102 protein-coding genes, 2 tRNA genes and 4 pseudogenes (2 of these 108 only partly in view) are annotated in these 113809 nt (G+C 72.2%); 37 read left to right on the forward strand and 71 right to left on the reverse strand.

The features are described 5' to 3' along the window. Positions 1-1814 carry the 3' portion of a 5'-nucleotidase C-terminal domain-containing protein gene (locus tag OHA65_RS10810; protein ID WP_327282913.1) on the forward strand. The gene continues 4 nt to the left of window position 1, outside the view, so the window shows 1814 of its 1818 coding nt (coding positions 5-1818); its start codon lies off the left edge, out of view; it ends in the stop codon at positions 1812-1814. A gap of 96 nt (positions 1815-1910) precedes the next feature. On the opposite strand, the gene OHA65_RS10815 is transcribed toward OHA65_RS10810, so the two are convergent. The 6 genes and pseudogenes from OHA65_RS10815 to OHA65_RS10840 form a co-directional block, all read right to left on the reverse strand. Then, positions 1911-3320, reverse strand: coding sequence for a SidA/IucD/PvdA family monooxygenase (locus OHA65_RS10815; RefSeq protein ID WP_327282914.1), 1410 nt, complete (start codon positions 3318-3320; stop codon positions 1911-1913). Next, on the reverse strand, positions 3317-4726 hold the full coding sequence (locus OHA65_RS10820) for a pyridoxal phosphate-dependent decarboxylase family protein (RefSeq protein WP_405761787.1): 1410 nt from the start codon (positions 4724-4726) through the stop codon (positions 3317-3319). The genes OHA65_RS10815 and OHA65_RS10820 overlap by 4 nt, the downstream gene beginning before the upstream one ends. A 307-nt stretch (positions 4727-5033) precedes the next feature. Continuing rightward, positions 5034-7535 carry an aminopeptidase N gene (pepN, locus tag OHA65_RS10825; RefSeq protein ID WP_327282916.1) on the reverse strand — a complete coding sequence of 834 codons (2502 nt, stop codon included), beginning with the start codon at positions 7533-7535 and terminating at the stop codon, positions 5034-5036. 49 nt (positions 7536-7584) lie between these two features. Next, positions 7585-7953 (reverse strand): chorismate mutase, encoded by a 369-nt coding sequence (locus tag OHA65_RS10830; RefSeq protein WP_327282917.1) that lies wholly within the window; start codon positions 7951-7953, stop codon positions 7585-7587. Positions 7954-8592: 639 nt separating this feature from the next. Next, positions 8593-9018, reverse strand: a pseudogene (locus tag OHA65_RS10835) (LuxR C-terminal-related transcriptional regulator); the annotation flags it as partial. Between the two features lie 202 nt (positions 9019-9220). Then, positions 9221-10003, reverse strand: a complete 783-nt coding sequence (locus OHA65_RS10840; protein ID WP_327282918.1) for a serine protease — start codon at positions 10001-10003, stop codon at positions 9221-9223. Between the two features lie 122 nt (positions 10004-10125). On the opposite strand from OHA65_RS10840, the gene OHA65_RS10845 reads away from it, so the two are divergent. Further along, positions 10126-11013 carry a hypothetical protein gene (locus tag OHA65_RS10845; RefSeq protein ID WP_327282919.1) on the forward strand — a complete coding sequence of 296 codons (888 nt, stop codon included), beginning with the start codon at positions 10126-10128 and terminating at the stop codon, positions 11011-11013. Between the two features lie 173 nt (positions 11014-11186). Here OHA65_RS10845 and OHA65_RS10850 read toward each other — a convergent pair whose 3' ends face one another. Further along, positions 11187-12680 (reverse strand): MFS transporter, encoded by a 1494-nt coding sequence (locus tag OHA65_RS10850; RefSeq protein ID WP_405761789.1) that lies wholly within the window; start codon positions 12678-12680, stop codon positions 11187-11189. A gap of 109 nt (positions 12681-12789) precedes the next feature. Between OHA65_RS10850 and OHA65_RS10855 the strand changes: the two genes are divergently transcribed. Further along, on the forward strand, positions 12790-13263 hold the full coding sequence (locus tag OHA65_RS10855; RefSeq protein WP_327282921.1) for a MarR family transcriptional regulator: 474 nt from the start codon (positions 12790-12792) through the stop codon (positions 13261-13263). A gap of 78 nt (positions 13264-13341) precedes the next feature. Here the strand turns inward: OHA65_RS10855 and OHA65_RS10860 are convergent, their stop codons facing one another. The 3 genes from OHA65_RS10860 to OHA65_RS10870 all read right to left on the reverse strand — a co-directional run bounded on the left by OHA65_RS10860 (position 13342) and on the right by OHA65_RS10870 (position 15875). Continuing rightward, positions 13342-14055, reverse strand: a complete 714-nt coding sequence (locus OHA65_RS10860; RefSeq protein WP_327282922.1) for an NUDIX domain-containing protein — start codon at positions 14053-14055, stop codon at positions 13342-13344. Positions 14056-14200: 145 nt separating this feature from the next. After that, complete coding sequence (locus OHA65_RS10865; protein ID WP_327282923.1) at positions 14201-15109, reverse strand: SDR family oxidoreductase; 909 nt, start codon at positions 15107-15109, stop codon at positions 14201-14203. 1 nt (position 15110) lies between these two features. Continuing rightward, a complete protein-coding gene (locus OHA65_RS10870) occupies positions 15111-15875 on the reverse strand; it encodes an SDR family oxidoreductase (protein ID WP_327282924.1) in 765 nt (254 codons plus the stop codon). A 56-nt stretch (positions 15876-15931) separates the two neighbouring features. Here OHA65_RS10870 and OHA65_RS10875 point away from each other — a divergent pair, with 56 nt between their 5' ends. The 5 genes from OHA65_RS10875 to OHA65_RS10895 are packed head-to-tail and all read left to right on the forward strand — an operon-like array spanning position 15932 to position 20323. Continuing rightward, a complete protein-coding gene (locus OHA65_RS10875; RefSeq protein WP_327282925.1) occupies positions 15932-16690 on the forward strand; it encodes an enoyl-CoA hydratase family protein in 759 nt (252 codons plus the stop codon). Further along, the gene (locus tag OHA65_RS10880) at positions 16687-17538 is read left to right on the forward strand and encodes a CoA-transferase (protein WP_327282926.1); all 852 of its coding nucleotides are present in this window, start codon (positions 16687-16689) and stop codon (positions 17536-17538) included. Before OHA65_RS10875 ends, OHA65_RS10880 begins: the two co-directional genes overlap by 4 nt. Beyond that, positions 17535-18281 carry a CoA-transferase subunit beta gene (locus tag OHA65_RS10885; protein WP_405761791.1) on the forward strand — a complete coding sequence of 249 codons (747 nt, stop codon included), beginning with the start codon at positions 17535-17537 and terminating at the stop codon, positions 18279-18281. The genes OHA65_RS10880 and OHA65_RS10885 overlap by 4 nt, the downstream gene beginning before the upstream one ends. A 4-nt stretch (positions 18282-18285) precedes the next feature. Further along, positions 18286-19362 carry a nitronate monooxygenase gene (locus OHA65_RS10890; RefSeq protein WP_327282928.1) on the forward strand — a complete coding sequence of 359 codons (1077 nt, stop codon included), beginning with the start codon at positions 18286-18288 and terminating at the stop codon, positions 19360-19362. 31 nt (positions 19363-19393) lie between these two features. Beyond that, positions 19394-20323, forward strand: coding sequence for a tyrosine-protein phosphatase (locus tag OHA65_RS10895; RefSeq protein ID WP_327282929.1), 930 nt, complete (start codon positions 19394-19396; stop codon positions 20321-20323). Positions 20324-20407: 84 nt separating this feature from the next. Here the strand turns inward: OHA65_RS10895 and OHA65_RS10900 are convergent, their stop codons facing one another. After that, a complete protein-coding gene (locus OHA65_RS10900; RefSeq protein WP_405755582.1) occupies positions 20408-22090 on the reverse strand; it encodes a DEAD/DEAH box helicase in 1683 nt (560 codons plus the stop codon). 104 nt (positions 22091-22194) lie between these two features. Then, positions 22195-22398: a cold-shock protein gene (locus tag OHA65_RS10905; protein WP_030010141.1), complete on the reverse strand. Its 204-nt coding sequence runs from the start codon at positions 22396-22398 to the stop codon at positions 22195-22197. Positions 22399-22611: 213 nt separating this feature from the next. Here OHA65_RS10905 and OHA65_RS10910 point away from each other — a divergent pair, with 213 nt between their 5' ends. Further along, positions 22612-23250, forward strand: coding sequence for an SIMPL domain-containing protein (locus OHA65_RS10910; RefSeq protein ID WP_328762414.1), 639 nt, complete (start codon positions 22612-22614; stop codon positions 23248-23250). A 32-nt stretch (positions 23251-23282) separates the two neighbouring features. On the opposite strand, the gene OHA65_RS10915 is transcribed toward OHA65_RS10910, so the two are convergent. The 3 genes from OHA65_RS10915 to OHA65_RS10925 form a co-directional block, all read right to left on the reverse strand. Further along, positions 23283-24440, reverse strand: a complete 1158-nt coding sequence (locus OHA65_RS10915) for an acetyl-CoA C-acetyltransferase (protein WP_327282932.1) — start codon at positions 24438-24440, stop codon at positions 23283-23285. 23 nt (positions 24441-24463) lie between these two features. Continuing rightward, positions 24464-25051 carry a TetR/AcrR family transcriptional regulator gene (locus OHA65_RS10920; protein ID WP_327282933.1) on the reverse strand — a complete coding sequence of 196 codons (588 nt, stop codon included), beginning with the start codon at positions 25049-25051 and terminating at the stop codon, positions 24464-24466. Between the two features lie 63 nt (positions 25052-25114). Then, the gene (locus OHA65_RS10925) at positions 25115-25897 is read right to left on the reverse strand and encodes an SDR family oxidoreductase (protein WP_327282934.1); all 783 of its coding nucleotides are present in this window, start codon (positions 25895-25897) and stop codon (positions 25115-25117) included. Positions 25898-25988: 91 nt separating this feature from the next. On the opposite strand from OHA65_RS10925, the gene OHA65_RS10930 reads away from it, so the two are divergent. Together OHA65_RS10930 and OHA65_RS10935 are read left to right on the forward strand one after the other, a co-directional pair. Further along, the gene (locus OHA65_RS10930; RefSeq protein WP_327282935.1) at positions 25989-27134 is read left to right on the forward strand and encodes an acyl-CoA dehydrogenase family protein; all 1146 of its coding nucleotides are present in this window, start codon (positions 25989-25991) and stop codon (positions 27132-27134) included. Further along, positions 27134-28258: an acyl-CoA dehydrogenase family protein gene (locus OHA65_RS10935; protein WP_405761794.1), complete on the forward strand. Its 1125-nt coding sequence runs from the start codon at positions 27134-27136 to the stop codon at positions 28256-28258. Before OHA65_RS10930 ends, OHA65_RS10935 begins: the two co-directional genes overlap by 1 nt. Here OHA65_RS10935 and OHA65_RS10940 read toward each other — a convergent pair. The 4 genes from OHA65_RS10940 to OHA65_RS10955 all read right to left on the reverse strand — a co-directional run bounded on the left by OHA65_RS10940 (position 28234) and on the right by OHA65_RS10955 (position 30117). Then, entirely contained in the window at positions 28234-28590 is a 357-nt protein-coding gene (locus OHA65_RS10940; RefSeq protein ID WP_327282937.1) for a DUF2568 domain-containing protein, read from the reverse strand. The genes OHA65_RS10935 and OHA65_RS10940 overlap by 25 nt on opposite strands. Continuing rightward, on the reverse strand, positions 28587-29321 hold the full coding sequence (locus tag OHA65_RS10945; protein WP_328762418.1) for a class I SAM-dependent methyltransferase: 735 nt from the start codon (positions 29319-29321) through the stop codon (positions 28587-28589). The genes OHA65_RS10940 and OHA65_RS10945 overlap by 4 nt, the downstream gene beginning before the upstream one ends. A 65-nt stretch (positions 29322-29386) precedes the next feature. Next, positions 29387-29749 (reverse strand): hypothetical protein, encoded by a 363-nt coding sequence (locus tag OHA65_RS10950; RefSeq protein ID WP_405761797.1) that lies wholly within the window; start codon positions 29747-29749, stop codon positions 29387-29389. 50 nt (positions 29750-29799) lie between these two features. Continuing rightward, positions 29800-30117 (reverse strand): hypothetical protein, encoded by a 318-nt coding sequence (locus tag OHA65_RS10955; RefSeq protein WP_405761799.1) that lies wholly within the window; start codon positions 30115-30117, stop codon positions 29800-29802. A gap of 66 nt (positions 30118-30183) precedes the next feature. Between OHA65_RS10955 and OHA65_RS10960 the strand changes: the two genes are divergently transcribed. Both OHA65_RS10960 and OHA65_RS10965 read left to right on the forward strand, forming a co-directional pair. Beyond that, positions 30184-30258: transfer RNA gene (locus tag OHA65_RS10960), tRNA-Ala, on the forward strand. Positions 30259-30305: 47 nt separating this feature from the next. After that, positions 30306-30379 (forward strand) — tRNA-OTHER (locus OHA65_RS10965). A 170-nt stretch (positions 30380-30549) separates the two neighbouring features. Here the strand turns inward: OHA65_RS10965 and OHA65_RS10970 are convergent. Further along, positions 30550-30906, reverse strand: a pseudogene (locus OHA65_RS10970) (alpha/beta hydrolase fold domain-containing protein); the annotation flags it as partial. Between the two features lie 94 nt (positions 30907-31000). Here OHA65_RS10970 and OHA65_RS10975 point away from each other — a divergent pair. From OHA65_RS10975 to OHA65_RS10985, 3 genes are all read left to right on the forward strand, one after another. Beyond that, entirely contained in the window at positions 31001-31603 is a 603-nt protein-coding gene (locus OHA65_RS10975; RefSeq protein WP_327282942.1) for a PadR family transcriptional regulator, read from the forward strand. A gap of 99 nt (positions 31604-31702) precedes the next feature. Then, the gene (locus tag OHA65_RS10980) at positions 31703-32431 is read left to right on the forward strand and encodes a VWA domain-containing protein (protein ID WP_328762422.1); all 729 of its coding nucleotides are present in this window, start codon (positions 31703-31705) and stop codon (positions 32429-32431) included. A 20-nt stretch (positions 32432-32451) separates the two neighbouring features. Beyond that, positions 32452-33006 carry a pyridoxamine 5'-phosphate oxidase family protein gene (locus OHA65_RS10985; RefSeq protein WP_327282944.1) on the forward strand — a complete coding sequence of 185 codons (555 nt, stop codon included), beginning with the start codon at positions 32452-32454 and terminating at the stop codon, positions 33004-33006. 158 nt (positions 33007-33164) lie between these two features. On the opposite strand, the gene OHA65_RS10990 is transcribed toward OHA65_RS10985, so the two are convergent. The 6 genes from OHA65_RS10990 to OHA65_RS11015 form a co-directional block, all read right to left on the reverse strand. Further along, positions 33165-33578 carry a GntR family transcriptional regulator gene (locus OHA65_RS10990; RefSeq protein ID WP_328762424.1) on the reverse strand — a complete coding sequence of 138 codons (414 nt, stop codon included), beginning with the start codon at positions 33576-33578 and terminating at the stop codon, positions 33165-33167. A 79-nt stretch (positions 33579-33657) separates the two neighbouring features. Further along, complete coding sequence (locus tag OHA65_RS10995) at positions 33658-33858, reverse strand: DUF397 domain-containing protein (protein ID WP_327282946.1); 201 nt, start codon at positions 33856-33858, stop codon at positions 33658-33660. Next, entirely contained in the window at positions 33843-34679 is an 837-nt protein-coding gene (locus tag OHA65_RS11000; protein ID WP_327282947.1) for a helix-turn-helix transcriptional regulator, read from the reverse strand. The genes OHA65_RS10995 and OHA65_RS11000 overlap by 16 nt, the downstream gene beginning before the upstream one ends. A 324-nt stretch (positions 34680-35003) precedes the next feature. Beyond that, the gene (locus OHA65_RS11005; RefSeq protein WP_327282948.1) at positions 35004-36464 is read right to left on the reverse strand and encodes a glutamate synthase subunit beta; all 1461 of its coding nucleotides are present in this window, start codon (positions 36462-36464) and stop codon (positions 35004-35006) included. Then, positions 36457-41007: a glutamate synthase large subunit gene (gltB, locus tag OHA65_RS11010; RefSeq protein ID WP_327285610.1), complete on the reverse strand. Its 4551-nt coding sequence runs from the start codon at positions 41005-41007 to the stop codon at positions 36457-36459. The genes OHA65_RS11005 and gltB overlap by 8 nt, the downstream gene beginning before the upstream one ends. Positions 41008-41390: 383 nt before the next feature. Continuing rightward, a complete protein-coding gene (locus OHA65_RS11015; RefSeq protein ID WP_327282949.1) occupies positions 41391-42122 on the reverse strand; it encodes a VIT1/CCC1 transporter family protein in 732 nt (243 codons plus the stop codon). Between the two features lie 258 nt (positions 42123-42380). Here OHA65_RS11015 and OHA65_RS11020 point away from each other — a divergent pair. The 7 genes and pseudogenes from OHA65_RS11020 to OHA65_RS11050 all read left to right on the forward strand — a co-directional run. After that, positions 42381-43349: pseudogene (locus OHA65_RS11020) on the forward strand (ADP-ribosylglycohydrolase family protein); the annotation flags it as partial. Between the two features lie 299 nt (positions 43350-43648). Beyond that, positions 43649-44938: an ADP-ribosylglycohydrolase family protein gene (locus OHA65_RS11025; RefSeq protein WP_405763394.1), complete on the forward strand. Its 1290-nt coding sequence runs from the start codon at positions 43649-43651 to the stop codon at positions 44936-44938. A gap of 7 nt (positions 44939-44945) precedes the next feature. Continuing rightward, on the forward strand, positions 44946-46091 hold the full coding sequence (locus tag OHA65_RS11030; RefSeq protein WP_405761801.1) for an ADP-ribosylglycohydrolase family protein: 1146 nt from the start codon (positions 44946-44948) through the stop codon (positions 46089-46091). Positions 46092-46129: 38 nt separating this feature from the next. Beyond that, on the forward strand, positions 46130-47578 hold the full coding sequence (locus OHA65_RS11035; protein WP_327285611.1) for an ADP-ribosylglycohydrolase family protein: 1449 nt from the start codon (positions 46130-46132) through the stop codon (positions 47576-47578). Further along, positions 47575-48504: a ribokinase gene (gene rbsK, locus OHA65_RS11040; protein WP_327282953.1), complete on the forward strand. Its 930-nt coding sequence runs from the start codon at positions 47575-47577 to the stop codon at positions 48502-48504. The genes OHA65_RS11035 and rbsK overlap by 4 nt, the downstream gene beginning before the upstream one ends. Positions 48505-48578: 74 nt before the next feature. After that, the gene (locus OHA65_RS11045) at positions 48579-49754 is read left to right on the forward strand and encodes a CoA transferase (RefSeq protein ID WP_327285612.1); all 1176 of its coding nucleotides are present in this window, start codon (positions 48579-48581) and stop codon (positions 49752-49754) included. Next, positions 49751-50557 (forward strand): CoA ester lyase, encoded by an 807-nt coding sequence (locus OHA65_RS11050; protein WP_327282954.1) that lies wholly within the window; start codon positions 49751-49753, stop codon positions 50555-50557. Before OHA65_RS11045 ends, OHA65_RS11050 begins: the two co-directional genes overlap by 4 nt. Before the next feature lie 664 nt (positions 50558-51221). Here the strand turns inward: OHA65_RS11050 and lgt are convergent. From lgt to hisI, 11 genes and pseudogenes are all read right to left on the reverse strand, one after another. After that, positions 51222-52262: a prolipoprotein diacylglyceryl transferase gene (gene lgt, locus OHA65_RS11055; RefSeq protein WP_405761803.1), complete on the reverse strand. Its 1041-nt coding sequence runs from the start codon at positions 52260-52262 to the stop codon at positions 51222-51224. A 295-nt stretch (positions 52263-52557) separates the two neighbouring features. Beyond that, a pseudogene (locus tag OHA65_RS11060) lies at positions 52558-53349 on the reverse strand (DsbA family protein); the annotation flags it as partial. Positions 53350-53469: 120 nt separating this feature from the next. Beyond that, positions 53470-54300: a tryptophan synthase subunit alpha gene (gene trpA, locus OHA65_RS11065; RefSeq protein ID WP_327282957.1), complete on the reverse strand. Its 831-nt coding sequence runs from the start codon at positions 54298-54300 to the stop codon at positions 53470-53472. Next, positions 54297-55553, reverse strand: coding sequence for a tryptophan synthase subunit beta (trpB, locus tag OHA65_RS11070; protein ID WP_327282958.1), 1257 nt, complete (start codon positions 55551-55553; stop codon positions 54297-54299). Before trpB ends, trpA begins: the two co-directional genes overlap by 4 nt. Before the next feature lie 219 nt (positions 55554-55772). After that, a complete protein-coding gene (trpM, locus tag OHA65_RS11075; RefSeq protein WP_328762433.1) occupies positions 55773-55982 on the reverse strand; it encodes a tryptophan biosynthesis modulator TrpM in 210 nt (69 codons plus the stop codon). A 7-nt stretch (positions 55983-55989) separates the two neighbouring features. Next, positions 55990-56799 (reverse strand): indole-3-glycerol phosphate synthase TrpC, encoded by an 810-nt coding sequence (gene trpC, locus OHA65_RS11080; RefSeq protein ID WP_134075034.1) that lies wholly within the window; start codon positions 56797-56799, stop codon positions 55990-55992. A gap of 172 nt (positions 56800-56971) precedes the next feature. Next, positions 56972-57436 carry a DUF2752 domain-containing protein gene (locus tag OHA65_RS11085; protein WP_327282960.1) on the reverse strand — a complete coding sequence of 155 codons (465 nt, stop codon included), beginning with the start codon at positions 57434-57436 and terminating at the stop codon, positions 56972-56974. A 71-nt stretch (positions 57437-57507) separates the two neighbouring features. Beyond that, positions 57508-57759: an HGxxPAAW family protein gene (locus OHA65_RS11090; protein ID WP_327282961.1), complete on the reverse strand. Its 252-nt coding sequence runs from the start codon at positions 57757-57759 to the stop codon at positions 57508-57510. A 98-nt stretch (positions 57760-57857) separates the two neighbouring features. After that, positions 57858-58523, reverse strand: a complete 666-nt coding sequence (locus OHA65_RS11095; RefSeq protein WP_327282962.1) for a TIGR02234 family membrane protein — start codon at positions 58521-58523, stop codon at positions 57858-57860. Positions 58524-58537: 14 nt separating this feature from the next. Continuing rightward, positions 58538-60028 carry an anthranilate synthase component I gene (locus tag OHA65_RS11100; protein ID WP_328762436.1) on the reverse strand — a complete coding sequence of 497 codons (1491 nt, stop codon included), beginning with the start codon at positions 60026-60028 and terminating at the stop codon, positions 58538-58540. A 19-nt stretch (positions 60029-60047) separates the two neighbouring features. Beyond that, positions 60048-60410: a phosphoribosyl-AMP cyclohydrolase gene (hisI, locus tag OHA65_RS11105; protein WP_054224493.1), complete on the reverse strand. Its 363-nt coding sequence runs from the start codon at positions 60408-60410 to the stop codon at positions 60048-60050. Positions 60411-60494: 84 nt separating this feature from the next. Between hisI and OHA65_RS11110 the strand changes: the two genes are divergently transcribed. Beyond that, a complete protein-coding gene (locus tag OHA65_RS11110; protein ID WP_327282964.1) occupies positions 60495-61127 on the forward strand; it encodes a TIGR03085 family metal-binding protein in 633 nt (210 codons plus the stop codon). Between the two features lie 157 nt (positions 61128-61284). Here the strand turns inward: OHA65_RS11110 and hisF are convergent, their stop codons facing one another. Genes hisF through hisD form a run of 8 tightly spaced genes read right to left on the reverse strand, consistent with a single transcriptional unit; the run spans position 61285 to position 66986 of the window. Beyond that, positions 61285-62040 (reverse strand): imidazole glycerol phosphate synthase subunit HisF, encoded by a 756-nt coding sequence (hisF, locus tag OHA65_RS11115; protein ID WP_327282965.1) that lies wholly within the window; start codon positions 62038-62040, stop codon positions 61285-61287. Then, entirely contained in the window at positions 62037-62423 is a 387-nt protein-coding gene (locus tag OHA65_RS11120; protein ID WP_327282966.1) for a RidA family protein, read from the reverse strand. Before OHA65_RS11120 ends, hisF begins: the two co-directional genes overlap by 4 nt. Continuing rightward, a complete protein-coding gene (priA, locus tag OHA65_RS11125; protein WP_327282967.1) occupies positions 62420-63151 on the reverse strand; it encodes a bifunctional 1-(5-phosphoribosyl)-5-((5-phosphoribosylamino)methylideneamino)imidazole-4-carboxamide isomerase/phosphoribosylanthranilate isomerase PriA in 732 nt (243 codons plus the stop codon). The genes OHA65_RS11120 and priA overlap by 4 nt, the downstream gene beginning before the upstream one ends. Further along, positions 63151-63801 carry an imidazole glycerol phosphate synthase subunit HisH gene (gene hisH, locus OHA65_RS11130; protein WP_327282968.1) on the reverse strand — a complete coding sequence of 217 codons (651 nt, stop codon included), beginning with the start codon at positions 63799-63801 and terminating at the stop codon, positions 63151-63153. Before hisH ends, priA begins: the two co-directional genes overlap by 1 nt. Beyond that, positions 63798-63965 (reverse strand): hypothetical protein, encoded by a 168-nt coding sequence (locus OHA65_RS11135; RefSeq protein WP_327282969.1) that lies wholly within the window; start codon positions 63963-63965, stop codon positions 63798-63800. The genes hisH and OHA65_RS11135 overlap by 4 nt, the downstream gene beginning before the upstream one ends. Before the next feature lie 2 nt (positions 63966-63967). Continuing rightward, positions 63968-64561, reverse strand: a complete 594-nt coding sequence (gene hisB / locus OHA65_RS11140) for an imidazoleglycerol-phosphate dehydratase HisB (RefSeq protein ID WP_030155936.1) — start codon at positions 64559-64561, stop codon at positions 63968-63970. Further along, positions 64558-65667, reverse strand: a complete 1110-nt coding sequence (locus OHA65_RS11145; protein ID WP_327282970.1) for a histidinol-phosphate transaminase — start codon at positions 65665-65667, stop codon at positions 64558-64560. Before OHA65_RS11145 ends, hisB begins: the two co-directional genes overlap by 4 nt. After that, a complete protein-coding gene (gene hisD / locus OHA65_RS11150) occupies positions 65664-66986 on the reverse strand; it encodes a histidinol dehydrogenase (protein ID WP_327282971.1) in 1323 nt (440 codons plus the stop codon). Before hisD ends, OHA65_RS11145 begins: the two co-directional genes overlap by 4 nt. A 125-nt stretch (positions 66987-67111) precedes the next feature. Between hisD and OHA65_RS11155 the strand changes: the two genes are divergently transcribed. From OHA65_RS11155 to ybaK, 3 genes are all read left to right on the forward strand, one after another. Further along, a complete protein-coding gene (locus OHA65_RS11155; RefSeq protein WP_327282972.1) occupies positions 67112-68713 on the forward strand; it encodes an oxidoreductase in 1602 nt (533 codons plus the stop codon). A gap of 62 nt (positions 68714-68775) precedes the next feature. Beyond that, positions 68776-69516, forward strand: coding sequence for an LON peptidase substrate-binding domain-containing protein (locus tag OHA65_RS11160; RefSeq protein ID WP_327282973.1), 741 nt, complete (start codon positions 68776-68778; stop codon positions 69514-69516). Between the two features lie 27 nt (positions 69517-69543). Continuing rightward, positions 69544-70041 carry a Cys-tRNA(Pro) deacylase gene (gene ybaK, locus OHA65_RS11165; protein ID WP_327282974.1) on the forward strand — a complete coding sequence of 166 codons (498 nt, stop codon included), beginning with the start codon at positions 69544-69546 and terminating at the stop codon, positions 70039-70041. Between the two features lie 26 nt (positions 70042-70067). Here ybaK and OHA65_RS11170 read toward each other — a convergent pair whose 3' ends face one another. From OHA65_RS11170 to OHA65_RS11185, 4 genes are read right to left on the reverse strand one after another with little or no spacing between them, the layout of a single operon-like run. Next, positions 70068-70730 carry a hypothetical protein gene (locus OHA65_RS11170; RefSeq protein WP_327282975.1) on the reverse strand — a complete coding sequence of 221 codons (663 nt, stop codon included), beginning with the start codon at positions 70728-70730 and terminating at the stop codon, positions 70068-70070. Between the two features lie 34 nt (positions 70731-70764). Continuing rightward, the gene (locus OHA65_RS11175; protein WP_371646606.1) at positions 70765-71607 is read right to left on the reverse strand and encodes an ABC transporter permease; all 843 of its coding nucleotides are present in this window, start codon (positions 71605-71607) and stop codon (positions 70765-70767) included. After that, positions 71604-72641, reverse strand: a complete 1038-nt coding sequence (locus OHA65_RS11180; protein WP_371646608.1) for an ABC transporter ATP-binding protein — start codon at positions 72639-72641, stop codon at positions 71604-71606. Before OHA65_RS11180 ends, OHA65_RS11175 begins: the two co-directional genes overlap by 4 nt. A 57-nt stretch (positions 72642-72698) precedes the next feature. After that, positions 72699-74003 (reverse strand): NYN domain-containing protein, encoded by a 1305-nt coding sequence (locus tag OHA65_RS11185; RefSeq protein WP_327282976.1) that lies wholly within the window; start codon positions 74001-74003, stop codon positions 72699-72701. A gap of 219 nt (positions 74004-74222) precedes the next feature. Between OHA65_RS11185 and OHA65_RS11190 the strand changes: the two genes are divergently transcribed. After that, positions 74223-74387 carry a hypothetical protein gene (locus OHA65_RS11190; RefSeq protein WP_327282977.1) on the forward strand — a complete coding sequence of 55 codons (165 nt, stop codon included), beginning with the start codon at positions 74223-74225 and terminating at the stop codon, positions 74385-74387. Between the two features lie 94 nt (positions 74388-74481). Here the strand turns inward: OHA65_RS11190 and dnaE are convergent, their stop codons facing one another. Then, positions 74482-78024, reverse strand: coding sequence for a DNA polymerase III subunit alpha (gene dnaE / locus OHA65_RS11195; protein WP_327282978.1), 3543 nt, complete (start codon positions 78022-78024; stop codon positions 74482-74484). Between the two features lie 168 nt (positions 78025-78192). Between dnaE and OHA65_RS11200 the strand changes: the two genes are divergently transcribed. The 5 genes from OHA65_RS11200 (at position 78193) to OHA65_RS11220 (ending at position 84100) form a co-directional block, all read left to right on the forward strand. Next, entirely contained in the window at positions 78193-79518 is a 1326-nt protein-coding gene (locus tag OHA65_RS11200) for a DUF2252 domain-containing protein (RefSeq protein WP_327285615.1), read from the forward strand. A 78-nt stretch (positions 79519-79596) separates the two neighbouring features. Continuing rightward, positions 79597-80286 carry a hypothetical protein gene (locus tag OHA65_RS11205; RefSeq protein WP_327282979.1) on the forward strand — a complete coding sequence of 230 codons (690 nt, stop codon included), beginning with the start codon at positions 79597-79599 and terminating at the stop codon, positions 80284-80286. Between the two features lie 49 nt (positions 80287-80335). Next, on the forward strand, positions 80336-81133 hold the full coding sequence (locus tag OHA65_RS11210; protein ID WP_327282980.1) for a thioredoxin domain-containing protein: 798 nt from the start codon (positions 80336-80338) through the stop codon (positions 81131-81133). Between the two features lie 138 nt (positions 81134-81271). Then, complete coding sequence (locus OHA65_RS11215; protein WP_328762453.1) at positions 81272-82936, forward strand: alkaline phosphatase D family protein; 1665 nt, start codon at positions 81272-81274, stop codon at positions 82934-82936. Positions 82937-83158: 222 nt separating this feature from the next. Then, positions 83159-84100 (forward strand): zinc metalloprotease, encoded by a 942-nt coding sequence (locus tag OHA65_RS11220; RefSeq protein ID WP_405763397.1) that lies wholly within the window; start codon positions 83159-83161, stop codon positions 84098-84100. A gap of 99 nt (positions 84101-84199) precedes the next feature. Here OHA65_RS11220 and OHA65_RS11225 read toward each other — a convergent pair whose 3' ends face one another. Next, positions 84200-84778: a dienelactone hydrolase family protein gene (locus OHA65_RS11225; RefSeq protein WP_327282982.1), complete on the reverse strand. Its 579-nt coding sequence runs from the start codon at positions 84776-84778 to the stop codon at positions 84200-84202. Between the two features lie 42 nt (positions 84779-84820). On the opposite strand from OHA65_RS11225, the gene OHA65_RS11230 reads away from it, so the two are divergent. Beyond that, complete coding sequence (locus OHA65_RS11230; protein WP_327282983.1) at positions 84821-85873, forward strand: mechanosensitive ion channel domain-containing protein; 1053 nt, start codon at positions 84821-84823, stop codon at positions 85871-85873. Between the two features lie 10 nt (positions 85874-85883). Here OHA65_RS11230 and OHA65_RS11235 read toward each other — a convergent pair whose 3' ends face one another. Together OHA65_RS11235 and OHA65_RS11240 are read right to left on the reverse strand one after the other, a co-directional pair. Beyond that, on the reverse strand, positions 85884-87212 hold the full coding sequence (locus OHA65_RS11235; protein ID WP_327282984.1) for a HAMP domain-containing sensor histidine kinase: 1329 nt from the start codon (positions 87210-87212) through the stop codon (positions 85884-85886). Positions 87213-87262: 50 nt separating this feature from the next. Further along, positions 87263-87958: a response regulator transcription factor gene (locus tag OHA65_RS11240; RefSeq protein WP_327282985.1), complete on the reverse strand. Its 696-nt coding sequence runs from the start codon at positions 87956-87958 to the stop codon at positions 87263-87265. Positions 87959-88031: 73 nt separating this feature from the next. Here OHA65_RS11240 and OHA65_RS11245 point away from each other — a divergent pair, with 73 nt between their 5' ends. After that, positions 88032-89222: a UDP-N-acetylglucosamine--N-acetylmuramyl-(pentapeptide) pyrophosphoryl-undecaprenol N-acetylglucosamine transferase gene (locus OHA65_RS11245; RefSeq protein WP_405761806.1), complete on the forward strand. Its 1191-nt coding sequence runs from the start codon at positions 88032-88034 to the stop codon at positions 89220-89222. Further along, positions 89219-90223: an SDR family NAD(P)-dependent oxidoreductase gene (locus tag OHA65_RS11250; protein ID WP_327282987.1), complete on the forward strand. Its 1005-nt coding sequence runs from the start codon at positions 89219-89221 to the stop codon at positions 90221-90223. The genes OHA65_RS11245 and OHA65_RS11250 overlap by 4 nt, the downstream gene beginning before the upstream one ends. A 477-nt stretch (positions 90224-90700) precedes the next feature. Here OHA65_RS11250 and OHA65_RS11255 read toward each other — a convergent pair whose 3' ends face one another. The 5 genes from OHA65_RS11255 to OHA65_RS11275 form a co-directional block, all read right to left on the reverse strand. Continuing rightward, positions 90701-92293 carry a Na+/H+ antiporter gene (locus tag OHA65_RS11255; protein ID WP_327282988.1) on the reverse strand — a complete coding sequence of 531 codons (1593 nt, stop codon included), beginning with the start codon at positions 92291-92293 and terminating at the stop codon, positions 90701-90703. Positions 92294-92766: 473 nt separating this feature from the next. Further along, the gene (locus OHA65_RS11260) at positions 92767-93231 is read right to left on the reverse strand and encodes a GNAT family N-acetyltransferase (RefSeq protein WP_328762464.1); all 465 of its coding nucleotides are present in this window, start codon (positions 93229-93231) and stop codon (positions 92767-92769) included. Further along, positions 93228-94169 carry an RluA family pseudouridine synthase gene (locus OHA65_RS11265; protein WP_132755937.1) on the reverse strand — a complete coding sequence of 314 codons (942 nt, stop codon included), beginning with the start codon at positions 94167-94169 and terminating at the stop codon, positions 93228-93230. Before OHA65_RS11265 ends, OHA65_RS11260 begins: the two co-directional genes overlap by 4 nt. A gap of 63 nt (positions 94170-94232) precedes the next feature. Continuing rightward, on the reverse strand, positions 94233-94793 hold the full coding sequence (lspA, locus tag OHA65_RS11270; RefSeq protein ID WP_327282990.1) for a signal peptidase II: 561 nt from the start codon (positions 94791-94793) through the stop codon (positions 94233-94235). Between the two features lie 143 nt (positions 94794-94936). Next, positions 94937-95869 (reverse strand): TraR/DksA family transcriptional regulator, encoded by a 933-nt coding sequence (locus OHA65_RS11275; protein WP_328762471.1) that lies wholly within the window; start codon positions 95867-95869, stop codon positions 94937-94939. Between the two features lie 565 nt (positions 95870-96434). On the opposite strand from OHA65_RS11275, the gene ileS reads away from it, so the two are divergent. Beyond that, positions 96435-99581, forward strand: coding sequence for an isoleucine--tRNA ligase (ileS, locus tag OHA65_RS11280; RefSeq protein ID WP_327282992.1), 3147 nt, complete (start codon positions 96435-96437; stop codon positions 99579-99581). A gap of 311 nt (positions 99582-99892) precedes the next feature. On the opposite strand, the gene OHA65_RS11285 is transcribed toward ileS, so the two are convergent. The 13 genes from OHA65_RS11285 to OHA65_RS11345 all read right to left on the reverse strand — a co-directional run. Further along, on the reverse strand, positions 99893-101125 hold the full coding sequence (locus OHA65_RS11285) for a DivIVA domain-containing protein (RefSeq protein WP_327282993.1): 1233 nt from the start codon (positions 101123-101125) through the stop codon (positions 99893-99895). Positions 101126-101207: 82 nt separating this feature from the next. Continuing rightward, on the reverse strand, positions 101208-101504 hold the full coding sequence (locus OHA65_RS11290) for a YggT family protein (protein WP_030155988.1): 297 nt from the start codon (positions 101502-101504) through the stop codon (positions 101208-101210). Between the two features lie 60 nt (positions 101505-101564). After that, positions 101565-102173, reverse strand: coding sequence for a cell division protein SepF (locus OHA65_RS11295; RefSeq protein ID WP_053790919.1), 609 nt, complete (start codon positions 102171-102173; stop codon positions 101565-101567). A 151-nt stretch (positions 102174-102324) separates the two neighbouring features. Next, entirely contained in the window at positions 102325-103044 is a 720-nt protein-coding gene (locus OHA65_RS11300; RefSeq protein WP_327282995.1) for a YggS family pyridoxal phosphate-dependent enzyme, read from the reverse strand. Positions 103045-103047: 3 nt separating this feature from the next. Beyond that, positions 103048-103779 (reverse strand): peptidoglycan editing factor PgeF, encoded by a 732-nt coding sequence (gene pgeF, locus OHA65_RS11305; RefSeq protein ID WP_328762478.1) that lies wholly within the window; start codon positions 103777-103779, stop codon positions 103048-103050. Beyond that, the gene (gene ftsZ, locus OHA65_RS11310) at positions 103776-104981 is read right to left on the reverse strand and encodes a cell division protein FtsZ (RefSeq protein ID WP_327282997.1); all 1206 of its coding nucleotides are present in this window, start codon (positions 104979-104981) and stop codon (positions 103776-103778) included. Before ftsZ ends, pgeF begins: the two co-directional genes overlap by 4 nt. A 280-nt stretch (positions 104982-105261) precedes the next feature. Further along, positions 105262-106113, reverse strand: coding sequence for a cell division protein FtsQ/DivIB (locus OHA65_RS11315; protein ID WP_405761809.1), 852 nt, complete (start codon positions 106111-106113; stop codon positions 105262-105264). Positions 106114-106129: 16 nt separating this feature from the next. Beyond that, the gene (murG, locus tag OHA65_RS11320) at positions 106130-107224 is read right to left on the reverse strand and encodes an undecaprenyldiphospho-muramoylpentapeptide beta-N-acetylglucosaminyltransferase (protein WP_327282998.1); all 1095 of its coding nucleotides are present in this window, start codon (positions 107222-107224) and stop codon (positions 106130-106132) included. Positions 107225-107230: 6 nt separating this feature from the next. After that, entirely contained in the window at positions 107231-108637 is a 1407-nt protein-coding gene (gene ftsW / locus OHA65_RS11325; RefSeq protein ID WP_327282999.1) for a putative lipid II flippase FtsW, read from the reverse strand. Positions 108638-108716: 79 nt separating this feature from the next. Continuing rightward, positions 108717-110276: a UDP-N-acetylmuramoyl-L-alanine--D-glutamate ligase gene (gene murD, locus OHA65_RS11330; protein ID WP_327283000.1), complete on the reverse strand. Its 1560-nt coding sequence runs from the start codon at positions 110274-110276 to the stop codon at positions 108717-108719. Next, positions 110258-111328, reverse strand: a complete 1071-nt coding sequence (gene mraY / locus OHA65_RS11335; RefSeq protein ID WP_327283001.1) for a phospho-N-acetylmuramoyl-pentapeptide-transferase — start codon at positions 111326-111328, stop codon at positions 110258-110260. Before mraY ends, murD begins: the two co-directional genes overlap by 19 nt. Next, entirely contained in the window at positions 111325-112743 is a 1419-nt protein-coding gene (murF, locus tag OHA65_RS11340; RefSeq protein ID WP_327283002.1) for a UDP-N-acetylmuramoyl-tripeptide--D-alanyl-D-alanine ligase, read from the reverse strand. Before murF ends, mraY begins: the two co-directional genes overlap by 4 nt. Then, a protein-coding gene (locus OHA65_RS11345; RefSeq protein WP_327283003.1) for a UDP-N-acetylmuramoyl-L-alanyl-D-glutamate--2,6-diaminopimelate ligase crosses the window boundary here: on the reverse strand, positions 112740-113809 show its 3' portion. Its footprint extends 643 nt past the window's final position; the window shows 1070 of its 1713 coding nt (coding positions 644-1713); its start codon lies off the right edge, out of view; it ends in the stop codon at positions 112740-112742. Before OHA65_RS11345 ends, murF begins: the two co-directional genes overlap by 4 nt.

Genomic DNA, 113809 nt, shown 5'->3' on the forward strand with positions numbered 1-113809 from the left:
CGTTCGACCGTAGGACGTTTCTGGGCACTTCGGCCGCTACGGGTGCGGCTGTCGCGCTGACGGGGGCCACGAGCTCTCCGGCTGCTGCGGCCGGGGAGGTTTCGGGTGCTGCTGGGGAGGCGGCGGGGAGGTCGCGGACGTACTCGTTCACGGTGATGGGCACGACCGATCTGCACGGGAACGTCTTCAACTGGGACTACTTCACGGACAAGGAGTTCGACGACAAGGCGCACAACGATGTCGGTCTGGCGAAGATCTCGACGCTGGTGAACCAGGTGCGGGCGGAGAAGGGGCGTTGCAACACCCTGATGATCGATGCGGGTGACACGATCCAGGGGACGCAGCTGTCGTACTACTACGCGAAGGTGGATCCGATCACCGCGCGGCGGGGTCCGGTGCACCCGATGGCGCAGGCGATGAACGCGATCGGGTACGACGCGGCGGCGCTGGGGAACCACGAGTTCAATTACGGCATTCCGGTGTTGCGCAAGTTCGAGGAGCAGTGTGATTTTCCGCTGCTGGGGGCGAATGCGCTGGATGCGAAGACGTTGCGGCCGGCGTTCGCGCCGTACAGCATGCACCGGTTGCGGACGCCGCACGGGCGGGATGTGAAGGTGGCGGTGCTGGGGTTGACGAACCCGGGGATCGCGATCTGGGACAAGGCGAACGTGCAGGGGAAGATGACGTTCCCGGGGCTGGAGGAGCAGGCGGCGAAGTACGTGCCGAAGCTGCGGTCGATGGGTGCGGACGTGGTGATCGTGTCGGCGCATTCGGGTTCGAGTGGTACGTCGTCGTACGGGGACCAGTTGCCGTACATCGAGAACGCGGCGGCGTTGGTGGCGGAGCAGGTGCCCGGGATCGACGCGATCTTGGTGGGGCATGCGCACACGGAGATCCCGGAGTACCGGGTGAAGAACAAGGCGACGGGCAAGGACGTGGTGCTGTCGGAGCCGTTGAAGTGGGGTCAGCGTCTGACGCTGTTCGACTTCGAGTTGTCGTGGTCGAAGGGCTGCTGGTCGGTGGCGAAGGTGTCGGCGAAGGTGCTGAACTCGAACACGGCGGTCGAGGACCCGAAGATCGTGCGGCTGCTGTCGGACGAGCACGCGAAGGTCGTGGCGTACGTCAATCAGGTGATCGGTACGTCGACGCAGGCGATGTCGTCGGCGGAGGGGCCGGTCAAGGACGTCGCGATCATCGATCTGATCAGTCATGTTCAGGTGGAGACGGTGAAGGCGGCGCTGGCGGGCGGGGAGTACGCGGCGCTACCGGTGCTGTCGCAGGCGTCGTGTTTCTCGCGGACGGCGGCGATTCCGGCGGGTCAGGTGACGATCAAGGATGCGGCGGGGCTGTATCCGTTCGAGAACACCCTTGAGGCGCGGGTGCTGACGGGTGCGCAGCTGAAGGATTATTTGGAGTTCTCGGCGCGGTATTACGTGCGGACGGCTCCGGGTGAGGTGGTGGATCCGGCGAAGGTCACGAATGCGGAGGCGACGCCGGACTACAACTATGACGCGGTGTACGGGCTGGCGTACGACATCGACATCGCGCAGCCGGCGGGGTCGCGGATCGTGAACCTGTCGTTCGGTGGGCGGCCGGTCGATCCGGCGGCGCGGTTCGTGTTGGCGGTGAACAACTACCGGGCGTCGGGTGGTGGGAACTTCCCGCACGTGCCGCAGGCGAAGCAGGTGTGGGCGAATTCGGAGGAGATCCGTAACACGATCATCCAGTGGGTGAAGGCGAAGGGGACGATCGATCCGGCGCAGTTCGCGTCGGTGGAGTGGCGGCTGACTCGGGCCGGGGTGCCGGTGTTCTAGTCGGTTTCGTTCTGGTGGGTGGCCGGGTCCTGTTGTGGCAGGGCCCGGCCGCCGTGCGTTCGGGGGTGGCGTGGGGCGTGTGGTTGATCGGGGGCCTCAGGGGTGGTCGACGAGGGGGCGGAGTTCGACGGTGGGGGTGGGGCGGGTGTGTTCGCGTTGTTCGAGGCCGAAGGTGGTGAAGGCGGTGCGGGTGGGTTGGGGGTAGGGCTCTTTGCCGGTGAGGACGTTGAGGATGGCGGCGCTGCGCCAGGCGGCGAGGCCGAGGTCGGGGGCTCCGACGCCGTGGGTGTGGCGTTCGCCGTTTTGGACGAAGATGCTGCCGGTGACGGAGGGGTCGAGGATCATGCGGTGGTTTTCGTCGATGCGGGGGCGGTCGGAGGAGTCTTTGCGCAGGTAGGGGTCGAGGCCTGCGAGGAGGTTGGTGAGCGGGCGTTCTTTGTAGCCGGTGGCGAGGACGACGGCGTCGGTGGTGAGGCGGGAGCGGGTGCCTTGCTGGATGTGTTCGAGGTGGAGTTCGACTTTGGTGGTGGCGACGCGGCCGGCCGTGCGGACGCTGACTCCGGGGGTGAGGACGGCGTCGGGCCAGCCTCCGTGGAGGGTGCGGCGGTAGAGCTCGTCGTGGATGGCGGTGATGGTGGCGGCGTCGATGCCTTTGTGGAGTTGCCATTGGGCGGGGACGAGTTGGTCGCGTACGGGTTCGGGGAGGGCGTGGAAGTAGCGGGTGTAGTCGGGGGTGAAGTGTTCGAGGCCGAGTTTTGAGTACTCCATGGGGGCGAAGGAGGGGGTGCGGGCGAGCCAGGTGAGGCGTTCGCGGCCAGCGGGGCGAGAGCGGAGGAGGTCGAGGAAGACTTCGGCTCCGGATTGGCCCGATCCGATGACGGTGACGTGGTCGGCGCCGAGGATGCGTTGGCGGTTGTCGAGGTAGTCGGAGGAGTGGATGACGGGGACGGTGGGGGCGTCGGCGAGGGGGCGCAGGGGTTCGGGTACGTAGGGGGCGGTGCCGATGCCGAGGGCGAGGTTGCGGGTGTGGACGCGGCCGAGGGCTTCGGCTTCGCCGTCGGTGTCGAGTTGGGTGTAGTCGACTTCGAAGAGGTCGCGTTCGGGGTTCCAGCGGACGGCGTCGACCTGGTGGCCGAAGTGGAGTCCGGGGAGGCGGCCGGCTACCCAGCGGCAGTAGGCGTCGTATTCGGCGCGGTGGGTGTGGAACTGCTCGGCGAAGTAGAAGGGGAAGAGCCGTTCTTTGTGCTTGAGGTAGTTGAGGAAGGTCCAGGGGCTGGTGGGGTCGGCGAGGGTGACGAGGTCGGCGAGGAAGGGGACTTGGAGGGTGGTCCCGTCGATGAGGAGTCCGGGGTGCCAGCGGAAGTCGTGGCGTTGGTCGTAGAAGGCGGTGGCGAGTTCTTCTGCTCCTTGGTGGGGGAGGCCGTGGGCGAGGGCGGCGAGGGACAGGTTGAAGGGGCCGATGCCGATTCCGACGAGGTCGTGGGGTGCATCGAGCTGGGCGGTCATCGGTTGGTGCTGCCTTCCAGGAGGGTGATGAGGGTGTCCAGGTCCCGCGCGGTGGTGTGGGGGTTGAGCAGGGTGGCTTTGAGCCAGAGGCGGCCGTCGGCGGTGGCGCGGCCGAGTACGGCGTGACCGCCCAGGAGGAGGGTGCGGCGCAGGGCGGCGAGGTGGGTGTCGTCGGTGTGGGTGGGGCGGAAGAGGACGGTGCTGATGGTGGGTGGTGCGTGGAGTTCGAAGCGGGGGTGTGCGTCGAGGAGGCGGGCGAGGTGGTGGGCGAGTTCGCAGGTGCGGTCGATGAGGCGGGCGAGGCCGTCGCGGCCGAGTGAGCGCAGCGTGGTGGCGATTTTGAGGGCGTCGGGGCGGCGGGTGGTGCGCAGGGAGCGGCCGAGGAGGTCGGGGAGGCCTGCTTCGGTGTCGTCGGTGGCGTTGAGGTAGTCGGCTTGGTGGGCGAGGGGTGCGAGGAGGGCGGTGTCGGGGACGGCGAGGAGGCCTGCGGCGACGGGTTGCCAGCCGAGTTTGTGGAGGTCGAGGGTGAGGGAGCGGGCGCGGGCGAGGCCTTGGACGCGGGGGCGGTGGCGGGGGCTGAGGGCGAGGAGGCCGCCGTAGGCGGCGTCGATGTGGAGGTCGGCGCCGTGGTGGTCGCACAGGTCGGCGATGGGTTCGAGCGGGTCGATGAGGCCGGCGTCGGTGGTGCCGGCGGTGGCGGTGACGAGGACGGGCCCGCGGGCGGCGGCGAGGGCTTCGGCGAGGTGGGTGGGGTCGAGGATGCCGGCGGGGGTGGGCAGGGAGGTGGTGGGGGGTAGGCCGAGGAGCCAGGCGGCGCGGGGGACGGAGTGGTGGGCGTTGGCTCCGTGAAGGACGGTGAGGCCTGGTCCGTGGCGTTCGCGGGCGAGGAGCAGGGCGAGTTGGTTGGCTTCGGTGCCGCCGGTGGTGACGAGGGCGTCGGGGGTGGGGGTGTCGTAGAACTCGGCGGCGAGGGTGCGGGTGAGGAGGGCTTCGATCGCGGAGGCGGCGGGGGCCTGGTCCCAGGAGTCGAGGGAGGGGTTGAGGGCGGCGGCGGCGAGGTCGGCGGCTGCTGCGACGGCGAGGGGCGGGCCGTGGAGGTGGGCGGCGCACAGGGGGTCGGCGGGGTCGGCGGCGCCTGCGGTGAGGGTGTGGACGAGGGTGCGCAGGGCTTCGTGGTCGCCGGTTCCGTGGTCGGGGAGTACGTCGCCGAGGGCTGCGGTGACGCGGGCGGTGACGGTGTCGGGGCCGCCTGCGGGGAGGGGGCCGCCGCGGTCGCGGGCTCCGGTGTGCAGGGCGTCGAGGACGGTGTTCAGCAGGGGGCGCAGGGCGGTGGCGCCGGCGTGGCCGCCGGCGAGCGGGGGCAGGGGGGTGGGGGGCCGGGCGGGGCTGTCATGCGGTGTCCTCACGGGAACGGGTCTGCGGCAGGGGGCCGGCCCTGTCGTGGGGTGCCTGACGGCGGGCGCTGCTGCGGTGACAGCCTGGTGGCCCGACCGGTACAACGATCCGACCCGAATGGGGTAACCGCCGGGGTTCGTCCCGCCGTCCGCGCCCCTGCGGTTCCGCGGGCTACGGGGACGGGGCGCCGGGGCCGGGGCGGGGGGACGCGCGCCGGAGACGGGGCGTGGGGACGCGCGTCGGAGACGGGGCCGGCCGCCGCTCCGGCCCGGTGGGGGGCGGGTGCGGCGGCCGGGGGGTGCGGGTCGCGTCGGGGTGTCAGGAGGCGCGGACGCGCAGGGCGCGGGCGAGGTCGTCGAGGTGGTCGGCGAGCTTGCGGCGCAGGCCGGGGACGACGGCGGGGTCGGCGAGGGCGGTGTGGCCGGCCTGGAGGTTGTCTTCGTCGACGGCGTGGCCGGGGAAGGCGTAGCGGCCCGCGGCTTCGGCGATGGCGGGGCCGCGGCGGGCGCCGAGGGCGACGGCTTCGGCGTAGTAGCGCGGTACGTAGTCGCGTACGAGGTCGGCCTGTTCGGGTTGCCAGAAGCCCTGGGCGGTGGCGTTGAAGAGGTAGTTGGAGAGCGAGTCGTCGTGGAAGAGGCGCTCCCAGGCGGCGGCCTTGGCTTCGGCGGTGGGGAGTGCGGCGCGGCAGCGGGCGGCGCCTTCCTCGCCGGTGGCGCTGGGGTCGGCGGCGAGGGCGGCGTCGATCTCGCGTTGCCCGACGGCGCCGAGGACGCTGAGCCGGCCGAGGATGCGCCAGCGCAGTTCGGGGTCGAGTTCGGGTCCGCCGGGGACGGTGTCGTCGTCGAGCCAGGCGGTGAGGGTGTCGGGTTGGGTGGCGGCGTCGACGAGGGTGCGTACGGCGGCGAGCCGCAGGCCGGGGTCGGAGCCGTCTTCGGTGCGGCGCAGCAGGGCGCGGCCGATGGCGGTGAGGGTGGCGAGGGCTTCGGTGCGGTGTTCGGGGGTGAGGTAGCGGTCGGCGACGTGGTGGCGGGCGAAGGCGAGGACGCCTTGGACGATGGCCAGGTCGGCTTCGGCGGGCAGGTGTGCGGCGGCGGTGGCCAGGTAGGCGGCGGGTTCGAGTTCGCCGTCGCGGACCATGTCGCGCAGGGCGTTCCAGATGACGGCCCGGGTGAGGGGGTCGGGGACGGCGCAGAGGTCGCGCAGGACGGTGTTGACGGAGGTGTCGTCGAGGCGGACCTTGGCGTAGCCGAGGTCGCCGTCGTTGAGGACGAGGAGGGCGGGGCGGGGGCCGCTGACGGAGACGATCTCGTCGGAGGGGACGTCGAGGGTGAGGAGTTCGCGGGGTTCGAGTGTGCTTTCGGGGTCGCGGTCGTAGAGGCCGACGGCGATGTGGTGGGGGCGGCTGCCCCTGTGGTCGACGGTGAGGGTCCAGCCGCCGTGGCTCTCCTCGATGCGGGGGGTGAGGGTGTCGATGCCGGTGGTGCGCAGCCAGCTGTCGGCCCAGGCGTGGACGTCGCGGTCGGTGTGGGCGGCGAGGGAGTCGACGAAGTCGGCGAGTGAGGCGTTGGCGAACTTGTGGCGGGTGAAGTGGGTGTTGATGCCGGCGAGGAAGTCCTTTTCGCCGAGCCAGGCGACGAGTTGGCGCAGGGCGGAGGCGCCCTTGGCGTAGGAGATGCCGTCGAAGTTGAGGAGGGCGCTCGCGGTGTCGGGTACGGCTTCGGGGTCGGGGGCGACGGGGTGGGTGGAGGGGCGCTGGTCGGCGTCGTAGCCCCAGGCCTTGCGGGAGGTGCCGAATTCGGTCCAGGTGCCGGTGAAGCGGGTGGCTTCGGTGAGGGTCTGGTAGCCCATGTACTCGGCGAAGGACTCGTTGAGCCAGATGTCGTCCCACCAGCGCAGGGTGACGAGGTCGCCGAACCACATGTGGGCCATCTCGTGGGCGATGGTCACGGCGCGGCTCTGGCGTTCGGTGTCGGTGACGGCGGAGCGGAAGACGTATTCGTCGCGGAAGGTGACCAGGCCGGGGTTCTCCATGGCTCCGGCGTTGAATTCGGGGACGAAGGCCTGGTCGTAGGAGTCGAAGGGGTAGGGCTCGGAGAACTTCTGGTGGTAGCGGTCGTAGCAGTCGGTGGTGATGGAGAGGATTTCCTCGGCGTCGGCGTCGAGGTGGGGGGCGAGGGAGCGGCGGCAGTGGATGCCGAAGGGCAGTCCGGCGTGCTCGGTGCGGATGCTGTGCCAGGGGCCGGCGGCGACGGCGGCGAGGTAGGTGGAGATGACGGGGGTGGGGGCGGACTGCCAGATGCCGGCGCCGTCGGTGTCCCGGTCCCCGGTGCGTTCGGTGATGCCGTTGGCGAGGACGGTCCACTGGGCGGGGGCGGTGACGGTGAATGCGAAGACGGCCTTGAGGTCGGGCTGGTCGAAGGCCGGGAAGACGCGCTGGACGTCGTCCATGAACATCTGGGTGTAGACGTACGTCTCGCCGTCCGCGGGGTCGGTGAAGCGGTGGAGGCCTTCGCCGGTGCGGGAGTAGCGCATGCGGGTGGCGATGCGCAGTTCGTGGGGGCCTTCGCCGAGGCCGGTGAGGGGGAGGCGGTTGTCGGCGAGGGTGGTGGGGTCGAGGGGGGTGCCGTCGAGTTCGGCCGAGTGCAGTGCGTCCGGTTTCAGCTCCACGAAGGTGTCCGCGGCGGCGCGGGCGGTGAACCGGATGACGGCGGTGGATTCGAAGGTGTCGTCGCCGTTGGTGAGGTCGAGGGTGACGGCGTAGTGGTGGACGTCGAGGAGCCGGGCTCGGAGTTGCGCTTCGTTGCGCGTCAGTGCGGACATGGGGCCCATGCTGCCCGACGGGCGGGCCCCGGCAGTCTGCTCCCCGCGCCTACTCTTCGCCCGCGGCGATCGTCTCGTGGTGGCGGATGACCTCGGCGATGATGAAGTTGAGGAGTTTCTCGGCGAACGCGGGGTCGAGTTTGGCGTTTTCGGCGAGCTGGCGGAGCCGGGCGATCTGGCTGGCCTCGCGGGTCGGGTCGGCGGGGGGCAGCTGGTGCTTGGCCTTGAGGTGGCCGACCTGCTGGGTGCACTTGAAGCGTTCGGCGAGCATGTGGACCACGGCCGCGTCGATGTTGTCGATGCTGTCGCGCAGGCGGGCCAGCTCGGCGGTGACGGTCTCGTCGATGGCTGCGGTGTCCGGGCCCGCGTCCTTCGCCGTGCCCTTGCCGGTGCCGTTGTCGAGGTCGCTGATGTTCATGGTTCCCGAGAATACGTGGCGGCGGCCGTGGATTCCTCTGGCAGTCGGCCTGTGAGACGACGCCGCGCGGTCGCCCCTTCGCCGGCCGGCGGGGGCCGGGCCGTCCGTCGGCGGCGTCCGGCGGTGCTGCGGGCCGTCGCACCGGGCTGAACGGGGCTGCGGGCCGGGCTGCGAGCCGGGTTGCAGCGGGAGGACCGAGAAGGAGAGCGTGAACCGGCCGGGGTCGGTGTCGCGGACGGGGACGGGGACGGCCGTGCAGCCGAGGCCGAGACGCGGGCCGAGGACAGCGGCGGTGCGGGCGGGGCGCGGAGCAGGACCTGGGAGAGGAGGACGAGGAGGGCGATGGCTTCGCCGCCGCCCCAGACGATGAGGGGGTGGTTGCCGAAGATGAGCAGGAGGGTGACGGTCCAGGTGACGGCGGCGGCGAACCCGGCGCGGGTCAGGAGGGGGACGGTGGGCCAGGGCGCGGCGCTGAGGCGGACGAGGGTGCCGGAGATCCATACGGCGGCGTGCGGAGGCTGGGCTGGCGGGCGAGGACGACGCCCTCGAAGGTGACGAGTGCGAGCAGGACGAGGGAGAGGGTGAGGCGGATCGCGTCGGCGGCGTGGGGGTGGCGCCGGGCCCATGTCGCGAGGGGGCTCACGGCGGGGTGGTGGCCGGGCCGGATTCCCAGGCCCAGGCGGCGATTTCCACGCGGCCCCGGGCTACGAGTTCGGTTTGGACGTTGGCCAGGTGGGTTTTGACCGTGGACAGGGAGACGTAGGGCTCGACGGCGATCTCGGCGTTGGTGCCGCCCCGGGCGACGCAGCGGACGACGTCTTGTTCGCGTTCGGTCAGGGGGTCCGTGGGGCGGCGGGCCGCCTGGGTGATGGTGGCCCGGGGGGCCATTTCGCGCAGCAGTCGTACGGTGATGGCGGGTGAGACGAGGGAGTCGCCGGCGGCTGCCGCGCGGACGGCCTCAACCAGCATCGCGGGGCTGGCGTCTTTGAGGAGGAAGCCGGATGCTCCTCCGTGGAGCGCGGCGTGGACGTACTCGTCGAGGTCGAAGGTGGTGACGATCACGATCGCCATGTGTTGCCGGCCCCACTGTCGCCCGCTGTTCGTGCCTTCCCATGGGACCGGCGGGCGCGCCGGCCCGCAACCGGGCGGGGCCGGGGCTCGGGTGCTGCGGCCGTGTGCCGGTCCGGCCGACGTTACGCGGGTACGGGGTGCGGTGCTTCGTCCTTCCGGCCCCGGTGCAATGGGCCGGAAGGACGAGGCGGGGGGCTCAGAGGCCGGCCGCGGCCGCCTTGATCGCGGAGGCGAAGGTGGAGACCTCGGAGTAGACGCCGGGGTAGCCGGGGCGGGCGCAGCCTTCTCCCCAGCTGACTATGCCGACCTGGATCCAGGCGTTGTTGTTGTCGCGGCGGAACATCGGGCCGCCGGAGTCGCCCTGGCAGGTGTCGACTCCGCCCTGGTCGAAGCCGGCGCAGATTTCGTCACTGGGGACGAGGGAGCTGCCGTACGCGCTCTGGCAGGCGGCGTCGGAGACGAAGGGGACGGTGGCCTTGAGGAGGTAGCGCTGCTGGCCGCCGCCTTCGCGGGCGGCGCCCCAGCCGGCGACGGTGAAGGTGCCGTTGTCGAAGGCCTTGGTGTCGGCGATCTTGAGGGTGGGCAGGTTGATGGGTTTGGCCAGTTTGATGAGGGCCCAGTCCTTGCCCTGGCCGTTGTAGCCGGGGGCCTGGAGCACCTTGGTGGACTTGACCTTGATGGCGCTGGAGCTGTTGAGGTCGACGACTCCGGCGGTGGCGGTGATGGAGGTGTTGTTGCCGGAGCCGTTCACGCAGTGGGCTGCGGTGAGGACGATCTGCTGGGTGTAGAGGGCGCCGCCGCAGCCCATGGAGAGGCGGACCATGAAGGGGAACTCGCCCTGGGCTGCGCGGGTGCCGCCGACGACGGGGGCCTGGGAGGCGTTCGCGGCGCCGGGCTGGAGGCTGACGGCGGCGAGGGCCACGGCGCCGACGGCGAGGGTGCGCTTGATGAGTGCGGCAAGAGTGGACACGGTCGACACACTGCCTTTCGTGGGGGGTTGGGCCGTGCGCGTCATCGGGTGAATGACACGTACATGTCACACCCGTGTCTTGCCGGGCATCAAGGACGCCTTTTCGGACAAGGTGCGGCGCGGAGGGCGGCATGACGCGAAACGGCAGGCGCAACGACCCGATCGAGCACGGATTTCCGCACCTCGACACCGTCCGCGCCGCCATCACCGCACTGTTCCGGCGGCTCTCGTACGAGGGGATCCGCACCTATGGCACGAGCCTCCCGCCCGCCGACGCCGCCTTCTCCCCCACCGACGACCTCCACCTCGGCGCCCACCGCGTGGCCTCCACCGTCGTCCGCGCCCTGCGGCTGCCCGACGCCCGGATGGTGGTCTGCTTCCGGCCGATGGAACAGGCCGCCACCGTGGAACTGACCGCGGGTCCGGAGTACTTCATCGAGGTCAACGACCGCTTCCGCACCCACCGCCGCGATCTGGCGGCCGCCCTGGCGCACGAGGTCACCCACGTCCTGCTGCACCGGCTGGACCTGCGCTTCCCCACCACCGCCGACAACGAAATCCTCACCGACACCACCGCCGCCTTCCTCGGGACCGGCTGGCTGCTCCTCGACGCGTACCGCGAGGACGAGCTCACCCACCAGAAGCTCGGTTACCTCACCCCCGAGGAGTTCGGCTACGTCCTCGCCCGGCGCGCCCTCCTGCTCGGCGAGGACCCGTCGACCTGGTTCACCAGCCCCCAGGCGTACGAGGCGTACGTGCGCGGCCGCGCGCTCGCCGAACGGGAGCTGCACCGGGCCCCCCTGGCGGCCGCGGACCGTGCGCAGCGGCGCCGCTACGCCCGGGACCGGCGGGCGGGCACTGCCGGGCCGGGGGCCTCGTACCGCTTCGAACAGCAGCCCGGCGGGGCGCGGGTGAGCTTCCCGTGCCCGGTGTGCGGGCAGCGGCTGCGGCTGCCGGTGCGCGGCCCGGTGCGCGCCCGCTGCGGACTGTGCCGAACGGTGCTGGACTGCGACACCTGACCGACACCTGACCGACACCCGACCCACATCGGCCGGCGCCGGAGCCCGGGCAGAACATGTTGGGTGACTGCGGTTCGGCGCGTGGGAGGAGTGGGTAGTGATACTTCATCGCACGACTGCAGGACCCGGTCCCGACCTCCCGCCAGGGGGCCGGGGCCGTTTGCGTGTGCCGGTCACACCGGCGCGAGTTCGGCGTCGGAGGGCTCCGGCCGGGGGGACACCGCAGCGCGCGGCAGGGCCAGGCAGAGCACGGCGCTGAGCAGGAATCCGGCGCTCACCCAGGGCATCGCGGTGGTCAGCGCATGTGTGGGATCGCCGTCGGCGAGGGCGCCGAAGAAGACGCTGCCGATGAGGGCCGCGCCCAGGGCGCCGCCGAACTGCTGGGCGGTGGAGAAGATCCCGGAGGCTCCGCCCGCGATGTCGGCGGGGACCGCGGACAGGACGACGTTCACGAGCGGTACGACCAGGAAGCCCAGGCCGGCGCCCGCGACGAGCAGGCCGGGGACGAGCGGCCAGGCGCCGGCGTGCGCGGCGGCCGAGGCGGTGGACGCGCCGGTGGACGCGGCGACGGCGTACCAGATCCCGGCGAAGCCGCCCGCCATGAGCAGCGCGCCGGCGGCGAGCACGAGACGGCCGAAGCGGACGGCGAGGGCATCGGCGGCGGGGGCGGTCAGGAAGCTGCCGACGGAGAAGGCGATGGTGAGCACGCCGGCCTGCATCGGGGTGTAGCCCTGGCTGCCCTGGAGCCAGATCGCGAAGATCAAGAAGAAGCCCTGCATGCCGACGGAGAACAGCAGCTGGACGGCGAGGCCCACGGAGAAGGCGGGCATCCGGAAGGCGCGGGCCGGGAGCAGCGGGACGGTCGTCCCGCGGCGGCGGCCTTCGAGGACGCCGAGGCCGGTGACGGCGAGGACTCCGGCGGCCAGGCACAGCCAGCCCCACAGCGGCCAGCCGTTGGCCTCGCCCTGGACGAGCGGCAGCACGATGGCGATCAGGGCCGCGGCGAGGACGAGGCTGCCGGCGAGGTCCGGGCGGCCGGCGCCGCGCTCGCGGGTGGTGGGGACCAGCACGGCGCCGGCCAGGCAGGCGGCGAGGGCGATCGGCACGTTGACGAGGAAGACGGACCGCCAGCCCCAGCCGAACAGGTCGGCGTCGGTGAGCAGGCCGCCGAGCAGCAGCCCGACGGCGGAGGCGAATCCGGCGACGGCCCCGTACATGCCGAAGGCTGCGCCGCGCTCCTTGCCCTGGAACAGGGTGCGGAACGAACCGAGCACCTGGGGCATCAGCAGGGCGGCCATGACGCCCTGCACGGCGCGGGCGGTGATCAGCTGGGTGGGGCTCTGGGCGATGCCGCAGCCGATGCTCGCGAGGCCGAAGCCGGCGGTCCCGGCGAGGAAGAGGACCTTGCGGCCGTACCGGTCGCCGAGGTGCCCGGAGACGATCAGGGTGGCGGCGAAGCCGAGGAGGTAGGCGGAGACGAGCCACTGCAGGGCGCTCTGCGAGGCGTGCAGGTCCCGGCCGATGGAGGGGATGGCGACGTTGACGATGGTCACGTCGAGCAGGTCCATGAGCGCGGCGGCCATCATGACGCCGGCGGCGGCCCAGCGGCGTGGATAGGGCGGCGGGGGCACGGGGGCGGGAGCGGGCGGGGGCTCGGGCACGGTCATGGTGGACCTCCAAAGTCTTTCGTTCGGACGAACGAAAGACTGACATCGACGACCGTGTGATCGCAAGCCTTTCGTTCGTCCGAACTAAATACTTGCTACGGTGGATGCCATGAGCGACGAGACGGACCCCCGCCGGGAAGCGGTACTGGCCGAGCTGAACCGCACAGGCCGCGAGACGAGCGCGGCGACCGTGGTGTTCCACGAGGCGGCGGCCGCGAAGCAGGGGCTCAGTGCGATCGAGACGAAGACCCTCGACCTACTCCAGCGGCGCGGCCCCCTGACGGCGAAGGAGCTCTCGCAGTACTCGGGGCTGGCCCCGGCCTCCGTGACGGGCCTGGTCGACCGGCTGGAACGCAAGGGCTGCGTCCGCCGGGTCAAGCACCCGACGGACAAGCGCCGGGTGCTGGTGGAGGCGCTGCCGGAGCGGCTGACGGAGATCCGGCCGGTGTTCGAGGACTGGGCGCGCGAGGTGGCGGAGCTGTGCGACGAGTTCACGACGGCGGAACTGGAAACGGTGATCCGCTTCCTCCAGGGCTCCAACGCCCGCCAACTGCGCGCGGCGGCCCGGCTGACCGGGTCCTGATCCGGGGCGTCGGAGTCCCGGTCCGGGCCGCTTCGTCGCCACCGGTCGCCGCCCGGCGCGGCCGGTCGCAGGGTTCGGCTACCAGTCGCAGGGCGCGGACAGGTCCTCTACGGAGTCGGCCAGTTCGGCGGGCCGGCCGGGCCAGCCGGACCGGTGCCAGTGCGCGATGCGCCAGGCCAGCCGGCGCGGCCACACCGGTGTCCGCGGCAGGTCCGCGACGGGCACCCACACCGGGATGCCGCCGTAGGTGTCCAGGGTTTCGGGCGGGCCGAGTTCGCCCCGGGCGTCGAGCGTGAAGTAGTGCTCGCGGCGGCCGTCCTTCCAGACCCGGGCGACTTCCGCGCGGACGGCGCCGGCCAGGCCGGACTCCTCGCGCAGCTCCCGTACGACGGCGCCCTGCGGGGTTTCGCCGGCCTCGACACCGCCGCCCGGGATTTCGTAGTACGCCTCGTCGGTGAAGTGGATGAGCAGGATCCGCCCGTCGCGGATGACGATCGCGCCGGCGCGGACCCGGACGGGGGTGCGGGCCGCGGGGTCCTCGAACGCCACGTGCGGGGGCGGGTCGCCCCGGGTCCAGCCGCGCAGGACGACCTCGGCGGAGCCGACGGGACGGATCCGGGCGTGCAGGGCCTCGGCCAGGGGCAGGGCGGTGGTCGCGCCGTCCGAGCCGGCTTCCGGCAGGGTGTAGCAGACCCCGCCCCCGTCCTCGGCCGCCGTCAGGTGCAGCCCGTCCGCCTCGATCCGCACGCCGAGGGTGCGGGGCACGCCGAGGGTGCGGGGGTCGCTGTCCACCGACCGAGCGTACGCACACCCCCGCCGCCCCGGCCAGGCCCGCGCGCCCGCTCCCGCGCCGACCGAACGGCCTGGTCCGGCCCGGGCAGGCGGGGCTGCCGGGACGGGAGCGGGCGCCACGGCCGGGGCGGCCCCGGCCGCTCGGCTACTCGGCTCCGTAGACCGGGTGCGGGGGTTCGGATTCAGCGAGGAGTTTGAGGGCCGCCTCGCCCGCCCCGGTCGGGGTCCAGCGTGCTCCGCGGTCCGCCGTCGGGCCCGGACGCCAACCCTCCATCACCGTGATCCGGCCGCCCTCCGCCTCGAAGACCCGGCCCGTGACCCCCGCCGAGGCGTCCGAGCCCAGCCACACCACCAGCGGGGACACGTTCTCCGGGGCCATCGCGTCGAAGGCGCCCTCCCCCGGCTCCGCCATCGTCTCCGCGAACGTCTGCTCCGTCATCCGCGTCCGGGCCGCCGGGGCGATCGCGTTGACCTGGACCCCGTACCGGCCCATCTCCGCCGCCGCGACCAGCGTCATGCCGAGGATGCCGGCCTTGGCCGCGCTGTAGTTGCCCTGACCGACCGAGCCCAGCAGGCCCGCCCCCGAGGAGGTGTTGACCACCCGGGCCGACACCGCGCGGCCCGCCTTCGCCTCCGCCCGCCAGTGCGCCGCCGCGAACTTCAGCGGCAGGAAGTGCCCCTTCAGATGCACGCGCATCACCGCGTCCCAGTCCGCCTCCTCCAGGTTCACCAGCATCCGGTCCCGCAGGAACCCGGCGTTGTTGACCAGCGTGTCCAGCCGGCCGAACGCCGACAGGGCCGCCCCGACCAGCGAGGACGCACCCTCCGGCGAGGCGATGTCCTTGCCGTGCGCCACCGCCTCGCCGCCCAGCGCCCGGATCTCCGCGACGACCTGACCGGCCGGGCTGTCCTCGCCCGGCTGCCCGTCCAGGCCCACCCCCAGGTCGTTGACCACGACCTTGGCGCCCTCCGCCGCGAAGGCCAGCGCGTGGGCCCGGCCCAGCCCCCGCCCGGCACCCGTCACGATGACCACACGACCCTCGGCAAGTCCCATCTCAGTTCTCCTTGTTGACAGTTGCCGCATCCAGAAACGCCGGGCGCTCCCCGCCCCCGTGAACGAGCAGGCTCGCTCCGCTGACATACCCCGCCCGACCGGAGGCCAGAAACACCGCCGCGGCCCCGACGTCCGCGGGCTCCGCCAGCCGCCCCAGCGGAACCGTTGCGCCCACGGCCGCGATCCCCGCCTCGTCCCCGTAGTGCAGGTGCGCCAGCTCGGTCCGCACCATGCCCAGCACCAGCGAGTTCACCCGTACCTCCGGCGCCCATTCCACGGCCATGGAGCGGGCCAGGTTCTCCAGCCCGGCCTTCGCCGCCCCGTACGCGGCCGTCCCGGGCGAGGGCCTGCTCCCGCTGACGCTGCCGATCATCACCACCGAGCCGTGCGCCTCCCGCAGCTGTGGGTAGGCCGTCAGCGAGGCCGTCATCGGGGCCACCAGGTTCAGTTCGACGACCCGCGCGTGCCGTTGCGCCTCGCCCTCCCCCAGCAGCCGGTACGGGGTCCCGCCCGCGTTGTTCACCAGGCAGTCGAGCCGCCCGTACCGGCGCCCGATCCCGGTGAAGAACTCCTGGACGGCGGCCTGATCACGCAGGTCCAGCGGAGCGAAGGCGGCCGAGCGCCCCTCCGCGGACACCGGCTGCGGCGGCGGGCGGCGGGCGCAGACGACGACCTGCGCGCCCGCTTCGAGGAACGACCGGGCGATTCCGGCCCCGACGCCGCGGGTTCCGCCGGTGACGACGACAACCCTCCCGTCCAGCTCCATGGGCTGCTACCTTCCTCACCTAACAAATGTTTGGTGGAAAGGTAGCTGATCCTCTCATGGGTGTCTCCACCTCAAGCCCCGACAAGGGCGTCGCACTGGTCACGGTCGACTTCCCGCCCGTCAATGCGCTTCCCGTACAGGGCTGGTACGACCTCGCCGACGCCCTGCGCGCCGCCGGCCGCGACCACGGGACCCGGTGCGTCGTCCTGGCCGCCGAGGGCCGCGGCTTCAACGCCGGCGTCGACATCAAGGAGATGCAGCGCGACACCGGCCACGCCGCCCTCATCGGCGCCAACCGCGGCTGCTACGAGGCCTTCGCAGCCGTGTACGAGTGCGAGGTGCCGGTCGTCGCGGAAGTGCACGGGTTCTGCCTGGGCGGCGGCATCGGCCTCGTCGGCAACGCCGACGCGATCGTGGCCAGCGAGGACGCCACCTTCGGGCTCCCCGAGCTCGACCGGGGCGCGCTCGGCGCCGCCACCCATCTGGCCCGCCTGGTCCCGCAGCACCTGATGCGCGCCCTGTACTACACCTCGCGCACCGCCACCGCCGCCGAACTGCACGCGCACGGCTCGGTGTGGCAGGTCGTCCCGCGCGCGCGGCTGCGGGCCGCGGCCCTCGAACTGGCCGCCGAGATCGCACAGAAGGACGGCTACCTGATCCGGCTGGCCAAGGCGGCCATCAACGGCATCGACCCCGTCGACGTCCGGCGCAGCTACCGCTTCGAGCAGGGGTTCACGTTCGAAGCCAACCTGAGCGGGGTCGCCGACCGGGTCCGCAACACCTTCGCAGGGCCCGGCGAGAAGGAGCGCTCATGACCGACAAGTCCATGACCCCCGACGAGGTGGTCGGGCAGCTGCGCAGCGGGATGACCCTCGGCATCGGCGGCTGGGGATCGCGGCGCAAGCCCATGGCCCTGGTGCGGGCACTGCTCCGCTCCGAGATCACCGATCTCACCGTGGTCTCGTACGGCGGCCCCGACGTCGGCCTGCTCGCGGCGGCCGGCCGGATCCGCAGGCTCGTCGCCCCCTTCGCCACCCTCGACTCGATTCCGCTGGAGCCGCATTTCCGGGCCGCCCGCGAGAGCTGCGCCTTCACCCTGACCGAGTACGACGAGGCCATGTTCATGTGGGGCCTGCACGCCGCCGCGAACCGGCTCCCCTTCCTCCCCGTCCGCGCGGGCCTGGGCTCCGACGTCATGCGGGTCAACCCGGAGCTGCGGACGATCACCTCGCCCTACGCCGACGGCGAGGAGTTCGTGGCCGTCCCCGCCCTGCGCCTGGACGCCGCCCTCGTCCACCTGAACCGGGCCGACCGCCTCGGCAACGCCCAGTACCTGGGCCCGGACCCGTACTTCGACGACCTGTTCTGCGAGGCCGCCGACGCCGCGTACGTCTCCTGCGAGCAGCTCGTGGAGACCTCCGAGCTGTCCAAGGCCGGGCCGCCGCAGTCCCTGCTGGTCAGCCGGCACTCCGTCACCGGTGTCGTCGAGACCCCGAACGGCGCGCACTTCACCTCCTGCGTCCCCGACTACGGGCGTGACGAGGCGTTCCAGAAGCTGTACGCGGCCACCCCCTGGCCGGAGTTCCGCGCCCGTTTCCTGTCCGGCGGCAGCGAGCACGCCTACCAGTCGGCCGTCCAGGCCTGGCACGAGGAGCAGCAGTGAGCACAGCGACGGCCGCGTCCCGCGCGGAGTACTGCGTGATCGCCTGCGCCGAGGCCTGGCGCGGCAACGGCGAGGTGCTCGCCAGTCCGATGGGCCCGATCCCGTCCTTCGGGGCCCGGCTGGCGAAGCGGACGTTCTCCCCGGACCTGCTGCTGACCGACGGCGAGGCGCTGCTCGTCGGCCCGGACGGGGAGACCGAGGGCTGGCTCCCGTACCGGCGCCACCTCACGATGGTCACCGGCGGGCGCCGGCACGTGATGATGGGCGCCAGCCAGCTCGACCGGTTCGGCAACCAGAACATCTCCTGCATCGGCGACTGGGAGCGGCCGGTCCGCCAGCTCCTCGGGGTGCGCGGGGCGCCCGTCAACACCTTGAACAATCCGGTGAGTTACTGGGTGCCGAAGCATTCGCCGCGGGTGTTCGTCGAGCGGGTCGACATGGTGTGCGGGGTCGGCTACGACCGGGCCGGCGCGGCGGGGGTGACCCGCTTCCACCGGCTCCCCCGGGTGGTCAGCGATCTCGGCGTCTTCGATTTCGGCGGCCCGGACCACTCGATGCGCCTGGCCTCCCTCCACCCGGGCGTGAGCGTCGAACAGGTCCGGGAGGCCACCGGGTTCGCCCTGGCGGTCGACTCCCCGGACGGCGAGGTCCCGTACACGCGGGAGCCGACCGTCGAGGAACTGCGGCTGATCCGCGAGGCGATCGACCCGAAGGGGCTGCGCGACCGGGAAGTGCGGGGCTGACGCGATGGAGACGGCATTCACCCGGCTGGTCGGTGTCGAGCACCCGATCGTGCAGACGGGCATGGGCTGGGTGGCGGGCCCCCGGCTGGTCTCGGGCGCGGCGGGGGCGGGCGCCCTGGGCATCCTGGCCTCGGCGACGATGACCGTGGAGCAGCTGCGGTCGGCGGTCCGGGAGGTCAAGTCCCGTACGGACGCACCGTTCGGGGTCAACCTGCGCGCGGACGCCGGGGACGCGGCCGAACGCGCGCAGCTGATCATCGACGAGGGCGTACGGGTCGCCTCGTTCGCGCTCGCGCCGTCGAAGGAGCTGATCGCCCGGCTCAAGGACGCGGGCGTGGTGGTGATCCCGTCGATCGGGGCGCGGCGGCACGCCGAGAAGGTCGCCGCGTGGGGGGCCGACGCGGTGATCGTGCAGGGCGGCGAAGGCGGCGGGCACACCGGGGACGTCGCCACGACGGTGCTGCTGCCGCAGGTGGTCGACGCGGTGGACATCCCGGTGGTCGCCGCGGGCGGCTTCCACGACGGGCGCGGCCTGGTCGCCGCACTGTCGTACGGGGCCGCGGGCATCGCCATGGGCACCCGTTTCCTACTGACTTCGGACTCCACCGTTCCGGACGCGGTCAAGGCGCGGTACCTGGCGGCCGGCGTCAAGGACGTCACGGTCACGACGGCCGTGGACGGGCTGCCGCACCGGATGCTGCGCACCGAGCTGGTCGCCTCCCTGGAGCGGGCGGGCCGCACGCGCGCCCTGGCCCGGGCGGTCCGGCACGCGGCCGCGTTCCGCAGGCTCTCGGGGCTGTCGTGGCCGCGGATGGTGCGCGACGGCCTCGCGATGAAACACGGCAAGGACCTGTCCTGGAGCCAGGTCCTGCTCGCCGCGAACACCCCCATGCTCCTCAAGGCGTCCATGGTCGAGGGCCGTACGGACCTCGGCGTCATGGCATCGGGCCAGGTCGCGGGCGTGATCGAGGATCTGCCGTCCTGTGCGGAGCTCGTCGCCCGCGTCATGGCCGAGGCGCACACCGTGCTGGCACGACTGGAACGCCTGCACTCGCTCGACGCCCTGCCACCACCAGGGTGATCCCCCTTCTCCTCCTCAGGAGTCGCCACAGATGAGCCGTGCCCGAACCCGCCTGGTGACCGCGGCGCTCGCTTCCGCCCTCGCCGTCGCCACCCTGCCCGCCGCCTCCGCGTACGCCGCGCCGGTGGTGGGCGCCACCGCCTCAGGCCGGTACCACCAGCAGGCGGAAACGACTCGCCAGATCCCCCTCCAAGGCGCGGTCAACGTCCGCGACCTGGGCGGCTACCGCACCTGGACCGGCGGCCAGGTCCGTCAGGGGCTGGTCTACCGCTCCGACGCGCTCAACAAGCTGACCCCGGCGGACGTCACCACCGTCTCCGGTCTCGGCCTGGGCAAGGTCGTCGATTTCCGCATCCCCATGGAGCTCCAGTACGACGGCGCCGACCGGCTGCCCGCTGGGCTCACCGCCACTTCCCGCCCGGTCAGCGACCTCGGCCTGTACGGAACGCTCGTCGGCGCGATCTCCAGCGGTGACCCCGCAACGCAGGAGCAGATGCTCGGAGGCGGCCGCGCCGAGGCCTACATGCGCGACATCTACCGCACCTTCGTGACCAGCCCCGAGAACCGGGCGCAGTTCGCGGCGACCCTGCGGGAGATCGCGGACGGCAGCCAGGGCCCGCTGCTGTTCCACTGCACCTCGGGCAAGGACCGGACGGGCTGGATGGCTTACGTCCTCCTGCGGGCGTTGGCCGTCCCCGAGGACACCGCCACGCGCGACTACCTCGCGTCGAACACGTTCCGTGCCGCGTACGACGCCCAGGTGCGGGCGGGCCTCAAGCAGTCCGGGCGGATGCAGAACCCGGACCTGCTGATCCCGCTCCAAGAGGTCCGCCAGGACTACCTGGACGCGGCGACCGCGCAACTGGCCGCGGACTACGGCGGTTTCTACGGCTACCTCACGGACGGCCTCGGCCTGGACACGCGGACGCTCGTGAAGCTGCAGAGCAGGATGGTCCGCTGACCCACCCCGCCCGGGGGGGCGACAGCACGACGCCGGGCAGCACCCGCAGGTGCTGCCCGGCGTCATCGTGTGATCGGGGGCGGGTCAGACCGCCCGGCGCCGTCCCTGGCCGCCGGAGCCGACCCGGCTACGGGCCGAGGCCGCGGCCGCGCCGCCAGCGGGGGCTGCGCCTCCGCTGCGCCGGGCCTGGCCGCCGGTACCGGCGGAGCCGCCCTGGCCCCGGCGGGACTGCTGCGACCCGGCCGACGCGCCCGCGCCGCCCTGGGCCGAGCCCTGCCCGCCGGAGCGGCGGCCTCGACCGCCGGCCGCCGGGGCGCCGCCCGTGGCGGAGCCGGTACGGGCGCCGCCCGACCGGCGGCGCGTGCCGGAGCCGCCACCCGAGCCGGAGCCGCCGCGCGCCTTGGCCGGGGCCGGCTGCGGCACCTCCAGCACCACGGGGATGCCCGAGGGCTCCTTGGCGCCGGTGAGCCGGGACAGCTCCTCGTCGGAGGACTTGATCTGCGCGGTGCGCGGGGAGATCCCGGCGTCCGACATCAGGCGGGACATGTCCCGCTTCTGGTCGGGCAGGACCAGGGTGACCACGCTGCCGGACTCGCCGGCACGGGCGGTGCGGCCGCCGCGGTGCAGGTAGTCCTTGTGGTCGGTCGGCGGGTCGATGTTGACGACGAGGTCCAGGTCGTCGATGTGGATGCCGCGGGCGGCCACGTTGGTGGCGATCAGCGCGGTGACCTCGCCCGTCTTGAACCAGTCCAGGGTCCGGTTGCGCTGCGGCTGCGAGCGGCCGCCGTGCAGGCCGGAGGCGCGGACCCCGTCCGCCTGGAGCTTCTTGACCAGGCGGTCGACACCGCGCTTGGTGTCCACGAACATGATCACCCGGCCGTCGCGGGCGGCTATGCGCGTCGCCACGGCCTTCTTGTCCGTCTCGTCCATGACGTACAGGACGTGGTGCTCCATCGTGCTGACCGCACCGGCGGACGGGTCGACGGAGAAGGCGACCGGGTCGTGCAGGAACATCTTGACGAGCTTGTCGATGTTCTTGTCGAGGGTCGCCGAGAACAGCATGGTCTGGCCCTCGGGCTGGACCTGCTTGAGCAGCGCGGTGACCTGCGGCATGAAGCCCATGTCGGTCATCTGGTCGGCCTCGTCGAGGACCGTGATCGAGACCTGGGAGAGGTCGGCGTCACCGCGGTCGATGAGGTCCTTCAGACGGCCGGGGGTGGCGACGAGCACCTCGGCGCCGCGGCGCAGGGCCCCGGACTGCCGGTTGATCGACATGCCGCCGACGACGGTCGCGATGCGCAGATTGACGGCCGTGGCGTACGGGGCCAGGGCGTCGGTCACCTGCTGCGCGAGTTCGCGCGTCGGTACGAGGACCAGCGCGAGCGGCTGCTTCGGCTGGGCGCGGCGGCCGGCGGTACGGGCCAGCAGCGCCAGGCCGAAGGCCAGCGTCTTGCCGGAGCCGGTGCGGCCGCGGCCGAGCAGGTCACGGCCGGCGAGCGAGTTCGGCAGCGTCGCGGCCTGGATCGGGAACGGCTCGGTGACGCCCTGGGCGGCGAGGGTCTTCAGCAGCGCCTCGGGCATGCCCATGTCCGCGAACGCGGCCACCGGCGGCAGGGCCGGGGTCAGCGGTTCGGGCATGGTGAATTCTTGCGGCCTGGCGACGGGGGCGGACTTCTGCCGTCCCGCGCCAGCCTTCGGACGTCCCTGTGCCGCACCTCGGCCCCGAGTGGGGCGGCGGCTGGGTCGTGCGGAGCTGGAGCTGGTCATGCGAGAAAGCCCTCCTGAAACCGGCTGGTACTACAAGCAAATCGAAAACAGCAGACAAGCCGGGGCCCGCACCTCGCGGTGCGGGCCCCGGCATGCTGAAGGAATTAGGCGGGGATGATGTTCTCCGCCTGGGGGCCCTTCTGACCCTGGGTGACGTCGAAGGACACGCGCTGGCCCTCCTGGAGCTCACGGAAGCCCTGGGTGGCGATGTTCGAGTAGTGGGCGAAGACGTCCGGGCCGCCACCGTCCTGCTCGATGAAGCCGAAGCCCTTTTCCGAGTTGAACCACTTCACGGTGCCAAGTGCCATTTTAAATCTCCTGAATAGGCGGCAAAGGGCCCCATCCGGAGAGTCCGGCAAAACAATAAAAGCGCCTGAGGAACATTCCCGTCAGGCGCACATAAAGTTCATGGGTACCACAACTGCAACGGGTCCTAAGCTAGCACACCTCGCCCCCGGGCCGCCGCCGACACCACCGGGAACCCGCTGGTGCCGCCGGACGGATCTTGGTTCACTGCCCGGATGACAGCGATCAGAGAGCCCTGGGGGCTCAGCGTGCTCGGCGCCGGCAGCGTGACCGCGGAACCCCGTTTCGCCGAGATCGACCTGGCGGTGGACGTCGTCGCCCCGACGCCCAAGGAGTCCTACACCGAGGCGGGCACGGTCGTGGCGGGGCTGCGCGCCGTCCTGCGCGAGCACGACATACCCGACGCGGACGTCTCCGGCTCCCGGCTGCGCCTGACCTCCGAGTACGCCGGCTACGGCGCGGAGCGGACCTTCAAGGGGTACGGCTGCGAGGCGAAGTACACGGTGCGCACGCAGGCGCTCGACCGCCTCGAAATACTGATCGACGACCTCGTCACGGCGGGCGTGAACCGCGTCGACGACGTGCGCTTCGAGGTGGAGGACAAGCCCGCGATGCGCGACGAGGCGCGGCGCCGGGCCGTCGCGGCCGCCCGCCGCAAGGCCGGGGTGTACGCCGAGGCCTGCGGGGTCCGCCTCGGCGCGGTGATCCACATCCAGGACGTGGACCCGGAGTCGACGGGCATGCGCAGCCACGGCCGGCGCACGGGCGGGGACCCGGAGCACGACGGGGCCCTCGCCCCGGGATCCGTCCAGGTCGAGGCGGCCGTCCTGCTCGGCTTCGCGCTGCTGCCGTAAGGCCGCGGCCGCGGTGCCGGTCGGGCGGCGCGTCAGAGGCGTTCGATGATGGTGACGTTGGCCTGGCCGCCGCCCTCGCACATGGTCTGGAGGCCGTAGCGGCCGCCCGTGCGTTCCAGTTCGTGGAGCAGGGTGGTCATCAGCTTGACGCCGGTGGCACCCAACGGGTGACCCAGGGCGATCGCGCCGCCGTTGACGTTCACCCGTTCGGGGTCGGCGCCGGTCTCCTTCAGCCAGGCCAGGACGACCGGGGCGAACGCCTCGTTGATCTCCACCAGGTCGATGTCGTCCAGGGTCATGCCGGTCTTCTTCAGGGCGTACGCCGTGGCCGGGATCGGGGCCGACAGCATGCGGATGGGGTCCTCGCCCCGTACGGACAGGTGGTGGATGCGGGCCCGCGGCCGCAGGCCGTGTTCGGCCACCGCCCGCTCGGAGGCGATCAGCATCGCCGCCGCGCCGTCCGAGACCTGGGAGGAGACGGCCGCCGTGATGGTGCCGCCCTCGACGACCGGGCGCAGGCCGGCCATCTTCTCCAGGGTGGTGTCCCGGCGGGGGCCCTCGTCGAAGCGGACGTCCCCGTAGGCCACCGTCTCCCGGTCGAAACGGCCCTCGTCGATGGCGCGCACCGCCCGCTGGTGGGAGCGGAGCGCGAACTCCTCCATGTCGCGCCGCGTGATGCCCCACTTCTGTGCGATCAGCTGCGCGCCGTGGAACTGGTTGACGGGGGCGTGGCCGTACCGGGCGCGCCAGCCCTCGCTGCCCGCGTACGGGCCCTCGGTGAGGCCGAGCGGTTCCGCGGCCTGACGGGACGCGAAGGCGATCGGGATCATCGACATGTTCTGGGTCCCGCCCGCGACGACCAGCTCCTGGGTCCCGGAGAGCACGCCCTGCGCCGCGAAGTGGACGGCCTGCTGCGAGGAGCCGCACTGGCGGTCCACGGTGACGCCGGGCACCTCCTCCGGCAGCCCCGCCGCCAGCCATGCCGTGCGTGCGATGTCCCCGGCCTGGGGGCCCACCGTGTCCAGGCAGCCGAAGACCACGTCTTCGACGGCGGCCGGATCCACCCCGGACCGCTCGACCAGCGCCTTCAGGGCGTGCGCGCCCAGGTCGGCCGGGTGGACCGCGGACAGGCCTCCCCCGCGCCGCCCCACGGGGGTGCGTACCGCTTCGACTATGTAGGCCTCGGGCATCGGGACTCCTCGGTTCGGTCGGGTCAGCTGCGTACGGCGATCCCGTCGAGCACCATCGACAGGTACTGGCGGGCGATCTCCTCGGGGCTGTGCTGTCCTCCCGGCCGGTACCAGGACGCCGCGACCCACACCGTGTCGCGGACGAAGCGGTAGGTGAGGCGGATGTCGAGGTCGGCCCGGAAGACCTGGGCGGCGACCCCGCGCTCCAGCGTCCCGAGCCAGGCCTTCTCGAACTTCTGCTGCGAGTCGGACAGGTACCGGAAGCGGGGCTGCGCGGACAGGTGCCGGGATTCCTTCTGGTAGATCGCGACGGCGGCGCGGTGCCGGTCGATCTCCCGGAAGGACTCGGTGACGAGGGCCTCGATGGTTTCCCGCGGGCCGAGGCCGGCGGCGAGGACGGTGTCGTACCCCGCCCACAGCTCGTTCAGGAAGGCCGAGAGGATCTCGTCGAGCATCGATTCCTTGGAATCGAAGTGGTAGTAGAGGCTGCCGGCGAGCATGCCGGCGGCGTCGGCGATCTTACGGACGGTGGTGGCGTTGTAGCCCTGCGCGGCGAAGACCTCGGCGGCGGTGTCGAGGAGCTCGCGCCGGCGTTCGAGTGAGGCTGTCACCTGGGGCTTCTTCTTGGGTGTCGGCCTGGTCGGCTGGTTCGTTGGCACGCGCCCATTCTCGACCTACGCGTGCTGGCTGCTGACCGAGACGGTCTCGCCCGTCATGTACGACGAGTAGCCGCTGGCCAGGAAGACGATGACGTTGGCGACCTCCCAGGGCTCGGCGTAGCGGCCGAACGCCTCGCGGGCCGTGAGCTCGCCCAGCAGTTCCTCGCTGGTGACCTTCACCAGGTGCGGGTGCATGGCCAGGCTGGGGGCCACCGCGTTGACCCGTACGCCGAACTCGGCGGCCTCCAGTGCCGCGCAGCGGGTCAGGGCCATCACCCCGGCCTTGGCCGCGGCGTAGTGGGCCTGGCCGGTCTGGGCGCGCCAGCCGACCACGGAGGCGTTGTTGACGACGACCCCGCCCCGCCCGGAGGCCTTCAGCGAGCGCAGTGCGGCGCGGGTGCAGCGGAAGGTGCCGTTCAGGGTGACGTCGAGGACCTTGCCCCACTGTTCGTCGGTCATGTCGACGAGGGCGGCGGTGCCTCCGAGGCCGGCGTTGTTGACGACGACGTCCAGGCCGCCGTGGGCCTGTTCGGCGCAGGCGAAAAGGGCCCTGACCTGGTCCTCGTCGGTGACGTCGCAGGGCAGGGAGGTGACGCGGTCGGCGCCGAACTCGGCGGCGAGCGCCTGCTCGGTCTCCTTCAGGCGGCGGGCGTGGGCGTCGCCGATGACGATGCGGGCGCCCTCCTCCAGGAAGCGGCGGGCGGTGGCGCCGCCGATCCCGGCTCCGGCGGCGGCGGTGATGACGGCGCTGCGGCCGTCCAGCAGGCGGTGGCCGGCCACGTAGCGGGGCTCGTTCATGCGCACTCCTCGACGCTGCTCATGGCCGTACGGTAACCTACCAAACACTTGTTAGGGAAGCGTGAAGGGCGTTGGAGGGGGCGGGCACCTGATGGATCTGACCCAGACGGCGGAGGTGGCGGCCTTCCGGGCCGAGGCCCGGGCCTGGCTCGCCGAGCACGTCCCGGACTCCCCCCTGCCCTCCCTGGAGACGGCCGAGGGCTTCACGGCGCACCGGGCGTGGGAGGCCCGACTGCAGACGGGCGGCTGGTCGGCGGTGTCCTGGCCCGAGGAGTACGGGGGCCGGGGCGTGGACATCGAGCGGTGGCTGGTCTTCGAGGAGGAGTACTGGGCGGCGGGCGCGCCCGGCCGGGTCTCCCAGAACGGCATCAGCCTGCTCGCCCCGACCCTCTTCGACCACGGCACCCCCGAGCAGCGGGCCCGGGTGCTGCCGCCGATGGCGAGCGGCGAGGTGATCTGGGCGCAGGCCTGGTCGGAGCCGGAGGCGGGCTCCGACCTGGCCTCGCTGACGTCGCGGGCCCGGCGCACCGGCGGCGGCTGGCTGCTGTCGGGGCAGAAGACCTGGTCCTCGCGGGCGGCGTTCGCGGACCGGGCGTTCGGCATCTTCCGCACGGACCCGGAGGCTGCGAAACCGCACCAGGGCCTGACGTACCTGATGTTCGACCTGCGGGCGCCCGGGGTGACGGTACGCCCCATCGGCCGGCTGGACGGCAAGCCCGCCTTCGCGGAGCTCTTCCTCGACGAGGTCTTCGTACCGGACGAGGACGTGATCGGGGAGCCGGGGCAGGGCTGGCGGATCGCAATGTCGACGACGGGCAACGAGCGCGGGCTGACGCTGCGCTCGCCGGGGCGCTTCCTGGCGGCGGCGGACCGGCTGGTGGCGCTGTGGCGGGCCGCCGGCGACCCGGGCGACACCGCACTGCGCGACCGGGTCGCGGACGCGGTGGTCGGCGCGCGCGCCTACGAGCTGTTCACCTGGGCGGGCGCCACGCGGTTCGCGGCGGGCGAGCGCATCGGCGCCGAGTCCAGCCTGAACAAGGTGTTCTGGTCGCAGTACGACATCGCCCTGCACGAGACGGCGCTGGACCTCCTGGGGGCGGACGCGGAGCTGGCGGAGGGCGCATGGGCGGAGCCCTGGGTCTTCTCGCTGGCGGGGCCGATCTACGCGGGCACGAACGAGATCCAGCGCGACATCATCGCCGAGCGGCTGCTCGGCCTCCCGAAGGGCCGCCGCTGATGCGCTTCCTGCCGACCGCCGAACAGTCGGACTTCGCCCGTACGCTGCACGGCCTGCTCGGCGCCTCGGACGTCCCGGCGGCCGTACGGGCCTGGAGCGCCGGGGACCACGGGCCGGGGCGGGCGATCTGGTCGCGGCTCGCGGGGACGGGCCTGTTCGCGCTCGCGGCGGACGAGGCGTACGGCGACCTGGGAGCCCTGGGGCTGCTTCCGGTGGAACTCGCCCTCGGCTTCGTGGAGCTGGGCCGGGCGGGGATGCCGGGGCCGGTGGTGGAGACGGCAGCGGCGGCCGTGCTCCTGTCGGAGCTCGCCCGGGCCGGGGAAGGGGGGCCGGCGAAACGTTTCCTGCCGGGGCTGCTGGCGGGCGGGGACCTGGCCACGCTGACGCTGCCGGGCGGGGGTCCGTACGCCCTGGACGCGGACGCGTCGGCGTACTGCTTCACGGTGTCGGCGGCGGGCGAACTCCGCGTCGCGGGCGGCGCCTCGGGCGGGGGTGCGGACGGGGGCCCGGGCTGGGGTGCGGGCGGGGGCACGGGCTGGGGTGCGGGCGGGGGCCCGGGCTGGGGTGCGGGCGGGGGTGCGGACGCAGGTGCGGCGGCGGGCGGCCCGCTGCGGTCCACCGACCCGGCGCGCCGGCTGTTCGCACCCGCGGCGGACGGTGAGCTGCTGGCCTCCGGCCCCCGGGTGCTGGCGGCGGCGGGGACGGCCCTGGCCTGGGCACGGCTACTGACGGCGGCCCAGTGCCTGGGCGTGGGCGAGGCACTGCTGGCCGACACGGTGCGGTACGTCAAGCAGCGCACCCAGTTCGGCACGCCGATCGGCGGCTTCCAGGCGGTGAAGCACCGGCTGGCGGACACCCTGCTGGGCTTGGAGTTCGCGCGGCCGCTGGTCTGGGCGGCGGCCCTGGGCCTGGCCCCCCGGGAGGTCGCGGCGGCGAAGCTGGCCGCGGGCGAGGCGGCGTACGCGGCGGCCATGACGGCGCTGCAGCTCCACGGGGCCGTGGGCTACACGGAGGAGCTCGACCTGTCCCTGTGGCTGCGCAAGGCCCGGCCGCTGCGCGACGCGTGGGGGTCGCCGTCGGCGTGCCGGGCGGCGGTGCTTCAGGAACGGGTACGAGAGCGGTAGTACGTCGCGAGAGCGGTGTTCACGAGGACGGTCCCGGCGAACCAGAGGCCGGCGGCCCGCTGCCCGAGCGCGAGGAGCGCCAGGGCGGCGGCGCCGAACACCAGCGCCTTCACCGCGAGCTGCGCGGCGAGCGGGACGGCGAACCGGGCCTTGGGCGCCGCGAACGCCCCCCACAGCACGGCGGCGGCCAGCGGCGCGGCCACGGCGAGCCAGAGGCCGACGGTGGAACCCCACCAGGCCAGGACGCCGAGGGCGACTACCTCCAGCACGAACGCGAGGCCCTCGTTGACGAGGAAGAACGACCGCGCGGCGGGCCGCATCGTACGGCTCATGCGACGGCCACGCTGAGCGAGACGACGTACTGCTCCTCGACCGTCCCGTCGGGGAACAGGGGCATCAGCCGGGCCCGTTCCTCGTCGAGGAACTCCCGCGTGCCCGCCGGGCCGAGCATCAGGAACGCGGAGTGGCTGGCGTGGTTGGCGAGGTGGACGTCGAGCGGGATCCGGCGCGACCAGCGGACCTCGCGGGTGGTGAACGCCAACCCGACCGGCAGGGCGCGGAAGGTGGCCCCAGTGGCGCGGAAGAGTGCCCGGATCCGCTCGTCCTGCTCGGCGATCCAGGGGACGGTGGCGTCCATGTCGTTCCACCAGAGCGCCAGCGCGCCGCCGGGCCGCAGCACGCGGCGGGCCTCGGGGACGGAGCGGGCGGGGTCGGTCCAGTGCCAGGCCTGGGCGTACGTGAGGAAGTCGAACCCGGAGGTGACGAGCGGCAGCCGGTCGCCGTCGCCGCGCACCAGCGGGATCCGGGGATGCGCGCGCCGGAACTCGACGGCCATGCCGTCGCCGGGCTCGACGGCGACGACGTCCGCCCCGCGGGCGCTCAGTCGCCCGGTGGCGATCCCGGTCCCGGCGCCCACGTCGGCCACCCTGGCCCCGCGCAGCGGCCGCCCGGCGAGCACCTCCAGGGCGTCGAACAGCTCCTCGGGATACCCGGGCCGGTTCGCCGAGTACAGCGGGGCGGCGGCGTCGAAGGACCGGGCGCGGATGCGGGGCGTGGACGTCATGCCGTCATTGTTTTCGATCTCCGCCCCGCAGACCAGGGCCTTGCGCCGGCGGCCCTGACTCCGGTTCAGCGGAACTCGCGGACGACCTCGATCCGGCCCACGATGTGCGCGTTGAACTCGTCCAGCTCCTCCGCCGGCACCCACAGCTCCGAGATCGTCTGCCCGCCCGCCTGCTGGACGGGGTACCGGGCCAGGAACTCCGTGTCGACCTCGAAGCGCGTCACGAAGCCGACGCCACTGTGCTTGACGTTCCAGTCGCGGGCGATGCGGATCGCGTAGTCCTCGTTCAGGACGGGGTAGAAGATCGGCTGCTCCGGCAGCCGCGGCGGCCAGGCCCGCCAGTCGAGCGCGCGGACGAGGTCGAGCTCCACCGGGCCGGTCGGGCGCCAGAGGGTGGTGGTGTTCGGATTCGGGGTCGTCGGGGACATGGGGGTGGACCCTAGGCGCAGCCGTGCCCGCGTGACCAGCGGTTTTCCGTTCAGGCGGGGCGGCGGCGGAGGGAGTAGCGGATCAGGGTCAGCGTTTGGACGGCCAGGAGGATCGCGGCGCCGGTGCCGGCCGTCGGAAGGTCGTCGGCCGAGGCCCAGGCCCGGCCGCCCAGCTCCGCGACGCCGACCGCGGCGAGCGCGACCAGGAAGCGGGGCACGAACTCGGCCTCGGTGCCGTGCAGTACGCCCGAGCCGACGACGAAGACGGCCAGCAGAACCGGGATCCAGGGTGCGTCCGGCTCGCGCAGCAGCAGCGCGGCACCGAACTCCACGGCCAGGACGAGCACGTTGCGGAGCAACATCGACATGAGCACATCATGCCGGGGATATTCGCGTGCGTCCCGGCCGGGGCCGCCTCTAGGATCCACGACAAGGCGGGGTCGTAGCACAGAGGTAGTGCGCCTACACAGCATGGAGGAGGACGCCGGTTCGAATCCGGCCGCCCCGCCCCCTCTTCCGCGAGCACGCACGTCCTCGCGTACGCTCCGCCGCAAGGGCGGGGTCGTGGTACAGCGGTCGTTGCACCCCCTCCATTGGGGAACACGCCGGTTCGAATCCGGCCGCCCCGCCCCTCCGGTCCCCCGCCCTACTGCGTGGCCCGGAGCCAGGCCGTCGCGGCCGTGAGCGCCGAGCGGGCGGCCGGCAGGGGCAGGCCCAGGAAGCCGTGGAAGACCCCCGGGTCGAGGTGGACCGTACAGTCCACCCCCGCCGCGCCCAGCCGCCGCGCGTACGCCCAAGCCCTCGTCGCGCAGCAGATCGCAGTCCGCCAGGACCAACAGCGTGCGCGGGAGCCGCGACACGTCGCGGGCACGCAGCGGCGAGACGTACGGGTGCGCCGGGTCGCCGCCGTACTGCTCCCAGTACCAGACCATGTGGGCCGCGGTGTGGAAGTGCCCCTCCCCATACGCCGACACCCAAGCCGACTCCGCGGCCGGGGCGGGCGCCCCTCGCAGCCCGGTGCGGGGTCGTAGACCCGGACCGGGACGCCCGAGGCGTCGCCGTCGCGGACCGAGGCCACCTCCGGGCCCGCCGACCGACCGCCCCCGGCCGCGCCCCGCGCCCGTGATGACGACGACTTTCCCGTACAGCGAGATCACCCGTCACCCCTCCGATACGCCTAATAGAAATACTTCTAGCAGGCATATCTGTAGGAGGAAGGGGCGTGCGGAGACCGGTCGTAGACTGCGCTGCGTGGCAGACGAGACGAACAGGCCCACGCTCCCGGCGACCAGCTGGGCGGTGCTCGGGCTGCTCTCCTTCGGCGAGGAACTCTCCGGCTACGACCTGAAGAAGTGGTCGGACCGGTCGCTGCGCTTCTTCTACTGGAGCCCGTCCTTCAGCCAGATCTACAGCGAGCTCAAGCGCCTGGAGAAGGCCGGTTACGCCTCCTCACGACTGGTCGCCCAGGAAACCGGAACCCGCGACAAACGGGTCTACCGGATCACCGGCGACGGCATGGCGGCCGTACGGGAATGGGCGCGCGAGACCCCCGTCGACCCGCCCGTGCTCAAGCACGGGCCGATGCTGCGGCTGTGGCTCGGCCACCTGCTGGAACCGGAGCAGATGCGCGAACTCCTGGACCGGCAGCAAGCGTTCGCGGAGGAGATGCGCCTGCGCGCGGTGGCCGACGCGCAGGGCGCGCAGGACGAGCCCGCCCGGGCCTACCCGACGCTCACCCTCAAGTGGGCCGAGCGGTACTACGCCTCCGAGCGCGACCTCGCGGCCGCCATGCTGGACGACGTCGCGGCGCTGGAGGACGCGGCGGCACCGGAGGACGAGCGCGAGCGCCCGTAGGCGCGCGGGGTGCGGGGCGGCCGACGCGCCCTGCGTGCACCGGGAGCGCCCGGCCGCACGCCGGGGTTCCACGACCACCGACTGTCGTACCCTCGGGCCATGACCGGCAGCGCCATAGACCTCCGCAAGCTGGAAGCCACCGCTCCGGCGCTCGTGAGCCTCTACAAGAGCGCCGGGGTCTCGCTCCGCAAGCACGGCCTGGAGGGCGGGCGGGCCGCGGTCTACCTGGTCCTGGACTACTCGGGGTCGATGCGCCCGTACTACCGGGACGGCACCGTGCAGGCCCTCGCCGACCGGGTGCTGGGCCTGTCCGCGCACCTCGACGACGACGGCCGCGTACCGGTGGTGTTCTTCTCCACCGACGTCGACGCGGTGGAGGAGGTCCCGCTCGCCGGGCACCAGGGCAAGATCGCCGAGATCGCCTCGCGCCTGGGCCACATGGGCAAGACGGCGTACCACGCGGCGATGGACGCGGTCATCGACCACTATCTGGATTCGGGGACGGCGAAACCCGCCCTCGTGGTCTTCCAGACCGACGGCGGCCCGATCAACAAGCTGGCGGCGGAGAGGTACCTGTGCAAGGCGGCCCGGCTCCCGCTGTTCTGGCAGTTCGTCGGCTTCGGCGAGACGCACAGCTCACAGTTCGACTTCCTGCGCCGACTGGACGAACTGCCCGTTCCGGCCCGGCGGGTGGTGGACAACGCGGGCTACTTCCACGCGGGCCCGGACCCGCGCCAGGTCCCGGATCCGGTGCTGTTCGACCGCCTGGTGGGAGAATTCTCGTCCTGGCTGGCATCGGCCCGCGCGGCGGGCATCGTACGCACCTGAGCGACGGCTTTGATGGACGCATGACGACGAACAACTGGGCAGCGTTCGAGAATCAGGAACCGGAATTCGCGGCTACCGTCCGGACCCGCTTCGCGCAGTACCCGCACCACGTCCTCGCCACCCTCCGCAAGGACGGCTCCCCGCGCCTGGCCGGACTGAATGTCGACATCCGCGGCGGCGAGCTGTGGCTCGGGATGATGCCGGGCTCGCTGAAGGCCAAGGACCTCCAGCGGGACCCCCGGTTCGCCCTGCACACCAACCCCGGCGAGGGCGAGACGATGCCGGACGGGGACGTACGGATCTCCGGACGCGCGATCGAGCTCCTGGACCCGCCCGAACTGCACCGGTACGCGGAGGAGACGGAGACCCCGCACCCCTTCCACCTCTTCCACGCGGACCTGACGGAGGTGGTGCACATCGGCGTCGACGGCGACGACCTGGTGGTCCGCACCTGGACCCCGACCCACGGCCTGCGCACCATCCGCCGCGGCAACGACGACGAACCGCCGCGCGAGGTCACGGACGAGGACCCGCACGAGGAACCCCCGACCACCCCGACCACCCCGACCGACTGACCGGTAATGCCGCGTCAACCGGCCGGAAACGTTCACCCATCACGCGAATTTGCTACGGCCGAACAGATGACCTTGTAGCGGCGCTGCGTGGGGAGGGGGAGCGTGAACGCTCCATTCAACGCGGCGGGTTCGACCGGTGCGGAAGCAGACCCTGGCTGTCAACGGCGACAAGCTGCCCCGCGCCGAGTACGTCTAGAGGACCCGGGACCGGGTGCCGGGGTCGATGTCGACAGGGCCTCGATGCTCTCCTCGCCCAGTCCGGCGGCCCGGGCCCGGTCGAGCCACAGCTGCAGCTCCCGGCGCAGCGGCTGGTGCTCGGACAGCGAGTCGTCGCCGAGCGTGCCGGAGATGAACGTGCCGGCCCCCTGCTTCTTCGCGACCAGGCCCTCGTATTCGAGCTCCCGGTACGCCTTGAGCACGGTGTTCGGGTTGATCGCCACGCTGGCCGCGACGTCCTTGACCGTCGACAGCCGGTCCCCCTCGGCCAGCAACCCCAGCCGCAGGGCCTGGCGTACCTGGTGGACGAGCTGCACGTACGGGGCGACACCGGAGCGGGCATCGAGGTGGACCACCGATCGCGCCCGGACACGCGAAAGCGCCCGCCGTACCTGGAGGGCGCTTTGACGGAGGGTCAGCAGATGGGAGGCGAGATCAGGACGGGCGCTTCACGGCCCGGATGAACGGCACCCACGCGGCTGCGGGGAAAAAGATCACCGGGCCGGCGCCGTCCTGCTTGCTGTCGCGGACGGGGACCAGGCCGGGGAGGTCGTTGGACACCTCGACGCAGTCACCGCCCTCTCCGTTGCTGTACGAGGACTTGCGCCAGGACAGGCCGTTCACTTCTGCGCGCATGTCGCGTACTCCTCCGCCACCGACTCGATCAGTGTCAGGGACACCTCCGGCGACAGCGCAGCGGCCCTGGCAAGATCGTATGACCTCCAGTAGCGCTGAACCAGAGCGGGATAGTCGAGCAGTTGCCCCGCGTGGGGGCCCTCCGTATAGGCCACGTCGGGCGCATCCGGGAACTGGATGATGCGCACCAATGAGTTCAGGGCCCCATGGGCGCCGGCCGAGAACGGCACCACCTGCGCGGTGATCCGATGGGCTCGGACGTACGACGAGATGTGGCGCAACTGAGCAGCCATCACCGCCGGACCTCCGACCGCCGTCCGCAGCACCGACTCGTGCAGAACGACCCACATCTCGGGGGTCTCCGGATCGACGAGGAGGCGGGCGCGTTCGATGCGCGCCGCGACGAGGGCTTCGACGCGCTCGGTCAGCGCGGTCGGACTGGCGGCCCGGATCACCGCCCGGGCGTAGTCCTCCGTCTGGAGCAGCCCGGGAACCAACATGCAGGCGTACTCGTAGGTGGCCGTCGCCAGCCCTTCCAACTCGGCCACGGCGGCGAAGTACTCGATGTGCTTGGACTTGAACGCCCCGGCCAGCCGCACGAAGTAGTCCCCGGTGCCGAGCTCCTTGTCGATCAGCTCCGCGATCTCCGGCCGCAGCCTGCGCGTGCCGCACTCCATCTGCCCGACGTACGCCCCGCTGGTGAAGATCCGCTCGCCCAGTCCCGCCTGGGTCAAACCGGCCGCCTCGCGGTGCCGCCGCAGTTCCTCGCGGGCGAACTCCTCCGGCGTCTGCGCCCCACCCTCGTCGTTCGGCCTGGCCATGAGCCAACTCCCCGCTTCTGCAGTGCCCTCGCTCCGCGAAAAAGCGTAGTCCTCGCCGGACCGCCGGGACAACGGAATGCGTTCACACGACTACCGGTGGTGGCGACGGGGAACGCCACAGCGCCCGCCATCCCTGGTCGGGGACATGGCGGGCGCTGTGTCAGAGTTCCGCACTCCGTTGTACGGACCGTATGAGGGGTCTCCCCGGAGGGAGGGGGTGCTGCCGGTGGCCCGGGGCCCCGCACCGACGGCCGGAGGCCGACGCAGCCGGGCGAAGCCCGGGAGGCCGCCTACGGCCGAGCGGTGCGCGCCCGGCGGGAAAGATCAGACCATCAGCGAGCGGTCCGTCGGCTTGACCGGGTACGGGAGGGTGCTGCTGCCGGTCAGGAAGCGGTCCACGCCGCGGGCGGCCGAGCGGCCCTCCGCGATCGCCCAGACGATCAGGGACTGGCCGCGGCCCGCGTCGCCGGCGACGAAGACGCCGTCGACGTTGGTGGCGTAGGACGCGTCGCGGGCGACGTTGCCCCGCTCGTCCAGGTCCAGGCCGAACTGGGCCACCAGGCCGTTGGCCTGGTCGGTGCCGGTGAAGCCCATGGCCAGGGTGACGAGCTGGGCCGGGAGGACCCGCTCGGTGCCGGGCTTCTGGGTCAGCTTGCCGTCCACGAACTCGACCTCGACCAGGTGCAGGGCCTGGACGTTGCCGTCCTCGTCACCCTCGAAGTGGGTGGTGGAGACGGAGTAGATCCGCTCGCCGCCCTCCTCGTGCGCCGAGGTGACCTTGTAGAGCATCGGGAAGGTCGGCCAGGGCTGGTTGGCGTTACGGTCCTCGCCCGGCTTCGGCATGATCTCCAGCTGCGTGACCGAGGCCGCGCCCTGGCGGTGGGCGGTGCCGACGCAGTCCGCGCCGGTGTCGCCGCCGCCGATGACGACGACGTGCTTGCCCTCGGCCGTGATGGGCGGAGCCACGAAGTCGCCTTCCTGGACCTTGTTGGCCAGCGGCAGGTACTCCATCGCGAAGTGGATGCCCTTGAGGTCGCGGCCCGGGACCGGCAGGTCGCGGGAGACCGTGGCGCCGGCCGCGATGACGACCGCGTCGAACCGCTTGCGCAGGTCGGTCGCGGACAGGTCGCGGCCGATCTCGATGCCGGTACGGAACTTGGTGCCCTCCGCGCGCATCTGCTCGATGCGGCGGTTGATGTGCACCTTCTCCATCTTGAACTCGGGGATGCCGTAGCGGAGCAGCCCGCCGATGCGGTCCGCGCGCTCGTACACGACCACGGTGTGGCCGGCCCGGGTCAGCTGCTGGGCCGCGGCCAGGCCCGCGGGGCCCGAGCCGATGACGGCGGCCGTCTTGCCGGACAGGCGCTCCGGGGCCTGCGGGGTGACGTCGCCGTTGTCCCAGGCCTTGTCGATGATCGAGACTTCGACGTTCTTGATGGTGACGGCCGGCTGGTTGATGCCGAGCACGCACGCCGACTCGCAGGGGGCGGGGCACAGGCGGCCCGTGAACTCCGGGAAGTTGTTCGTGGCGTGCAGGCGCTCGGAAGCCGCCGACCAGTCCTCGCGGTACGCGAAGTCGTTCCACTCGGGGATCAGGTTCCCGAGCGGGCAGCCGTTGTGGCAGAACGGGATGCCGCAGTCCATGCAGCGGCCGGCCTGCTTGCTGATGATCGGGAGCAGCGAGCCCGGGACGTAGACCTCGTTCCAGTCCTTGAGGCGGTCGGCCACAGGTCGGGAACAGGCGGTCTCGCGCTGGGTGGTGAGGAAGCCCTTCGGGTCAGCCATGGGTCGCCGCCTCCATCATCTTCTCCGTGGTCTCGGACTCGGAGAGTCCGGCCAGCTCAGCGGCGTCCTTGGCGGCGAGCACTGCCTTGTACGTGGTCGGGATGATCTTGCTGAAGCGGTCCGCCGAGGCGGTCCAGTCAGCCAGGAGCTTCGCGGCCACGGTCGAGCCGGTCTCCTCCTCGTGGCGGCGCACCACATCGTGCAGCCACTGCTTGTCGGTGTCGGAGAGGGCTTCGACCGCGCCCGTGTTGCCGACGTTGACGTTGTTGACGTCGAGGTCGATGACGTAGGCGACGCCGCCCGACATGCCGGCCGCGAAGTTGCGGCCCGTCTCACCGAGGACGACCGCGCTGCCGCCGGTCATGTACTCGCAGCCGTGGTCGCCCACGCCCTCCGAGACGACCAGGGCGCCGGAGTTGCGGACGCAGAAGCGTTCGCCGGTGCGGCCGCGCAGGAACATCTCGCCGCCGGTGGCGCCGTAGCCGATGGTGTTGCCGGCGATGGTGGAGTACTCGGCGAGGTGGTCGGCGCCGCGGTCCGGGCGGACCACGACGCGGCCGCCGGAGAGGCCCTTGCCGACGTAGTCGTTCGCGTCGCCCTCAAGGCGCAGCGTGATGCCGCGCGGCAGGAAGGCGCCGAAGGACTGGCCGGCGGAGCCGGTGAAGGTCAGGTCGATGGTGTTGTCGGGCAGGCCCGCACCGCCGAACTTCTTGGTGACCTCGTGGCCGAGCATCGTGCCGACGGTCCGGTTGATGTTGCGGATCGCGACCTGGGCGCGGACCGGCTGGGCCGCCTCCGCGGTGTCGGCGTTCAGCGCGTCGGCCGCGAGCTTGATCAGCTCGTTGTCGAGGGCCTTCTCCAGACCGTGGTCCTGCTCGATCAGGGCGTGGCGGACCGCACCCTCGGGCAGTTCCGGCACGTAGAAGAGCGGCTCCAGGTCGAGGCCCTGCGCCTTCCAGTGCGTGACGGCCTTGCTGGTGTCGAGGAGCTCGGCGTGGCCGATGGCCTCCTCGATCGAGCGGAAGCCCAGCTCGGCGAGGAGCTCGCGGACCTCCTCGGCGATGAACTCGAAGAAGTTCACGACGAACTCGGCCTTGCCGGAGAAGCGCTCGCGCAGGACCGGGTTCTGGGTGGCGATGCCGACCGGGCAGGTGTCCAGGTGGCAGACGCGCATCATGATGCAGCCGGAGACGACGAGCGGCGCGGTCGCGAAACCGAACTCCTCGGCGCCGAGCAGCGCGGCGATGACCACGTCGCGGCCGGTCTTGAGCTGGCCGTCGGTCTGGACGACGATGCGGTCGCGCAGTCCGTTGAGCAGGAGCGTCTGCTGGGTCTCGGCGAGGCCGAGCTCCCAGGGGCCGCCCGCGTGCTTGAGCGAGGTCAGCGGGGAGGCGCCCGTTCCGCCGTCGTGGCCGGAGATGAGGACGACGTCCGCGTGGGCCTTGGAGACACCCGCGGCGACCGTACCCACGCCGACCTCGGAGACCAGCTTCACGTGGATGCGGGCGGCCGGGTTGGCGTTCTTGAGGTCGTGGATCAGCTGAGCCAGGTCCTCGATGGAGTAGATGTCGTGGTGCGGGGGCGGGGAGATCAGGCCGACGCCCGGGGTGGAGTGCCGGGTCTTGGCGACCCACGGGTAGACCTTGTGGCCGGGCAGCTGGCCGCCCTCGCCGGGCTTGGCGCCCTGCGCCATCTTGATCTGGATGTCGTCCGCGTTGACGAGGTACTCGGAGGTCACGCCGAAGCGGCCGGAGGCGACCTGCTTGATGGACGAGCGGCGCGCCGGGTCGTACAGGCGGTCCGGGTCCTCGCCACCCTCACCGGTGTTGGACTTGCCGCCCAGCTGGTTCATGGCGATGGCGAGGGTCTCGTGGGCCTCGCGGGAGATGGAGCCGTACGACATGGCGCCGGTGGAGAAGCGCTTGACGATGTCGGCGACCGACTCGACCTCGTCGATGGAGATCGACGGGCGGCCCCCCTCCTCCGCGGCCTTGAAGCCGAACAGGCCGCGGAGCGTCATCAGGCGCTCGGACTGCTCGTTCACCCGGTCCGTGTACTTCTTGAAGATGTCGTACCGGCGGTTGCGGGTGGCGTGCTGGAGGCGGAAGACCGTCTCCGGGTCGAAGAGGTGCGGCTCGCCCTCGCGGCGCCACTGGTACTCGCCGCCGATCTCCAGCGCGCGGTGCGTGGCCGCGATGCCGGAGGCCGGGTACGCCTTGGCGTGGCGGGCGGCCACCTCCTTGGCGATGACGTCCAGGCCGGCGCCGCCGATCTTGGTGGCGGTGCCCTGGAAGTACGCGCCGACGAACTCCTCGTTCAGGCCGACGGCCTCGAAGACCTGGGCGCCGCGGTAGGAGGCGACGGTGGAGATGCCCATCTTGGACATGACCTTCAGGACGCCCTTGCCGAGCGCGTAGATCAGGTTCTTGATGGCCTGCTCCGGCTCCAGGCCGGACAGGAACGTACCGGCGCGCAGCAGGTCCTCGACGGACTCCATGGCGAGGTACGGGTTGACGGCGGCGGCGCCGTAGCCGATGAGCAGCGCGACGTGGTGGACCTCGCGGACGTCGCCGGCCTCGACCAGCAGGCCCACCTGGGTGCGCTGCTTGGTGGCGATGAGGTGGTGGTGCACGGCGGAGGTGAGCAGCAGCGACGGGATCGGCGCGTGCTCGGCGTCCGAGTGGCGGTCCGAGAGGACGATCAGGTGGGCGCCGTTGGCGATGGCCGCGTCGACCTCGCCGCGGATCTCCTCCAGGCGGGCGGCCAGGGCCTCGCCGCCGCCGGAGACCCGGTACAGGCCGGAGAGCGTGGCGGCCTTCATGCCCGGCATGTCGCCGTCGGCGTTGACGTGGATGAGCTTGGCCAGCTCGTCGTTGTCGATCACCGGGAAGGGCAGGGTGACACTGCGGCAGGACGCGGCCGTCGGCTCCAGCAGGTTGCCCTGCGGGCCCAGAGAGGACAGCAGAGAGGTGACGAGCTCCTCGCGGATGGCGTCCAGCGGCGGGTTGGTGACCTGCGCGAACAGCTGCGTGAAGTAGTCGAAGAGCAGCCGGGGGCGCTCGGACAGGGCCGCGATCGGGGAGTCCGTGCCCATGGAGCCGAGCGGCTCGCCGGCGGTACGGGCCATCGGCGCGAGGATGACGCGCAGCTCTTCCTCGGTGTAGCCGAAGGTCTGCTGGCGGCGGGTGACCGAGGCGTGGGTGTGCACGATGTGCTCGCGCTCGGGCAGGTCCGTCAGCTCGATCTCGCCGGTCTCCAGCCATTCGGCGTACGGAGCGGCGCCGGCGAGCTCGGCCTTGATCTCGTCGTCCTCGATGATCCGCTTCTGGGCGGTGTCGACGAGGAACATCTTGCCGGGCTGGAGGCGGCCCTTGCGGACGACCTTGGCCGGGTCGATGTCGAGCACGCCGACCTCGGAGCCGAGGACGACGAGACCGTCGTCGGTGACCCAGTAGCGGCCGGGGCGCAGACCGTTGCGGTCGAGGACCGCGCCGACCTGGGTGCCGTCGGTGAAGGTGACGCAGGCCGGGCCGTCCCAGGGCTCCATCATCGTGGAGTGGTACTGGTAGAACGCGCGGCGGGCCGGGTCCATGGAGGTGTGGTTCTCCCACGCCTCCGGGATCATCATCAGCACGCTGTGCGGCAGCGAGCGGCCGCCGAGGTGCAGGAGCTCCAGGACCTCGTCGAAGGAGGCCGAGTCGGAGGCGTCCGGGGTGCAGATCGGGAAGATCCGGTCCAGCGCGCCGTCACCGAAGACGTCGGAGGCCAGCTGGGACTCGCGGGCCTTCATCCAGTTGCGGTTGCCCTTGACCGTGTTGATCTCGCCGTTGTGCGCGACGAAGCGGTACGGGTGGGCCAGCGGCCAGGACGGGAAGGTGTTGGTCGAGAAGCGCGAGTGGACCAGGGCCAGCGCCGAGGCGAAGCGGCGGTCGGACAGGTCCGGGAAGAAGGGCTCCAGCTGGCCGGTGGTCAGCATGCCCTTGTAGACGATGGTGCGCGCGGACAGCGACGGGAAGTAGACCCCGGCCTCGCGCTCGGCGCGCTTGCGCAGCACGAACGCCTTGCGGTCCAGCTCGATGCCCGTGCTGCCGTTGCTCACGAACAGCTGGGAGAAGGCCGGCATGGTGGCGCGGGCGCCGTTGCCGAGCAGGTCCGGGGTGACCGGGACCTCGCGCCAGCCGAGGACCGTGAGGTTCTCCTCGGCGGCGATGGCCTCGATCTGCTCCACGGCGACGGCCTGTGCGGTGCCGTCGGCGGGGAGGAAGGCGATGCCGACGGCGTAGGCGCCGGCCTCGGGGAGCTCGAACCCGGCGACGTCGCGCAGGAACGCGTCGGGGACCTGGGAGAGGATTCCGGCGCCGTCGCCCGAGTCCGGCTCGGAGCCGGTGGCGCCCCGGTGCTCAAGGTTCCGCAATACGGTCAGCGCCTGCTCGACGAGGGTGTGGGTCGCCTCGCCGGTGAGGTTCGCCACGAATCCGACGCCACAGGCGTCCTTCTCGTTGCGCGGGTCGTACATGCCCTGCTGGGCGGGGCGACCGTCCATGGGCGACCAGGCGGTGGTGCTGGGGCCGGTCGCGGAGTGCGTGGATGCGGAACGCATCGGCTCTCCCGTCGTCGTCGTGGCGTATGTGCATAGCCGAGGGACGACGTTGGCCCTCTGCGAAATTTCGTGCAGGTTACATGATGACGGCAATCCCGAGAAGCGGATATGGCGTTTCACCATGCGGACACGCACGGGCAGGAATGGGACCTTCGCAGTCACTTCAAGGGCGCACCACGGCGCGAAGGTCCAGACGCGGGTGGGCATCATTGCCCGGCGCGCCCTGGTCTGATGCCCGGCGGACACGGAATCGAAACCGCCGGGTAATGAACCCTAGGGAGGACTACTTATGCTGCGCGTTGCATAGTGTCTCATCGCTTGCGCGGTCAGCCTACGGCTCCGCCGATCCAGGTTCCCAGGACGTACGTCACACCCGCGGCCGCGCCGCCCAGCACCAGCTGCCGCAGGCCGCTGTACCACCAGGACCGCGCGGTGACCCGGGAGACGACCGCGCCGCAGGCGAAGAGCCCCACGAGCGCGAGCAGCACCGCGGGCCACAGGGACGTGGCGCCGAGCAGGTACGGCAGTACGGGCAGCAGCGCGCCCAGCGCGAAGGAGCCGAAGGACGAGACCGCGGCGACCATCGGCGACGGCAGGTCGTCGGGGTCGATCCCGAGCTCCTCGCGGGCGTGGATCTCCAGCGCCTGGTCGGGGTCGCGGGACAGTTGCATGGCGACCTCGCGGGCGAGGGCCGGCTCGACGCCGCGCGATACGTACAGTTCCGCCAGCTCCTCCATCTCGTCGACGGGGTGCTTGTGCAACTGCTGGCGCTCTATGTCGAGTTCGGCGAGGACCAGCTCGCGCTGCGAGGCGACCGAGGTGTACTCGCCGGCCGCCATCGAGAAGGCTCCGGCCGCCAGGCCCGCCAGCCCGGTGATCACGATGGTCTGCGGGGCGACGGCACCGCCGGCGACACCGGTCATCAGCGCGAGGTTGGAGACGAGTCCGTCCATCGCACCGAAGACGGCCGGCCGCAGCCATCCGCCGTTGACGTCGCGGTGGGTGTGGTTGTCGCGGTGCGCGGTGTGCAGCGGTGCTTCGATGTCGATGATGGACATGCGGCGTATCTCCCCTTTTCGTGCGAGTGGGTACGCGAAGAGAACGCGCAGGCATCCACTCCCCCTGAACACCTCGAAACTACGCACGATTTCTGCCGCCCGCCAGCAAGGAAGGCCGTACTTACCTGGGGTTTCGCGGGTCGGCGACCGGGTGACGGGGGCCCGGACGGGGCGTTTTGCGGCGAGCGACAAACCACATGCCGTGGCACAAATCCCCCATGGGCCCACGATGGGTCCCATCAGATGGAGAGGCGCGCCATGGAGCTGATTGCATGCAATCCGCAGGTCCTCCTCGAACGGGCCAGGGGCGCTCTTCTCGGCCTCGCGGCGGGTGACGCGCTCGGCGCCCCCGCCGAGAACATGAAGCCCTCCGAGATCCGGGCCAGATGGGGCCGGATCGAGGGCTTCGTCTCGGACGACCCGGCGGGCACTGACGACACCGAGTACGCGATCTTCTCGGGGCTCCTGCTGGCCCGGCACGGATCGGCGCTCACCATCTCCCACGTCGAACGGGCCTGGCACCACTGGATCGCCGACCTCGACGAGGGGCCGTTCCGCGGCGCGGGCTTCAGCGAGCGCGGCACCCTGGAGAACCTGCGCCGCGGGCTCGCGGCGCCCATCTCCGCGCAGCACCGCCACGCTTGGTCGGACGGCCTGGCGATGAGGGCCGCCCCCTTCGGGGTGTTCGCGGCGGGCCGCCCCGCCGAGGCCGCGCGGCTGGTCGCGATCGACGGCAGCGTCAGCCACGAGGGCGAGGGCATCTACGGCGGCCAGGCGGTGGCGGCGGGCGTGGCGGCCGCCATGGCCGGCGGCTCCCCCGCCTCGGTGGTCTCGGCGGCCCTCTCGGTCATCCCCTCCGACTCCTGGACCGCCCGCTCGCTGCGCCGGGCCGTCACGGCGGCTCCGCGCGGCGAGCGGGCGGTGCGCTCCGCGGTGGTGATCGGCGGCTATCCGTGGACCGACCTGGCCCCGGAGGCGGTGGGCCTGGCCTTCGGCGCCTTCGCCGCCTGCGCGGGCGACTTCAGGTGCTCCGTCCTGACGGCGGTGAACATGGGCCGCGACGCCGACACCACGGCGGCGGTGGCCGGCGCCCTCTCCGGCGCGCTGTCGGGCGTCTCCGCGATCCCGGAGGCCTGGGCGGCGGCGATCGGCCCGGTCCGGGGCAGCTGCCTCCCCTCGATGCGGGGCTACCACGTCCTGGACATCGCCGACCTCCTCACCCCGGAAACCGAGCCTTCCTGATGAGCACGCCGAACCCGTCCCCGCCGACCCCGGACCTCCCCGGCCCGGCCGCGTCCCCCACCCCGGTAGCGGCCCCGGACCCGACCCGAGCCCCGGGCCCCGCCCCGGCCCCGACCCCAGGCTCGGACCCGGACCCGGCCACGACCCCGGCCCCGGGCTCGGACTCCGCCACGGCCACGGCTCTCACCCTGGCCGCGACCACGACCCCAGGTCGGGAAGCGGCCACCGGCACGGCCCCGGCCGCCGCGAACCCGATCCCGGTCCCCGCCGCGGCTCCGGACCCGGTGACAGCCGCGTCCACGGCGCGCGCCAAGGCGACCGCACCTGCACCGGCCCGCCGCAGGGACCCGGTCCAGGGCTCGGGCCCGGCTCCCGCCCGGGCCGAGGGCCCCGGCACGGCCGAGGTCGCCGCGCAGGCCCGGGGCCCGGAGGCCTCCCGGCCCCCCGCCGGGGTCCGGCGGATCGAGGGGGTGTTGCTCGGGCTCGCCGCGGGGGATGCCGCCGGGTGGCCCGCCGCCCGGCACCGGGCCAGCCGCATGCCCGAGTGGACCCGCCGCCTCACCCGTGAGCTCGACACCTTCGCCGAGCAGAACCAGACCACGACCCTGCCCGTGCCCATCGCCCTGAACCAGCCCCCGGAGCCCCTGCGCCTGGGCCCCTCCGACGACGCCGAGTGGGCGGCCTTCGCCGCCGAATCCGTGCTCACCGCGGCCGGTGTGCTGCTCAGCGACCTCAGCCGGTCCCGCCGCATGCGGGCCGCCATCGACCTCGCCTGGAACGCCCTGGCCAGCGAGATCGCCGCCGCGGCCGAGCGTGCCCCCGAAGTGGAGTCCGCCGTCCTCCCGCTCCGCGCCCGCATCTCCGTGCGGGCCGGCCTCGGCAACCTCGCCGCCGGCCTGCGCCCGCCCGCCACCGGCCACGACAACCCGCACTACTTCGACGACGCCGCCTGCGTCCGCGCGTGCGTGCTCGCCGTCGTCCACCCCGGCGATCCGGCCGCGGCCGCCGATCTCGCCGAGTTCGACGCCCGCTACACGCAGGACGGCGACGGAGTGCACGGCGCCCGCGCCATGGCCGCCGCCATCGCGGTCGCCCTCGCCGGCGCCGACCCCGACACCGCCGTCGACGCCGCTCTCGGCCAACTCCCCGAGGCCACCGAGATCGGCCGCAACGCCCGCCACGCCGTCAAGCTCGCCCGTACCCGCGCGGACGGCCCCGGCAGCGCCTTCGCCATCGTCCCCACCCTCGAACACGAGATCGTCGACCACGTCTACAGCTACGGGATCGCGGCCGCCGAGACCGTCCCGGTGGCCCTCGCCCTCACCACCGCCGCCCGCGGCCGGGCCTCCGAGGCCGTCCCGGCCGCCGCCTGCCTGTCCCGCGTGGCGGACTCCGCCCCCGCCCTGGCCGGCGCGCTCACCGGCGCCCTCGGCGGCGGCGATTCGATCCCCACCGCCTGGCGCGAAGCCTGCCGCACCCTCTCCGGCTGCGCCCTGCCCCGCCTCGCCGGCACCGACCTCGTCGAACTCGCCGCGCTCCTCGCTCGCACGGAACTCACCTCACCCAAGGGATGATTCGGACATGACGCTCACTCTGGAAGACCGGGCGGCCGGCTGCCTCGTCGGAGCCGCCGTCGGCGACGCGCTCGGCGGCCCGGTGGAGGGTTGGTCCCCGGACCGGATCGTGGAACGGCACGGCGGTCGCGTGCACGGCATCGTCGGCCCGTGGCACGAGGACTGGCGCACGGCCCGCCCCATCGCGCCGTACCACAAGGGCGACGGCCACGTCACCGACGACACCCTCATGACGCACGCGCTGGTACGGGTCTACGAGGCCGTACGGGACCACCTCGACGCGTACGCGGTCGCCGAGCACCTGGTCCCTGACCTGATGACCAACCCGCGCTGGATCCCCGAACTCGAAGCCGAGGCGCTCCCCCTCCAGCGAATCTTCCTCGCCGAGAAGTGGATCGTGACGCGGCTGCACTACGCCCACGCGGACCCGCGCGAGGCGGGCAACGGCAACATCGTCAACTGTGGTGCGGCGATGTACATGGCGCCGGTCGGCATCGTCAACGCGGGCCATCCGGCGGGCGCGTACGCGGAGGCCCTGGACATCGCCGGGGCGCACCAGTCCTCGTACGGGCGGGAGGCGGCGGGCGTCTTCGCGGCGGCGGTGGCGGCGGCGTGCGTACCGGGGGCGACGGCGTCGTCGGTGGTGGACACGGCCCTCGCGCTGGCCAAGGACGGCACCCGTGAGGCGATCGCGGCGGTGTGCGAAGTGGCGGGCCGCCACCGGGACTTCGAGTCGGCGCTGGCCCCGCTGCGGGCGGCGGTGGCCCCGTACGACTCGGTGGGCCCGGACTACCGCTCCCCCTCGCTCGGCGCGCGCCGCCCGTCCCGCCTCCACTCGGTCGAGGAACTCCCGATCGCGCTCGGCATGCTGGTGGTCGCCGACGGGGCGTACGAGGGCTCGGTCCTCGGCGCCGTGAACTACGGTCGGGACTGTGACTCGATCGCCACGATGGCGGGGGCGATCGCCGGAGCCCTGGCGGGCGTCCGTGCGGTCCCGCCGGTGTGGGCCAAGCAGGTCGCCGAGGCCAGCCGCCTGGACCTGCACGCCCCGGCGTCCGCACTGGCGGCGGTGGCCCGCGAGGTCTTCGCCCTGGACGAGGCCCGCCGCCGCAGCCACGAGTCGGCGTTCACCTCGATCGCCGCCCCGCAGTGACCGGCGCCCCGACCTGCGACGGCGCTGCGGCCGCGCCGATCCCGAGCCCGCCCCCGGCCGGGGCCGCGGGCGGCGGTGCGGCCGAGGTCGTACGGCTTACCTGGGTCCAGCCGGAGGACCTGCTCGGGCACGAGTTCCGGCAGGCCGCCGAGGACGGCCGGGCAGCGGCCGCCGAGCCGCTGCTGCGCACCTGGCTGGACGCGGGCGGCCGGCCCGCCCCCGCCCGGGCGGGCAGCTCCCCCGCCCCCGCCTCCCCGCAGCTCCGCGTCCTGGCCGAACGCCTCCTGACGGCCCTGGCCGCCCTCCCGCCCCCGCTCAGCGCGGACGAACCCCGCTCCTGGCCCGCCATCACCGCGACCTGGCCGGAGGCCGCCACCGGGCCGGGCCGGCCGGCCCCCGCACGGGCCGAGGGGGCGGACGGGGCGGACGGGGCGGACGGGCTGTGCCGGAGGCTGGAGGCGGCCTGGACGGGCCGGGCCGTCGGGTGCGTGCTCGGGAAGCCGGTGGAGAAGCTGCCGCTGGCCGGGATCCGCGCGCTCGCCCGCGCCGCGGGCAACTGGCCGTTGCACGACTGGTTCACCGCCCGCGGAGTCCCGCCGGAGCTGCTGGCCGCCCACCCCTGGAACCGGCGTTCCGCCGCCACCTCCCTCGCCGAGAACATCGACGGCGTGCCCGAGGACGACGACCTCAACTACCCCATCCTCAACCTGCTCCTGCTCCAGCGGCACGGCAAGCGGTTCACCACCGCCGACGTCGCCCGGCTCTGGCTCGACGAGCTCCCCGCGGGCCGGACCTTCACCGCCGAGCGCCTGGCGCACCGGAACCTGCTGCTCGGCCTGGAGCCCCCGGCCACCGCCACCCACCGCAATCCCTTCCGCGAGTGGATCGGCGCCCTCATCCGGGCCGACGTCCACGGCTGGACCAACCCCGGCGACCCGGCGGCCGCCGCGGCCCAGGCCTACCGGGACGCCACCCTCACCCACACCGGCAACGGCCTCTACGCCGCCCTGTTCACCGCCGCCGCCATCGCCGAGGCCGCCGCAGGCCGGACCGACGTCCACACCGCGCTCCGGGCCGGGCTGGCCGTCGTACCGCCGCGCTCACGGCTCGCCGAGGCCGTCCGGCACGCCGTCGACACGGCCGGCCGGTACGCCGACTTCGACCGCGTCGTGGACCACTTGCACGCCCGCTACGGGCATTACCACTGGGTGCACGCCGTCCCCAACACGGCACTCGTCGCGGCCGCCCTCACCCATGCCGACGGGGACTTCACGCGCTCCGTGTGCCGTGCGGTGTCCGGCGGCTGGGACACCGACTCCAACGGGGCGACCGCCGGCTCCCTCGCCGCGCTCGTCGACCCGGCCGGGGTCCCGCACCGCTGGTCCGCGCCCCTCAAGAACCGTCTCGCCACCACCGTCCCCGGTTTCGACGGCATCGGCTTCGACACCCTCGCCCAGCTCACCGCACAGGAGGCAGCCCGCCCATGACGGCCATCGCCGTGCTCGGCAGTACCAACATGGACCTCGTCGCCTACGTGGCCAAGGCCCCCCGCCTCGGGGAGACCGTAACCGGCCGCGAGTTGCGCACCGCCCCCGGCGGCAAGGGGGCCAACCAGGCCGTCGCCGCCGCCCGCCTCGGCGGGGAGGTGGTGATGATCGGCGCGGTCGGGGCCGACGGGTTCGGCGTACGACTGCGTTCCGCGCTCACCGGGGCCGGGGTCGAGACGGCGGCCCTGCGCACCGTCGAGGGCGCCAGCGGCACCGCGCACATCACCGTGGACGACGAGGGAGGGAACGCCATCGTCGTCATCCCGGGCGCCAACGCCCGCGTCACCGGCCTGGAGGCGGGCGACGAGTCCCGCATCGGCGCCGCCGACTCGCTCCTCCTCCAGCTCGAAGTCCCGCTGTCCGCCGTCCTGGCCGGCGCTCTCGCCGCCCGCGCCCACGGGGTCCGTACGGTCCTCACCCCGGCCCCCGCCCAGCCTCTGCCCGCGGAGCTCCTCGCCGCCACCGACCTGCTCGTCCCCAACGAGCACGAGGCCGCCGCCCTCACCGGGCTCACCGACCCCTACCAGGCCGCGAAGGCCCTGCTCCACGAGGTCCCGGAGGTCGTAGTCACCCTCGGCGCGGGCGGGTCCCTGTACGCCGCCCGCGGGCGGGAGCCGCTGACCGTGCCCGCGCCCCGCGTCCGCGCCGTGGACACCACCGCGGCCGGCGACACCTTCGTCGGCGCGCTCGCCGTGGCCCTCGGGGACCACCTCCCCATGCCGCGGGCGCTGGCCTGGGCCTCGGCGGCGGCCGCGCTGTCCGTCCAACGGCCGGGGGCCCAGGACTCGATGCCGACCCGCGCCGAGACGGACGCCTTCGCGGCGGCCGGTCCCGTCTCCGGTCCCGTCTCCGGAGCCGCCTCGTGACCGCCGCCGCGCCGGCGGCCGGGCCGGAGCGCGGGCAGGGGAGCGGGCAGCGGGGCGAGCCGGGGAGCGGGCCGCTGCACGGGGTGAGGGTGCTGGACCTCGCCACGCTCTTCGCGGGACCGCTCGCCGCCACCCTGCTCGGTGACTTCGGCGCCGACGTCGTCAAGGTCGAGCACCCCGAACGCCCCGACCCCTCGCGCGGGCACGGCCCCGCCAAGGACGGCATCGGCCTGTGGTGGAAGCTGCTCGGCCGGAACAAGCGGACGATGACCCTGGACCTGTCCGCTCCCGGCGGGCGCGACACCCTCCTGCGGCTGGCCTCGACCGCCGACGTGATCATCGAGAACTTCCGCCCCGGCACCCTGGAGAAGTGGGGCCTGGGCTGGGCCGAGCTGTCCGCCGCCAACCCGCGGCTGGTGCTGGCCCGCGTCACCGCCTTCGGCCAGCAGGGCCCGTACGCCCGCCGGCCCGGCTTCGGCACCCTCGCGGAGGCGATGAGCGGCTTCGCCGCGATCACCGGGGAGCCGGACGGGCCGCCGACCCTGCCGCCCTTCGGCCTCGCCGACTCGATCGCCGCACTGACCACCGCGTACGCCGTGATGACCGCGCTCGCCGGGCGCGAGCGCACCGGTCACGGACAGGTGGTGGACCTGGCCATCATCGAGCCGATCCTCACGGTGCTGGGCCCGCACCCGCTCTGGTACGACCAGCTCGGCTACGTCCAGCCGCGCACCGGCAACCGCTCCACCAACAACGCTCCCCGGAACACCTACCGCAGTGCGGACGGGCGCTGGCTGGCGGTCTCCACCTCCGCCCAGTCCATCGCCGAGCGCGTGATGCGGCTCGTCGGCCGGCCCGAGCTGATCGCGGAGCCGTGGTTCGCGACCGGCTCCGGCCGGGCCGCCCACGCGCCCGTCCTCGACGGGGCGGTGGGCAGCTGGATCGGCCGCCACAAGGCCGACGACGTGGTCGCCGCCTTCGAGGAGGCCGAGGCCGCCGTGGCCCTGGTCTACGACGTACGGGACGTCATGGCCGATCCGCAGTTCGCCGCCCTGGACACCGTCACCGAGGTCGACGACCCCGAACTCGGCCCGCTCCGGATGCAGAACGTCTTGTTCCGGCTGTCCGAGACCCCCGGCGCGATCCGCTGGGCGGGCCGCCCGCACGGCGCGGACACCGATGCCGTACTCACCGAACTCGGCCTGTCCGAGGCCGAGATCAGCACACTCCGGATGGAGCGGGCCCTGTGATCCTGACCTGGCTCTACGTACCCGGCGACCGCCCGGAGGTGGTGGCCAAGGCCCTGCGCTCCGGGGCCGACGCCATCATCGTCGACCTGGAGGACGCGGTGTCGGCCTCCCGCAAGGAGTACGCCCGCGCCGCCACCGCGGAACGGCTCGCCGAGCGGCCCCCGGTCCCCGTCTTCGTCCGCGTCAACGCGCTGGACTCGCCGTGGGCCGGCGCCGACCTGACCGCTCTGACCGGGCTGCGGGGCCTCGCGGGGCTGCGGCTGCCGAAGATCTCGGCGCCCGAACAGATCGTCGCGGTCGCCGACCGCACCGGCGGGGTGACCCTGCACGCCATGCTGGAGTCGGCGCTGGGCGTGGAGCGCGCGTACGAGATCGCCCGCGCGCACCCCGCCCTGCGCGCGCTCTCCCTCGGCGAGGCCGACCTCCGGGCCGACCTGGGCATCAGCGCGGACGCGGGCCTGGACTGGCCGCGCTCCCGCGTGGTGGTCGCGGCACGGGCGGCGGGACTCGCCCCGCCCGCACAGTCGGTGTTCCCCGACATCCGGGACCTGGAGGCGCTGGCCCGCTCCTGTGCCCGCGGGCGGGCCCTGGGCTTCCTGGGCCGGGCGGCGATCCACCCGCGCCAGCTGCCGGTGATCGAGCGGGCCTATCTGCCCGGCCCGCAGGAGGTCACCGCCGCCGAGGAGATCGTCGCGGCCGCCCGCCGCAGCCCGGGCGCGGTCGCCCTGCCCGACGGCCGCTTCGTCGACCCGGCGGTCCTGGCGGGCGCGGAACGCCTCGTCGCCCTGGCCCGCCGCGAATGACGCGGCGCGGGGCGCCCCCTCCGGCGCGGCCCGCCCGCCCCCGGCGCCCCCCACAGGCGCATCCCCCGAGACCGAACCGGGCCGAGCCGAACCGGGCCGAGCCGAGCCGGGCCGAGCCGAGCCGGGCCGAGCCGGGCCGAGACCGAACCGGGCCGAGCCGGGCCGAGCCGAGCCGGGCCGAACCGGGGCGGGCCGGGCCGAACCGGGGCGGGCCGAGCCAGGCCAAGCCGAACCGAGCCGAACCGGGGCGGGCCGAGCCGGGCCGGGCCGGGCCGGGCCGGGCCGGGCCGGGCCGGGCCGGGCCGGGCCGGGCCGGGCCGGGCCGGGCCGGGCCGGGCCGGGCCGGGCCGGGCCGGGCCGGGCCGGGCCGGGCCGGGCCGGGCCGGGCCGAATCGAGGCCGAGACCGAGGCGGGCCCGGAGCCGGGCCGGGGCCGCGGCCGCAACAACGGCAGCGGCAGCGGCAGCCAGAGCTGGGGCCGGAGCCCCGGGAGCGCGTGGGGTGGGGGTTCGGGGTGCCCGGTGGGCGGGGCCCGGGGCGGCTCCGCCTTCCGATCGGGCGTGAAGCGCCGGGACGTGACGTCCGTGCGCGGTCGCGCCCCACGCAGACGGGAGGGGCGCCGCGCGGTGCGCGGCGCCCCTCCCGTCGTGTTCCGGACGACCCGGTCAGAGCTTCTTGGCGGCCTTGGGCTCCTCGGCGTCCCTGGACTCGGCCGCAGAACCGCCCTCGGCGCCGGCCTCGGCCTCGGTCTTGGCCTCGGTCTTGGCCTCGGTCTCGGCCCCGGTCTCGGCCCCGGTCTCGGCCCCGGCGTCGACGCCGGCCTTCGGCTCGGAGTCCTTGGCCCCGGCGGCCGCGTCGGCTTCCTTCGCGGCGGGGTCGGACGCCGCGGGACCGCGGTCCGGCTCCACGACCTCCTCGCGGCCCGGCCGCAGCTTCGCCGACAGGACGAAGTAGACGACGGCCAGGACGAAGACCACGATCGCGGTCCACACGTTCAACCGCAGGCCCAGGATGTGGTGGGCCTCGTCGACGCGCATGTACTCGATCCAGCCTCGGCCGGCGCAGTACGCGGCCACGTACAGGGCGAAGGCCCGGCCGTGTCCGAGCTTGAAGCGGCGGTCCGCCCAGATCACGAGCGCGGCGACGCCGAGGCACCACAGCGACTCGTACAGGAACGTCGGGTGGTAGGTCCCGGCGACCCGGTTGGGGCCGTCGCTGATCTCCAGCGCCCACGGCAGGTCGGTGGCGCGGCCGTACAGCTCCTGGTTGAACCAGTTGCCCCAGCGGCCGCAGGCCTGGGCGAGGGCGATGCCGGGGGCCAGGGCGTCGGCCCAGGCCGGCAGCGGGATGCCTCGCAGGCGGCAGCCGATCCAGGCGCCCACCGCGCCCAGCGCGATCGCGCCCCAGATGCCGAGGCCGCCCTCCCAGATCTTGAAGGCGTCGACCCAGTTGCGGCCCTCGCCGAAGTACAGCTGGTAGTCGGTGATCACGTGGTAGAGGCGACCGCCGACCAGGCCGAATGGCACCGCCCACACGGCGATGTCCGCGACCGTGCCCGGCTTTCCGCCGCGCGCGATCCACCGCTTGTTGCCGAGCCAGACGGCGACGAAGACGCCGATGATGATGCAGAACGCGTAGCCGCGCAGCGGGATCGGTCCGAGATGGATCACGCCGGTCGACGGGCTGGGGATATAGGCAAGGTTCATGGCAGAGCCGACGCTACCCTGCCGGGCGGTGCGGACCGCAACCCGCCCGGCAACCTGGCGCCAAATCGAGACGGGGCGGTCAGTCCTCCGCGGCCCCCTGCGAGGCCCCGGTCGAGCCGGTCCTCGACCCCGAGGTCGTGGACGAGGACTTCGCCGCGGACGGGGACGAGGCGGACGACGTCCCGGACCCCGAGGTCTTCGACCCCTTCGACCCCTTCGAGGAGGAGAACGCCGAACCGGAAGCGGAAGCCGACGGCGACGGCGAGGCGCTCGCGGCCCCCGCCCCGCCCCCGGTGCCCTTCGCCGCGGCCTCCACCTGCTCCTTGAGCTTCTGCGGGGTGACCGGGTTGGCCTGGTCGGCGAAGATGTCCTTGCCGTTCAGCAGCACGCTCGGGGTGCCCCGGAACTTCCCGGCGCGGAAGGCCTCGAAGGACTTGTTCACCCAACTGTTGTGCGTCCCGTCCTCGACGCACTTGCGGAACTCGGGGGTGTCCAGCCCGGGCACCTTGGCGGCCAGCTCCAGCAGCTTCGCGTTCGTCCCGTACGCGTCGCTCGTCTCCTGCGGCTGGTTCTCGAACAGGACGTCGTGGTAGGCGGCGAACTTGCCGGCGTCCTGCGCGCAGGCGGCCGCATTGGCGCCCTTGAGCGAGCCGCTGCCGCCCATGTTCCCGTCGATCAGGGTGACCAGGTGGTAGTCGACCTTGAGCAGGCCCTTGGCCTCCAGCTCGTGGACCGTGTCCCGGTAGTTGGTCTCGAAGGACTTGCACGCCGGGCAGCGGAAGTCCTCCCACACCGTCAGCGTGGACTTGGCCTCGGGCTTGCCCGTCTGGATGACGAGCGCGTCCTTGCCGGTGGCCCCGGAGGGGGCTGACACCGGGCCCGCCTTGGCGGACTTGTCGCCCTTGTCGGTGTTGGCCGCGATCAGGCCGACGACGGCCGCCAGGCCGAGGACGCCGACCACGGCCGACGCCACGACGAGGGTCCGCCGCCGCTTTTCCCTCTTCTTCTCGCGCTCGCGCTCCACCTGGAGCCGCTCGCGGGCCGATCGTTTCGCTTCGCGGTTCGCACCGTCGTTCTTCTCGCTCACGTTCGGCCAAACGAAGCGGGGAGGCACTCGCGTGCCTCCCCGCCCCCACTTCCACCCGATCGGGCTACAGAACCCGGTCAGGGGTTCGCAGCGCCGATCGAACGCGCACGCCGGCTGCCGTCAGCCCCTGCGCACGCCTTCCGCGAGATCGCCCGCCAGCGCCCGTACGGCGGCCAGCCCGGCCGGCAGGTCCGGCGCGTCCAGCAGCAGCTTCACGAAGGCCGAACCGACGATCACCCCGTCGGCGAAGCCCGCGACCTCCTTGGCCTGGACGGCGTTGGAGACGCCGAGGCCGACGCAGACGGGGAGTTCGGTCTTCGCGCGGGTGCGCCGGACCAGCTCCTGGGCCTCGTGGCCGACCGACTCGCGGGTGCCGGTGACACCCATCAGCGAGGCGGCGTAGACGAAACCGGAACCGGCGGCCGTGATGGTCGCCAGGCGCTCGTCCTTGCTGCTCGGAGCGACGACGAAGACGGTCGCCAGACCGTGCTTGTCGGCGTGCTCGCGCCACAGAGCGGACTCCTGGACCGGCAGGTCGGGCAGGATGCAGCCCGCACCGCCCGCCTCGGCCAGCTCGGTGGCGAACCGCTCCACGCCGTAGCGGTCGATCGGGTTCCAGTACGTCATGACCAGCACCGGCGCCCCGGTCGCCGCATGGGCCTCGCGCACGGTGCGCAGCACGTCGGCGATCTTGACGCCGCCACGCAGGGCGATGTCGTCGGCGGTCTGGATGATCGCGCCGTCCAGGACCGGGTCGCTGTGCGGGAGGCCGATCTCGACCACGTCCGCGCCGCCCGCGATGACGGCCTTGACGGCCTCGATGCCGCCGTCGACGGTCGGGAAACCGGCCGGGAGGTAGGCGATGAGGGCCGCGCGGTCCTCGGACTTGGCCTTGGCGAGGGTGTCGCTCAGCAGCTGGATGTTGCCCTTGGCGTTGCCGTCCGTGCTCACTTGCTCTCCCCCTCGGTGTCGGCCGTGTCGTCGTAGAGGCCGAAGTAGCGTGCGGCCGTGTCCATGTCCTTGTCGCCGCGGCCGGACAGGTTGACCACGATCAGCCCGTCCTTGCCGAGCTCCTTGCCCAGGTCGAGGGCGCCCGCGAGGGCGTGCGCCGACTCGATCGCCGGGATGATGCCCTCCGTGCGGGAGAGCAGGCGCAGGGCCTGCATCGCGGCGTCGTCGGTGACCGCGCGGTACTCGCCGCGGCCCGAGTCCTTCAGGAAGGAGTGCTCCGGGCCGATGCCCGGGTAGTCCAGGCCGGCCGAAATGGAGTACGGCTCGGTGATCTGGCCCTCCTCGTCCTGGAGGACGTAACTGCGGGAGCCGTGCAGGATGCCCGGCTCGCCCGCGGTCAGGGTGGCCGCGTGCTCGCCGGTCTCGACGCCGTGTCCGGCGGGCTCGAAGCCGACCAGGCGGACGTCGGCGTCCGGGATGAAGGCGTGGAAGAGGCCGATGGCGTTGGAGCCGCCGCCGACGCAGGCCGCGACGGCGTCAGGCAGCCGTCCGGCGCGCTCCAGGATCTGGCGGCGGGCCTCGACGCCGATGACCCGGTGGAAGTCGCGGACCATGGCCGGGAAGGGGTGCGGGCCGGCGACCGTGCCGAAGAGGTAGTGGGTGCGGTCCACGTTGGCGACCCAGTCGCGGAACGCCTCGTTGATGGCGTCCTTGAGGGTGCGGGAGCCTGACTTCACGGCGATGACCTCGGCGCCCAGCATGCGCATCCGGGCCACGTTCAGGGCCTGGCGCTGGGTGTCGATCTCGCCCATGTAGACGGTGCATTCGAGGCCGAAGAGGGCGCAGGCCGTGGCGGTGGCGACGCCGTGCTGGCCGGCGCCGGTCTCGGCGATGACGCGGGTCTTGCCCATGCGCTTGGTGAGCAGCGCCTGGCCCAGCACGTTGTTGATCTTGTGCGAGCCGGTGTGGTTGAGGTCCTCGCGCTTGAGGAAGATCCGGGCGCCGCCGGCGTGCTCGGCGAACCGCGGCACCTCGGTGAGGGCGCTGGGCCGGCCGGTGTAGTTGACCATCAGGTCGTTGAGCTCGGCCGCGAAGGCCGGGTCGCCCTTGGCCTTCTCGTACTCGACGGCGACCTCGTCCACGGCGGCCACGAGCGCCTCCGGGATGAACTTGCCGCCGAATTCGCCGAAGTAGCCCTCGGCGTTGGGGACGTGACCCTCCGGGTCCGGAATGAAGAACGAGCTGCTGGACATGCCCAGTACTCCTACGGGTGCGATGGGATGGATGCACCGTATTGCGCCGCGGGTCCGCCGCACGTGCACCCCGCTGCGGGGGTGCCGATGCGTACGGACGCAGCGGCCCGCGCCCGGAGCCGGCGGCTCGGGGCCACGGACCGTAAGCGAGCACCTCGGGCGGTACGACGGGCGGCGTCGGGAGACGACGTCAGGCGTACCGGACCCGGGCGGTCCTCGTTACGGCGCTCCTGTGGTGCGCCATCGCATGCCGTTGACCTGACCGGGCTCGGAGCCGATCACGTACCGGACCCGCCGCCCGTGCACCCGCCGGGCCGGAGCGCGGCAGCCGCGGGGGCGGCAGCCGCGCGCCAGGGGCGCGTGCGCCGTCGGCACGCCGGCGGGGCCGAAGCCGGGCCGGGTGCGGACGGAGGGGCGGTCGGTGGTCATGGGACGGTCAGCTCCGACCGTGGCGCAGGGCGGGGTGGGCGCCGGCGGCGACGAGGTCGGCCACGGCCGCCTTCGGGTCGCGTCCGGTGACCAGGGATTCCCCGACGAGGACGGCGTCGGCGCCCTCGTTGGCGTAGGCGATCAGGTCGTGCGGCCCGCGGATGCCGGATTCGGCGACCTTGACGATGTGGGCCGGGATCTCGCCGACGACGCGCTCGAAGGTGGAGCGGTCGACCTTGAGGTCCTTGAGGTTGCGGGCATTGACACCGATGATCTTGGCGCCGGCCGCAACCGCGCGCTCGACCTCGTCCTCGTCGTGGACCTCGACGAGCGGGGTGAGGCCGATGGACTCGGCCCGCTCGATGAGGGAGACGAGGGCCTCCTGCTCCAGGGCCGCGACGATCAGCAGCACGAGGTCGGCGCCGTAGGCGCGGGCCTCCCACAGCTGGTACGCCGTGACGATGAAGTCCTTGCGCAGGATCGGGATGTCCACGCGCGCGCGGACGGCCTCCAGGTCGGCCAGCGAGCCACCGAAACGGCGCTGCTCGGTGAGGACGGAGATGACCGCCGCACCGCCCGCCTCGTAGTCGGCTGCGAGTCCGGCCGGATCCGCGATCGCGGCCAGCGCGCCCTTGGAGGGGCTGGAGCGCTTGACCTCGCAGATCACCTTGACGCCGTCGCCGCGCAGGGCCGCGACGCCGTCCTTGGCCTGGGGCGCCTTGGCGGCACGCTCCTTGAGCTCGTCGAGGCTCACGCGGGCCTGCCGTTCGGCAAGGTCTTCGCGGACCCCTTCGATGATCTCGTCGAGCACACTCACGCGAGCGGCCCCCTTCCGGGTCGATGACGGTCGGCCGCCTTGCAGACACGTACAACTGCAAGGTCAGCAATCAAATGGTATCCGCAGGAGGCCTTGCCCTCCGCACGCGGTTGACGCCGTCCCATTGACTGGACATTCGGAATCCAGGATTCATATGGGCCCTGTGCAGGCGTTATGGGGCCAGCGCCGATCCGAGGGGCAGGTTTCGGACCACTACGAAGACCAGTGCCAGCACCCCGATGGCCCACCAGTGCGGCCGCCGCAGGACGAAGCGCGGGGGCGGGTCGCCGCGCCAGGCGCGAACCAGCCACAGGACCATGTAGCCGGCGAAGACGAAGTAGCCGGCGACGGCCAGGGCATTTGCCCCCAAAGCGGCGATCAGATCACCATGGGCGAACGCGTGGGCACTGCGCAGCCCGCCGCATCCGGGGCACAGGATTCCGGTGAGCTTGAATAGCGGGCAGACCGGATAGTGGCCCGGTTCATTGGGATCCACGGCGCCCACGTACGCAAAGGCGAGGGCCGCCGAGGCCAGCGTGAGCGCCGGCGGGGCCAGCCGCCGGGCGCGGCCCTGCGGCGGCGCGGGGGCGGCGAAGGGGCTGCGAGAGGCGTCCACGCGCTGATTCTCTCCGCTCATGACAAAAGGCGCAGCCCGGCGGGGCCGCGCCTTTCGAAGGCTTGCACCGGTACTCGGACCTCGGCGGTCCGTCAGGCCTTGGCGGCGGCCTTGTTGGCGGCGATCACCACGGCCAGGTCATCGTGGGCGCCCTTCGGCGCACCCATGCCCGCGGCCTTCATCGCCATGCCCACCACACCGCCGAGCGCGACCACGACGAGACCGGCCCAGAACCCGAGCGGGTTCGCGAGCACCATGAAGGCACCGGAGATGCAGAAACCGATGAACGCGATGGTGACACCGGTCCAGGCGGCCGGGGTGTGTCCGTGGTTCGTGCCCGCCATGAGTTGCTCCTCGTTTGCTCTGTCGCAGTACTGCTAAGAAATCGCGGTCTGTGTCGAATGCTCGGTGCCCATTGTCCCGCACCGGGCGCGGTGCCCGGTCAGCGGGTCGGGTCCTCGCCACGGTCCAGGGCCTTCCACAGGTCCTCGGGCCGGTCGGGGTCCACCGCCGCCGCCTTGCGGGCGCGGGGACTGCCGTCCCGCTCGTAGCGGCCGCCCATCGCGGGCCAGCTGCCGCCGAACCTCAGGGCCAGCAGTCCGGCGACCAGGATCAGGGCCGCACCGGCGGCCGTGATGTACGGCCAGGCCGTGTGTGTGAGCTCCCCCACCCGGGCCGCGGTGTCCGCCGTCGCGCGGGCGGCCTGCGCGTCCAGCGCCTGACGGTCGTCGGCGGCCAGCACCGCGGAGAGCGCCGCGCCCAGGCCGCTCAGCGCGAGCAGCCCGGAGACCAGCAGCCGGCTCCTGCCGCGTACGGCGAACACGGCCACGAGGGCGGCGAGGCCCACGATGGCCAGGGCCGCCGGAAGTCCGGTGACGGCCCGCCCGTCCGCGGTCAGCGGCAGCGAGCCGCCCCCGACGGCGGCGGCGCCCCGGGCCCAGACACGGCCGGAGGCGAGCAGGACGACGGTGGCACCGAGCGCGCCGAGCAGCAGGGCGACGGCCACGCTGCGGCGGCCGCCGCGACCGTCACCGCCGTCCGCGGTGTCCGCGGCGGCGGGAGCGTCGGTGTCGTTTCGGGGTGGGGGTACGGCACTCACGTACCCCACTATCCCCTACCGCGTCAGGAGGCGTTCAGCCGGTTGGCCGCTCCCACCGCGCGCAGGACGGCGGCCGCCTTGTTGCGGCACTCGTTGTCCTCCAGCTCGGGCACCGAATCCGCGACGACTCCCGCGCCGGCCTGGACGTACGCCGTGCCGTCGCGCAGCAGCGCGGTGCGGATGGCGATGGCCGTGTCGGAGTCCCCGGCGAAGTCGAGGTAGCCCACGCAGCCGCCGTACAGGCCCCGGCGGGAGGGTTCGAGCTCCTCGATGATCTGCATGGCGCGCGGCTTGGGCGCCCCGGAGAGGGTGCCGGCCGGGAAGCAGGCGGTCAGCACGTCGAAGGCGGTGCGGCCCTCGGCGACCCGGCCGGTGACGGTCGAGACGATGTGCATGACGTGCGAGTACCGCTCGATCGACATGAAGTCGACGACCTCCACCGATCCCGGCTCGCAGACCCGGCCCAGGTCGTTGCGGCCCAGGTCGACGAGCATCAGGTGCTCGGCCCGCTCCTTGGGGTCGGCCAGCAGCTCCTCGGCGAGCTCGTGGTCCTCCTGCGGGGTGGCCCCGCGGTGGCGGGTGCCCGCGATCGGGTGGACCATGGCCCGGCCGTCCTCGACCTTGACCAGGGCCTCGGGGCTGGAGCCGACGACGTCGAAGCCGTTCTCGAAGCGGAACAGGTACATGTACGGGGACGGGTTGGTGGCCCGCAGCACCCGGTAGACGTCCAGTGCGGAGGCGGCGCAGGGGGTCTCGAACCGCTGCGAGGGCACCACCTGGAAGGCCTCGCCGGCCCGGATCCGCTCCTTGATGTCCTCGACGGCGTCCCGGTACTTCTCGCCGCCCCACAGCGCGGAGAACTCCGGCAGCTCGGAGGCGGGCAGCGGGGTGGGCGTGTACGGGGCGGGCCGCGCGAGGTCGGCCTCCATGGCGTCGAGCCGGGCCATCGCGTCCGCGTACGCCTCGTCCACGCCGGTGTCGAGGTCGTTGTGGTTGATGGCGTTGGCGATGAGCTGGACCGTGCCGTCCCAGTGGTCCATGACCGCCAGGTCGGAGGTGAGCAGCATGGTCAGCTCGGGCAGCCGCAGGTCGTCGTCGGTGTGCTCGCCGATGCGCTCCAGGCGGCGCACGATGTCGTAGCCGAGGTAGCCGACCATGCCGCCGGTGAAGGGCGGCATCCCCGCGGCGAGGTCGCGGGGGGTGTGCAGGGCCTCGACGGTGGCGCGCAGGGCGTCCAGGGGGTCGCCGTCGGTGGGGACGCCGACGGGCGGGGTCCCGATCCAGTGCGCGCGCCCGTCGCGGACGGTCAGCGTGGAGGCACTGCGGACGCCGACGAAGGAGTAGCGGGACCAGGAGCGGCCGTTCTCGGCGGACTCCAGCAGGAAGGTGCCCGGGCGTTCGGCGGCCAGCTTCCGGTAGAGCCCGACGGGGGTGTCTCCGTCGGCCAGGAGCTTGCGGCTCACGGGGATGACGCGGCGGTCCGCCGCGAGCTTGCGGAACGTCTCAAGATCCATGAGGTGGGACCCTAACTGCCTATTCGGCCAGCGGAAGGACATCGGCGTCGAAGCACGTACGGGCACCCGTGTGGCAGGCGGCACCGACCTGGTCGACCTTGACGAGGAGGGTGTCGGCGTCGCAGTCGAGGGCGACGGACTTCACGTGCTGGAAGTGGCCGGACGTGTCCCCCTTCACCCAGTACTCCCGGCGGCTGCGGGACCAGTACGTGCAGCGGCCCGTGGTCAGGGTGCGGTGCAGGGCTTCGTCGTCCATCCAGCCGAGCATGAGCACCTCACCGGTGTCGTACTGCTGGGCGATGGCCGGTACCAGGCCGTCGGCGGAGCGCTTGAGCCGCGCGGCGATGGCGGGATCGAGGGAGGACGTACTCATGGGGGCCATTGTGCCGCGACCGGGGGGCCGTAACGGATCACCGTCCGCCTGATGGGCGGGCACGGGGCGGCATCCGGTCGTAGGCTGGCCCCCATGTCTACCCATGCGAAGCGCGAACGCCTGCTGCTGGCGGACCTGTTGGAGGCGGTGGGGCCGGAGGCGCCGACGCTGTGCGACGGCTGGCGGGCCCGGGAACTGGCGGCACACGTGGTGGTCCGGGAGCGTCGCCCGGACGCGGCGGGCGGTCTGCTGCTGAACGTCCTGAAGGACCGGCTGGACAAGGCGATGGCCGAGTACACGGCCAAGCCGTACGAGGAACTGATCCAGCTGATCCGGACCGGCCCACCGAAGATGTCCCTGTACGCGCTGAAGCAGATCGACGAGGCGGCCAACGCGGTGGAGTTCTACGTCCACGCGGAGGACGTCCGGCGCGCCCAGCCGGACTGGTCGCCGCGCCAGCTGGACCCGGTGTTCTCGGACGCCCTGTGGTCACGGCTGGAGAAGCTGGCCCGGCTGACGGGCCGTCGCGCCCCGGTGGGCCTGGTGCTGCGCCGCCCGAACGGGCAGACCGTCGTCGCGCACAAGGGCACCCCGGTGGTGACGGTCACCGGCGAGCCGGGCGAGCTGACGCTGTTCTGCTTCGGCCGCCAGAACGCCGCCGCGGTGGAACTGGACGGCCCGAAGGAGGCCGTCGCCAAGCTGACGGTGGCCAAGCTCGGCATCTGACCTCTTGACGGCGCCCTCGCACCGGTCGGCCCTGACGGGCCTCCCGGGCTTCGGGCGCCTGCGGCGGATTCCGTCCGCCGACCCGGCCGGGGCGGCGAGCGCGGGCCCGCAGGCCCGGGGCAGTGCCCCGGGCTCCGTCACCGCCACCGGCCGGGCGTCAGCGGACCGGGTGGCCCGCCTCGCGGAGGGTGTCCTTGACCTGGCCGATCCGCAGGTCGCCGAAGTGGAACACGGACGCCGCCAGCACCGCGTCGGCGCCGGCCGCGATCGCCGGCGGGAAGTGCTCCAGCCGGCCCGCTCCGCCCGAGGCGATCACCGGGACCGTGACGTGCTTCCGCACGGCCGCGATCATCTCGGTGTCGTACCCGTCCTTGGTGCCGTCCGCGTCCATCGAGTTCAGCAGGATCTCGCCGGCGCCCAGGTCGGTCGCCCGGTGCGCCCACTCGACGGCGTCCATGCCGGTGCCCCGGCGGCCGCCGTGCGTGGTGACCTCGAAGGAGCCGCCGGCCGTGCGGCGGGCATCGACGGACAGGACGAGGACCTGCCGCCCGAAGCGCTCCGCGATCTCCTGGATCAGCTCGGGCCGGGCGATGGCGGCGGTGTTCACGCCGACCTTGTCCGCGCCGGCCCGCAGCAGCTTGTCCACGTCGTCGGCGGTGCGGACGCCGCCGCCGACGGTCAGCGGGATGAAGACCTGCTCGGCGGTCCGCCGCACCACGTCGTACGTGGTCTCGCGGTTCCCTGACGACGCGGTGATGTCGAGGAAGGTCAGCTCGTCGGCACCCTCGGCGTCGTACAGCTTGGCCATCTCCACCGGGTCGCCGGCGTCCCGCAGGTTCTGGAAGTTGACGCCCTTGACGACCCGGCCGTTGTCCACGTCCAGGCAGGGGATCACACGTACGGCAAGGGTCATCGCGACGCTCCCCGGTAGGCCTCGACCTCCACCTCAACGACCATGCTGGGGTCGACGAGGCCGGAGACGATGATCATGGACGCGGCGGGGCGGACGGCGTCGAAGAGCTCCTTGTGGGCGCGGCCGACCTCTTCGACGTCCCGGGCGTGCGTGAGGTACATCCGGGTGCGGACCACGTGCTCGGGGCCGAGACCGGCCTGCTCCAGCGCCTTGAACGCCACCCCGAAGGCGGTGACGGTCTGGTCGTACGGGCCGTCGACACCGGCGGCGGTGCAGCCGGACACGAGCACGAGGCCGTTGTCGAGCTGTACGGCCCGCGAGTAGCCGATGACGTCCTCGTACGCTCCGCCGGAGGAGATGAGGCGTACTGCGTCGGAGCTCATGCGGAGACCGCCTTCAGTGCTTCTTCCAGGGTGAACGCCTCGGCGTACAGCGCCTTGCCGACGATCGCGCCCTCGACGCCCAGCGGCACCAGTTCGGCCAGCGCCCGCAGGTCGTCCAGCGAGGAGACGCCGCCGGAGGCCACGACCGGCCGGTCCGTGGCGGCGCAGACGTTCTTCAGCAGCTCCAGGTTGGGGCCGGTCAGCGTGCCGTCCTTGCCGATGTCGGTGACGACGTACCGGGCGCAGCCCTCGGAGTCCAGGCGCGCGAGGGTCTCGTAGAGGTCCCCGCCCTCGCTCGTCCAGCCGCGGCCCTTGAGGGTGGTGCCGCGTACGTCGAGGCCGATGGCGATCTTGTCGCCGTGCTCGGCGATGGCCTTGGCGGCCCACTCGGGGGTCTCCAGGGCGGCGGTGCCCAGGTTGACGCGGGTGCAGCCGGTGGCGAGGGCCGCGGCGAGCGTGGCGTCGTCGCGGATTCCGCCGGACAGTTCGACCTTGATGTCCATGGCGCCGGTGATCTCCGCGACCAGCGCGCGGTTGTCACCCGTGCCGAAGGCGGCGTCGAGGTCGACGAGGTGCAGCCACTCTGCGCCGGCGCGCTGCCAGGCGAGGGCCGCCTCCAGCGGGGAACCGTAGGAGGTCTCGCTCCCGGACACCCCGTGCACGAGGCGGACGGCCTGCCCGTCGCGGACGTCGACCGCGGGGAGGAGTTCCAGCTTGTTGACGGGCATCAGAGGGTCTCGATCCAGTTGGTGAGGAGCTGGGCACCGGCGTCGCCGGACTTCTCGGGGTGGAACTGGGTGGCCCACAGGGCGCCGTTCTCCACCGCTGCGACGAAGGGCTCGCCGTGGGTGGCCCAGGTGACCTTGGGGGCGCGGATCGCCGGGTTGGTGACCTCCAGGCTCCAGCCGCGCACCGCGTACGAGTGCACGAAGTAGAAATGGGCGTCGTCGTCCAGGCCCTTGAAGGCCTGGCTGTCGGCCGGGGCGTCCACGGTGTTCCAGCCCATGTGGGGCACGATCGGGGCGCGCAGCGGCTCGACGGTGCCGGGCCACTCGTCGAGGCCCTCCGTCTCCACGCCGTGCTCGATGCCCCGCTCGAAGAGGATCTGCATGCCGACGCAGATGCCCATGACCGGGCGGCCGCCGGAGAGCCGGCGGCCGATGATCCAGTCGCCGCGGACGTCCTTGAGGCCCTGCATGCAGGCGGAGAAGGCACCGACGCCGGGGACGAGGAGCCCGTCGGCGTCCATCGCCTTGTCGTAGTCGCGGGTGATCTCGACGTCCGCACCGGCGCGCGCGAGGGCGCGCTCGGCGGAGCGTACGTTTCCGAAGCCGTAGTCGAAGACCACGACCGTCTTGGTGGGGCGGACTGCGCTCATTCCCAGATTCCTTGGATCCGCAGGACTCCGGCGGCCAGACACATCGCGGAGCCGATGGCGAGCAGGACGACGACCGATTTGGGCATCTGCTGCTTCTGGAAGGAGTAGACGCCTCCGGCCAAGAACAGGCCGAAGACGATCAGGATGGTGTTCAGGCCGTTCACGGCTAGAGGGCGCCCTTCGTGGAGGGCAGGATTCCGGCGGCGCGCGGGTCGAACTCGGCGGCGTAGCGCAGCGCCCGGGCCAGGGCCTTGAACTGGCACTCCACGATGTGGTGGGCGTTGCGGCCGTACGGGACGTGGATGTGCAGGGCGATCTGGGCCTGCGCGACGAACGACTCGAAGATGTGCCGGGTCATCGTCGTGTCGTACTCGCCGATCATCGGCGCCATGTTCTCGGGCTCGGTGTGCACGAGGTACGGGCGGCCGGACAGGTCGACGGTCACCTGGGCGAGGGACTCGTCGAGCGGCACGGTGCAGTTGCCGAAGCGGTAGATGCCGACCTTGTCGCCGAGGGCCTGCTTGAACGCGGCGCCCAGCGCGAGGGCGGTGTCCTCGATGGTGTGGTGGCTGTCGATGTGCAGGTCGCCGTCCGTCTTGACCGTGAGGTCGAAGAGGCCGTGGCGGCCGAGCTGGTCGAGCATGTGGTCGTAGAAGCCCACGCCCGTCGAGACGTCGACCTTGCCGGTGCCGTCGAGGTTTATCTCGACCAGGACCGAGGTCTCCTTCGTGGTCCGTTCGACCCGTCCGATGCGGCTCATGCGTGCTGCTCCTTCTTCAGTGCGCGAACCGCTTCCAGGAACGCGTCGTTCTCGGCCGGGGTGCCGGCGGTGACCCGCAGCCAGCCCGGTACGCCGTTGTCCCTGACCAGGACACCCTGGTCGAGGATCTTCTGCCAGGCGGTGTGCGAGTCGTCGAACTTCCCGAACTGGATGAAGTTCGCGTCGGACTCGGTGACCTCGTAGCCGATGGCCCGCAGTTCGGTGACGAGGCGGTCCCGCTCGGCCTTGAGCTGTTCGACGTAGCCGAGCAGGGTGTCGGTGTGCTCCAGGGCGGCCAGCGCGGTCGCCTGGGTCACGGCCGACAGGTGGTACGGCAGGCGTACGAGCTGCACGGCGTCGACCACGGCCGGGTGCGCGGCCAGGTAGCCCAGGCGCAGTCCGGCGGCGCCGAAGGCCTTGGACATGGTCCGGGAGACCACCAGGTTGGGGCGGCCCTCGATCAGCGGGAGGAGGGAGTCGCGGTGGCTGAACTCCACGTACGCCTCGTCCACGATGACCAGGCAGGGCTTGGCCGCCTGCGCGGCCTCGTAGAGGGCGAGGACGGTCTCCGCCTCGACCGCGGTGCCCGTGGGGTTGTTGGGCGACGTGATGAAGACGACGTCGGGGGCGTTCTCGGCGATGGCCTGCTCCGCCGCCTCCACGTCGATCGTGAAGTCCTCGCGGCGCGGGCCGGAGATCCAGCCGGTCCCGGTGCCGCGCGAAATCAGCGCGTGCATCGAGTACGAGGGCTCGAAGCCGATCGCCGTGCGCCCGGGCCCGCCGAAGGTCTGCAGCAGCTGCTGGATGACCTCGTTGGAGCCGTTGGCGGCCCAGACGTTCTCCAGCGCCACCGGGTGCTTCGCGGTGCGGGTGAGGTACGCGGCCAGCTCGGTCCGCAGCTCGACCGCGTCCCGGTCGGGGTAGCGGTTGAGGGTGCGGGCGGCCTCGCAGACGCGCTCGGCGATGCGCCGCACCAGCTCCTCGGGGAGCTCGTACGGGTTCTCGTTGGTGTTCAGCTGGACGGGCACGTCGAGCTGGGGGGCGCCGTACGGGGTCTTGCCGCGCAGTTCGTCCCGGATGGGGAGGTCGTCGATCCCGAAACTCACTGGGTGGGCACCTTCCATCCGAAGCGCGCCTTGAGGGCTGCGCCGTGCGCCGGCAGGTCCTCGGCCTCGGCCAGCGTCACCACGTGGTGGGTGACCTCGGCGAGCGCGTCGCGCGTGTAGTCGACGATGTGGATGCCGCGCAGGAACGACTGCACGGACAGGCCGGAGGAGTGGCAGGCGCAGCCGCCGGTGGGCAGCACGTGGTTCGACCCGGCGCAGTAGTCGCCGAGGGAGACCGGGGCCCAGGGGCCGACGAAGATCGCGCCGGCGTTGCGCACCCGGGCGGCCCAGGCAGCGGCGTCGGCGGTCTGGATCTCCAGGTGCTCGGCGCCGTACGCGTCGACGACCTTGAGACCGTCCTCCAGGCTGTCGACCAGCACGATCGCGGACTGCTTGCCCGCGAGCGCCGGCTTGATCCGGTCCTCGACGTGCTTGGTGGCCGCGACCTGCGGCTCCAGCTCCCGCTCGACGGCGGCCGCGAGCTCCTCGGAGTCCGTGACGAGGACGGCCGCGGCCAGCGGGTCGTGCTCGGCCTGGCTGATCAGATCGGCGGCGACGTGCACCGGGTCGGCCGTGGAGTCCGCGAGGACCGCGATCTCGGTCGGGCCGGCTTCGGTGTCGATGCCGATCCGACCGGTGAAGTAGCGCTTGGCGGCAGCGACCCAGATGTTGCCGGGGCCCGTCACCATGTTCACCGGCAGGCAGTCCTCCGTGCCGTACGCGAACATCGCGACGGCCACGGCGCCGCCGGCGGCGTACACCTCGTCCACGCCGAGCAGCGCGCACGCGGCGAGGATCGTCGGGTGCGGCAGCCCGCCGAACTCCTTCTGCGGCGGGGACGCGAGCGCGATCGACTCGACGCCCGCCTCCTGCGCCGGTACGACGTTCATGACGACGGAGGACGGGTACACCGAGCGGCCGCCCGGGGCGTACAGGCCCACGCGCTCGACCGGAACCCACTTCTCCGTCACGGTCCCGCCGGGGACCACCTGGGTGGTGTGCTCGCTGCGGCGCTGGTTGCGGTGGACGATCCGGGCGCGCCGGATGGACTCCTCCAGAGCGGCGCGGACGGCCGGGTCCAGCTCGTCGAGGGCGGCCTTGAGCGCCTCGGCGGGCACCCTGACCTGCTCCAGCGTGACACCGTCGAACTTCTGCGCGTACTCGATGAGCGCCGCCGTGCCACGATGATGGACGTCCTCGCAGATGGGCCGCACCTTCTCCAGGGCGGCTTCCACGTCGAACTCGGCACGGGGCAGCAGATCGCGCAGGGCGCCACCCTCGGGGAGGGCGTCACCGCGCAGGTCGATACGAGAGATCACCTCCCAATTCTCTCAGACCGCCTCCCGCCACTGTCCGCCCGTATCACTGGCTGATACAGGCCCCGGACGTCACTGCCGCCCGTTAGCGTTCCCCTACACGTATTGCACAGCGGAGGGGGGCCGCCATGGCGGAGCCACGTGCGGGCGAGCAGCCCGCGGATCTCACCGATCCCGAACGCCGCATGTGGCAGGCGTACCGGACGGGCAGCGTCTGCGATCTCAGCGCCCGGGCCGCCGCCGAGGACGACCCCCACGACAGCGGGCGGGTCTGGGGCGGCGGGCGCAGCGTCCGGGCCCAGGTGGTGGCACTGCTGCTGCTCCACGGGCCGCCGCCGGTGCCGGGGCGGGTCGCTTCGCTGAAACTGCGCGGCGTACGGATCACCGGGCGCCTCGACCTGTCCGGCGGGCTCGTGGCGCCGTACGTCGAACTCCAGTCCTGCCGCTTCGACAGCGAGATCCAGCTGTCCGAGACCCGGTTCGTCACCCTGCGCCTGGTCAACTGCGCGATACCCCGGCTGGACGCCTCCCGGCTCCACACCGAGGGCGATCTGCACCTGCCGCGCTGCCGGGTGGCCCGCGGGATCCGGCTGACCGACGCGCAGATCGGCACCGACCTGCTGATCAGCCAGGCCGTGGTGCGCCGGGACAACAAGGGCCGGGCCATCGCCGCGGACGGGATGTCGGTGGCGCAGGACTTCCAGGGCGAGCTGCTGGAGACGGACGGGGAGGTGAGCCTGCGCGGCGCGAAGATCGGCGTGTCGATGAACCTGCGCGGGGCCCGGCTGCGCAATCCGCACGGGCGGCGCGCACTGAACGCCCCGCAGCTGACCGTCGAGCGGACCCTGTACCTGACCTCGATCGCGCTGGACTACGTCCTCGGCGACCTGGGCTCCTCCACTCCCCCGTACGGGCTCGGCCAGACGCCCACGCGCGGGCAGCGGTCCCAGCACTTCGAGTGCCGGGGCGGGCTGCGCCTGGACGACGGCCGCTTCGGTGACGCCGTCGACTTCTACGGCGCCCGGTTCACGCTGACCGAGGAGCAGGAGGTCTCGCTGCGCCGGATCCAGACGCCCGAACTCCGGTTCGTCGGCGAGCGGCCTGAGCAGGGGCGGGTGGTGCTGTCGGGGGCCAAGGTGGTCAAGCTGGTCGACTCGTCCACCAGCTGGCCCGGCCCGGGAGGCGTGTCGATCGAGGGGTTCGCGTACGAGAACCTCGCACCCCGCGGCCACTTCCCGCTGGCGCGCCGGCTGGCCTGGGTGGCGGCGGCCACCCCCGAGTACTCGCCCGAGCCGTACGAGCGGCTGGCCGCCGTACTGCGAACCAGCGGCGAGGACGCGGACGCCCGCGAGGTCCTGCTGGCCAAGCAGCGGCGGCGCCGGGCCACCCTGCCACCGGCGCTCAAGGCGTGGGGGTACCTCCAGGACTGGACGGTGGCGTACGGGTACCGTCCGGGCCGGGCCGCCCTGTGGATGGCGGTGCTGTGGGCGGCGGGCGCCCTGCTCTTCTCCCGGCACGAGCCGCCGCCGATCAAGGCGGACGAGCACCCGGGGTGGAACGCGGCCCTCTACGCGCTGGACCTGCTGCTCCCGGTCATCGATCTCGGCCAGGAGGGCCAGTGGAAGGTGGAGGGCGGCTGGCAGTGGGGTTCGGCGGTGCTGGTCCTGCTGGGCTGGATCCTCGCGACGACGGTGGCGGCGGGAGCCTCGCGCCTGCTGAGACGGGGATGACCGGCCGGACGGGAAACAACTGAGGTGACAGGCCCTGGCCCCCGGCCACTACCCTGTGCGTCGTGACCTCCGTTCGCCTGCCCCTCTTCCCGCTCAACTCGGTGCTGTTCCCGGGACTCGTCCTCCCGCTGAACGTCTTCGAGGAGCGTTATCGCGCCATGATGCGGGAGCTGCTGAAGACGGGCGAGGACGAACCGCGCCGCTTCGCGGTCGTCGCGATCCGCGACGGCCGGGAGGTCGCGCCGACCGCGCCGGGCCTGCCGGACCAGACGGCCCTGCCCGAGCGGGGCCCGACGGCCGGCTTCGGCCCGGATCCCGTCCAGGCCTTCCACCGGGTGGGCTGCATCGCCGACGCGGCGACGATCCGGGAGCGGGAGGACGGCAGCTTCGAGGTCCTCGCCACCGGTACGTCCCGGGTCCGCCTCCTGTCGGTGGACACCTCGGGCCCGTACCTGGTCGCCGAGCTGGAGGAACTCCCGGAGGAAGCGGGAGAGGGCGCGGGAGCGCTGGCGGAGGGGGTCCTGCGGGCCTTCCGGAACTACCAGAAGCGGCTGGCCGGAGCCCGCGAGCGGTCCCTGAGCTCGGGCGCGGACCTGCCGGACGAGCCGTCGGTGGTCTCGTACCTGGTGGCGGCGGCGGCCGTACTGGACATCCCGGCGAAGCAGCGGCTGCTCCAGGCGCCGGACACCGCCACGCGGCTCGCGGAGGAGCTGAAACTGCTGCGCGCGGAGACGGCGGTCATCCGCCACCTCCCGTCGCTCCCGGCGGTGGACCTGACGCGCGCACCGACCAACCCGAACTGACGGCACCGGACTGACGGCGAAGGACCGATGGCGAAGAAGAAGACCCAGGCTCCGGCGGGCACTCCGGCGATCGCGGCCCTGACCTCCGCCGGGGCGGAGTTCACGGTGCACGCGTACGAACACGACCCGGCGCACCCCTCGTACGGCGGGGAGGCGGCGCAGGCCATGGGCGTCTCCCCGGACCGGGTCTTCAAGACGCTGGTCGCGGAGGTGGACGGCGTGCTGACGGTGGCGGTGGTCCCGGTGTCGGGCAGCCTGGACCTGAAGGCGCTGGCGACCGCGGTCTCCGGGAAGCGGGCGTCCATGGCGGACCCGGCGCTTGCGGAGCGCACCACGGGGTACGTGCGGGGCGGCATCTCCCCGCTGGGCCAGCGCAAGCGGCTGCGGACGGTGCTGGACGCGTCGGCGCAGGACCACGCCACGATCTGCGTGTCGGCGGGCCGCCGGGGCCTGGAGGTCGAGCTCCCGCCCGCCACCCTGACGACCTTGGCGTCGGCCACCCTGGCCCCGATCGCCCGCCCGTAGCCGAGCCGGCGCCGCAGCGCCGGCGGTCAGGCCTTGGGGGGCTCGGGGGCCGACGGGTCGGACCCGGGCGACGGGTCGGTGTGGACGTGGGCCGGGGGGTAGGGGCCCCAGGAGGAGCCGGCGTCCGGGTCCTCGTCGTGCGGGGTCCACAGCGCCGTCAGCCCGAGGTGGACGGCCACGGCGACCATCGGCCAGACGAGCAGCACCCCGCGCGCCAGCAACTGCAGCGGCGCATCGAACGGCACTCCCTTCCCGGCCTTCAGCGCGGCCGCGGCCACGTCCGACGACGGCCCCAGCCACAGCCCCAGCCGCCATCCCACGAGCGCGGCGAAGCCGGATCCGATCGCCAGCCCGATGACCAGCGGGACACCGCCCCGGCGCCGCCACAGGAAGACGAGCACGGCGCTCAGCACCCCGAACCCCACCGACAGCAGGAAGAACGTCCCGTCGGTCCCTATCCGGGCCTCGCTCTCGGTGTTCCGCAGGAACACCGCCTCGCCGTTGGAGACGTACTGCGTCTTCGGGGCAAGCCATGCCCACAGCAGTCCGAGCAGCACCCCGGCCACTCCGGTCACCAGGGCCACGGCGGCCCCGTCGCGGATGTCCCCCGCGGTGATGCCGGCGGAGCCGCCCGGCTTCACGGGCGGCGGCGGTTCGTACGGGGACGGTGTGGTCACGGCTTCGGTCACCCCCACATCGTGCCAGGTGCCCGGCGCGTCGGCGTCAGCGGACCGCTGCCCGCCGGTACGCCCACGTCGCGACGGCCAGCGAGAGCACCCCCACCGCCCCGCATACGCCGAGGTCCAGCCCGACCGCAGCCCAGTCGGGGTGCGGGGCGAAGGTCCGTGCGAAGGCCTCCACCCCGTACGTCGACGGCAGCAGGTCCCGCGCCCAGCCGATCACGTCCGGCATCCGCTCCGGCGGCAGCACGCCCAGCAGCAGCGCCGCCGACATGCCGAGCTGCCCGGCCAGCGTGGCGAGCTCCTGCCGCGGGGCCAGCAGTCCGAGTGCGGCGCCCAGACCGGCCAGCGCGGCCCCGGCGAGCGGCACCACCGCGGCCAGGATCCACAGCCCGCTCATCGGCAGCCCGAACAGCAGGCATCCGAACACGGCCGTCACCAGCGTGCCCGGCAGGGTGAAGGACGCGTACGCGGCGGCCGCGCCCAGCACCACCGAGGCGGGCGGCACGGGCAGCGTGGCGTAGTGGTCCAGCCCGCCGCCGGCCCGCAACTGCCCGAAGTACTGCGCGAGCAGGTTCAGCGCGACGAAGGCGACCACCAGCACCGAGGACCCGGCGACGACGGCCCGGGCCTCCGAGCCCCCGTCCACCACGCCCCGCATCAGGATCATGATGCCGATGGACTGGAAGGTGGCCACGAACAGCAGCGGGATCCGCGAGACCCGGGCCCGCGACAGCTGGGCCCGGTACACGGCGGCCAGCGCCGGGAAGAGCCGCGCCCGCGGTGCCAGCGGAGCGGACGGGCCGGACACGGCGCCCGTCGCAGTGGCCGTCACCGGCGCCGGCCCGACGGCCTGTGCCACGGCGCCCGGTGTGCGGTCGCTCATGACTTCACCAGCCCTTTCGTCTTGCCGCCGAGGGCCAGGTATACGTCCTCCAGGCTGGGGGTGGCCAGGGTGAAGTCGTCGAGGGCTGCGAAGGCCGGCCCGCCGGTTACCGCGGCGACCGCGGCGCGCGCTTCATCGGGCGCCAGTCGCATCACCCAGCGCCGTCCCGACGTGACGGCGTCCTCGCGCAGCCGCGCGACCTCGGGCACGTCCATCGGAGCCCCCTCGCGCCACACCAGCTCCAGCCGGACCTCGTCGGAGACCTTGGCCTTCAACCCGGCGGGGGAGTCGCAGGCGATGACCCGGCCCTGGTCGATGACGGCGACCCGGTCCAGGACGGTCTCGGCCTCGATGACGTTGTGCGTGACGAGCAGGACGGTGGCCCCGTGCTGGGCGCGCCGCCGGTCCACCGCCGCCCACACGGCCCGCCGGGCCACGGGGTCCATGCCGGTGGTGGGCTCGTCGAGGACCAGGACCGGCCGCTCCCCCACCAGCGCGGCGGCGAAGCAGGCCAGCCGCCGCTGCCCGCCCGAAAGCTTCTTCAGGGGCCGCCCGGCGATCGCGGTCAGCCCGAGTTCCTCCAGTACGGCGTCCCGCTCGGCCCGCGCCGTCCGTACGTCGAGTCCGCGCAGTCGTCCCGTGGTCTCGGCGGCCAGCGCCACCGTGAGCTCGTCGAGGGCGGTGGACTCCTGTCCCAGGTAGGCGAGCAGCCGGGCCGCCCGCTCGGGGTGGCGCACGAGGTCGTGGCCGAGCAGGGTCACGGCGCCGGAGTCGGGCCGCATCAGGCCGGTGAGCTGGCGGACCAGGGTGGACTTGCCGGCGCCGTTGGGGCCGAGCAGTCCGAAGATCTCGCCGCGCCGGACGTCCAGGCTGATGCCGTCGGTGGCCCGGGTCTCGGGCAGGGCGGGAGCTCCGCGCCGGCCCCGTACGGCGGAATACGTCTTGACCAGGTCACGCACCGCGCAGACCACGTCCGGTGCCGCGGCTGCGGCCACTGCCGTGCTCGGTCGTGCTGATGCTGTGCCCGTACTCACGAGGGAGCAGCCTACGCGGCTTTCGTCCGCGCCCAGCCGTGAGGTACCCCCGACGCCCTACTCGGCGGCCGGTGCCGTCGGCGTCGCGGGCACGGCGGAGGGCTGCCCTGCGACGTGCTCGGCGGCCGCGCGGACGTCGATCTCCCGCCAGAACCCGGCGCGGATGGCATAGCGGTCGTGCTCGTCGATCTGGTCGTCCTTGTGCGCGAGCAGCCCGAACCGGGCCGCGTAGCGCAGCAGCTCACCGTCGATGCGGTGCGGGATCCGCGGGTACATCGTGGCGAGTTTTTGGAGGTGGACGGTCTCCGGGAGGCGTTCCATCCAGCGCCGGGCGAAGACCTGGCCGACTTCGAAGGGGTCGCCGCCGACGGTGGTGATGTCCTCCTCGCGGTCGGCCCAGCGCTGCTCGGCGCTGGTGAGCTGGGCGAGGGTCGGCAGCGAGGCGGTCTCGGCGGGTTCGCCGAGGGGGCCGGCCCGGTCGATCCAGCCCTTGTCGGAGGACCAGCGCAGGGCACTGCCGGCCGGGGGTTGGGCGCCGCCGTGTCCGCCCGCGGGCCCGGGCTGCGGGCCGGGGGCGCGCAGCGAGCCGGCGAGGTCCTTGGGCGTGGGTACGGCCTTGCCCCCGGCGGTGGGGGCGGGCACCGGCGCTCCGCTGCCCTCGGGCTCGCCGGGGGCGGGCGCGCCGGAGCCGTTGCCGCCGGCGCTGCGGGCGGCCTCGGCGAGGGCGGCCTCGGGCAGCGGGGCGGAGAGGATCGCCGCGATCTCGGGGCGTGGTGCGGGCGGCGGTGGGCACAGCCCGGCGAGGTCCCGGGCGCGGACGGCCCGGGTGATCCAGGCCCGGTCCAGGACGCGGCGCTCGTCCGCCTCGGCGACGAGGTCCTCGGACTGGTTGTAGTCGCCGTCGGCGGCCTGGACGGCCCACAGGTGGACGGCGACGCCGTGTTCCTTGGCGGACATCAGGCCGGGCAGCAGGTCTCCGTCGCCGGTGACGAGCACGACGTCGGAGCAGGCGCGGTTGCGGGCCAGTTCGGTCAGCTCGGCGTGCATGGCGGCGTCGACGCCCTTCTGCGCCCAGCGGCCGTCGCTGCGGGTGAGGGCGCCGAGGCGGACGGTGACGCGGGGCATGACGCGCAGTCGCCGGTGCTCGGGCTGGGGCACCCGGTCGGGTGCGCCGTCGAACCAGTAGATGCGCAGCAGGGGCTGCTCGGTGTCGGCTTCGGCGCGCTCGCGCAGGCCCTGGATGAGGGCGGCATGGTCGACGGTGATGCGGGAGCGGGAGGGCTCCCCTGCGAGAAGGCTGGCGGCGGCGCCCAGCAGATAGCCGGCGTCCACCAGGACGACGCAGCGGTCCACGCGTACCACCCTCTTCCCTGGGGATCCCCTGTGTTTGTCGCGGGTGCCCCGAGTCTGCCCGACCGCAAGGGTGTTGACGGCCGGAACTCGATCATCGGCGTGGCGGATCCGGCACTCGTTCCCGCGGCGGTCCCGACTCCACACGACAAAGATCCAAAATGCGCGGTTTGTGGCGACGTGTGAGGGTGAAGGCGGTCCTGGCCCCTAGACCCTCACGGAGGCTCCACCATGGCCAAGAACAAGAACCGCCAGCACGAACAGAAGCAGCAGGCCCGCTCGTCGACGCAGGATCCGACGAAGGGCTCGGAGTCGGTGTCCGAGCCCTCGGGCAGCTCCCCGAGTCCGATGGACATGGCTCGCAAGGGCAAGCAGAAGAAGTTCGGCCACAACTGACGCCTCCGCGAGCAGCACGCACGAGGGCGCGCCCAGAGCTCTGGGCGCGCCCTTCTTCACGTGCTGCTGCGTACGGGGGCCTGGGCGACCGGCGTCATCCGGCCAGGCAGGACGGGCCGAGGAGCACCTTGAGGTCGCCGAAGAGCGCCGGGTCGGGCTGGACCCGGTGCTTGTCGAGGCGCAGCACGGTGGTGCTCCGCGGCCCCTGGAGCTTGATCCGGACCTCGGTGTTGCCCTTGTGGTGGCGCAGGATCTCGCCCAACCGGGTGACCATCGGAGGAGTGACCTTGACCGTCGGGATGGTGAGGACGACGGGGGCGTTCGTCCCGGCCGAGGAGAGGTCGGGGACCATCATCTCCATGGCGACCAGGCGGGGGACGTCCTCGCGCTTGTCGAGGCGGCCCTTGACGAAGACGACGGTGTCCTCGACCAGCTGGGTGGAGACGAGCTGGTAGGTCGCGGGGAAGAACATGCACTCGATCGAGCCGGCCAGGTCCTCGACGGTGGCGATGGCCCAGGCGTTGCCCTGCTTGGTCATCTTGCGCTGGAGGCCCGAGATGATGCCGCCGATGGTGACGACGGCGCCGTCCGAGTGCTCGCCGCCGGTCAGCTGGGAGATTCCGGCGTCCGTCTTGTCGGAGAGCACGTGCTCCAGGCCGAAGAGCGGGTGGTCGGAGACGTACAGGCCGAGCATCTCGCGCTCCTGGGCGAGCAGGTAGGACTTCTCCCACTCCACGTCCGAGAACTCGACGTCGAGCCCGAAGCCGGGCTCGTCGCTGGCGCTCTCGTCACCCATTCCGCCGAAGAGGTCGAACTGTCCCTCGGCCTCCTTGCGCTTGACCGCGACCACGTTGTCGATCATCGACTCGTGGTGGGCGACCAGGCCCTTGCGGGTGTGGCCCATCTCGTCGAAAGCGCCGGCCTTGATCAGCGACTCGACGGTGCGCTTGTTGCAGACGACGGCCTCGACCTTGTCCAGGAAGTCGGGGAAGGTGGAGTACTTCCCCTTGGCCTTCCTGGTCTTGATGATCGACTCGACGACGTTCTGGCCGACGTTGCGCACGGCGGTGAGGCCGAAGAGGATCACGTCGTCGCCCTGGGCCGCGAAGTTCGGCTCGGACTCGTTGACGTTCGGCGGGAGCACCTTGATGCCCATGCGCCGGCACTCGTTGAGGTAGATCGCGGACTTGTCCTTGTCGTCCTTGACCGAGGTGAGCAGGCCAGCCATGTACTCGGCCGGGAAGTTCGCCTTGAGGTAGGCGGTCCAGTACGAGACCAGGCCGTACGCGGCGGAGTGCGCCTTGTTGAAGGCGTAGCCGGCGAAGGGGACCAGGACGTCCCACAGGGCCTTGATCGCCTGGTCGCTGAAGCCCTTGCCCCTGGCGCCCTCCTCGAAAATGACGAAGTTCTTCGCCAGCTCCTCGGGCTTCTTCTTGCCCATCACGCGGCGCAGGATGTCGGCCTCGCCGAGCGAGTACCCGGCGATGATCTGGGCGGCCTTCTGGACCTGCTCCTGGTAGACGATCAGGCCGTAGGTGACCGCGAGCACCTCTTCGAGCGGCCCCTCCAGCTCCGGGTGGATCGGGGTGATCTCCTGCTGCTTGTTCTTGCGCAGGGCGTAGTTCGTGTGCGAGTTCATGCCCATCGGGCCCGGCCGGTACAGGGCCGAGACGGCGGAGATGTCCTCGAAGTTGTCGGGCTTCATCAGGCGCAGCAGCGAACGCATGGGCCCGCCGTCGAACTGGAAGACGCCGAGGGTGTCGCCGCGGCCGAGCAGTTCGAAGGTCTTGGGGTCGTCGAGCGGGAGGGCCAGGAGGTCGATGTCGATCCCCTTGTTGGCCTTCACCATCTTGACGGCGTCGTCCATGATCGTGAGGTTGCGCAGGCCGAGGAAGTCCATCTTCAGCAGGCCGAGCGATTCGCAGCTCGGGTAGTCCCACTGGGTGATGGTGACGCCGTCGGTGTGCCGCACCCAGACGGGTACGTGGTCGGTGATCGTCTCGCTGGACATGATCACGCCGGCGGCGTGCACGCCCATCTGGCGGACCAGGCCCTCGACGCCGCGGGCGGTGTCGATGACCTTCTTCACGTCCGGCTCGTTCTCGTACATCCCGCGGATCTCGCCGGCCTCGCCGTAGCGCGGGTGCTGCGGGTCGAGGATGCCGGAGAGCGGGATGCCCTTGCCGAGGACGTCGGCGGGCATGGCCTTGGTGAGGCGGTCGCCCATGGCGTAGGGGTAGCCCAGGACGCGCGCGGAGTCCTTGATCGCGTTCTTGGCCTTGATGGTGCCGTAGGTGCCGATCATGGCGACCTTGTCCTGGCCGTACTTCTCCGTCACGTACCGGATCACCTCGACGCGCCGACGCTCGTCGAAGTCGATGTCGACGTCGGGCATGGAGACGCGCTCGGGGTTCAGGAAGCGCTCGAAGATCAGGCCGTGCGTGAGCGGGTCGAGGTCGGTGATGCCCATGGCGTACGCGACGATCGAGCCGGCCGCGGAGCCTCGGCCCGGGCCCACCGCGATGCCCTGGTTCTTGGCCCACATGATGAAGTCGGCGACCACGAGGAAGTAGCCGGGGAAGCCCATCGAGATGATCGTGTCCATCTCGTACTCGGCCTGCTTCATCCGGTCGTCCGGGATGCCTCCGGGGTAGCGGCGGTGCATGCCGCGCATGGTCTCCTCGCGGAACCAGCTGACCTCGGTGTGCCCCTCCGGGATGTCGAACTTCGGCATCAGGTTCCGGAATTTGAACATGCCCTCGGTGTCGATCTGGTCCGCGACCAGCCGCGTGTTGGCGCAGCCCTCCTGCCAGGCGTCCGAGGAGTCGATCGCGTACATCTCGTCGGTCGACTTGAGGTAGTAGCCGGTGCCGTCGAAGCGGAAGCGGTCCGGGTCCGAGAGGTTCTTGCCGGTCTGGATGCAGAGCAGGGCGTCGTGCGCGGTGGCCTCGCTCGCGTACGTGTAGTGCGAGTCGTTCGTGACCAGCGGCGGGATGCCGAGCTTCTTGCCGATCTCCAGCAGCCCGTCGCGGACCCGGCGCTCGATCTCGATGCCGTGGTCCATCAGCTCCAGGAAGTAGCGGCCCTCGCCGAAGATGTCCTTGTAGTCGGAGGCGGCCTGCACGGCCTCGTCGAACTGGCCGAGGCGCAGCCTGGTCTGCACCTCGCCGGACGGGCAGCCGGTGGAGGCGATCAGGCCCTCGGACCACTTGGAGATGGTCTCCTTGTCCATCCGCGGCCACTTCGTGAGCCAGCCCTCGGCGTACGCGTCGGAGGACAGCCGGAAGATGTTGTGCAGGCCGGTGGCGTTCGAGGCCCAGATGGTCTTGTGGGTGTAACCACCGGAACCGGAGACGTCGTCGCGCTTCTGGTGCGGCTGGCCCCACTGGATGCGCCGCTTGTTGCGCCGGGACTCGGGGGCCACGTACGCCTCGATGCCGATGATCGGCGTGATCCCGGCCTTCTGGGCGGTGTGGAAGAAGTCGTACGCCCCGTGCAGGTTGCCGTGGTCGGACATCGCGATGTGCGTCATGCCCATCTCGTTGCACGCGTTGAACATGTCCTTGAGCCGCGCGGCACCGTCCAGCAGCGAGTACTGGGTGTGGACGTGCAGGTGCGTGAACGGCTGCTTGGTCACGGTGGCAGACCTCCGGAAGGAACGAGGGGAGCAGCCTCGAAGTCTACGTCGGCGGAGTGACACAACCGGGGCACCGACCGGTACCTTCATCCGTTGCAGACCCAGGACTCCCGTCCGACCCCTCATGATCAAATGCACGCACCACTGCGCCACCAGGAGGCACCCGCCATGGCGGTTCCCGAGACGACGAACGAGCAGCGCGCCGAGCAGATACTCGACGTGTTCGACACCGCTTTCGGAGCGCTCCTCGCGGCCGACCCCGCCGCCTTCCAGGTCAAATTCAGGAAGATGGCGGCCTCCGCCTTCGCCTTCTACCGGGGCACGGCCTGCCTCTTCTACGCCGACCTGGAGCGGGACCGGCACGGCGGCCCCTACCTGGACGAGCGGACCGGCCGGGTGTGGATCCACGGCGATCTGCACGCCGAGAACTTCGGCACGTACATGGACTCCAACGGCCGCCTCGTCTTCAACGTCAACGACTTCGACGAGGCGTACGTCGGCCCCTTCACCTGGGACCTCAAGCGGTTCGCGGCCTCCGTCGCCCTGATCGGCTACACCAAGGCGCTCAGCGACGAGCAGATCAGCGCCCTGGTGCGGACGTACGCCGGCGCCTACCGGGAGCGCATCCACCTCCTGGCCACGGGCGCCAAGCACGAAGAGGTGCCCTCCTTCACCCTGGACACCGCCGAGGGCCCGCTGCTGACGGCCCTGCGCTCGGCCCGCTCCCGCACCCGCTTCTCCTTGCTGGACTCGATGACCGAGATCCGGGACTACGAGCGCCGCTTCACCTCCGGCGGGGGCGCGATCGAGCTGGACGCGGCCACCCGCTACAAGGTGCTCGCCGCCTTCGACGGGTACCTGGAGACCCTGCCCGACGAGTCCCTGGTCCGGCCGGACTCCTACCGGGTCAAGGACGTCGTGGGCCGCCGCGGCGTCGGAATAGGCTCGGCCGGCCTGCCCTCGTACAACATCCTGCTGGAGGGGCACAGCGACGCCCTGGAGAACGACGTCGTGATCTACCTCAAGCAGGCGCAGACCCCGGCGGTGTCCCGGCACATCACCGACCGGGCCGTGCGGGACTACTTCCAGCACGAGGGGCACCGAACGGTGATCTCCCAGCGCGCCCTCCAGGCACACGCCGACCCGTGGCTGGGCTGGACCGAGCTGGACGGGTCCGGGCAGCTGGTGGCCGAGGTCTCCCCGTACGCGGTGGACCTGGACTGGTCGGACCTGGACGAGCCGGAGGAGATCGCGGCCGTGGTCGCGGACCTGGGCCGGGCGACGGCGACCATGCACGCGGCGGCCGACGAGGCCGAGAGCGGGCACTCGCTGGTCCCGTTCTCCACCGAGCGGGCCATCGACGCGGCGATCGCCGCCGACGAGGAGGGCTTCGCGGAGCTGCTGGTCGACTTCGCGCACGCGTACGGGGCGCGGGCGCGCGCCGACCACCAGATCTTCGTGGACCTGTTCCGCAACGGCCGCATCATGCACTGAGTGTTTTCGGCCGCGGGTCCCCGGTCCGCTCGGGACCGGGGACCCGTTTTCACAGGTACTCGTGGCAGACTCGCGCCGATGGACATATCGAGGGCAGGACTCCGAGGGCTGCGGGCCGCGCTGTTCAGCGCACTCGTCGTGCTGCTCTCGGCCGGCTCGCACGTCCTGATGTCCCGGGTGCCGCTGCCGCCGGCACTGGTCGCCGGGGCCTTCGCCGGGGTGTTCCTCCTCACGTACGCGCTGGCCGGCCGCGAGCGCGGCTTCGGCCCCATCGCCGCCCTGCTGGTTCCGCTGGAGCTGGCCGCCGACACCGTCTTCACCGCCGGGCAGCACGTCTGCTACGGACCTGCCGGCGGGCCCGTCTCGGGGCCGCTGCGGGCACTGGGCCTGGACGAGCTGTGCGGCGGCCCGCCGGTGGGCGGGCCGCTGGCCGAGGTGCCCGGGGCCGTCCCCGACGCGGTGGCCCTGCTGGCCTCGCCCGGACCCTGGACCCCGTGGCTACTGCTCGCCGCGCACGTCTCGGTCGGGCTGCTCGCCGCGGCCTGGCTGCGGTACGGGGAGCGGGCTCTGGGCCAGCTGCTGCGCGCGGTGGCCGCCTTTGCTTTCCGGCCGCTGCTGCTGGCCGCGGCCTCGGCGGCGGCCGCCGTCGGCCCGGTGCGGCGGGCGCTGCGCCCGGCCCTTCCGGGCGCGGGGGCCCGTACCCGCTTCCCCGCCCATTCCGTGGGACTCCGGGGACCTCCCGTACGCGGCGCGCTCGTCTGCGCCTGACCCCGTACGGACGTCCCCTTTCACCGAGCCACACCCCACGGAGATCACCATGAGTTCACGCAACAGCCAGGCGAACAAGGCGGCGGCCCGCGATCGGCTGCGTGCCGAGCGCGAGAAGCAGGCCAAGAAGGACAAGGTGCGCCGCCAGGTACTGGTGGCCGGCGCCGTCGTCGCCGTCCTGGCCCTGGCCGGCGGCGTCGGCTACATGGTCGTGCAGGCCAACCAGCCCGGCGAGTGGGACAAGGCCGCCGACGCCGCGCTGGTCGCCCCGAAGAACACCACGGGCGACAACGGCACCACGGTCGTCATAGGCAAGGCCGACGCCAAGAAGACCCTCGAACTCTACGAGGACGCCCGCTGCCCGATCTGCTCGACGTTCGAGCAGGGGGTCGGCCCGCAGATCAAGAAGGACATCGACGCGGGCAAGTACAAGGTCCAGTACGTCGGGGCGACCTTCCTCGACAAGGCCTTCAGCGGCAGCGGCTCGAAGAACGCCCTGAGCGCACTGGGTGCGGCCCTGAACGTCAGCCCCGAGGCGTTCCTGGACTACAAGTCGGCGCTGTACGCCAAGGACAACCACCCGGACGAGAAGGACGACAAGTTCAGCAAGGACGACTACCTGCTGAAGATCGCGGACGCGGTGCCGGCCCTCAAGGGCAACGCCGAGTTCAAGAAGGCCGTCGAGGACGGCACGTACAACCGCTGGGCGATCGAGATGTCGAAGGTCTTCGACAAGAGCGGGGTCACGGGCACCCCCTCGCTGAAGATGGACGGCAAGAAGATCGAGATCCAGCAGATGACGCCGGAGTCCTTCACGGCCGCGGTCGACAAGGCCATCGCGGGCTGACCCGCAGCGGATCCGCACGGGATCCGCACCGGCCCCGCACCGGACCTCCACACGGGCAGGCGAACTCCGAGAGTTCGCCTGCCCGTTGCTTTCACAGGGGTGTACCAGCGGTTATACCCGTCAGTAATATGCCGGTCCGTGACCAGTCATCTCCCTTCCCCCACTGCGGCAACCCCGCGCCGCCGCACGGTCGTCAAGGCCGCAGCGGCCACGGCCGCCCTCGTGCCGTTCGCGACGGCCGCCCTGGGCATCTCGCCCTCGTCGGCGGCCTCGAACGGGCCGGCCTTCCTGCACGGCATCGCCTCGGGCGACCCACTGCCCGACGGGATCCTGCTGTGGACCCGCGTCACCCCGACCCCCGAGGCGGTCCCCGGCTCCGGCGTCGGCCCGGCCACCCGGGTGACCTGGGAGGTGGCCGAGGACAAGGCCTTCTCCCGGATCGCCGCGAGTGGTTCGGTCACCGCGACGGCCGCCTCCGACCACACCGTCAAGGCGGACGTCCGCGGACTGCGGCCGCAGACCCCGTACTTCTACCGGTTCACCGCCGGCGGCACCGTCTCGCCGGTCGGGCGCACCCTGACCGCGCCGGGCCACGACGCGACGACCCCTGGGGTCCGCTTCGGCGTGGTCTCCTGCGCCAACTGGGAGTCCGGCTACTTCTCGGCGTACCGCCACCTGGCCGCCCGCACCGACCTGCACGCGGTCCTGCACCTCGGCGACTACATCTACGAGTACGCGAACGGGGCCTACCCCGAGGCGAAGTACGTCGTACGCCCGCACGAGCCGCGGCACGAGATCCTCACCCTCGCCGACTACCGGACCCGGCACGGGAACTACAAGACCGACGCCGACCTCCAGGCGATGCACGCCGCGCACGCGATCGTCGCGATCTGGGACGACCACGAGTTCGCCAACGACGCCTGGTCGGGCGGGGCCGAGAACCACACCCCGGGCACCGAGGGCGACTGGGCGGCCCGCGCGGCCGCCGCCAAGCAGGCGTACTTCGAGTGGATGCCCGTCCGCACCTCCACCGCCGGCACCGTCTATCGTCGGCTGCGCTTCGGCACCCTCGCCGACCTGCACCTGCTGGACCTGCGCACGTTCCGCTCCCAGCAGGCCAAGATAGGCAGCGGCGCGGTCGACGACCCGGAGCGCACCATCACCGGACGCGCCCAGCTGGACTGGCTCAAGTCGGGCCTCGCGAGCTCCAACGCGACCTGGAAGTTGGTCGGGACCTCGGTGATGATCTCGCCGGTGGCCTTCGCCTCGCTGCCCGCGCACCTGCTGGCGCCGCTGACGAAGCTGCTGGGCCTGCCCGAGGGCGGCCTCGCGATCAACGTGGACCAGTGGGACGGGTACACGGACGACCGCAAGGAGCTGCTGAACCACCTCAAGGACCAGAAGATCAAGAACACGGTGTTCCTGACGGGCGACATCCACATGGCGTGGGCGAACGAGGTCCCGATGAACATGGCGACGTACCCGGGCTCCGGAACGGCCGCCACCGAGTTCGTGGTGACGTCGGTGACCTCCGACAACATCGACGACCTCCTGCACGTGCCGGCGGACACCGCGTCGCTGGTAGCGGAATCGGCGATCAAGGCCGCCAACTGGCACGTGAAGTGGCTGGACATGGACGCTCACGGTTACGGGGTGCTGGACGTGACGACCGAGCGTTCACAGATGGACTACTACGTGGTGTCCGACAAGCGGAATCCGGCCGCCACGGCCGCGTGGTCCCGTTCGTACCGGACGCCGAACGGGACGCAGAAGGTGGAGCGGACGTACCAGCCGGTTGGCTGACAGTCCGTCAATTTTGTTGTGAGAAGGGGCGCCTGGCGCAGACCGGGCGCCCCTCCTCTCACAGAAGCAACAAATCTTTTACTTACAGGCCTTGCTAAGTGCATGACATGGACACATAAGCTTCGCGCCAGCGTGAGGAAATCCCTCACCCCCCACCACGCTTCGCGAGGAGTCAACGTGCGCGCCTCTGCCCGCATATCCCCCATGCTCCGCCGCCGCCTCATGGGAACGGCCGTGCTGGCCGGAACCCTGGCGTTCGCCCCGCTCACGGCCCCCACGACCGTGGCCGCAGCCACCAAGACCGGCGCCGAGGCCTGTGCCGACGCCGGCACCTCTGCCAATGCCCGGGTCGCCCGCCCGAAGGACAACCACGCGGCCGACCCCAACGAGGTGACGGACGCCCAGGTCAAGGCCATGGACGCCGACCTGGCCAAGAAGAACGCCGAGCTCGGCCCGCAGCGCCAGATGCGCGCCGCCGAGGTCACCGCCGCGACGACCATCCCGGTGTACGTCCACGTCATCACCTCCGGCTCCGCCGGCAAGCTGACCGCCACGGACATCAACAACCAGATCGCGGTCCTCAACTCCGCCTACAGCGGCAAGGGCACCGGCAACGTCGACTCGGGCTACCAGTTCTCGCTGGTCTCCACCGACTACACCGACAACGCCGCCTGGTACAACGTCTCGGACGGCACCCAGGCCGAGACGGACATGAAGAACGCCCTGCGCAAGGGCGGCGCCAACGCGCTCAACCTCTACACCGCCAACCTCGGCGGCGGCCTGCTCGGCTGGGCGACCTTCCCGAGCTCCTACGCCTCGCAGCCCAAGATGGACGGCGTGGTCATCCTCAACACCTCGCTGCCGGGCGGCTCCGCCACCAACTACAACGAGGGCGACACCGGCACCCACGAGGTCGGCCACTGGATGGGCCTGTACCACACCTTCCAGGGCGGCTGCTCGGGCAGCGGTGACTCCGTCTCCGACACCCCGGCCGAGAAGAGCGCCGCGTTCGAGTGCCCGACCGGCCGTGACAGCTGCACCAACAAGACGGGCGTCGACCCGATCCACAACTTCATGGACTACACGTACGACTCCTGCATGTACCAGTTCACGGCGGGTCAGGTCGCCCGCATGAAGAGCATGTGGAGCGCCTACCGCGGCTAAGCACGGCTGAGTGCGGCTGAGTGCGGCTGAGTGCGGCTGAGCACGGGCAAACAGGAGGGGCAGGGCACGAGTTCGTGCCCTGCCCCTCCCCCCGTTCGGCTACAGGCTGTCGAGGAAGGCCAGCGCGACCCTCCAGGTCTGCTCCGCGGCCTCCGCATCGAAGTCGTCGAGGTCCGGGTCCGTGAACAGGTGCCCGGCACCCGGGTAGCGGTGCACCTCCACGTCCGCACCCGCACGCTGCATCCGCAAGTACCAGGCGGTCAGCCAGTCGTGCGGCTCGAACGGGTCCGGGTCCGCGACGTGCAGCTGCACCGGCAGCTCGTCGACCGCGGTGTCCTCCTCCAGGTCCGCCGTCCCGTGCAGGAGCAGCAGGCCTCGCGCCTTCTCGTCGGCGAGCGCCAGGTGCTGGGCGACGGAGCCGCCGAAGGAGAAGCCCGCGTAGACCAGACCCCGGTCGGAGTAAGGGGCGGAGGCCAGCACCGCACGCTTGAGCAGCTCGTCGCGGCCGATCTCGTCCCGGTGTGCCATGCCCTCTTCGACGGTCTCGAAGGTGCGCCCCTCGAAGAGATCCGGCACCTGGACCTGGTGACCGGCCGCGCGCAGCCGGTCGGCCGCCGCGTGCACCGCGGGCCGCAGCCCGTACGTCGAGTGGAAAAGCATGATGTTCATGCGCCCCATCGTGCCAGTTTCCGGGCGCACGTTCCGGTTAGCTGGACGTCCATGGACACGGACACCCTTCTGCGCCCGATCGCGGTCCTCGCCGGCGCCCTGATCGTCACCCTGCTCGCCGGATGGCTGCTGGACCTGCTGCTGCGCCGCGCCGACGCCCGGCACAACGAGACCCCGCTGTGGGGGCTGCTGCGCCGCTGCCGTCTGCCGTTCCGGCTCCTGTTGTGCACGACGCTGCTGTACGGAGCCCACCGCCGGGTGGGGATCGCACCGGAGTACGTGTTCGCCGTGGGCCGCGCCCTGACCCTCGTCCTGATCGCGTCGACGGCCTGGCTGCTGGTGCGCATCGCGACGGCCGTCGTGGACTCCTCGTACGCCCGCTACGCCGCCCAACACCCGAACGAGGCGCGGGTGCGCCGGGTCCGCACCCAGGTGACGCTGATCCACCGGGCGGTCACGGCGGTCGTCGTGGTGGTCGCGGTGGCGGCGATGCTGCTCACGTTCCCGCCGATGCGGGCGGTCGGCGCCTCGGTGCTCGCCTCGGCGGGCGTCCTCGGCATCGTGGCGGGCATCGCCGCCCAGTCGACGCTGGGCAACCTGTTCGCCGGACTGCAGATCGCCTTCGGCGACACGGTGCGGATCGGCGACACGGTGGTCGTCGACGGGGAGTGGGGCACCGTCGAGGAAATCACCCTGACCTTCCTCGTGGTACGCACCTGGGACGAACGCCGGATCACGATGCCTGTGTCGTATTTCACAGGCAAGCCGTACGAAAACTGGTCGCGCGGCGGCGCTCAGATGACCGGAACGGTCTTCTGGCACCTGGACCACGGCGCACCGCTGGACCTGATGCGCGAGCAGCTCCGGCGGATCCTGGAGGAGATCCCGGAATGGGACGGCCGCACCGGCACCCTGGCGGTCACGGACACGACCCCGCACACGATCCTGGTCCGGGCGGTGGTCACCGCGAAGGACGGCTCGGACGTCTGGACGGTCCGCTGCCAGGTCCGCGAACGCCTGATCGCCTGGCTGGTGGCCCACCACCCGTACGCCCTGCCCCGCATCGCCACCTCGCCGGCGGACCCCCGCCCTGAGGCGTCCTGATCCCGGCGGCTCAGAACGTCAGCCGGAACAGGGCTCCGCCGCCCGGGGCCGGTTCCGCCACCAGCTCGGCGGCGTGCGCCCGGGCGATCTGGCGGGCCATCGCGAGGCCCAGCCCCGAGCCCGGCAGGGCCCGGGCCGTCCCCGCGCGGTAGAAGCGGTCGAAGACGTACGGGAGGTCCTCGGCCGCGATGCCGGGGCCGTGGTCCCGTACCGTCAGCTCGGCCCGGCCGCCCGGCGACGCCAGCTCCAGCTCCACCGGCGCCCCCGGCGGGCTGAACTTCGCGGCGTTGTCCAGCAGGTTCGACAGCAGCCGGGTCAGCCGCGCCGGCACCCCCGGCACCACCGCCTCCTCCCCCCGGACGCGGACGAGCACCGGTACGGACGGCCAGTGCGCCCGCGCCACCTGCGCGCAGTGCTCCACCAGCGGAGCCAGCCGGACCTGTTCGACCAGTGGCTGCGGCTCCTCGTCCCGGGCCAGCTCGATCAGGTCGTTCACCAGCCCCGTCACCTCCCGCAGCTGCCGCCCCAGCGCGAGCGAGGCCCGCTCGCGCTGCTCCGCCGTCAACCGCTCCCCGCGCGCCAGCAGCTCCGCGTTCGTCCGCAGGGCGGTCAGTGGGGTCCGCAGCTCGTGCGAGGCGTCCGCGACCAGCCGCCGCTGCGCCGTCACCGACTGCTCCAACTCGCCCAGCATGGTGTTGAAGCTCCCGGCCAGCCGCGTGATCTCGTCCTCCCGCCCGGGCGGCGGCAGCTCGATCCGGTACCGCGGATCCCGCGTCGCCGCGATCCGCTCGGCGGTGGCCGTGAGCCGGGTCACCGGGGCCAGGCCCGTCCGCGACACCCAGTACCCGAGCCCGGCCGCCAGCAGCACCCCGGCCGCGCCGATCAGGGCCAGCCACTGCGCCGCCTCCTCGATCCCGTCCTCGACGGTGTCGGCCCGCAGCGCCACCTGGAGCGCCCGCCCCTTCGCGTAGTCGGTGGTGAGCATCCGCGTCGGGTGCCCCGCGTGCACGATGTCCGTGTAGAACGGCGCCCGCCGTCCCGCGGCCACCGCCCGCGTCGCGGCGCCCACCGGCAGCAGGTACGGCGCCGCCGGGTCGTTCGCCGGGTCGGCCGGCACCACCTCCGCGCAGGCGGGCGCCGCCAGGAACCGGCACTCACCGGCCAGGGTCCCCGGCGCGGAGCCCGGGTTGCGCTGGGCCGCGAGTCGTGCGGACTGGGTGAGGCTCAGGTCCAGCTGCTCGTACAGGGCGCCGCGTACGACGAAGAAGGCCGCCGTGCACACCCCGACCGCGACCAGCGCCACCGCCGCCGTGGCCGCCAGCGCCAGCCGGGTCCGCAACGGCCGGCGCCTGCGCCAGGGCGCCCCGAGCCTGCGCCGCCCGGCGCCGCTCACGCCGTGCCCAGCCGGTACCCGACCCCGTGGACGGTGTGCACCAGCCGCGGCTCGCCGCCGGCCTCCAGCTTGCGGCGCAGGTAGCCGACGTACACGGCGAGGGAATTGGAGTCCGGTCCGAAGTCCCGCCCCCACACCAGCTCCAGGATCAGCTCCCGCGGCAGCACCTGCCCGGGGTGGCGCAGCAGCAGCTCCAGCAGCGCCGCCTCGGTCCGGCTGAACTCCAGCGGCCGGCCGCCGCGCCGCCCGGTCCGGGTCGCGGGGTCCAGGGCCAGGTCCGCGAATCCGAGCACCTGCGTACCGGCCGGATCGGGTGCGGCCCGCCGCAGCAGGGCCCGCACGCGGGCCACCAGCTCGTCCAGCGCGAACGGTTTGACCAGGTAGTCGTCGGCGCCCGCCTCCAGGCCGTCGACCCGCTCGCTCACCGAGTCCAATGCGGTCAGGACGAGTACGGGCGTACGGTCGCCCAGCGCGCGCAGCTGCCTGCAGACCCCGAGGCCGTCCAGGACGGGCATCATCACGTCGAGCACCACCGCGTCGGGCTGCCAGCCGGCCACCTCCGACAGTGCGGCCAACCCGTCGGCGGCCCCCCGTACCTCGTACCCCTCGACGGCCAGCCCGTCCTGGACGGCGGCCCGTACCTCGGGCTCGTCGTCCACGACCAGGATCCGCTGCGCGCTCGTGCTGCTCATGGGGCAAAGCCTGCCAAACAGTTCTGAGAGAACCTCTTAGAACGTTCTTAGGGCGCACCGGGAAGGTGCGGCCATGACCACACGAGGCACATCCCTCCCACCCCTGTCCGTCGTGATCGGTGCGGGCGGCACCGGCGGCCACATCTACCCCGGGCTCGCCCTCGCCGAGGCGCTGCGCGCGGCCGTTCCGGACGCCGTGGTCTCGTTCGTCGGGACCGAGCGGGGCCTGGAGACCGAGCTGGTCCCGGCCGCCGGGTACCGCCTGCACACCGTCGACATGATCCCGTTCGACCCGTCGCTCGGCGCGAAGCGCTATCTGCTCCCCGCCGCGCTCCTGCGGTCGGCCGGCCAGGCGAAGGCGGTGATCCGGGCCCAGGGCGCGCACGCCGTCGTCGGCATGGGCGGCTATCCGAGCGCGCCGGCCGTGCTGGGGGCCAAGATGGCCGGGCTGCCGGCCGTCATCCACGAGTCCAACGCGGTACCGGGCCGCGCCAACCAGTTCGCGGCCCGGCTCACCCGGCACATCGCGGTGGCCTTCGACCGCAGCCGGGCCCACCTGGCGGGCGGGGCGCACGCCCTGACCACCGGAATGCCGATCTCCGCGGCCCTCGCGCGGCTGGCGGAGCTGCCGCGGCCGGAGCGCGAGGTGCTGCGCGCCCGGGCCCGGCGGGCCCTGTACGTCCCCGACGGCCGCCGCCTGATCGTCTTCAACGGCGGCAGCCTGGGCGCCGCCCGCCTCACCGCGGCCGCCGTCGGGCTGGCCGGGCTCTGGCAGGGGCGGGACGACGTACAGCTGCTGATCAAGACGGGACCGCAGGCCCTGCCGGACACCGCCGCCGATCTCGCGGCCAGCGGCGGACAGCGGATCGCCCGGGCCGTGCCGTACCTGGACCGGATGGACCTCGTGTACGCGGCCGCCGACCTGGTGGTGTGCCGGGCCGGGTCCGCGACGGTCGCGGAGCTGGCGGCGACCGGGGTGCCGGCCGTGCTCGTCCCCTACCCGCACGCCCCCGGCGACCACCAGACCCACAACGCCCGGGTCCTGTCGGACGCGGGCGCCGGCCTGCTGCTGCCGGACGCCGCGACCACGGCCGACCGACTGGCCGTCCTCCTCGGACCGCTGCTGGCCGACCCGGTCCGGCTGGCCGCGATGGCCGGCGCCGCCGACCCCGGCCCGCACGCCCGGGCCGCCGAACTGCTGGCGGCGGAGGTCCTCCGCGTCGCCGGCCTCCCCCTCCCCACCCCCATCCTGGAGCGCATGTGAACACCCGCACCGCCTGGACCGACCGCACCGTCCTCGTCACCGGAGCCGAAGGCTTCATCGGGTCCACCCTGGTCGACCTGCTCGTGGAGCGGGGCGCCCGGGTCCGCGCCTTCGTCCACTACAAGCCGTACGCGGAGAAGGGCCACCTGGCGCGGTACCTCGCCGACCCCGACGGCCCGGTCGAGATGTGGGCGGGCGACGTCCGCGACGCGGGCCGGGTCAGCGACGCGGTGGAGGGCTGCGACACCGTGTTCCACCTGGCGGCGCTGATCGGCATCCCGTACAGCTACGCCTCGCCGGGCGCGTACGTCCAGACCAACGTGACCGGTACGGAGAACGTGGCGGAGGCCTGCCGCCGGCACGGGGTGCGCCGCCTGGTGCACACCTCCACCAGCGAGGTCTACGGGACGGCCCTGACGGCCCCGATCGCCGAGACGCACCCGCTCCAGCCGCAGTCCCCGTACTCGGCGTCGAAGATCGGCGCGGACATGATGGCGCTGTCCTTCCACCACGCGTTCGAGCTGCCGGTGACGGTGGTCCGGCCGTTCAACACGTACGGCCCCCGCCAGTCGGCGCGGGCCGTGATCCCGACGATCCTGGCGCAACTGCACTCGGGCGCACGGGAGGTCCGCCTCGGGTCCGTCTCCCCCACGCGGGACTTCACGTACGTGACGGACACGGCCGAGGGCTTCCTCGCGGTGGCCGAGTGCGACCGGGCACTGGGCGAGGTGGTCAACCTCGGGACGGGCCGGGAGATCTCCATCGGTGACCTGGCGCAGGCGCTGATCGAGGCCTCGGGGCGGGAGGCGTCGGTGGTCGTCGACGAGACCCGGCTGCGTCCTGCGGGCAGCGAGGTCCAGCGGCTCCTGTCGGACAACTCCCGTGCCCGTGACTGGGCCGGCTGGACCCCGCAGGTCTCCCTGGAGCAGGGCCTGTCCCACACCTCGACCTGGATCGCCGAGAACCTCTCCCTCTTCGCCCCGTCCCGCTACCAGGTCTGACTCGGACCGACCGACGCGCCCCTACGCCCGGACCAGCCCCGCCCCGCGCCCGAAGGCCGGCCCACGCGGCGGGCTCCCGATGCCCCGATGCCGATGCCCGGCAGGCGGCTAGGTAAGGCGACCCGCTCACGCGGCACGCCAACACCGCTCCGGGGGCCGGGCACCGGCGCGGGGCGGGCCACCATCGAGGCGAAGGTCGGCTCCCGCCCCCGGGCCCGGACCATTGCGGTCGGGGACCGGCGACGAGCCCGTCGGGGCGCAATTCCCCCAGACTCCGTCCGGGAGGGACCCCCACCGGGCTCTGCCCGGACCCGCGCCTCAAACGCCGGCGGGGCTGGAGTTGCCCTCCGGCAGCCGCCGCCTAGCCCGCCAACGGAGCCCCAGATCCGGGGCGGAAGCCCCGGTCCACGGCGGAACCCCGGGTCTACGGCGGAGCCCCGGGGCTGAACAGACTCGTCGGCGTTCTAGGCGCGGGGGTCAGGTGCTGCGCAGGCTGCGTACGTCCAGGTGGCGGAGCACCCGGTCCACGATCTCCGGATCCGCCCCCGGCTCACTGCGCGCGGCCAGCACCTCGTGCCGGGCGGCGGACATCATCTCCCGCTGGATCCGCTGGACGTCGCGGATCCGCTCCACCCGCTTCGCGTACGCCTCACGCCGCTCCTCGTCCACCATGTCGGGGCTGATCCTGGCCCCCACGTCGTACGCCCGCCGGTACAGCACTTCCACGAGGTCCTCCGGGAGGTCCTCCACCTCCTCGATCTCCTTCAGCCTCCGCTTCGCGGCCTTCGCCGCGCGGATCGCCAGCCGCCGCTCGGTTTCCCGCTCGGCGTCCTCGTCGGCCTCGACCCCCAGCACCCCCACCAGCCACGGCAGCGTCAGCCCTTGGCACACCAGCGTCACCATGATCACGGCGAACGCGATGAAGATGATCTGGTCCCGCGCCGGAAACGGCGCCCCGCCCTCCACCTTCAGCGGAATGGCCAGTGCCAGTGCCACCGAGGCCACCCCGCGCATCCCGGCCCACCACATCACCACGCTCTCCCGCCAGCTCAGCGGGATCTCCTCGGCGTAGTCGCGCCGCGTGTGCAGCCGCTTGGCGAGCCACCCGGCAGGCAGCAGCCACAGCAGCCGTACGACGACCACCACCGCGATCACCACGGCTGCCCATCCGGCCATCTCCGCCGCGCGGCCCTTCGCGACGCCGAACACGTTGTGCAGCTCCAGCCCGATCAGCCCGAACGCCACTCCCGTGACGAGCATGTCCACGACCTCCCAGAAGGTGTGCCCGGCGAGCCGCCCCAGCACGTCGTCCGCGTCGCTCGCGTACTCCGCGAGGAACAGGGCCGTCGTCAGCACGGCCAGCACGCCGGACCCCTTGAGCTCTTCGGCCAGGACGTACGAGACGAACGGCACGAGCAGTGTCAGTCCGATCTGGAGCGTGGCGTCGTCGAGCCGTCCCATGAGGGCCTTGGTGGCCCAGCCCAGCAGGAGCCCGACGCCGACGGCGACCACGGCGGAGAGCACGAACTCGCCCAGCGCGTCGGGCCAGGAGAAGCTACCGCTGACGGCGGCGGCGATGGCCACGTGGTAGAGCACGATCGCGGTGACGTCGTTGAACAGGCCCTCGCCCTCCAGGATCGACACCATGCGGCGCGGCAGCCCGAGCGATCCGGCGACGGCGGTCGCGGCGACGGGGTCGGGCGGGGCCACGAGCGCGCCGAGCGCGACGGCGGCGGCGAGCGGCAGCCCGGGGACGACGGCGTGCGCGACGGCGGCGACGGCGGCGGTCGTGACGAACACGAGGGCCACGGCCAGCAGGAAGATGGGCCGCACGTTGGCGGCGAACTGCCGCCACGAGGTGCGCTGCGCGGAGGCGTAGAGCAGTGGGGGCAGGAGGAGCGGCAGGATGTACTCGGGCGGGATGTCGACGTTCGGCACGGCCGGTACGAGCGCCAGCGCGACCCCGCCGATGGTCATCAGGACGGGAGCGGGCAGCCCGAGCCGGTCCCCGAGCGGCACGGTGACCACGGCCCCGAGCAACAGCACGAACAGCAGAGCAAGCTGATCCACTCCCCCACCCTGCCAGGCCGCTGCCGCTGGGTCGTGCGGTCCGGGGGCTGGATCCGCGTGTCGGCACTTCCCCTGGGCGGGCCCGTTCCGAGGCGCCGCCCCGCTCCGCGCGCCCCGCCCACCGGCAGGACTCGATGCGGCCGCAAGGCCACCGCCCGGCAGGCACCGGGTGTGGCCGGGGGCGATTCCAGTCGCGTCGGCGCTTGAGGCGCGGGGACTCGGAAGCCGGAGCCGTAGCCGCCCTGCTTGAGGCACGGGGACTCGGAAGCCGGGACCGTAGCCGCGCGGCACCTGCCGGTCCCCGCCCGGCCAGGCCGCTCGCCGCGGGAACCCACGCCCCGGCGAAGCCTCGCCCGCCTGACGGCGGCCGCGCGGCACCACGGCATTCCCGACCCACCCAGCGTTCGGGCGGGAGCCACTCCGGACACAGTCCCGCAGCAGGGGCGGAGCCCACGGGCTCGGGCGCGGCCCGGTTACGACAGGGTGCGCCGCATCGCGCGGTGCGGGATGCCCGCGTCCTCGAACTCCGGTCCGTACGCCGCGTAGCCGAGCCGCTCGTAGAAGCCGAGTGCGTGCGTCTGGGCACCCAGGTCCACCGCCGCCAGCCCCAGCCGGACGGCCTCCGCCTCGATCGCCCGTACCAGCGCCACGCCCACGCCCAGTCCGCGCGCGGACTTGGAGACGGCGAGCCGGCCGAGCGAGCCGACCGTCAGGTCGCCCGTCTTGGCCAGGGCGGCCGGCCCGTGCAGCAGCCGGCCGGTGCCGAGCGGTTCCCCGTCCGGCCCCTCGGCCAGCACGTGTACCGCGCCGGCGTCGTACGCGTCGTACTCGATCGACTCGGGCACGGACTGCTCGACGACGAACACCTCGGTCCGCACCGCGAAGCACGCCTGGAGGTCCGCCCCGGAGGCGGCCACCCTGACGGTGAAGGCCGTCACTCGCTCTCGGCCCGGATCACGTCCAGCGCGTGCTGGAGGTCCGCCGGGTAGGTGCTCTCGAACTCCACCCACTGGCCGTCCGCGGGGTGCTCGAATCCGAGGCGTACGGCGTGCAGCCACTGCCGGGTCAGGCCGAGGCGCTTGGCCACGGTCGGGTCGGCGCCGTAGGTGAGGTCGCCGACGCACGGGTGCCGGTGCGCGGACATGTGGACGCGGATCTGGTGCGTGCGCCCGGTTTCCAGCTTGATGTCGAGCAGGGAGGCCGCGCGGAAGGCCTCGATCAGGTCGTAGTGGGTGACGGAGGGCTTGCCCTCCTGGGTCACCGCCCACTTGTAGTCCGCGCTGGGGTGGCGGCCGATGGGGGCGTCGATGGTGCCGCTCATCGGGTCCGGGTGGCCCTGGACGAGCGCGTGGTAGCGCTTGTCCACGACCCGCTCGCGGAACTGGTTCTTCAGCGAGGTGTACGCACGCTCGGACTTGGCGACGGCCATCAGGCCGGAGGTGCCGACGTCGAGGCGGTGCACGATGCCCTGGCGCTCGGAGGCGCCGGAAGTGGAGATGCGGTAGCCGGCGGCGGCGAGGCCGCCGATGACGGTGGTGCCGGTCCAGCCGGGGCTCGGGTGGGCCGCGACGCCCACCGGCTTCATGATGACGACGATGTCGTCGTCGTCATGGACGATCTCCATGCCCGGGACGGGCTCGGCGACGAGCTCGACCGGCCGCGGCGGCGCGGGCATCTCGACTTCGAGCCAGGCGCCGCCGTGCACGCGTTCGGACTTCCCGACGACGCTGCCGTCGACCGACACCTTCCCCGCGGCGGCGAGCTCGGCCGCCTTCGTCCGGGAGAAACCGAACATACGGGCGATGGCGGCGTCCACGCGCTCGCCTTCGAGGCCATCGGGAACGGGCAGGGTGCGGATCTCGGGAATCGTACTCACCCGTCGAGTATGCAGGACTCGACGGCACGGCAGTTCCGCGATGGGCGGGCGACGGCCCCGCGATCAGTCCTTGTGGACCGTGCCGTCCGGGTCCAGACCCTTGAACGAGAGCAGCACGATCAGGATGCCGCCGCACACGATCGCCGAGTCCGCGAGGTTGAAGACGGCGAAGTGGGCGGGCGCGATGAAGTCGACGACGGCCCCCCGGAACACGCCCGGTGAACGGAAGATCCGGTCGGTGAGGTTGCCCAGCGCACCGCCGAGCAGCAGGCCCAGCGCGATCGCCCACGGCAGGCTGTAGAGCTTCCGGGCCAGCCGCACGATCACGATGATCACGGTGGCCGCGATGCACGTGAAGATGATGGTGAAGGCCTCGCCGAAGCCGAAGGCGGCGCCCGGGTTGCGGATCGCCTCGAACTTCAGCAGGTCTCCGATGATCCGGATCGGCGGCTGGTGCTCCAGCTTCGCGACGACCAGCATCTTGCTGCCGAAGTCCAGCAGGTAGGCGAGCAGCGCGACGACGAGCAGCGCGACGATCCGCCGACGCCCCTTGGGCACCGAGGACTCCGCCTGGGAGCCTTCCCCGATCTCCGGCGTACCGATGATGCTCTCCGCCTCTGCCACGTGAGTCCCTCGACTAGCTCGAACCAGGTTGCCGACGACACCGCCTGCCAGGCTCCTGGACCCTGACGAAACACGAGAGTACGTCAGGGTCCGCCCGCGGCGCCGCCCGGCCCGGGCCGCCCCAGCGCAGCCTCAGGGCCGACTCAGTGCCGCCGCTCCTGCTTCTGCTTGCAGTCGACGCACAGCGTCGCGCGCGGGAAGGCCTGCATCCTGGCCTTCCCGATGGGTTGGCCGCAGTTCTCGCAGAGCCCGTAGGTGCCCGCGTCCAGCCGTTCCAGGGCGCGCTCGCTCTGTTCGAGCATCTCGCGGGCGTTCGCGGCGAGGGCCAGTTCGGACTCGCGGGTGATGTTCTTGGTGCCCGTGTCGGCCTGGTCGTCACCCGCGCCGTCGCCGGAGTCGCGCATCAGGCCCGAGATGGCCTCGTCGGAGGCTTGCAGCTCGTTGCGCAGGCGCAGGACCTCGCTCTGCAGCTCCGTGCGCGCCTCGGTCACCTCTTCCGGGGTCCAGGGGTCCTCGCCGGGCCGTACGGCCAGCTCGCCCGGCGCCAGGGCCGCCGTGGCCCTGGCCTTGGGCAGGCCGCTGGTGGCGGCCGCAGCCGTCTTCCTGGCCGTGCCGGTGCTCTTCTTGGCAACCACTTTCCGGGCTCCCGTCTGTTGCGCGGCGTGCGCCGCCCCCTCGGCCCCGGCCGCCTTGGCCGTGGCCTTCCTCGCGGTCGTCTTCCCGACGCCGGTCGCCTTCTTGCCGGCCGCCTCGTCCACGGCCGTCGTGTTCACGGCCGAGGTCTTCTTGGCCGAAGTCTTCCCGGCGACCTTCTTCGCGGCCGCCGTCTTCTTGATCACAGCCTTCTTGACCGCCGTCTTCTTGACCGCCGTCTTCTTGACCGCCGTCTTCGCGGCCGCAGCGTTTTCGGCCGCCTCGGCCTCCGGTTCCGCCGCCTTCCCGGCCGCCTCCACTTTCGCCGCCGTCTTGGCCGCAGCCGTCCCGGCCGTCTTCTTCGCGGCCGCGGCCTTCCTCCCGGCCGCTGCCTTGCCGACAGCCTTCTCGGCAGTTCTCCCGGCGGTCTTCTTCGCCACCATGGCCGCGGCCCCTTCACATACTGTGATCTTGCGCGCGAATCGTGCCGGAACGATAAATCGACTCCGGCCTCGCGGCAACGGGGCACGCGTCCTTCGATGCCAACCTGCATCCGTTGTGCCCAGCAGGAAGCCCGGTAATCCGCCACTCCCGCCACACCGGAGCCCGGACCGGCGCAGAGACCCGTTCGGGTCACACCGCACCGCCGTCCGGCGCCCGATCCGGGCCCGCCGCACCCCCCGCCCCGACCCTCCGTAAACCGGTCTGCCGAGCGCGCCCCCGCCCCGTACACTGGGCCCAGCGAGAGGCACGGACGGGGACGAGTAGCGTCGGACGCAGCCATGAGCGACCCGGGGACGGTGAGAGCCCGGGGGCGAGCGCGATGCGAAGGATCACCCCTGAGCCGCCGGAAGAAAGCCGTCACGGCGAGTAGAACCGGCTTCGCACCCCAATGAGGGGGCCACCGGACACGTCTGGCGGCCAAGGAGGGTGGTACCGCGGGAGCAGCAGTCGGCTCTCGTCCCTCCGGACGGAATTGACACCCCGCCGGAGGAAGAGTTCAGCCTCATGACCACACCGCCGCAGTACCGCCCGGTACCCGCCCAGGTCGACCTGCCTGCCCTTGAGCACGCCGTCCTCGACTTCTGGCGCGAGAGCAAGACCTTCGCCAAGACCCTGGAGCAGTCCGAGGGCCGCCCCGAATGGGTCTTCTACGAGGGCCCGCCCACCGCCAACGGCATGCCCGGCGCGCACCACATCGAGGCCCGCGTCTTCAAGGACGTCTTCCCCCGGTTCCGCACGATGCGCGGCTACCACGTGGCCCGCAAGGCCGGCTGGGACTGCCACGGCCTGCCCGTCGAGCTCGCCGTCGAGAAGGAGCTCGGCTTCAACGGCAAGCAGGACATCGAGGCGTACGGCATCGCCGAGTTCAACGCCAAGTGCCGCGAGTCCGTGACCCGCCACACCGACGCGTTCACCGAACTCACGACCCGGATGGGCTACTGGGTCGACCTGGACGACGCGTACCGGACGATGGACCCCGAGTACGTCGAATCCGTGTGGTGGTCGCTCAAGGAGATCTTCAACAAGGGCCTGCTCACCCAGGACCACCGCGTCGCCCCCTGGTGCCCGCGCTGCGGCACCGGCCTCTCGGACCACGAGCTGGCGCAGGGCTACGAGACGGTCGTCGACCCGTCCGTGTACGTCCGCTTCCCGCTGACCTCCGGACCGCTCGCCGGCGAGGCGGCCCTGCTGGTGTGGACGACGACCCCGTGGACCCTGGTGTCCAACACGGCCGTGGCCGCGCACCCGGACGTCACGTACGTGGTGGCCACGAACGGCGAAGAGAAGCTGGTCGTCGCCCAGCCGCTGCTGGAGAAGTCCCTCGGCGAGGGCTGGGAGGCCACGGGCCAGACCTTCACCGGCAAGGAGATGGAGCGCTGGACGTACGAACGCCCGTTCGCCCTCGTCGACTTCCCCGAGCCCGCCCACTACGTCGTGAACGCCGAGTACGTCACGACCGAGGACGGCACCGGTCTGGTCCACCAGTCCCCCGCCTTCGGCGCCGACGACCTCGCGGTCTGCCGCGCGTACGGCCTGCCCGTCGTGAACCCGGTCCGCCCCGACGGCACCTTCGAGGAGGAGGTCCCGCTGGTCGGCGGCGTCTTCTTCAAGAAGGCCGACGAGAAGCTGACCGCCGACCTGGACGCCCGCGGCCTGCTCTTCAAGCACATCGCCTACGAGCACAGCTACCCGCACTGCTGGCGCTGCCACACGGCCCTGCTCTACTACGCGCAGCCGTCCTGGTACATCCGCACCACCGCCGTCAAGGACGCGATGCTGCGGGAGAACGAGAAGACGAACTGGTTCCCGGACTCGGTCAAGCAGGGCCGCTTCGGCGACTGGCTGAACAACAACATCGACTGGGCGCTGTCCCGCAACCGCTACTGGGGCACCCCGCTGCCGATCTGGCGCTGCGAGGAGAACCACCTCACCTGCGTCGGCTCGCGCGCGGAGCTGTCCGAGCTGTCCGGGCAGGACCAGTCGAACCTGGACCCGCACCGCCCGTACATCGACGACGTCACCTTCACCTGCACGGCCGAGGGCTGCTCGCTGGAGGCCGTCCGCGTCCCCGAGGTCATCGACGCCTGGTACGACTCGGGCTCGATGCCGTTCGCGCAGTGGGGCTACCCGTACAAGAACAAGGAGATCTTCGAGAAGCGCTACCCGGCGCAGTTCATCTCGGAGGCCATCGACCAGACCCGCGGGTGGTTCTACACCCTGATGGCGGTCGGCACGCTCGTCTTCGACAAGTCCTCGTACGAGAACGTGGTCTGCCTGGGCCACATCCTCGCCGAGGACGGCCGCAAGATGTCCAAGCACCTGGGCAACATCCTCCAGCCGATCCCGCTCATGGACCAGCACGGCGCGGACGCGGTCCGCTGGTTCATGGCGGCCGGCGGCTCCCCGTGGGCGGCGCGGCGCGTGGGCCACGGCACGATCCAGGAGGTCGTCCGCAAGACCCTCCTCACGTACTGGAACACGGTCGCCTTCCAGGCGCTGTACGCCCGTACGTCGAACTGGGCCCCCTCGGCCGCCGACCCGGCACCGGCCGACCGCACGGTCCTGGACCGCTGGCTGCTGTCCGAGCTGAACACGCTCGTGGCCGAGGTCACGGACGCGATGGAGTCGTACGACACCCAGCGCGCCGGCAAGCTGCTGTCGGCCTTCGTGGACGACCTCTCCAACTGGTACGTCCGCCGCTCGCGCCGCCGCTTCTGGCAGGGCGACGCCGCGGCGCTGCGCACCCTGCACGAGGTCGTGGAGACGGTGACGCGGCTGATGGCCCCCCTGACCCCCTTCATCACGGAGCGGGTCTGGCAGGACATGATCGTCCCGGTCACCCAGGACGCGCCGGAGTCGGTGCACCTGTCCACGTGGCCGGCGGCGGACGCCTCGGCGATCGACCCGACCCTTTCCCAGCAGATGCTGCTGGTCCGCCGCCTGGTGGAGCTGGGCCGGGCCACGCGCGCCGAGTCGGGCGTGAAGACCCGCCAGCCGCTCTCCCGGGCCCTGGTCGGCGCGGTGGGCTTCGACACGCTCTCCGCGGACCTCCAGGCTCAGATCACGGAGGAACTGAACGTCTCCTCCCTGGCCTCCCTGTCGGAGGTCGGCGGCTCCCTGGTGGACACGACGGCGAAGGCGAACTTCCGGGCGCTGGGCAAGCGCTTCGGCAAGGGCGTCCAGGACGTGGCGAAGGCCGTGGCCGCCGCCGACGCGGCCGCGCTGTCCCTGGCGCTGCGCTCCGGCTCCGCGGTCATCTCGCTGAACGGCGAGGAGATCTCCCTCTCCCCGGAGGAGGTCATCATCACGGAGACCCCGCGCGAGGGCTGGTCGGTGGCGTCCGACTCCGGCGCGACGGTCGCCCTGGACCTGGAGATCACTCCGGAGCTGAAGCTGGCGGGGCTGGCCCGTGACGCGATCCGCCTGATCCAGGAGGCCCGCAAGAACTCCGGCCTGGACGTCGCGGACCGGATCGCCCTGCGGTGGTCCTCGTCGGACCCGGAGGTCGTGACGGCCCTGACGGACCACGCGTCGCTGATCGCGGACGAGGTCCTGTCGACGGACTACGCCACCGGCGAGGCGGACGCCACGTACGGCGACCCGTTCACGGACGAGTCCCTCGGGCTGACCTTCCGCCTCCGCAAGGCGTAACCGCTCCAGCCCCTGTGGCCCGTACCCCCTGCTCAGGGGGTACGGGCCGCTTCGTTTTCCGCACCACGCCCCTTCCCGACACCGGGCTCTGCCGTGACCCGGTCCTCGAACGCCGGCGGGGCTGGAAGATCCAACCCCGCCGGCGTTCGAGGCTCGGGGGCTCGGGGAGCGCCCCCGCAGCGGCGCCGCTGCGGCACTCCCGACACCGCTCCGCGTACGCCCCCGGGTACGCGAACGGGCCGGGCCCGGTGCCCCCGAAGGGGAACCGGGCCCGGCCCGTGACTGCTGACGCCGCCCAGAGGGCGTACCGCCTAGTTGTCGTCCTCGTCGATCAGGAAGCCCCGCATCGGCGACGGCGCCTGCTGCATCGGCTGCGGCGCGGCCGGCCGCACCGGAGCCATCGGCTGCGTCATCGCGGGAGACATCTGCTGCTGACCACCGTACGAGGGGCCGCCCATCGGGGACGGGCCGCCCATCGGCGAGGGACCGCCCATGGGCGACGGGGCGCCCATGGAGTGCCCCATCGCTCCGGCCGGAGCCATCGACGGGGTCGGCGACGGCGGGAGCGCCGGGCCGGCCGGGTTGCGCGGCGGGGCCAGGGAGTCGTCCGCCTGGGTCTCCAGCTGGCGCAGCTGCGACTCCAGGTAGGACTTCAGGCGCGTGCGGTACTCACGCTCGAAGCCCCGCAGGTCCTCGACCTTGCGCTCCAGCGTGGCGCGGGCGGACTCCAGGGAGCCCATCGCGACGCGGTGCTTCTCCTGGGCGTCCCGCTCCAGCGCGTCGGCCTTGGCGCGGGCGTCCCGCTCCAGACCCTCGGCGCGGCTGCGCGCCTCGCCGACGATCTTGTTGGCCTCGGAGCGGGCCTCCGCGATCGCCTGGTCGGCGGTCTGCTGCGCCAGCGACAGGACGCGGGCGGCACTGTCGCCACCGGGGCCCTGCTGCGGGAGCTGCTGCGGCTGCTGCATCTGCTGCATCTGCTGGCCCATGGGCTGCATCTGCTGCCCCATCGGCTGCATCTGCTGGCCCATGGGCTGCATCTGCTGGCCGAGCGGGTTCTGGCCGCCCATCGAGGGCTGGCCCATCTGCTGCTGGCCCATCTGCTGCTGGCCCATCTGCTGCTGGCCACCCATGGTGTGCATGGGGCCGCCCATCGGACCCGGGCCGCCCGGACCCTGCGGTCCGAGTCCGCTGGGGCCGGCCGGAAGCTGCGGCTGGCCGCCCGGAAGCTGGGGCGGACCCATCTGCGGCGGGCCCTGCTGCGCCGGCGGGCCGGATATGGCGGCGGGCACCGGGGCGCCGGGGCCTCCGGGGCCGCGCTGGTCCTGGGGTTCCGGCTTGCGCATGCCCTGCTGCTGCTGGTTCTGCGCGGCGGCACGCGTGGCGGCGGCCAGCTTGGCGCGCAGGTCCTCGTTCTCGCGCAGCAGGCGCGTCAGCTCGGATTCGACCTCGTCGAGGAAGGCATCGACCTCGTCCTCGTCATAGCCTTCTCGGAGGCGGACGGTCGTGAACTGCTTGTTCCGCACGTCCTCGGGAGTCAGCGGCATGTCTTCTTCACCTCTACGTAGTCGTCGGCAGTCGGCAAGACCGTATCGGGACTGTCCCCACGCCTGCGGGGAAGCTCATCGTTCACACGCTTCTCGCAGCGGTGCTCACGAAACTGATGAGGATGTAAACGATGATCATCAGAACGAAGAAGGACAGGTCGAGTGCCACGCCCCCGAGACGCAACGGCGGAATGAAACGCCGGAGAAGCTTGAGCGGTGGATCGGTGACAGTGTAGGTGGCCTCAAGGACGACCACCATCGCCTTGCCGGGTGTCCATGAACGTGCGAACTGGAAGACGTAGTCCATCACCAGTCGGAAGATCAGCACGATGAGGAAGCACATCAGCGCGATGTACACCACCTGCAGTGCGACGCCCATCCCGCGCTTCCCTCTCCCCTGTTCTCACTCTGGCCCCGGCCCCGTGTCTGACGGATCGGTCTAGCTTTGGTTGAAGAACCCGCCCTCCGCGATGCGGGCCTTGTCCTCCGCCGTGACATCGACGTTAGCAGGCGACAGCAGGAACACCTTCTGTGTCACGCGTTCAATGCTGCCGTGCAGGCCGAAGACGAGGCCGGCGGCAAAGTCGACAAGTCGCTTCGCATCCGTATCGTCCATCTCCGTGAGGTTCATGATCACCGGAGTGCCCTCACGGAAGTGTTCCCCGATGGTACGGGCCTCGTTGTAGGTCCGGGGGTGCAGCGTCGTGATGCGGTACGGCTCCCGCTCGGAGACGACCTTGGGCATGATCACGGGGGCGTTCTTCTCCAGGTTCGAGCGTTCAGGTGTGATGGATGCCACGGGGGCAATTCGCGCAGGACGTCCGTTTTCCACCGGCAATGGGATGGGTTCCCGTTGCGCCGGAGGCTGAGCGATTCGTACCGGTTCGTCCGTTACGGGCGGTTGGTGCACGGGTTGCTGGCGCCGGCGATCCCGCTCCGGTTCCGGCTCGGGCTCGAACTCGTCATCGGGGTCGTACCCCGGGTTGTCGTACCGGTCGTCCTCCACGAGGCCGAGGTAGACCGCCATCTTGCGCATCGCGCCGGCCATTCTCTGAGTCCTCCGCTCTGTGGTGGATCGCCCTGTCGCAGGTGTGTCGCTGTGTCACCAAAGTCACCAACTGCCCGCGATCCACGTGGTCTGTCCGCCCATCAGCGGGAATGACCATATTTTCTGCTGTGGTCCGACTTTCTTCGCGACGTTACCCGAGCCGGGGTCTCGCGCCGAGTACCGCAGTGCCGACGCGTACATGTGTCGCACCGGCCGCAACGGCCTGTTCCAGGTCTGCACTCATCCCGGCCGAGACCATCGTGGCAGCCGGATGGTCCGCGCGCAGGCGGGATGACAATTCCACCAGCCGCTCGAAGGCGGCCTGTTCGCGTCCCGCGTAGGGCCCGGCCAGCGGAGCCACGGTCATCAGACCGTCGAGCCGCAGTCCGGGCACCCCGGCCACGAGGTCCGCGAGTTCGGCGAGCTGCTCCGCGGCGGCGCCGCCGCGGGTCCCGCGCTCCCCCGACTCGGCGTCGAGGGCGATCTGGACGAGGCAGCCGAGTTCGCGCCCGGCACCCTCCGCGGCCGCCGACAGCGCCGTGACGAGCTTCGGCCGGTCGACCGACTGCACGACGTGCGCGTATCCCGCCACGGAACGGACTTTGTTCGTCTGCAACTGGCCCACGAAGTGCCAGCTGAGCGGCAGATCCGCGCAGGCCGCGGCCTTGGGGGCGGCGTCCTGGTCGCGATTTTCCGCCACGTGACGGACGCCCAGGTCCGCCAGCAGTCGTACGTCGCTCGCGGGGTAGGTCTTGGTGACGACGATGAGCGTCACCTCGTCCCGCCCGCGCCCCGCGGCCGCGCAGGCGGACGCGATGCGTTCCTCCACCCGCGCCAGGTTCTCCGCGAGTTCCGACTTACGATCCGTCATTCCCTAGTCCAACCAGACATATCCGGCAAGCCGCCCGGTCACCCGGTCGCGGCGGTACGAGAAGTGGTCCCGCGACTCCAGTGTGCAGACCGGCGAACGGTGGAGGTTCACCACCCCCGCCTCCGCGAGCTGGGCGTGCACCCCGGCGACCACGTCGACGGACGGTGTCCCCCAACTCGTCTCCCCGTGGGCGGCCGGCACCGCTTCGGCGACCGCGTCCCGCATCTCGGCCGGTACTTCGTAGCAGCGCCCGCAGATCGCGGGGCCGGTCCGGGCGATGATCCGCCCGGGTTCGGCCCCGAGGGAGACCATGGCCTCCACCGCGGCGGGCACCACCCCGGCGACCAGTCCGGGCCGCCCCGCGTGGGCCGCGCCAGCGACCCCCGCGACGGGATCGGCCAGCAGGACCGGGGTGCAGTCCGCGGTGAGCACCGCGAGGGCGAGCCCCCGACGGGCGGTCACCACCGCGTCCACCGCCGGGATGTCGGCGGCGGCGCCCCAGGGTCCGGGGACCACGGCCACGTCCCGGCCGTGCACCTGGTTCATCCAGACGACGCGGTCCGGCCCGATGCCCAGCTGTTCGGCGGCGATCGCCCGGTTCGCGAGAACGGCGGTGGGGTCGTCTCCGACCGCGCCGCCGAGATTGAGCTCCTCGTACGGAACGGCGCTCACCCCGCCCCACCGATCGGTGAAGGCGAAGTGGGCGCCGTTCTCGATGTGCTGCCCCAGCGTCACTTCAAGAAGTCCGGAACGTCCAGTTCCTCGGCCGGGCTGTCCTGGTACGGCCGGGCCGTCGGGACCTGCGGCGCGGGCGCCGGGGCCTCGACCGGAACCGCCTCGACCGGAGCCGGGGGCTCTTCGCGCGGGGTGACCGTACCCAGTCCGCCGAAGGCCGGGCGCGCCGGCTCGGCCGCGCGGACCGGCGCCGGGGCCGGCTCCTCGCGCTTGGTGGACGCGGCGCCGATGACGTTGTCCCGGCGGGCCGGAGGCTGTCCGCCGTCGAAGCCGGCGGCGATGACGGTGACCCGTACCTCGTCGCCGAGCGCGTCGTCGATCACGGCGCCGAAAATGATGTTCGCCTCGGGGTGGGCGGCCTCGCTCACCAGCTGCGCGGCCTCGTTGATCTCGAAGAGACCGAGGTCCGAGCCACCGGAGATGGAGAGCAGCACGCCGCGGGCGCCGTCGATGGACGCCTCCAGCAGCGGCGAGGAGATCGCCATCTCGGCGGCGGCCACGGCGCGGTCGTCGCCGCGGGCCGAGCCGATGCCCATGAGGGCCGAGCCGGCCTCGGACATGACGGACTTGACGTCCGCGAAGTCGAGGTTGATCAGACCGGGGGTGGTGATGAGGTCGGTGATGCCCTGGACACCCGAGAGCAGGACCTGGTCGGCCGACTTGAAGGCGTCCAGGACCGAGACCTGGCGGTCCGAGATGGACAGCAGCCGGTCGTTGGGGATGACGATGAGGGTGTCGACCTCTTCGCGGAGCTCGGCGATGCCGTCCTCCGCCTGGTTCGCGCGGCGCCGGCCCTCGAAGGTGAACGGCCGGGTGACCACACCGATCGTCAGGGCGCCGAGCGAGCGCGCGATGTTGGCGACGACGGGTGCGCCGCCGGTGCCGGTGCCGCCGCCCTCGCCGGCGGTGACGAAGACCATGTCGGCCCCCTTGAGGACCTCCTCGATCTCCTCGCGGTGGTCCTCTGCCGCCTTGCGACCGACTGCCGGGTTGGCGCCGGCGCCGAGGCCCCGGGTGAGTTCACGGCCGACGTCGAGCTTGACGTCGGCGTCGCTCATCAACAGCGCCTGCGCGTCGGTGTTGATGGCGATGAACTCGACGCCCTTGAGACCGACCTCGATCATTCGGTTGATGGCATTGACACCACCGCCGCCGACACCGATGACCTTGATGACTGCGAGGTAGTTCTGCGGTGCTGCCACGTCGAAGGCCTCTCGCCTCGAGTTACGTGTCGCCGCCTCGCGGGCCTGCGTTGCGACGACTGATGCCGAAATGTGGGACGGTCCGAACGTGCCGACCCGAACCCTAACCCTGAAGTTTAGGGTTAAGTGTGTGTCTGTTCCTTGGACTCTTCCGAACAGGACACTAAGTCGACAAGTAGCGCGTGTTCAACGAACACGCCGAACCTCCCGTTTTTCTTTTCACCCTATGTGATCACCCGTATCGGTGGCCAACCAGGGTGCGTCGCTGTTCGACCCGACGTCAACTCCCGGACACCGCAGGGGCGGTGGGGACGCTCACGTCAAAGTGGTCAGCCTTGGGAGCCGCTTTCAGCAGGGCGCCCAGGGCTCGGCCCTTTGCCTCGCCCCGTTCGCCACTCCCCCAGACCACGGTCCGCCCCCGGGTCAACTCCAGTACGACCGAGTCGTACGACCCCACCTTGACCTGCACGGTCTCCTTGGCGACCGCCTCGGGGAGGTCTCCGGCGACGCCCACGGCCTCGCGCAGCAGCCGCTCCTCGTCGAAGCGGCGGCCGCTCGGGGACTGCGCCGCGGACAATTCGAGGACCGGAACGCCCACGGGTGCTTTCGGAACCGTGTCGAATCGCACACCCGATGCGTCCACTTCCACGAACTTGGCGTCCTTTTTGATGAGCAGGACGGGTTTGCGCTCCGTAACCTTCAGCCCGATTCCGTGGGGCCAGGCGCGCACCACATCGACCGAATCGACACGGGGCAGCCGGCTGCGGACCCGACCCGCGATCTCGTCGGTGTCCACGGACACCAGCGGCGCCCCGACCGGTACGGCCGCGGCGGCCAGCACCTGCTCGGGGGTCAGCACCCCGGTTCCGCTTGCGGTCACCTTCTCGACCCGGAACCAGGAAGAGCCGTACAGCACCCAGCCGCCGCCCCCGGTGAGGAGCACGGCGGCCAGGAGGGAGAGCAGCACGGGGCCCCGGTGCCGCAGACGCCGGACGAGGCGCTGGACACCGGGGCCCCGCGGGCCGGATCCCTTCGACGACCCGGGCGGCTTGGGCGGCTTGGGAGAGCCGGAGCCCCTGCCCTTGCGGGCGGACCCGGGATTGCCGCGCTGTGCGGTCGTCGCTCCGGCCACTCCTGTGCCTCCTGCGCTAGCGGTTCCTGTGGGCGGCGATCGCCTCGTACACCATCGCGACCAGCAGCTCGTCGGCGTCCCGACGGCCGAACTCGGCGGCGGCGCGGGACATCTCGTACAGGCGGTGCGGGTCGGCGAGCACCGGCAGGACCTGGCTGAGCACCCAGTCGGGCGTCAGCTCCGCGTCGTCGACGAGCAGGCCGCCGCCGGCCTTGACCACCGGCTGGGCGTTGAGCCGCTGTTCGCCGTTGCCGATCGGCAGCGGGACGTACGCGGCCGGCAGCCCGACGGCGGAGAGTTCGGCGACGGTCATCGCGCCCGCGCGGCACAGCATCATGTCGGCGGCGGCGTACGCGAGATCCATCCGGTCCACGTACGGTACCGGCACATACGGCGGCATCCCGGGCATGTTGTCGACACGCGGCAGTTCGTTCTTCGGGCCGACCGCGTGCAGGATCTGGATCCCGGAGCGCTGGAGGGTCGGAGCGACCTGCTGGATGGTCTCGTTGAGGCGGCGGGCGCCCTGCGAGCCGCCGGAGACCAACAGGGTCGGCAGGTTCGGGTCCAGGCCGAAGGCGGCGCGCGCTTCCGGGCGGACCGCGGCCCGGTCCAGGGTGGAGATGCTGCGGCGCAGCGGGATGCCCACGTAGCGGGCACCGCGGAGCTTGCTGTCGGGGGTGGAGACCGCGACGGCGTGCGCGTAGCGGGAGCCGATCTTGTTGGCCAGTCCCGGCCGGGCGTTGGCCTCGTGGACGATGATCGGCACGCCGAGCCGCTTGGCGGCGAGGTAGCCGGGCAGGGCCACGTAGCCGCCGAAGCCGACGACGCAGTCGGCCTTGGTGCGCTCCAGGATCTCCTCTGCGGCCTTGATCGTGCCGCGCAGCCGTCCGGGGACGGTGATCAGCTCGGGGGTGGGCTTGCGGGGCAGCGGGACGGCGGGGATCAGCCCCAGCTCATAGCCGCGCTCGGGCACGAGACGGGTTTCGAGCCCGCGCTCCGTGCCGAGGGCGGTGATGCCCACGGAAGGGTCCTGCCTGCGCAGGGCGTCCGCGAGGGCGAGCGCCGGCTCGATGTGGCCGGCGGTCCCCCCACCGGCGAGTACGACATGCACCGAAATTCACCGCTCTCCGGACGGACGCCTCTTGACGCTCCGTCTCATCGACTTCCATCTCTGCCCGGTCCGCTTCCAGCCGGTCTTCGGCTGGCGCATCGCGAGCGCCGCGCGCGCCGCCGGCTCCTCCCGCGCGAACGCGATGAGCAGTCCGACCGCGAACATCGTCGGCAGCAGCGCGGACCCTCCGTACGAGAACAGCGGGAGCGGGACTCCGGCGATCGGCAGTAGACCGAGCACCGCACCGATGTTGATCACGGCCTGGGCCGTGATCCAGGTGGTCACGCCTCCCGCGGCATACCGTACGAAGGAATCCTCCGTGCGTCCGGCCACGCGGATACCCGCATAGCCTAGAGCCGCGAACAGGGCGAGTACCGACAGCGTCCCTGCCAGTCCCAGTTCCTCCCCGGTGATGGCAAAGATGAAGTCGGTATGGGCTTCGGGCAGTTGCCCCCATTTTTCCACACTGGCACCCAAACCAGAACCGAACCATCCGCCGGAGGCGAGGGCGTAGATCCCGTGCACGGCCTGCCAGCACAGGTCGCCCCGGCCGGGATCCGTCGCGCCGATGCAGGCGAGCCGGTCCATCCGGTGCGGACTGGTCTTGATCAGCAGTGCGACGATCACACCCGCGAAGGTCAGCACCGCCACGAACAACCGCGTCGGGGCTCCGGCCAGCCACAGCAGGCCGAACAGGATGGCCCCGAGGATCATCGCGGTGCCCATGTCCCCGCCCAGCATGATCAGCCCGAGCAGCAGGAACGCCACCGGGACCAGCGGCACCAACAGGTGCTTCCACTGGCTCAGCAGCTCCTTGTCGCCCTTGCGCGCGAGCAGGTCGGCGCCCCACAGGATCAGTGCCAGCTTGCCGAACTCACTGGGCTGGAGCATGAACGGACCGCCAAGGGAGATCCAATTCTGGTTGCCGTTGATCGCCACCCCTATCCCGGGCACCTGGACCAGGACCATGAGGAACAGGGTTCCCGCGAGCACGGGATACGACAGCGCCCGGTGCAGTTTGACCGGCATCCGGGAGGCGGCCAGCAGCAGCCCGGTGCCGATCAGCGCGGCCAGGAACTGCTTCTTGAAGAAGTACGCGTCCCCCAGGCCCAGCTGGAGCGCCTTGATCATGGAGGCCGAGTAGACCATCACCAGGCCGAGCACGGTGATGAGCAGGGAGCTGCCGAAAATCAGGTAATAGGCGGTGAGGGGCCGGTCCCAGGCCTTGCGCAACTGCCGCTGCGTACGCCGGAACCGCTCCAGCGGCCCGCCTCCGGCGGGCCGCTTCGTGCTCCCCGCAGGACGCCTGCGGCCCTGCGCCTTGACCGTCCTGCCGGACTTGGCACCTTTGGCCGACGCCGCGGCCTTCGCGGCGGACGGCCGCCGCCCCGGCAGCACTTGCTTGGCCGGCATGTGTGACCTTCCCCTCCACTCGTACGGGACGAGCAGCCGGTCGGGGAGGACTCGCCGGCCTGGAACGGACCGGCCGGACCTACGCGCTCTCGGCGGCCAGTTCGCGCACCGCGTCCGCGAATGCGTCCCCGCGCTTGTTGTAGTTCGCGAACATGTCCATCGAGGCACAGGCCGGGGCCAGCAGAACCGTGTCGCCGGGCTCTGCGAGCCGGGCCGCTTCCCGGACCGCTGCGAGCATCGCCCCAGTGTCGGTCCGGTCGAGGTCGACGACCGGGACCTCGGGGGCGTGTCGCGCCAGCGCCTCGGCGATCAGCGCCCGGTCGGCGCCGATCAGCACGACGGCGCGCAGCTGCTTCACGGACCTCTGGACGAGCTCGTCGAAGGTCGCGCCCTTGGCGAGGCCGCCGGCGATCCACACGACGGGCTCGAAGGCCGCCAGGGAGGCCTCGGCGGCGTGCGTGTTGGTGGCCTTGGAGTCGTCGATGTACGTGACTCCCGCGACCTCGTCCACGAACGCGACGCGGTGCGCGTCGGGGCGGAAGTCGCGCAGCCCGTCGCGGACCGCGCGCGGCGTGACGCCGAAGGCGCGGGCCAGGGCCGCCGCGGCGAGCGCGTTGGCGATGTTGTGCGGGGCCGGCGGGTTGACGTCCTTGACCTCGGCGAGCTCCTGGGCGTTCTTCTGCCGGTTCTCCACGAACGCGCGGTCGACGAGGATGCCGTCGACGACGCCGAGCATGGAGGGACCGGGGGCGCCGAGGGTGAAGCCGATCGCCCGGCAGCCCTCCTCGACGTCCGCCTCGACGACCAGGGCCTCGGTGGCCGGGTCGGCGACGTTGTAGACGCAGGCGACGGTGTTGCCCTCGTAGATCCGGCCCTTGTCGGCGGCGTACGCCTCCATCGAGCCGTGCCAGTCGAGGTGGTCCGGGGCCAGGTTGAGCACGGCCGCCGAGTGGGCGCGCAGCGAGGGCGCCCAGTGAAGCTGGTAGCTGGAGAGTTCGACGGCGAGTACGTCGTACTGCTCCTCGCCGAGCACCACGTCGATGATCGGGGTGCCGATGTTGCCGACGGCCGCGGTCTTCAGGCCCGCGGCCTTCAGGATCGACGCGAGCATCTGCGTGGTGGTGGTCTTGCCGTTGGTGCCGGTGATCGCCAGCCACTCCGCCGGCGCGGCCGTGGCCCGCTCGGCGTCCGTCTCCGCCGCGGCGGCCCGGCGGGCGGCGCGGAGTTCCACGCCCGCCCCGCGCAGCCGCCAGGCGATCTCGACGTCGCCGACGACGTCGACGCCCGCCTCGGCGGCGGCCAGGAAGAGCGGGCTCTCGGGCTGCCAGCCGGGCGAGGTGACGACCAGTTCGGTGCCCTCGGGCAGGGCTTCCCCGGCGCGGGCGCCGTCGGGCAGGTGTCCCAGCCGGACCTCGATGCCCAGCTCCGCGAGTTCGGCGGCCTTCGCGCGGTGCGCGTCGCCGTCGCCGTTGTCGACGACGGTCACCGTCGCACCGAGTCCGGCCAGCGCCCGGGCGGCGCTGATGCCGCTGATGCCGAGGCCGGCCACGGTGATCCGGCCCGGCAGACCGAACCGGCCCAGGGGATCGGGGCCGAGCAGGCCGGCCAGGTCGGTGGTGCTCACTTGTCCGCTGCCCATCCCGCGTAGAAGAGTCCGAGACCCACGATCACGCACATGCCCTGGATGATCCAGAACCGGACCACCACCAGGACCTCGGACCAGCCCTTCAGCTCGAAGTGGTGCTGCAGCGGGGCCATCCGGAAGACGCGCTTCCCGGTGAGCTTGAAGGAGCCGACCTGGATGACGACCGACATGGTGATGAGGACGAAGAGGCCGCCGAGGAGGGCGATCAGGAACTCCGTGCGGGAACAGATCGCAAGGCCGGCGAGCGCGCCGCCGAGGGCCAGCGAGCCGGTGTCACCCATGAAGATCTTGGCGGGCGAAGTGTTCCACCACAGGAAGCCGAAGCAGGCGCCCATCAGCGCGGAGGCGACGATCGCGAGGTCCAGCGGATCTCGTACCTCGAAGCACGCGTTGGGGTTCGTCAGGGTCTGCGCGTTGGCGCACGACTCCTGGAACTGCCAGACGCCGATGAACGTGTAGGCACCGAAGACCATCACCGCGGCGCCGGTGGCCAGACCGTCCAGACCGTCCGTCAGGTTCACGCCGTTCGACATCGCCAGGATCATGAACAGCGCCCAGACCACGAACAGCACCGGGCCGATCGACCAGCCGAAGTCCGTGACGAACGACAGCTTGGTGGAGGCCGGGGCGTTGCCGCGGGCGTCCTTGAACTGCAGCGCGAGCACCGCGAAGGCGATGCCCACGATCAGCTGGCCGGCCATCTTGGCCTTGGCCCGCAGGCCGAGCGAGCGGCGCTTGACGATCTTGATGTAGTCGTCGAGGTAGCCGACGAGGCCCATGCCGGACATCAGGAAGAGCACCAGCACGCCGGAGAACGTGGGCTGGCTGCCCGTGATCACCTTCGTCAGGGCGTACGCGATGATCGTCGCCATGATGAAGGAGATGCCGCCCATGGTGGGCGTGCCCTTCTTCCCGGCGTGGCCGCGCGGGCCGTCGTCGCGGATGAACTGGCCGTAGCCCTTCCGGGCCAACAGCTTGATCAGCAGCGGGGTGCCGATCACGGTCAGGAACATGCCGATGACACCGGCGAACAGGATCTGCCTCATCGGTCGGCGACCTCGCCATCGAGCAGCGCCTGCGCGACCCGCTCCAGACCGGCCGACCTGGACGCCTTCACCAGCACGACGTCCCCCGGCCTCAGTTCACCGTGCAACAGGTCGATCGCCGCCTGCGTGTCGGACACGAGCACCGACTCCTCACCCCACGAACCCTCGTTATATGCGCCCAGTTGCAACCAGGACGCTTCCCTGCCCCCGACTGCGACGAGCTTGCTCACGTTGAGCCGGACGACAAGCCGTCCGACCGCGTCGTGCTCGGCGAGCGAGTCGTCACCGAGCTCGGCCATCGGACCGAGCACCGCCCACGTGCGACCCCCCGTCGCCTGCGCTGCGCCCCCCATGGCGGCAAGTGCGCGCAGTGCGGCCCGCATGGACTCGGGGTTCGCGTTGTAGGCGTCGTTGACGACCGTCACGCCGTCGGCCCGCTCGGTGACCTCCATCCGCCAGCGCGAGAGCGTGCCGGCACCGGAGAGCGCGGTGGCGATCTCCTCGACGGACATGCCCAGCACATGGGCGACGGCGGCCGCGGCAAGCGCGTTCGACACGTGGTGCTCACCGTACAGCCGCAAGGTCACATCACTGCACCCGGTGGGTGTGTGCAGTGTGAAGGAAGGGCATCCCCGAGGCGTCATGCGGACTTCGGTGGCGCGGACGTCGGCGTCCTCGGCCTCGCCGAACAGCACCGTGCGGGCCTTGGTGCGGGAGGACATCGCGCGGACGAGGAGGTCGTCGGCGTTGAGGACGGCGACACCGCCCTCGGACTCGGCCGGCAGGGCCTCGACCAGCTCCCCCTTGGCCTGCGCGATGGCCTCGCGGCCGCCGAACTCCCCGATGTGGGCGGTGCCGACGTTCAGCACCAGGCCGATGCGCGGCGGGGTGAGCCCGGTGAGGTAGCGGATGTGGCCGATGCCCCGGGCCCCCATCTCCAGGACCAGGTGCCGGGTTTCCTCGGTGGCCCGCAGCGTCGTGATCGGCAGGCCGATCTCGTTGTTGAGGTTCCCGGGCGTCCACACGGTCGGCGCGTGGTGCTGGAGGACCTGGGCGATCAGGTCCTTGGTGGAGGTCTTGCCGGCCGAGCCGGTCAGGGCGACCACGTCGGTGCCGATCCGTGCCACGACGGCGCCGGCCAGGGCTCCGAGGGCGGCGACGACGTCGGGGACGACGACCGCGGGCACGCCGACGGGCCGGGTCGCGAGGACCGCGGTGGCCCCGGCGGCGACGGCGCGTTCGGCGTAGTCGTGGCCGTCGACCCGTTCGCCGACGAAGGCGGCGAACAGACTGCCGGCCTCCACCTCGCGGGAGTCGAAGACGACGGGACCGGTGACCCGCGCGGACGGATCCGGTATGTCGTGGAGCTGGCCGCCGGTGATGTCGGCGATCTCGGCGAGGGAAAGGGCGATCACTGGTTCACCTCGGCCTGTCGGACGTCGGATTGCGCATGGTTCTCGATCGCGGCGCGGAGCACCGCGCGGTCGTCGAAGGGCCGTACGACGCCTGCGGTCTCCTGGCCCTGCTCGTGGCCCTTGCCCGCCACGAGCACGGTGTCGCCGGGCTCGGCGCGCGCGATGACCGCGGCGATCGCCGCGGCCCGGTCGGCGTCGACGAGGACCGTGCCGCGCTCCTCGGCGGGGACGGAGACGGCGCCTTCGAACATCGCGGCGAGGATCGCGAGGGGGTCCTCGGAGCGCGGATTGTCGGAGGTCAGCACGGCGGTGTCGGCGAACCGGGCGGCCGCGGCGCCCATCGGGGCCCGCTTGGTGGTGTCCCGGTCGCCGCCGCAGCCGAGCACGATGTGCAGCTTGCCGGTGGTGACCTCGCGCAGCGCGCGCAGCACCGACACGACGGCGTCCGTCTTGTGCGCGTAGTCGACGACGGCGAGGTACGGCTGGCCCGCGTCCACCCGCTCCAGCCGGCCGGGCACTCCGGGGACCGCGGCGACGCCGTCGGCGGCGGTCTGCGGGTCGAGGCCGGCGGCGGCGAGCGTGACGACCGCGGCGACGGTGTTGGCGACGTTGAACGGGCCGGGCAGCGGGGCCGTGGCCCGTACGCGCTGCCCGTCCGGGCCCAGCAGGGTCAGCGTGGAGTCCATGTGCCCGTGCACGACGTCCTCGGCGCGCCAGTCGGCGGCCGGGTCTCCGGCGGCGGAGAAGGTGACCACCGGGATGGTCGCCTCCTTGGCGAGCCGACGGCCGTACTCGTCGTCGACGTTGACCACCCCGAGGCGGGCGCGGCGCTCGGTGAAGAGCTGCGCCTTGGCCTGGAAGTAGTCCTCCATGTCGGAGTGGAACTCCATGTGCTCCGGGCTCAGGTTGTTGAAGACGGCGACGTCGAAGACGCATCCGTCGACCCGGCCGAGCACCAGGGCGTGGCTGGAGACCTCCATGGCGACGGCCTCGACCCCGCGTTCGCGCATGACCGCGAACAGGGCCTGGAGGTCGGTGGCCTCGGGGGTGGTGCGCTCCGACTTGA

The organism is Streptomyces sp. NBC_00045, from assembly GCF_045041095.1.
Classification (GTDB): Bacteria; Actinomycetota; Actinomycetes; order Streptomycetales; family Streptomycetaceae; genus Streptomyces.

Coding starts and splice junctions, on each gene's coding strand:
- OHA65_RS11300 (WP_327282995.1), bottom strand. CDS start 103,044: ATGACGGATCGTAAGTCGGAACTCGCGGAGAACCTGGCGCGGGTGGAG.
- OHA65_RS10925 (WP_327282934.1), bottom strand. CDS start 25,897: ATGAACGAGCCCCGCTACGTGGCCGGCCACCGCCTGCTGGACGGCCGC.
- OHA65_RS10875 (WP_327282925.1), top strand. CDS start 15,932: ATGGGTGTCTCCACCTCAAGCCCCGACAAGGGCGTCGCACTGGTCACG.
- OHA65_RS11155 (WP_327282972.1), top strand. CDS start 67,112: ATGGCGGAGCCACGTGCGGGCGAGCAGCCCGCGGATCTCACCGATCCC.
- OHA65_RS11230 (WP_327282983.1), top strand. CDS start 84,821: ATGGACACGGACACCCTTCTGCGCCCGATCGCGGTCCTCGCCGGCGCC.
- gltB (WP_327285610.1), bottom strand. CDS start 41,007: ATGGACGGTCGCCCCGCCCAGCAGGGCATGTACGACCCGCGCAACGAG.
- OHA65_RS11090 (WP_327282961.1), bottom strand. CDS start 57,759: ATGGCGGGCACGAACCACGGACACACCCCGGCCGCCTGGACCGGTGTC.
- OHA65_RS11285 (WP_327282993.1), bottom strand. CDS start 101,125: ATGCCGCTGACTCCCGAGGACGTGCGGAACAAGCAGTTCACGACCGTC.
- OHA65_RS11205 (WP_327282979.1), top strand. CDS start 79,597: ATGGACATATCGAGGGCAGGACTCCGAGGGCTGCGGGCCGCGCTGTTC.
- OHA65_RS11110 (WP_327282964.1), top strand. CDS start 60,495: ATGTCTACCCATGCGAAGCGCGAACGCCTGCTGCTGGCGGACCTGTTG.
- OHA65_RS10945 (WP_328762418.1), bottom strand. CDS start 29,321: ATGACGTCCACGCCCCGCATCCGCGCCCGGTCCTTCGACGCCGCCGCC.
- OHA65_RS10830 (WP_327282917.1), bottom strand. CDS start 7,953: ATGAACATCAGCGACCTCGACAACGGCACCGGCAAGGGCACGGCGAAG.
- OHA65_RS10995 (WP_327282946.1), bottom strand. CDS start 33,858: ATGCGCGCAGAAGTGAACGGCCTGTCCTGGCGCAAGTCCTCGTACAGC.
- OHA65_RS10870 (WP_327282924.1), bottom strand. CDS start 15,875: ATGGAGCTGGACGGGAGGGTTGTCGTCGTCACCGGCGGAACCCGCGGC.
- OHA65_RS11245 (WP_405761806.1), top strand. CDS start 88,032: ATGACCACACGAGGCACATCCCTCCCACCCCTGTCCGTCGTGATCGGT.
- OHA65_RS10895 (WP_327282929.1), top strand. CDS start 19,394: ATGAGCCGTGCCCGAACCCGCCTGGTGACCGCGGCGCTCGCTTCCGCC.
- OHA65_RS11120 (WP_327282966.1), bottom strand. CDS start 62,423: ATGAGCTCCGACGCAGTACGCCTCATCTCCTCCGGCGGAGCGTACGAG.
- OHA65_RS10985 (WP_327282944.1), top strand. CDS start 32,452: ATGACGACGAACAACTGGGCAGCGTTCGAGAATCAGGAACCGGAATTC.
- OHA65_RS10930 (WP_327282935.1), top strand. CDS start 25,989: ATGGATCTGACCCAGACGGCGGAGGTGGCGGCCTTCCGGGCCGAGGCC.
- OHA65_RS11290 (WP_030155988.1), bottom strand. CDS start 101,504: ATGGGCGTCGCACTGCAGGTGGTGTACATCGCGCTGATGTGCTTCCTC.
- OHA65_RS10900 (WP_405755582.1), bottom strand. CDS start 22,090: ATGACCAGCTCCAGCTCCGCACGACCCAGCCGCCGCCCCACTCGGGGC.
- OHA65_RS11200 (WP_327285615.1), top strand. CDS start 78,193: ATGGCGGTTCCCGAGACGACGAACGAGCAGCGCGCCGAGCAGATACTC.
- ileS (WP_327282992.1), top strand. CDS start 96,435: ATGACCACACCGCCGCAGTACCGCCCGGTACCCGCCCAGGTCGACCTG.
- OHA65_RS11015 (WP_327282949.1), bottom strand. CDS start 42,122: ATGTCCATCATCGACATCGAAGCACCGCTGCACACCGCGCACCGCGAC.
- OHA65_RS11030 (WP_405761801.1), top strand. CDS start 44,946: ATGACGCTCACTCTGGAAGACCGGGCGGCCGGCTGCCTCGTCGGAGCC.
- ftsW (WP_327282999.1), bottom strand. CDS start 108,637: ATGCCGGCCAAGCAAGTGCTGCCGGGGCGGCGGCCGTCCGCCGCGAAG.
- OHA65_RS11295 (WP_053790919.1), bottom strand. CDS start 102,173: ATGGCCGGCGCGATGCGCAAGATGGCGGTCTACCTCGGCCTCGTGGAG.
- rbsK (WP_327282953.1), top strand. CDS start 47,575: ATGACGGCCATCGCCGTGCTCGGCAGTACCAACATGGACCTCGTCGCC.
- OHA65_RS10850 (WP_405761789.1), bottom strand. CDS start 12,680: ATGACCGTGCCCGAGCCCCCGCCCGCTCCCGCCCCCGTGCCCCCGCCG.
- priA (WP_327282967.1), bottom strand. CDS start 63,151: ATGCCCGTCAACAAGCTGGAACTCCTCCCCGCGGTCGACGTCCGCGAC.
- OHA65_RS10865 (WP_327282923.1), bottom strand. CDS start 15,109: ATGGGACTTGCCGAGGGTCGTGTGGTCATCGTGACGGGTGCCGGGCGG.
- trpB (WP_327282958.1), bottom strand. CDS start 55,553: ATGTCCAGCAGCTCGTTCTTCATTCCGGACCCGGAGGGTCACGTCCCC.
- OHA65_RS11240 (WP_327282985.1), bottom strand. CDS start 87,958: ATGAGCAGCACGAGCGCGCAGCGGATCCTGGTCGTGGACGACGAGCCC.
- OHA65_RS11005 (WP_327282948.1), bottom strand. CDS start 36,464: ATGGCTGACCCGAAGGGCTTCCTCACCACCCAGCGCGAGACCGCCTGT.
- ybaK (WP_327282974.1), top strand. CDS start 69,544: ATGGCGAAGAAGAAGACCCAGGCTCCGGCGGGCACTCCGGCGATCGCG.
- lgt (WP_405761803.1), bottom strand. CDS start 52,262: ATGAACCTTGCCTATATCCCCAGCCCGTCGACCGGCGTGATCCATCTC.
- OHA65_RS10980 (WP_328762422.1), top strand. CDS start 31,703: ATGACCGGCAGCGCCATAGACCTCCGCAAGCTGGAAGCCACCGCTCCG.
- OHA65_RS11000 (WP_327282947.1), bottom strand. CDS start 34,679: ATGGCCAGGCCGAACGACGAGGGTGGGGCGCAGACGCCGGAGGAGTTC.
- OHA65_RS10905 (WP_030010141.1), bottom strand. CDS start 22,398: ATGGCACTTGGCACCGTGAAGTGGTTCAACTCGGAAAAGGGCTTCGGC.
- OHA65_RS10935 (WP_405761794.1), top strand. CDS start 27,134: ATGCGCTTCCTGCCGACCGCCGAACAGTCGGACTTCGCCCGTACGCTG.
- OHA65_RS10815 (WP_327282914.1), bottom strand. CDS start 3,320: ATGACCGCCCAGCTCGATGCACCCCACGACCTCGTCGGAATCGGCATC.
- OHA65_RS11220 (WP_405763397.1), top strand. CDS start 83,159: ATGGGAACGGCCGTGCTGGCCGGAACCCTGGCGTTCGCCCCGCTCACG.
- hisB (WP_030155936.1), bottom strand. CDS start 64,561: ATGAGCCGCATCGGACGGGTCGAACGGACCACGAAGGAGACCTCGGTC.
- OHA65_RS10845 (WP_327282919.1), top strand. CDS start 10,126: ATGACGCGAAACGGCAGGCGCAACGACCCGATCGAGCACGGATTTCCG.
- trpM (WP_328762433.1), bottom strand. CDS start 55,982: ATGACCACCGACCGCCCCTCCGTCCGCACCCGGCCCGGCTTCGGCCCC.
- OHA65_RS10855 (WP_327282921.1), top strand. CDS start 12,790: ATGAGCGACGAGACGGACCCCCGCCGGGAAGCGGTACTGGCCGAGCTG.
- OHA65_RS11275 (WP_328762471.1), bottom strand. CDS start 95,869: ATGGTGGCGAAGAAGACCGCCGGGAGAACTGCCGAGAAGGCTGTCGGC.
- OHA65_RS10940 (WP_327282937.1), bottom strand. CDS start 28,590: ATGAGCCGTACGATGCGGCCCGCCGCGCGGTCGTTCTTCCTCGTCAAC.
- OHA65_RS11225 (WP_327282982.1), bottom strand. CDS start 84,778: ATGGGGCGCATGAACATCATGCTTTTCCACTCGACGTACGGGCTGCGG.
- OHA65_RS10890 (WP_327282928.1), top strand. CDS start 18,286: ATGGAGACGGCATTCACCCGGCTGGTCGGTGTCGAGCACCCGATCGTG.
- OHA65_RS11100 (WP_328762436.1), bottom strand. CDS start 60,028: ATGGATCTTGAGACGTTCCGCAAGCTCGCGGCGGACCGCCGCGTCATC.
- OHA65_RS11085 (WP_327282960.1), bottom strand. CDS start 57,436: ATGAGCGGAGAGAATCAGCGCGTGGACGCCTCTCGCAGCCCCTTCGCC.
- OHA65_RS11175 (WP_371646606.1), bottom strand. CDS start 71,607: ATGAGCGACCGCACACCGGGCGCCGTGGCACAGGCCGTCGGGCCGGCG.
- OHA65_RS10910 (WP_328762414.1), top strand. CDS start 22,612: ATGACAGCGATCAGAGAGCCCTGGGGGCTCAGCGTGCTCGGCGCCGGC.
- pepN (WP_327282916.1), bottom strand. CDS start 7,535: ATGTCCGCACTGACGCGCAACGAAGCGCAACTCCGAGCCCGGCTCCTC.
- hisH (WP_327282968.1), bottom strand. CDS start 63,801: ATGAGCGCAGTCCGCCCCACCAAGACGGTCGTGGTCTTCGACTACGGC.
- OHA65_RS11190 (WP_327282977.1), top strand. CDS start 74,223: ATGGCCAAGAACAAGAACCGCCAGCACGAACAGAAGCAGCAGGCCCGC.
- hisI (WP_054224493.1), bottom strand. CDS start 60,410: ATGGCCCCCATGAGTACGTCCTCCCTCGATCCCGCCATCGCCGCGCGG.
- murD (WP_327283000.1), bottom strand. CDS start 110,276: ATGGGCAGCGGACAAGTGAGCACCACCGACCTGGCCGGCCTGCTCGGC.
- OHA65_RS10955 (WP_405761799.1), bottom strand. CDS start 30,117: ATGTCGATGTTGCTCCGCAACGTGCTCGTCCTGGCCGTGGAGTTCGGT.
- mraY (WP_327283001.1), bottom strand. CDS start 111,328: ATGAGGCAGATCCTGTTCGCCGGTGTCATCGGCATGTTCCTGACCGTG.
- OHA65_RS10950 (WP_405761797.1), bottom strand. CDS start 29,749: ATGTCCCCGACGACCCCGAATCCGAACACCACCACCCTCTGGCGCCCG.
- OHA65_RS10915 (WP_327282932.1), bottom strand. CDS start 24,440: ATGCCCGAGGCCTACATAGTCGAAGCGGTACGCACCCCCGTGGGGCGG.
- OHA65_RS11210 (WP_327282980.1), top strand. CDS start 80,336: ATGAGTTCACGCAACAGCCAGGCGAACAAGGCGGCGGCCCGCGATCGG.
- hisF (WP_327282965.1), bottom strand. CDS start 62,040: ATGACCCTTGCCGTACGTGTGATCCCCTGCCTGGACGTGGACAACGGC.
- OHA65_RS10880 (WP_327282926.1), top strand. CDS start 16,687: ATGACCGACAAGTCCATGACCCCCGACGAGGTGGTCGGGCAGCTGCGC.